This window comes from Delftia sp. BGA-UO-ETr-SB1, from assembly GCF_059567865.1.
Window position 1 is genome coordinate 1,719,251 of the sequence record NZ_JCAQOW010000006.1, and the last position, 114,345, is coordinate 1,833,595.

Annotated in this window: 97 protein-coding genes and 1 pseudogene (2 of these 98 only partly in view); 61 read left to right on the plus strand and 37 right to left on the minus strand. The window is 67.5% G+C overall.

Annotated elements, in window-relative coordinates; genetic code table 11:
• Both dut and AC57B5_RS26560 read left to right on the plus strand, forming a co-directional pair.
• On the plus strand, positions 1-211 hold the 3' end of the coding sequence (gene dut, locus AC57B5_RS26555; protein WP_034396440.1) for a dUTP diphosphatase. The gene continues 239 nt to the left of window position 1, outside the view; the window shows 211 of its 450 coding nt (coding positions 240-450); its start codon lies off the left edge, out of view; its stop codon occupies positions 209-211.
• 63 nt (positions 212-274) lie between these two features.
• Positions 275-1,099: a hypothetical protein gene (locus AC57B5_RS26560; RefSeq protein ID WP_071956571.1), complete on the plus strand. Its 825-nt coding sequence runs from the start codon at positions 275-277 to the stop codon at positions 1,097-1,099.
• Positions 1,100-1,123: 24 nt separating this feature from the next.
• On the opposite strand, the gene AC57B5_RS26565 is transcribed toward AC57B5_RS26560, so the two are convergent.
• From AC57B5_RS26565 to AC57B5_RS26575, 3 genes are read right to left on the minus strand one after another with little or no spacing between them, the layout of a single operon-like run.
• Positions 1,124-2,572, minus strand: coding sequence for a sensor histidine kinase (locus AC57B5_RS26565; protein WP_496400637.1), 1,449 nt, complete (start codon positions 2,570-2,572; stop codon positions 1,124-1,126).
• Positions 2,569-3,240 (minus strand): response regulator transcription factor, encoded by a 672-nt coding sequence (locus tag AC57B5_RS26570; protein ID WP_012206898.1) that lies wholly within the window; start codon positions 3,238-3,240, stop codon positions 2,569-2,571. The genes AC57B5_RS26565 and AC57B5_RS26570 overlap by 4 nt, the downstream gene beginning before the upstream one ends.
• A 6-nt stretch (positions 3,241-3,246) precedes the next feature.
• Positions 3,247-3,552 carry a PepSY domain-containing protein gene (locus AC57B5_RS26575; protein WP_496400879.1) on the minus strand — a complete coding sequence of 102 codons (306 nt, stop codon included), beginning with the start codon at positions 3,550-3,552 and terminating at the stop codon, positions 3,247-3,249.
• Between the two features lie 256 nt (positions 3,553-3,808).
• Here AC57B5_RS26575 and AC57B5_RS26580 point away from each other — a divergent pair, with 256 nt between their 5' ends.
• Positions 3,809-4,189 carry a PepSY domain-containing protein gene (locus AC57B5_RS26580; RefSeq protein ID WP_017404382.1) on the plus strand — a complete coding sequence of 127 codons (381 nt, stop codon included), beginning with the start codon at positions 3,809-3,811 and terminating at the stop codon, positions 4,187-4,189.
• 145 nt (positions 4,190-4,334) lie between these two features.
• Positions 4,335-4,907, plus strand: a complete 573-nt coding sequence (locus AC57B5_RS26585; protein WP_496400638.1) for a glycine zipper 2TM domain-containing protein — start codon at positions 4,335-4,337, stop codon at positions 4,905-4,907.
• A gap of 68 nt (positions 4,908-4,975) precedes the next feature.
• On the opposite strand, the gene AC57B5_RS26590 is transcribed toward AC57B5_RS26585, so the two are convergent.
• Positions 4,976-5,497, minus strand: coding sequence for an FKBP-type peptidyl-prolyl cis-trans isomerase (locus tag AC57B5_RS26590; RefSeq protein WP_012206894.1), 522 nt, complete (start codon positions 5,495-5,497; stop codon positions 4,976-4,978).
• Between the two features lie 152 nt (positions 5,498-5,649).
• Entirely contained in the window at positions 5,650-7,101 is a 1,452-nt protein-coding gene (locus tag AC57B5_RS26595; RefSeq protein ID WP_017404385.1) for an aldehyde dehydrogenase, read from the minus strand.
• 272 nt (positions 7,102-7,373) lie between these two features.
• Between AC57B5_RS26595 and AC57B5_RS26600 the strand changes: the two genes are divergently transcribed.
• The 3 genes from AC57B5_RS26600 to AC57B5_RS26610 all read left to right on the plus strand — a co-directional run bounded on the left by AC57B5_RS26600 (position 7,374) and on the right by AC57B5_RS26610 (position 10,239).
• Positions 7,374-8,333 (plus strand): AraC-like ligand-binding domain-containing protein, encoded by a 960-nt coding sequence (locus AC57B5_RS26600; protein ID WP_034396427.1) that lies wholly within the window; start codon positions 7,374-7,376, stop codon positions 8,331-8,333.
• Positions 8,334-8,436: 103 nt separating this feature from the next.
• Positions 8,437-9,567, plus strand: a complete 1,131-nt coding sequence (locus AC57B5_RS26605; RefSeq protein WP_496400639.1) for a JmjC domain-containing protein — start codon at positions 8,437-8,439, stop codon at positions 9,565-9,567.
• 387 nt (positions 9,568-9,954) lie between these two features.
• Positions 9,955-10,239: a hypothetical protein gene (locus AC57B5_RS26610; RefSeq protein WP_012206890.1), complete on the plus strand. Its 285-nt coding sequence runs from the start codon at positions 9,955-9,957 to the stop codon at positions 10,237-10,239.
• A gap of 184 nt (positions 10,240-10,423) precedes the next feature.
• On the opposite strand, the gene bamC is transcribed toward AC57B5_RS26610, so the two are convergent.
• From bamC to AC57B5_RS26635, 5 genes are all read right to left on the minus strand, one after another.
• Positions 10,424-11,536: an NlpB/DapX family lipoprotein gene (bamC, locus tag AC57B5_RS26615; protein ID WP_034396421.1), complete on the minus strand. Its 1,113-nt coding sequence runs from the start codon at positions 11,534-11,536 to the stop codon at positions 10,424-10,426.
• A 41-nt stretch (positions 11,537-11,577) separates the two neighbouring features.
• A complete protein-coding gene (gene dapA / locus AC57B5_RS26620) occupies positions 11,578-12,474 on the minus strand; it encodes a 4-hydroxy-tetrahydrodipicolinate synthase (RefSeq protein WP_012206888.1) in 897 nt (298 codons plus the stop codon).
• 75 nt (positions 12,475-12,549) lie between these two features.
• Complete coding sequence (locus AC57B5_RS26625; RefSeq protein ID WP_034396418.1) at positions 12,550-13,119, minus strand: class I SAM-dependent methyltransferase; 570 nt, start codon at positions 13,117-13,119, stop codon at positions 12,550-12,552.
• A 71-nt stretch (positions 13,120-13,190) separates the two neighbouring features.
• Positions 13,191-13,340, minus strand: coding sequence for a hypothetical protein (locus AC57B5_RS26630; RefSeq protein WP_013801118.1), 150 nt, complete (start codon positions 13,338-13,340; stop codon positions 13,191-13,193).
• 13 nt (positions 13,341-13,353) lie between these two features.
• Entirely contained in the window at positions 13,354-14,580 is a 1,227-nt protein-coding gene (locus AC57B5_RS26635) for an MFS transporter (RefSeq protein ID WP_412523740.1), read from the minus strand.
• Between the two features lie 160 nt (positions 14,581-14,740).
• On the opposite strand from AC57B5_RS26635, the gene AC57B5_RS26640 reads away from it, so the two are divergent.
• From AC57B5_RS26640 to AC57B5_RS26655, 4 genes are all read left to right on the plus strand, one after another.
• A complete protein-coding gene (locus AC57B5_RS26640; protein ID WP_012206884.1) occupies positions 14,741-16,723 on the plus strand; it encodes a DNA topoisomerase IV subunit B in 1,983 nt (660 codons plus the stop codon).
• Positions 16,724-16,726: 3 nt separating this feature from the next.
• On the plus strand, positions 16,727-17,599 hold the full coding sequence (locus tag AC57B5_RS26645) for a lytic transglycosylase domain-containing protein (protein WP_496400640.1): 873 nt from the start codon (positions 16,727-16,729) through the stop codon (positions 17,597-17,599).
• 39 nt (positions 17,600-17,638) lie between these two features.
• Positions 17,639-20,026, plus strand: a complete 2,388-nt coding sequence (gene parC, locus AC57B5_RS26650; protein ID WP_034396406.1) for a DNA topoisomerase IV subunit A — start codon at positions 17,639-17,641, stop codon at positions 20,024-20,026.
• A 127-nt stretch (positions 20,027-20,153) separates the two neighbouring features.
• Positions 20,154-21,923 carry a methyl-accepting chemotaxis protein gene (locus AC57B5_RS26655; protein WP_496400641.1) on the plus strand — a complete coding sequence of 590 codons (1,770 nt, stop codon included), beginning with the start codon at positions 20,154-20,156 and terminating at the stop codon, positions 21,921-21,923.
• A gap of 43 nt (positions 21,924-21,966) precedes the next feature.
• Here AC57B5_RS26655 and AC57B5_RS26660 read toward each other — a convergent pair whose 3' ends face one another.
• Positions 21,967-22,425: a RidA family protein gene (locus tag AC57B5_RS26660; RefSeq protein WP_012206880.1), complete on the minus strand. Its 459-nt coding sequence runs from the start codon at positions 22,423-22,425 to the stop codon at positions 21,967-21,969.
• A 173-nt stretch (positions 22,426-22,598) separates the two neighbouring features.
• On the opposite strand from AC57B5_RS26660, the gene AC57B5_RS26665 reads away from it, so the two are divergent.
• The 3 genes from AC57B5_RS26665 (at position 22,599) to AC57B5_RS26675 (ending at position 27,679) form a co-directional block, all read left to right on the plus strand.
• Positions 22,599-25,097, plus strand: coding sequence for a DNA internalization-related competence protein ComEC/Rec2 (locus AC57B5_RS26665; RefSeq protein ID WP_496400642.1), 2,499 nt, complete (start codon positions 22,599-22,601; stop codon positions 25,095-25,097).
• 143 nt (positions 25,098-25,240) lie between these two features.
• Entirely contained in the window at positions 25,241-26,710 is a 1,470-nt protein-coding gene (locus AC57B5_RS26670) for a circularly permuted type 2 ATP-grasp protein (RefSeq protein ID WP_012206878.1), read from the plus strand.
• On the plus strand, positions 26,711-27,679 hold the full coding sequence (locus AC57B5_RS26675) for an alpha-E domain-containing protein (protein WP_012206877.1): 969 nt from the start codon (positions 26,711-26,713) through the stop codon (positions 27,677-27,679).
• A gap of 73 nt (positions 27,680-27,752) precedes the next feature.
• Here AC57B5_RS26675 and AC57B5_RS26680 read toward each other — a convergent pair whose 3' ends face one another.
• Entirely contained in the window at positions 27,753-28,295 is a 543-nt protein-coding gene (locus AC57B5_RS26680; RefSeq protein WP_496400643.1) for an ureidoglycolate lyase, read from the minus strand.
• 203 nt (positions 28,296-28,498) lie between these two features.
• Between AC57B5_RS26680 and AC57B5_RS26685 the strand changes: the two genes are divergently transcribed.
• The 3 genes from AC57B5_RS26685 to AC57B5_RS26695 all read left to right on the plus strand — a co-directional run bounded on the left by AC57B5_RS26685 (position 28,499) and on the right by AC57B5_RS26695 (position 32,071).
• The gene (locus tag AC57B5_RS26685) at positions 28,499-29,833 is read left to right on the plus strand and encodes an MFS transporter (RefSeq protein ID WP_013801125.1); all 1,335 of its coding nucleotides are present in this window, start codon (positions 28,499-28,501) and stop codon (positions 29,831-29,833) included.
• Between the two features lie 121 nt (positions 29,834-29,954).
• On the plus strand, positions 29,955-30,674 hold the full coding sequence (locus AC57B5_RS26690) for a FadR/GntR family transcriptional regulator (RefSeq protein WP_034396394.1): 720 nt from the start codon (positions 29,955-29,957) through the stop codon (positions 30,672-30,674).
• A 98-nt stretch (positions 30,675-30,772) separates the two neighbouring features.
• Entirely contained in the window at positions 30,773-32,071 is a 1,299-nt protein-coding gene (locus tag AC57B5_RS26695) for a sensor histidine kinase (protein ID WP_013801127.1), read from the plus strand.
• A 94-nt stretch (positions 32,072-32,165) separates the two neighbouring features.
• Here AC57B5_RS26695 and bfr read toward each other — a convergent pair whose 3' ends face one another.
• Positions 32,166-32,642: a bacterioferritin gene (gene bfr, locus AC57B5_RS26700; protein WP_448676588.1), complete on the minus strand. Its 477-nt coding sequence runs from the start codon at positions 32,640-32,642 to the stop codon at positions 32,166-32,168.
• Between the two features lie 368 nt (positions 32,643-33,010).
• Between bfr and ahpC the strand changes: the two genes are divergently transcribed.
• The 5 genes from ahpC to AC57B5_RS26725 all read left to right on the plus strand — a co-directional run bounded on the left by ahpC (position 33,011) and on the right by AC57B5_RS26725 (position 39,473).
• Positions 33,011-33,574 carry an alkyl hydroperoxide reductase subunit C gene (ahpC, locus tag AC57B5_RS26705; RefSeq protein ID WP_012206871.1) on the plus strand — a complete coding sequence of 188 codons (564 nt, stop codon included), beginning with the start codon at positions 33,011-33,013 and terminating at the stop codon, positions 33,572-33,574.
• A gap of 103 nt (positions 33,575-33,677) precedes the next feature.
• Positions 33,678-35,234, plus strand: a complete 1,557-nt coding sequence (ahpF, locus tag AC57B5_RS26710; RefSeq protein WP_012206870.1) for an alkyl hydroperoxide reductase subunit F — start codon at positions 33,678-33,680, stop codon at positions 35,232-35,234.
• 400 nt (positions 35,235-35,634) lie between these two features.
• A complete protein-coding gene (locus AC57B5_RS26715; RefSeq protein WP_496400644.1) occupies positions 35,635-37,914 on the plus strand; it encodes a TonB-dependent hemoglobin/transferrin/lactoferrin family receptor in 2,280 nt (759 codons plus the stop codon).
• 66 nt (positions 37,915-37,980) lie between these two features.
• Positions 37,981-38,352, plus strand: a complete 372-nt coding sequence (locus tag AC57B5_RS26720) for a hypothetical protein (RefSeq protein WP_043796613.1) — start codon at positions 37,981-37,983, stop codon at positions 38,350-38,352.
• Positions 38,349-39,473, plus strand: a complete 1,125-nt coding sequence (locus AC57B5_RS26725; RefSeq protein WP_496400645.1) for a hemin-degrading factor — start codon at positions 38,349-38,351, stop codon at positions 39,471-39,473. The genes AC57B5_RS26720 and AC57B5_RS26725 overlap by 4 nt, the downstream gene beginning before the upstream one ends.
• Before the next feature lie 48 nt (positions 39,474-39,521).
• On the opposite strand, the gene AC57B5_RS26730 is transcribed toward AC57B5_RS26725, so the two are convergent.
• Entirely contained in the window at positions 39,522-39,806 is a 285-nt protein-coding gene (locus tag AC57B5_RS26730; RefSeq protein WP_192366332.1) for a DUF2798 domain-containing protein, read from the minus strand.
• A gap of 144 nt (positions 39,807-39,950) precedes the next feature.
• On the opposite strand from AC57B5_RS26730, the gene AC57B5_RS26735 reads away from it, so the two are divergent.
• Positions 39,951-40,895 (plus strand): LysR family transcriptional regulator, encoded by a 945-nt coding sequence (locus AC57B5_RS26735; RefSeq protein ID WP_043819159.1) that lies wholly within the window; start codon positions 39,951-39,953, stop codon positions 40,893-40,895.
• Positions 40,896-40,910: 15 nt separating this feature from the next.
• Here the strand turns inward: AC57B5_RS26735 and ppsR are convergent, their stop codons facing one another.
• Entirely contained in the window at positions 40,911-41,732 is an 822-nt protein-coding gene (gene ppsR / locus AC57B5_RS26740; protein WP_012206864.1) for a posphoenolpyruvate synthetase regulatory kinase/phosphorylase PpsR, read from the minus strand.
• Positions 41,733-41,941: 209 nt separating this feature from the next.
• Between ppsR and ppsA the strand changes: the two genes are divergently transcribed.
• The 4 genes from ppsA (at position 41,942) to AC57B5_RS26760 (ending at position 47,525) form a co-directional block, all read left to right on the plus strand.
• Positions 41,942-44,332, plus strand: coding sequence for a phosphoenolpyruvate synthase (gene ppsA / locus AC57B5_RS26745; protein WP_012206863.1), 2,391 nt, complete (start codon positions 41,942-41,944; stop codon positions 44,330-44,332).
• Between the two features lie 17 nt (positions 44,333-44,349).
• Positions 44,350-44,730: a DUF4212 domain-containing protein gene (locus AC57B5_RS26750; RefSeq protein ID WP_012206862.1), complete on the plus strand. Its 381-nt coding sequence runs from the start codon at positions 44,350-44,352 to the stop codon at positions 44,728-44,730.
• On the plus strand, positions 44,723-46,813 hold the full coding sequence (locus AC57B5_RS26755) for a VC_2705 family sodium/solute symporter (protein WP_496400646.1): 2,091 nt from the start codon (positions 44,723-44,725) through the stop codon (positions 46,811-46,813). Before AC57B5_RS26750 ends, AC57B5_RS26755 begins: the two co-directional genes overlap by 8 nt.
• A 187-nt stretch (positions 46,814-47,000) precedes the next feature.
• Positions 47,001-47,525, plus strand: a complete 525-nt coding sequence (locus tag AC57B5_RS26760) for a hypothetical protein (protein WP_012206860.1) — start codon at positions 47,001-47,003, stop codon at positions 47,523-47,525.
• Between the two features lie 117 nt (positions 47,526-47,642).
• On the opposite strand, the gene AC57B5_RS26765 is transcribed toward AC57B5_RS26760, so the two are convergent.
• From AC57B5_RS26765 to AC57B5_RS26790, 6 genes are all read right to left on the minus strand, one after another.
• Positions 47,643-47,996 (minus strand): FKBP-type peptidyl-prolyl cis-trans isomerase, encoded by a 354-nt coding sequence (locus tag AC57B5_RS26765; RefSeq protein WP_012206859.1) that lies wholly within the window; start codon positions 47,994-47,996, stop codon positions 47,643-47,645.
• A 109-nt stretch (positions 47,997-48,105) separates the two neighbouring features.
• Positions 48,106-48,411: a winged helix-turn-helix transcriptional regulator gene (locus AC57B5_RS26770; protein WP_012206858.1), complete on the minus strand. Its 306-nt coding sequence runs from the start codon at positions 48,409-48,411 to the stop codon at positions 48,106-48,108.
• A 220-nt stretch (positions 48,412-48,631) separates the two neighbouring features.
• Positions 48,632-49,708, minus strand: coding sequence for a Bug family tripartite tricarboxylate transporter substrate binding protein (locus tag AC57B5_RS26775; protein ID WP_034396365.1), 1,077 nt, complete (start codon positions 49,706-49,708; stop codon positions 48,632-48,634).
• Between the two features lie 156 nt (positions 49,709-49,864).
• Positions 49,865-52,387: a TonB-dependent siderophore receptor gene (locus AC57B5_RS26780; protein WP_496400647.1), complete on the minus strand. Its 2,523-nt coding sequence runs from the start codon at positions 52,385-52,387 to the stop codon at positions 49,865-49,867.
• Positions 52,388-52,513: 126 nt separating this feature from the next.
• Positions 52,514-53,557, minus strand: coding sequence for a FecR domain-containing protein (locus AC57B5_RS26785; RefSeq protein WP_496400648.1), 1,044 nt, complete (start codon positions 53,555-53,557; stop codon positions 52,514-52,516).
• Positions 53,554-54,069, minus strand: a complete 516-nt coding sequence (locus AC57B5_RS26790; RefSeq protein WP_013801139.1) for a sigma-70 family RNA polymerase sigma factor — start codon at positions 54,067-54,069, stop codon at positions 53,554-53,556. The genes AC57B5_RS26785 and AC57B5_RS26790 overlap by 4 nt, the downstream gene beginning before the upstream one ends.
• Positions 54,070-54,296: 227 nt before the next feature.
• Between AC57B5_RS26790 and AC57B5_RS26795 the strand changes: the two genes are divergently transcribed.
• From AC57B5_RS26795 to AC57B5_RS26820, 6 genes are all read left to right on the plus strand, one after another.
• Complete coding sequence (locus AC57B5_RS26795; protein WP_013801140.1) at positions 54,297-54,935, plus strand: PepSY-associated TM helix domain-containing protein; 639 nt, start codon at positions 54,297-54,299, stop codon at positions 54,933-54,935.
• Positions 54,936-54,955: 20 nt separating this feature from the next.
• Positions 54,956-55,483 carry a DUF2271 domain-containing protein gene (locus AC57B5_RS26800; protein ID WP_034396360.1) on the plus strand — a complete coding sequence of 176 codons (528 nt, stop codon included), beginning with the start codon at positions 54,956-54,958 and terminating at the stop codon, positions 55,481-55,483.
• Positions 55,484-55,583: 100 nt separating this feature from the next.
• On the plus strand, positions 55,584-56,402 hold the full coding sequence (locus AC57B5_RS26805; RefSeq protein ID WP_012206854.1) for a DUF4198 domain-containing protein: 819 nt from the start codon (positions 55,584-55,586) through the stop codon (positions 56,400-56,402).
• A gap of 35 nt (positions 56,403-56,437) precedes the next feature.
• The gene (locus tag AC57B5_RS26810; RefSeq protein WP_496400649.1) at positions 56,438-57,526 is read left to right on the plus strand and encodes an FAD:protein FMN transferase; all 1,089 of its coding nucleotides are present in this window, start codon (positions 56,438-56,440) and stop codon (positions 57,524-57,526) included.
• 44 nt (positions 57,527-57,570) lie between these two features.
• A complete protein-coding gene (locus AC57B5_RS26815) occupies positions 57,571-58,956 on the plus strand; it encodes a sulfite reductase subunit alpha (protein ID WP_496400650.1) in 1,386 nt (461 codons plus the stop codon).
• 212 nt (positions 58,957-59,168) lie between these two features.
• Positions 59,169-61,349 (plus strand): TonB-dependent receptor domain-containing protein, encoded by a 2,181-nt coding sequence (locus AC57B5_RS26820; RefSeq protein ID WP_496400651.1) that lies wholly within the window; start codon positions 59,169-59,171, stop codon positions 61,347-61,349.
• Here AC57B5_RS26820 and AC57B5_RS26825 read toward each other — a convergent pair.
• The 3 genes from AC57B5_RS26825 to gabT form a co-directional block, all read right to left on the minus strand.
• Positions 61,337-62,314 (minus strand): ketopantoate reductase family protein, encoded by a 978-nt coding sequence (locus AC57B5_RS26825; protein ID WP_013801146.1) that lies wholly within the window; start codon positions 62,312-62,314, stop codon positions 61,337-61,339. The genes AC57B5_RS26820 and AC57B5_RS26825 overlap by 13 nt on opposite strands.
• Positions 62,315-62,419: 105 nt before the next feature.
• Positions 62,420-63,877 (minus strand): NAD-dependent succinate-semialdehyde dehydrogenase, encoded by a 1,458-nt coding sequence (locus AC57B5_RS26830; protein ID WP_180319029.1) that lies wholly within the window; start codon positions 63,875-63,877, stop codon positions 62,420-62,422.
• Positions 63,878-63,907: 30 nt separating this feature from the next.
• The gene (gene gabT / locus AC57B5_RS26835) at positions 63,908-65,218 is read right to left on the minus strand and encodes a 4-aminobutyrate--2-oxoglutarate transaminase (RefSeq protein WP_216294213.1); all 1,311 of its coding nucleotides are present in this window, start codon (positions 65,216-65,218) and stop codon (positions 63,908-63,910) included.
• 145 nt (positions 65,219-65,363) lie between these two features.
• On the opposite strand from gabT, the gene pdxR reads away from it, so the two are divergent.
• Both pdxR and AC57B5_RS26845 read left to right on the plus strand, forming a co-directional pair.
• Positions 65,364-66,872: a MocR-like pyridoxine biosynthesis transcription factor PdxR gene (gene pdxR / locus AC57B5_RS26840; RefSeq protein ID WP_496400652.1), complete on the plus strand. Its 1,509-nt coding sequence runs from the start codon at positions 65,364-65,366 to the stop codon at positions 66,870-66,872.
• 41 nt (positions 66,873-66,913) lie between these two features.
• The gene (locus tag AC57B5_RS26845; RefSeq protein ID WP_216294215.1) at positions 66,914-67,420 is read left to right on the plus strand and encodes a GNAT family N-acetyltransferase; all 507 of its coding nucleotides are present in this window, start codon (positions 66,914-66,916) and stop codon (positions 67,418-67,420) included.
• 85 nt (positions 67,421-67,505) lie between these two features.
• Here the strand turns inward: AC57B5_RS26845 and AC57B5_RS26850 are convergent, their stop codons facing one another.
• The 5 genes from AC57B5_RS26850 to AC57B5_RS26870 form a co-directional block, all read right to left on the minus strand.
• Entirely contained in the window at positions 67,506-67,985 is a 480-nt protein-coding gene (locus AC57B5_RS26850; RefSeq protein ID WP_496400653.1) for a CYTH domain-containing protein, read from the minus strand.
• A gap of 149 nt (positions 67,986-68,134) precedes the next feature.
• Positions 68,135-70,576, minus strand: a complete 2,442-nt coding sequence (rpoD, locus tag AC57B5_RS26855; RefSeq protein WP_013801152.1) for an RNA polymerase sigma factor RpoD — start codon at positions 70,574-70,576, stop codon at positions 68,135-68,137.
• Between the two features lie 263 nt (positions 70,577-70,839).
• Entirely contained in the window at positions 70,840-72,873 is a 2,034-nt protein-coding gene (gene dnaG / locus AC57B5_RS26860) for a DNA primase (protein WP_496400654.1), read from the minus strand.
• 41 nt (positions 72,874-72,914) lie between these two features.
• Positions 72,915-75,131, minus strand: coding sequence for a sensor histidine kinase (locus tag AC57B5_RS26865; RefSeq protein WP_496400655.1), 2,217 nt, complete (start codon positions 75,129-75,131; stop codon positions 72,915-72,917).
• Positions 75,128-75,853, minus strand: a complete 726-nt coding sequence (locus tag AC57B5_RS26870; protein ID WP_012206841.1) for a response regulator transcription factor — start codon at positions 75,851-75,853, stop codon at positions 75,128-75,130. The genes AC57B5_RS26865 and AC57B5_RS26870 overlap by 4 nt, the downstream gene beginning before the upstream one ends.
• 256 nt (positions 75,854-76,109) lie before the next feature.
• Between AC57B5_RS26870 and AC57B5_RS26875 the strand changes: the two genes are divergently transcribed.
• The 3 genes from AC57B5_RS26875 (at position 76,110) to AC57B5_RS26885 (ending at position 81,041) form a co-directional block, all read left to right on the plus strand.
• Positions 76,110-77,447 carry an SPFH domain-containing protein gene (locus AC57B5_RS26875; protein ID WP_043782599.1) on the plus strand — a complete coding sequence of 446 codons (1,338 nt, stop codon included), beginning with the start codon at positions 76,110-76,112 and terminating at the stop codon, positions 77,445-77,447.
• Positions 77,448-77,450: 3 nt separating this feature from the next.
• Positions 77,451-78,923: a hypothetical protein gene (locus AC57B5_RS26880; RefSeq protein ID WP_043819126.1), complete on the plus strand. Its 1,473-nt coding sequence runs from the start codon at positions 77,451-77,453 to the stop codon at positions 78,921-78,923.
• Positions 78,924-79,394: 471 nt separating this feature from the next.
• Positions 79,395-81,041, plus strand: coding sequence for an acyl-CoA synthetase (locus tag AC57B5_RS26885; RefSeq protein WP_496400656.1), 1,647 nt, complete (start codon positions 79,395-79,397; stop codon positions 81,039-81,041).
• Between the two features lie 27 nt (positions 81,042-81,068).
• Here AC57B5_RS26885 and AC57B5_RS26890 read toward each other — a convergent pair whose 3' ends face one another.
• Genes AC57B5_RS26890 through AC57B5_RS26900 form a run of 3 tightly spaced genes read right to left on the minus strand, consistent with a single transcriptional unit; the run spans position 81,069 to position 82,485 of the window.
• Positions 81,069-81,404, minus strand: coding sequence for an SMR family transporter (locus AC57B5_RS26890; protein ID WP_012206837.1), 336 nt, complete (start codon positions 81,402-81,404; stop codon positions 81,069-81,071).
• A 2-nt stretch (positions 81,405-81,406) separates the two neighbouring features.
• Positions 81,407-82,213, minus strand: coding sequence for a type I methionyl aminopeptidase (map, locus tag AC57B5_RS26895; protein WP_034396318.1), 807 nt, complete (start codon positions 82,211-82,213; stop codon positions 81,407-81,409).
• Positions 82,210-82,485, minus strand: coding sequence for a ParD-like family protein (locus AC57B5_RS26900; protein WP_012206835.1), 276 nt, complete (start codon positions 82,483-82,485; stop codon positions 82,210-82,212). The genes map and AC57B5_RS26900 overlap by 4 nt, the downstream gene beginning before the upstream one ends.
• A gap of 397 nt (positions 82,486-82,882) precedes the next feature.
• Between AC57B5_RS26900 and AC57B5_RS26905 the strand changes: the two genes are divergently transcribed.
• On the plus strand, positions 82,883-84,205 hold the full coding sequence (locus AC57B5_RS26905) for an NAD(P)/FAD-dependent oxidoreductase (RefSeq protein WP_496400657.1): 1,323 nt from the start codon (positions 82,883-82,885) through the stop codon (positions 84,203-84,205).
• 16 nt (positions 84,206-84,221) lie between these two features.
• Here the strand turns inward: AC57B5_RS26905 and AC57B5_RS26910 are convergent, their stop codons facing one another.
• From AC57B5_RS26910 to AC57B5_RS26930, 5 genes are all read right to left on the minus strand, one after another.
• Entirely contained in the window at positions 84,222-85,865 is a 1,644-nt protein-coding gene (locus AC57B5_RS26910; RefSeq protein WP_496400658.1) for a phospholipase D family protein, read from the minus strand.
• A 23-nt stretch (positions 85,866-85,888) separates the two neighbouring features.
• Positions 85,889-87,118, minus strand: coding sequence for a sodium/glutamate symporter (gene gltS / locus AC57B5_RS26915; protein ID WP_012206832.1), 1,230 nt, complete (start codon positions 87,116-87,118; stop codon positions 85,889-85,891).
• A 137-nt stretch (positions 87,119-87,255) separates the two neighbouring features.
• The gene (locus tag AC57B5_RS26920) at positions 87,256-88,890 is read right to left on the minus strand and encodes an alkaline phosphatase D family protein (protein WP_013801162.1); all 1,635 of its coding nucleotides are present in this window, start codon (positions 88,888-88,890) and stop codon (positions 87,256-87,258) included.
• 61 nt (positions 88,891-88,951) lie between these two features.
• Positions 88,952-90,550, minus strand: coding sequence for a GGDEF domain-containing protein (locus AC57B5_RS26925; RefSeq protein ID WP_496400659.1), 1,599 nt, complete (start codon positions 90,548-90,550; stop codon positions 88,952-88,954).
• Positions 90,551-90,608: 58 nt separating this feature from the next.
• Positions 90,609-91,589 carry an NADPH:quinone oxidoreductase family protein gene (locus AC57B5_RS26930; protein ID WP_012206829.1) on the minus strand — a complete coding sequence of 327 codons (981 nt, stop codon included), beginning with the start codon at positions 91,587-91,589 and terminating at the stop codon, positions 90,609-90,611.
• A 117-nt stretch (positions 91,590-91,706) separates the two neighbouring features.
• Here AC57B5_RS26930 and surE point away from each other — a divergent pair, with 117 nt between their 5' ends.
• The 22 genes and pseudogenes from surE to AC57B5_RS27040 all read left to right on the plus strand — a co-directional run.
• A complete protein-coding gene (surE, locus tag AC57B5_RS26935; protein WP_123690786.1) occupies positions 91,707-92,510 on the plus strand; it encodes a 5'/3'-nucleotidase SurE in 804 nt (267 codons plus the stop codon).
• Positions 92,507-93,295 carry a protein-L-isoaspartate(D-aspartate) O-methyltransferase gene (locus AC57B5_RS26940; RefSeq protein WP_065346020.1) on the plus strand — a complete coding sequence of 263 codons (789 nt, stop codon included), beginning with the start codon at positions 92,507-92,509 and terminating at the stop codon, positions 93,293-93,295. The genes surE and AC57B5_RS26940 overlap by 4 nt, the downstream gene beginning before the upstream one ends.
• Positions 93,296-93,308: 13 nt before the next feature.
• On the plus strand, positions 93,309-94,187 hold the full coding sequence (locus AC57B5_RS26945) for a peptidoglycan DD-metalloendopeptidase family protein (RefSeq protein WP_012206826.1): 879 nt from the start codon (positions 93,309-93,311) through the stop codon (positions 94,185-94,187).
• On the plus strand, positions 94,187-95,257 hold the full coding sequence (locus AC57B5_RS26950) for an RluA family pseudouridine synthase (RefSeq protein WP_065346019.1): 1,071 nt from the start codon (positions 94,187-94,189) through the stop codon (positions 95,255-95,257). The genes AC57B5_RS26945 and AC57B5_RS26950 overlap by 1 nt, the downstream gene beginning before the upstream one ends.
• 110 nt (positions 95,258-95,367) lie before the next feature.
• A complete protein-coding gene (gene scpB, locus AC57B5_RS26955) occupies positions 95,368-96,177 on the plus strand; it encodes an SMC-Scp complex subunit ScpB (protein ID WP_496400660.1) in 810 nt (269 codons plus the stop codon).
• Positions 96,178-96,560: 383 nt separating this feature from the next.
• A pseudogene (locus AC57B5_RS26960) lies at positions 96,561-97,136 on the plus strand (pseudouridine synthase); the annotation flags it as partial.
• A 610-nt stretch (positions 97,137-97,746) separates the two neighbouring features.
• Positions 97,747-98,172 (plus strand): nucleoside-diphosphate kinase, encoded by a 426-nt coding sequence (gene ndk, locus AC57B5_RS26965; protein WP_012206822.1) that lies wholly within the window; start codon positions 97,747-97,749, stop codon positions 98,170-98,172.
• Positions 98,173-98,264: 92 nt separating this feature from the next.
• Entirely contained in the window at positions 98,265-99,389 is a 1,125-nt protein-coding gene (gene rlmN, locus AC57B5_RS26970) for a dual-specificity RNA methyltransferase RlmN (protein WP_496400661.1), read from the plus strand.
• A 49-nt stretch (positions 99,390-99,438) separates the two neighbouring features.
• Positions 99,439-100,299 (plus strand): type IV pilus biogenesis/stability protein PilW, encoded by an 861-nt coding sequence (pilW, locus tag AC57B5_RS26975; protein WP_232245236.1) that lies wholly within the window; start codon positions 99,439-99,441, stop codon positions 100,297-100,299.
• Positions 100,292-101,308: a RodZ domain-containing protein gene (locus tag AC57B5_RS26980; protein ID WP_496400662.1), complete on the plus strand. Its 1,017-nt coding sequence runs from the start codon at positions 100,292-100,294 to the stop codon at positions 101,306-101,308. Before pilW ends, AC57B5_RS26980 begins: the two co-directional genes overlap by 8 nt.
• 2 nt (positions 101,309-101,310) lie before the next feature.
• The gene (gene ispG, locus AC57B5_RS26985; RefSeq protein WP_012206818.1) at positions 101,311-102,594 is read left to right on the plus strand and encodes a flavodoxin-dependent (E)-4-hydroxy-3-methylbut-2-enyl-diphosphate synthase; all 1,284 of its coding nucleotides are present in this window, start codon (positions 101,311-101,313) and stop codon (positions 102,592-102,594) included.
• 185 nt (positions 102,595-102,779) lie between these two features.
• Positions 102,780-104,039, plus strand: coding sequence for a histidine--tRNA ligase (gene hisS, locus AC57B5_RS26990; RefSeq protein WP_212739077.1), 1,260 nt, complete (start codon positions 102,780-102,782; stop codon positions 104,037-104,039).
• 70 nt (positions 104,040-104,109) lie between these two features.
• Entirely contained in the window at positions 104,110-104,793 is a 684-nt protein-coding gene (locus tag AC57B5_RS26995) for a YfgM family protein (RefSeq protein ID WP_012206816.1), read from the plus strand.
• Positions 104,794-104,813: 20 nt separating this feature from the next.
• Complete coding sequence (gene bamB, locus AC57B5_RS27000; RefSeq protein ID WP_043819101.1) at positions 104,814-105,971, plus strand: outer membrane protein assembly factor BamB; 1,158 nt, start codon at positions 104,814-104,816, stop codon at positions 105,969-105,971.
• A 15-nt stretch (positions 105,972-105,986) separates the two neighbouring features.
• Entirely contained in the window at positions 105,987-107,333 is a 1,347-nt protein-coding gene (gene der, locus AC57B5_RS27005; protein ID WP_012206814.1) for a ribosome biogenesis GTPase Der, read from the plus strand.
• A gap of 102 nt (positions 107,334-107,435) precedes the next feature.
• Positions 107,436-107,687, plus strand: coding sequence for an RNA chaperone Hfq (gene hfq / locus AC57B5_RS27010; protein WP_012206813.1), 252 nt, complete (start codon positions 107,436-107,438; stop codon positions 107,685-107,687).
• A 67-nt stretch (positions 107,688-107,754) separates the two neighbouring features.
• On the plus strand, positions 107,755-108,969 hold the full coding sequence (hflX, locus tag AC57B5_RS27015; RefSeq protein WP_012206812.1) for a GTPase HflX: 1,215 nt from the start codon (positions 107,755-107,757) through the stop codon (positions 108,967-108,969).
• A gap of 71 nt (positions 108,970-109,040) precedes the next feature.
• Positions 109,041-110,435 (plus strand): FtsH protease activity modulator HflK, encoded by a 1,395-nt coding sequence (gene hflK, locus AC57B5_RS27020; protein ID WP_012206811.1) that lies wholly within the window; start codon positions 109,041-109,043, stop codon positions 110,433-110,435.
• A 12-nt stretch (positions 110,436-110,447) separates the two neighbouring features.
• Positions 110,448-111,338, plus strand: coding sequence for a protease modulator HflC (gene hflC, locus AC57B5_RS27025; protein WP_012206810.1), 891 nt, complete (start codon positions 110,448-110,450; stop codon positions 111,336-111,338).
• A gap of 200 nt (positions 111,339-111,538) precedes the next feature.
• Complete coding sequence (locus AC57B5_RS27030; RefSeq protein WP_012206809.1) at positions 111,539-112,687, plus strand: ATP phosphoribosyltransferase regulatory subunit; 1,149 nt, start codon at positions 111,539-111,541, stop codon at positions 112,685-112,687.
• A gap of 39 nt (positions 112,688-112,726) precedes the next feature.
• A complete protein-coding gene (locus AC57B5_RS27035) occupies positions 112,727-114,103 on the plus strand; it encodes an adenylosuccinate synthase (RefSeq protein WP_012206808.1) in 1,377 nt (458 codons plus the stop codon).
• A 43-nt stretch (positions 114,104-114,146) separates the two neighbouring features.
• Positions 114,147-114,345: the 5' portion of a phosphoribosyltransferase gene (locus AC57B5_RS27040; RefSeq protein ID WP_012206807.1), read on the plus strand. It continues 326 nt past the right edge of the window; only the first 199 of its 525 coding nucleotides appear in the window; its start codon is at positions 114,147-114,149; its stop codon lies beyond the right edge, outside the window.

Genomic DNA, 114,345 nt, shown 5'->3' on the forward strand with positions numbered 1-114,345 from the left:
CCTGGTCGGCCTGATCGACAGCGACTACCAGGGCCAGCTCATGGTCAGCGCCTGGAACCGCTCGACCACGGCCTTCACGCTGCAGCCCATGGACCGCCTGGCCCAGCTGATCATCGTGCCCGTGGTGCAGCCCAGCTTCAATGTGGTCGAGGAGTTCGAGTCGGCTTCCGAGCGCGGCGCGGGCGGCTACGGCTCTACAGGCAAGCAATAAGGCGCTCAGCCAGAAAACGCCCGCAGCCGCGCTGCCCGGGCATCGCTCCAGGGAGGAATCCGCATGGCCAGGCCATCCCGGCGCACGCGCCACCGCCCATCCGCATCATGGACGCGCGTGATGCTGACGCAGGAAGACCGCATGCGCCGCCGTCTGCAGCAGCGCCACTGGCTGCGCCTGCATGCGGCACTGACGGGCGGGTTGAGCCTGGCCGGCATGTCGCTGTTGAGTTTGGGCCTGCTGCACGCGGGCATGCACAGCATGGCGCTGCGCTATGGCGTGGCCCTGGCCTGCGGCTATCTGCTGTACCTGTTGCTGCTGCGACTGTGGGCCGAATGCATGCTGCGCCGCGACTGGGAGGTGTCCGATGTTCCCGATGTGACGCCCGGCGGCAGCGGTTCTTCACCGGCCCGCACGCCGGAGGCTGGCGGATTCGACAGCGGGCAGGGCGGCTCGTATGGCGGCGGTGGCTCCAGCGGCAGCTGGGATGACGGCGGCGCCATGTCCGAGGCCGCTTCCTCGGCCTCGCAAGGCTTTGATGTGCCGGGCATCGATGGGCTGGATGAAGGCGCCGTCGTCCTGGTCCCCGTGCTGCTGGTGTTTGCGGCGCTGCTGGTCGCGGTCACGGGGGCAGGGTCGCTGCTGTGGCTGGTCTTTGGGGCCGACCTGTTCCTGGCCGTGGCGGTGGAGGTGGCTTTTGCGCTGCTGATGGCGCGCACGCTCTACGTGGTGGAGCGCGAGGGCTGGCTGCTGGCCGCGCTGCGCCTGAGCTGGAAGCCGGTGCTGGGCGCACTGGTGGCCGCCGTGGCGCTGGGCGCGCTGGCCGACTGGCTGTTCCCCCAGGCAGACACCCTGGTGCAGGTGCTGCGTGCGCTGAGAGGGCACTGAGCCGCTGCTGCGCGGCTCCTGCCGTCACGCCTGTCTTTTTGCCCCCGGCAGGCGCAGTTGCATGCGCAGGCCGCCCAGCGGTGAGCGGCTGGCCGCGATGCTGCCGCCATAGGTCTGCACCAGGTCACGCACGATATCCAGGCCCAGGCCTGCGCCGGGCCTGCGTTCGTCCAGGCGCTCGCCGCGCTCGAAGATGCGGCCAAGGTCGGCGTCTTCGATGCCGGGGCCGTCATCGTCCACTGTCAGCAGCAAGGGGCCGCCGGCCTGATCGTGCTCCAGGCCCTGGACTTCCAGGCTCACGGCCTGGGCCGCCCATTTGCCGGCGTTGTCCAGCAGGTTGCCCAGGATTTCCATCAGGTCCTGGCCATCGCCCAGAAAGTCCCAAGGCTGCGCATCGCCCTTCAGCGCGAAGCGGATGCCGCGGCCGGCGTGCAGCCGCTCCATGGTGCGCACCAGCGAGGCCAGCGGCGGCTCCAGCGGCGTGCGCAGGCCTGTGGCCTGGCGGGCCGCAGCGCGGGCGCGTGCCAGATGGTGGTCCACCTGGCGGCTGGCGCTGGCGACCTGCTCGCGGACCAGTTCGGCCAGCGCACCGCCTTCCTGCGCGGCGGCATTGCCGAGGATGGACAGCGGCGTGTTCACCGCATGGGCCAGGTTGCCGGCCTGCGTGCGCGCGCGCTGCACCATGTCGGCGTTCACATCCAGCACATGGTTGAATTCCTGCACCAGGGGGCGCAGTTCCTGCGGAAACCGGCCTTCGAGGCGCGGCGTTGCCCCCTTGCGCACGTCGGACAGGCCCTTGCGCAGCAGCTGCAGCGGCCGCAGCGCCAGGCGCAGCTGCAGCACCACGGCCAGCACCAGCCCGGCCGCCAGCGTGCCCAGTGCGGCGATCAGCATGGTGGTGAAGCGCTGCATGGGCTCGGCCAGCAGGGCGCTGTCGGCCGCAACGATCAGGCGCAACGGCGGCGCGTCGGCTTCGGGCAATTGTAGGGGGCGTGCCACGGCCACGAGCTGGTGGCCCTGGCCATCGGGCAGCATGCCGGTGCTCAGCGCCGTGTCCTCGTGGTGCTCATCCGGGCGGCCGGCATCGGCGCGGAACTGGTGCCAGTCCAGCGTCTGGTCCCACAGCGAACGAGAGCGCAGCAAGCCGGCCTTCTCGGGCGGACCCGCGCCATCGCTCACCTGGTCGATCTGCCAGTACAGGCCCGACAGCGGCTGCGCCAGGCGCGGATCGCCCACGGCCAGTCCGACTTCGATGCGCCCGCCGGGCAGGCTGTTGACGGCTGCGCTGAGCTGGTCGAGCTGCAGCACCAGCTGCGCCTGCAACTGCTGCGCGATGTGGTCGCGGAACAGGCCGCGCAGCCCCCAGCCGGCCAGCAGCACGGCCGCCAGCACCCAGGCCAGCGTGCCGGCCAGCAGGCGCAGGCGCAGCGAATCGCCAAGCCGGGATACCTGTCTTTCCTGTGGCGCGTTCATGCAGCGGGCGCGCCTTCCACCAGCCGGTAGCCCAGGCCTCGCACGGTCTCTATGCTGCCGGCCGGCAGCTTCTTGCGCAGGCGGCCGACGAAGACCTCGATGGTGTTGGAGTCGCGGTCGCTGTCCTGCGGGTAGATGTGTTCTGACAGTTCGGTGCGCGAGATCACCTGCCCCACGCGCTGCATCAGCAGGGCCAGCACCTTGAATTCATGGCTGGTCAGCGTCAGCGGCTGGCCGGCGACGCTCACGCGGGCATGGCGCGAGTCCAGCACGATGGGGCCGCATTGCCACTGGGCGCTGGCGTGCGGGCTGAGCCGGCGCAGCAGGGCGCGCAGGCGGGCCATCAGCTCTTCCATGTGGAAGGGCTTGGCCAGGTAGTCGTCGGCGCCGGCATCCATGCCGGCCACCTTCTCATGCCAGGCGCCGCGCGCCGTGAGGATCATCACCGGCATGACCCGGCCCTGCGCACGCCAGGCGCGCAGCACGGTGAGCCCGTCGCGCACGGGCAGGCCCAGGTCCAGCACGGCGGCGTCGAATTCCTCGACCTCGCCCAGGTACTGGGCCGTTGCGCCGTCCGCGGCCGTCTCCACCGTATGGCCTGCCTGCTGCAAGGCCTGTACCAGTTGCCCGCAGAGCGTGGGCTCGTCTTCCACCACGAGGATTCGCATCTGCGTCTAGTCCTTGCGCTTGAAATTCAGCACCTTGCCATCGCGTGCATCGATCTTGAGCTTGGCCACGCGGCCGCCCGATTGCAGCAGCCGGATCTCGTAGATGAAGCGGCCGTCGTCATGCTCGAACTCGACCTTGATGACCTGGCCCTGGTAGTCGCGCTCGACCTGGTCGAGCACGGTGCGCAGCGGCAGCACGCGGCCTTGCTGCAGGGCCTGGCGCGCGAGTTCATGGTCGCTGTCGCCAGCGTCCGAGGGCGTGGTCCAGGAGGCCAGGGCCGCCGCCATCAGCAGCAGTGCGGCCAGCAGCATCCAGGACCTGCGAGGAATGGAGAAGGATGGAGTGGGCATGGAAAACTTTATAGCCCAGCGTGGATGAACCTCGGATGAACGGCTGCTTCAGCTTGCGTTCATGGCCTGCATCGAACAATGGCTGCACGCCGTCGCAATCCACCGGAAACGAAGGCGCAACAGCCGGCAGATGCGGCCTTTTCAAATGCATCGCCAGCCCAATCGCCGACCCAATCGCCGGCCCAGTCGCCGACCTTCACATGCCAAGGAGAACCTCATGCCTTCCATCCGACAACTGATTTCCCGCGCTGCACGCCATGGCCTGACGGGCCTGGGCATTGTTCTGATCGCCACTGCCGGGCTGGTCGCCCAGGTGCAGGCCCAGGCCGCCGCCACGGGCGGGCCTTCCGTGACCGTACAGGCCGGCGAGGCCGTGGCCACCACGGTGGCCTCCGTGCGCGGCGCCTTCCAGGGGCCGGGGCTGAGCATCCGCGAAGTCTTCGAGCGCATGGAAGTCCTGGGCTACCGCGACCTGCGTGAGATCGAGTGGGAGGACGGCCTCTACCAGGTCAAGGGCCAGACCGGCGATGGCCGCCCTGTGAAGCTCTACGTCGATGGCAACAACGGCAACGTGCTCAGCATCCGCGCACGCAATTGAGGCCTGGCGGGCAGGCTGATTTTTGTCAGCAAGTGTTCTGTCCGGTCGGCAGGCATGCGGCCTGGGACGTTGAAGCGGTATGCAGCCGCCGGCCGGGCCGGTGGCTGCCCTTGATCGATCCACGGACAGTACACAGGAGATTCTCATGCCTTCCATTCATCGCTTGAGCGCCATGGGCGCCGGCTGCATTGCCGCGCTGCTGCTCAGCGCCTGCGCGGGCTACCCCCAGCAGGGCGGCTACCCGGGTGGCGGCTACCCTGCCGGCGGCTATCCAGCCGGGGGCTATCCGACCAGCGGCTACCCCAGCGGCGGCTATCCCAACGGCGGCCAGCCCGGCACGGCCTACCCGGGCGGCGGTGGCTATGGGCAGCAGGGGCGCGTGACCAATGTGCAACTGGTGCAGATCCAGCAGCCCAGCGGCATTGGCGGCTCGGGCATAGGCACCGGGGCCGTGGTGGGCGGCGTGGTCGGCGGGGTGCTGGGCCGCCAGGTGGGCAAGGGCAGTGGGCGCGACATCGCCACCATTGCGGGCGTGGTGGGCGGTGCCATGGCGGGCAATGCCATCGAGAAGAACACCGGCCCTGGCGACCTGCGCGATGTCTACCGCGTCACCGTGCAGTTGAACGACGGCAGCACGCGCGTGTTCGACTACCAGAACAATCCGCAGCTGCGCATAGGCGAGAGCGTGCGCGTGGACAACAACCAGCTGATTCGCTGAGTACCAGGCTCGCTCCATGCAAAAGGGCTCCCCGCAGGGAGCCCTTTTGCCATTTCAGCGCGGCAATTTCAGTGCAGCGTGTCGTTGCCCGGTGCCATGGGCTGGATGCGGAAGAAGCCGGTACCGGCCGAGCCGCGGCCGATTTCCTCCTCGGTGGCTTCGCGCACGCCTTCGACCTTCAGGTGCAGGCGCAGCGCAATGCCGGCCAGCGGGTGGTTGCCGTCCAGCACCACATGCTCGGGATAGATTTCCGTGACGGTGTAGAGCAGGTCGGGCTGCACGGCGCTGCAGCCCTTGGGCAGGGCGCTGGCCTCGAAGCTCATGCCTTCCTCCAGCTCGGCCGGGAACAGGGCGCGCGGCTCCAGGAAGATCAGGCTTTCGTTGTAGTCGCCAAAGGCTTCCTCGGGCTCCAGGTGCAGGTCCAGGGTCTTGCCCTGGCCGTGGCCCTGCAGGGCTTCCTCGATGCGCTTGAGCAGATCGTCGCCGCCGACCAGGAACTCCACGGGCTCATCGAGCACGTCCAGTTCCTCGCCCAGGGTGTCCTTGAGGGTCCAGGTCAGAGCGACCACGCATTGTTCTGTGATTTCCATGGTGTGCAGCTTGTGCGGCCCATGCCGCAGTGGGGAAAAAGAAAGACCGCCGCGCGCGCCCGTGTTTGACGAAGGCGTGCCGGCGGCCGCGTTGGCGCGATTTTCCCACGGCTGCCCGGCTGCTGCGCAGGCCGGGCGGCGAGTCCTGCCGATCAGAACGGATAGTGGCGGGGGGTGGTCTGCATGGTGATCCAGCGCGTCTCGGTGAAGGCATCGATGCCTGCCTGGCCGCCGAAGTGGCCGTAGCCCGAGTTTTTCACGCCGCCAAAGGGCATCTGTGCCTCGTCATGCACGGTGGGGCCGTTGACGTGGCAGATGCCGGCCTCGATGCGCGCGGCCACGCGCCAGCCGCGTGCGGTGTCGCGGGTGTAGACGGACGAGGACAGGCCGAATTCGTTGTCATTGGCCATGGCGATGGCCTGCTCCTCGCCGCGCACGCGCACGATGGCCTTGACGGGGGCGAAGGTTTCCTCGCGGAAGATGTCCATCTCGGGCGTGACGCCGTCGATCAGCGTGGCGGCCATCAGGGTGTTGGTGGCCTTGCCGCCGCACAGCAGTTTTGCGCCCTTGGCCAGCGCGTCGTCGATCAGGCGGTTGGCACGCTCCACGGTGGCCATATCCACCACCGAGCCCAGCACCACGGGGCCCTTGCGCGGATCGCCCAGCGGCAGCGAAGTGGCACGGGCCACCAGCTTGTCCAGGAAATCGCCGGCCACGGACTCATCCACGATGATGCGTTCGGTGGACATGCAGATCTGGCCGGAGTTGGCGAAGGCACCGAAGGTGCAGCCGGCCACGGCGGCGTCGATGTCGGCATCGTCCAGCACCACGAAGGGCGCCTTGCCGCCCAGCTCCAGGATGGCGGGCTTGAGGTACTTGGCGCAGGTCTGGCCGAGGATGCGGCCCACGCGCGTGGAGCCGGTGAAGTTCACGCGGCGCACGGCCGGGTGGGCCACCATGGCTTCGACCACGGCACCGGCATCTTCGGGCGCATTGGTCACGAAGTTGACCACGCCGGGCGGCAGGCCGCCTTCCTGCAGGGCCTCGATGATCAGGCCGTGCGTGGCGGGGCACAGCTCCGAGCCCTTGAGCACCACGGTGTTGCCGCAGGCCAGCGGCGTGGCAATGGCGCGCACGGCCAGGATGACGGGTGCATTCCAGGGCGCAATGCCCAGCACCACGCCAGCGGGCTGGCGCACGGCCATGGCCAGGCTGCCGGGCACGTCAGAGGGAATGATCTGGCCATTGATCTGGGTGGTCAGCGATGCGGCCTCCAGGAACATGTTGGCGGCCAGGTGCACGTTGAAGCCGGCCCAGATGCCCGAGGCGCCGGTCTCGGCGGCCATGGCGGCGGCAAAGGCCTCGGTCTTGGCTTCCAGCGCCTGCGATGCCTTCATCAGCATCTGGCGGCGCTCGGTCGGACCCAGTGCGGCCCAGGCGGGGAAGGCCTTTTGCGCGGCCTCGACGGCGCGCACGGCATCTTCGGGCGTGGCGGCCGGGGCGCGCGTGGCCACCGATCCGTCCAGCGGATTGCGGCGCTCGAAGGTGGCGCCATTGCCGGCCTGTGCGGCCTGGCCTGCGATGAGCATGGTTTGTTCGATCATGACTGTCTCCTTGGTATGCGGTTGTGGCGTTGGCATTGGCATTTGCGTCGGCGCTGCCGGGCGTGCCGGTCATCGTAGAAGCAGGCGATGGCGAAGGCAGCCCGCTGCGCGCACAAAGCGCATGACGGATCGTGCACAGGCTCCGGGGTTTACCCTTGTCCTGGCTGTCCGCGGGGAAAGCCATGGGGCGCGACAGGCCTGCACTTTCCCATAATCACGTCCATGGCCGCACACAGATCCTTCACCTGTGCGGCGAGCAGGAGAGACCGCACATGACCGATGCCATGGTGTTGAGCACCGACGGACTGCCGCCCGGCGAGACGGCGTCGGCCTGGCACGCCTGGATGTCGCGCCTGTTTGCGGGCCTGGATACCGATGTCTATGGCGATCGCCTGTTCGAAGGCCATGTGCGCGTGGCCAATGCCGGCGATGTGGTGCTGACCCGGCTGGAGGCGGGCCGCCACCGCGTCATGCGCAGCATGCAGGGCCTGCGCGCCCATGAGTCCCCCTATCTGAAGATCGTCGCGCCCTGGGAGGGCGTGGCCAGCGTGCGCCAGCACAACCGCGAGGCCAGCGTGCGCAAGGGCAGCTGGGTGATCTATGACACGGCGCAGGAGTACGAGGTCACCAACCCCGAATGGTCCGAACACCTCATCGTGATGCTGCCGCGCCAGGCCATCGTGGACCGGGGCATCCGGCTGGAAGGGCTGATGGGGCGCAACGTGGGCGGCAGCTCGGGCATTGCCCGCATCGCGCTGGAAACCATGCGCAGCACCTACCAGGAGTTGCCCGGCATGGCGCCGCATCTGGCGCGCCGCGCGGGCGAGCTGCTGGTGGACATGGTCCATCTGTCGCTGCAGGAACTGGCCGGGCAGGGCACGGCAGGCACGCAGCAACTGGCGCTGCAGGACCGCATCCGCGCCCATGTGGCGGCCCATCTGCGCGACCCGGGCCTGTCGGTGGAGTCCGTGGCCGCCGCGCTCAACTGCAGCAAGCGCCACCTGCACAACGCCTTCGCGGACAGCCAGACCAGCCTGGGCGCCTTCATACAGCACAGCCGCCTGGAGCTGTGCATGCGCGAGCTGCTGCAGCCCGCCCAGGCGCAGCGCACCATCACCGAGGTCGCCATGGATTGCGGCTTTGGCAGCACCGCGCATTTCAGCCGCGCTTTCAAGATCTATACGGGTTTGTCGCCCTCGGATTTCAGGGCCATGCGCAAGCCGGCCGGCTGACTGCCTCGAAGCCATTGCGGGGCAGCTTGCGCTGGCGCCAGGACAGGGCAATGCCCGCATAGGACAATGCCGCCCTGTCTCTTCGCTCACTTCGGACCATTTCATGGACACCAACACACCGCTTGCCCTGCTGGGCGGGCTTACCGCTTCCCAATTCATGCGCCGCCATTGGCACAAGAAGCCCTTGCTGGTGCGCCAGGCAATCCCGGGCTTCAAGCCCCTGATTCCCCGCGCCAGGCTGCTGGCCATGGCAGGCGAGGACGGTGTGGAATCGCGCCTGATCCAGCAGCAGGACGGGGGCCACTGGAAGCTCAGCCACGGCCCGCTGTCGCGCCGCAGCCTGCCCTCGCTGCAAAAGCCCGGATGGACCGTGCTCGTGCAGGGCGTGGACCTGCACGACGACGGCGTGCACCAGCTGATGCAGCAGTTCCGCTTCGTGCCCGAGGCGCGGCTGGACGATCTGATGATCAGCTTTGCCACCGACCAGGGCGGCGTGGGCCCGCATTTCGACAGCTACGACGTCTTCCTGCTGCAGGCGCATGGCCGTCGGCGCTGGCGCATCGGCCGCCAGAAGGACCTGTCGCTGCAGCCCAATGTGCCGCTGAAGGTGCTCTCGAATTTCGAGCCCGAGGAGGAGTTCGTGCTCGAGCCCGGCGACATGCTCTACCTGCCGCCCAAGTGGGCCCATGACGGCATCGCCGAGGGCGAATGCATGACCTACTCCATCGGCTTTCGCTCGCCCGCGCGCGACGAACTGGCCCGCGAGCTGCTGCTGCGCATGTCCGACGAGCCCGATGAACCCGAAGCGCCCATGGTCTACCGCGACCCCGACCAGCCCGCCGTCGAGGCCCCGGGCGAGATTCCGTCGAGCCTGCACGACTTCGCGCGCAAGGCGCTGGAGCGCGCGCTGGCCGAGCCGCTGGCGCTGGAGCGCGCGCTGGGCGAGTACATGACCGAGCCCAAGGCCAATGTCTGGTTCGAGCATGGCGAGGAACACGGCATGTTCGAGAGCGTGGTCCTCGACCGCCGCACGCGCATGATGTATGACGCAAAACACATCTTCATCAACGGCGAAAGCTATCTGGCCGGTGGCCGCGATGCCACCCTGATGCGCAAGCTGGCCGATACGCGCGCCCTGTCACGCGCCGATCTGGCCAAGGCCAGCGATGACGCGCTGGAGCTGCTGTCCTCCTGGTTTGACGCCGGCTGGGTGCGAGGCGGGCCGCTGTCCTGAACCGGGTAGACGCTGTGACGCAGTCATGCTAAGTTCGGGCATTCACCGTTGACAGCGTTCTGCTGATTCATGACGGACTCCGATAGATTTGTAAAGAATTGTCTTGGGTTCGTCAGTAAATTGACAGCAACCTGGTTTTGTTACACAGTGGACGCCAAGGCAGCTTCTTGCTGCCCCATTCGGACTTGGCAAGAGGATTTGTGCGGAATTGTTCAGAGGTTGTCAGTTTCAGTCAGCCTCGAAAAAATCTCCCTATAATTCGCTCCAAGTTGAATGAATGTGTTTGACGTGGCCTGGCCGCCGCGTACCGGTTGCCCGCATCCGGTGGCGCAAGTGGCGGGGCCCCTCCTGTGTACTGTCTTCTTACCTACTCTCTAGGAAACTGTGATGAAGAACTCTCTGATCCTGGCTACCGTGATCGCTGCTGCAGCTCTGGCCGCTTGCGGCAAGAAGGAAGAGGCTCCGGCCCCCGCTCCCGCACCCGCCGTTGAAGCTCCCGCACCGGCAGCTCCCGCTCCCGCAGAAGCTCCTGCTGCTCCCGCCGCCGACGCTGCTGCTCCCGCAGCGCCTGCCGCCGACGCTGCAGCACCTGCTCCCGCTGCTGACGCTGCCGCTGCAGACGCCGCCAAGGCTGCTGCCGACGCTGCCGCCAAGGAAGCCACCAAGCAGTAATTCGGCCCTCGCCGATGGCAGAGGTTTCGGCCTCTGCCGCGAAAGAACCGCATCCTTCGGGCTGCGGTTTTTTTTTCGTCTTCGCTTTGCTTTGGTCCAGTAAAAAAGCCACCGGCAAATGACTGCGCGGTGGCTGCAAGCCAAGGGCAGACGCTGCCGCCCCAAGGCCCGAAAAGAGGCTTGCTTACTTCATGTCGTCGGTGATGACGCGCACGATGCGCTGGGCATTGGCCGATGTCTCGGGCTGGCCCTGGGTGTTGAGCACGGTGACGGTGGACTTGTCGCCTTCGCTGCGCACCTGGATCTGGTACTTGACCGGCGCGGCCGCATCGGGCGAGCGGCTGAACAGCTTGCTGAAGAAGCCCTTGGGCTCGACCTTGGCGTCAGGCGCGACATAGCGCACGAAGTAGATGCCGCGGCTGCGGTCACGGTCCTCCACGGTGAAGCCCGTGCGGTCCAGGGCCACGCCGACACGGCGCCAGGCGCGGTCAAATCCTTCGTCGATCTGCAGCACGGGCTGTCCGTTGGCGGATTCCATGCGCACGCTGCCGGTGGCGGCTGCCGTGGTGGTGTTGGCCTTGGCCACGGCATCGGCCTGCTCCTGGCTCACGCCGAGCTTGACCATCAGGCGGCGCAGGAATTCGGTTTCCAGTTCCGGATCGGAGGGGCGCGGCTGCCAGATGGTCTGGTCCTTCTGGGCGCTGGTGTAGACCTCCTGCATGCCGCGGTGCGTGATGTAGACCTCGGTGGAGCCGTCGGCCGAGCGCTCCAGGCGTGTGCGGAAGCGGTCGCGCTCGCTGGTGGAGTACAGGCCGTCGAAGACCTTGCCCAGCGTCTTGCGGATCACGTCCTGCGGGATCTTGGCGCGGTTCTCGGCCCAGTCGGTCTCGATGATGCCGAGCTGACGGTCTTCGGTGGTGAAGATGAAGCCGTTTTCCAGCCAGAAGTCGCGCACGGGCTCCCACAGCTGGTCGGCCGGGCGCTTGATCACCAGCCAGCGCTGTTCGCCGTTGCGCTCGATGCGCACATCACCCATTGCAACGGTGGCCGTGCGGCCTTCGCTGGGCTTTTGCGCCTTGGAGTTGGCTTCCATGGCTGCGGCGGAGACCACGCCGCCGGGCACGGCATAGCGCGAATCCGTGGACAGCTGGGTCAGGTCCGGGGGGACTTCCAGGGTGGGCGCCTGCTGCTTGCCGGCGCTCTTGTAGTCGATCTTGCTCTCTTGGAACGTGGTCGTGCAGGCTGTCAGGCCGATGGCCAGGCTCAGCAGGCTCAGACGTGCAATGGGCTGTTTCACGCGAATATCCTTGGTGCGTTCGGTCGGTGGGGCGGGGCGCCTCACAGCAGGCCAGCGGAGCCCAGGGCGGCTTCCACGGTGGCTTCCAGGTTCTTGCTCAGAGGTGTCATCGGCAGGCGCATGGCCGGGCCGCACAGGCCCAGGCGCGCTGCGGCCCACTTGACGGGAATGGGGTTGGCCTCGACGAAGAGGTTCTTGTGCACGGGCATCAGGCGCAGCTGGATGTCCATGGCGGTGCGCACATCACCGGCCAGGGCCGCCTTGCACAGATCGCTCATCAGGCGCGGTGCCACGTTGGCCGTGACGCTGATGTTGCCGTGGCCGCCGCACAGCATCAGGGCCACAGCGGTCGGGTCATCGCCGGAGTACACGCCGAAGTCCTTGGGCACTTCACGGATCAGCCATTGGGCGCGCTCGATGTTGCCCGTGGCTTCCTTGATGCCGATGATGGCGGGGATCTGCGCCAGGCGCAGCACGGTGTCGTGCTGCATGTCGGCCACGGAGCGGCCGGGCACGTTGTAGAGCACCACCGGCAGGTCGCCCACCGCTTCGGCAATCGCCTTGAAGTGCTGGTACTGGCCTTCCTGCGTGGGCTTGTTGTAGTAGGGCACGACCTGCAGCTGGCTGTCGGCGCCGACCTTCTTGGCGTAGCGGGCCAGCTCGATGGCTTCGTGCGTGCTGTTGGCGCCGCAGCCGGCCATCACGGGCACGCGGCCTGCGGCCTGCTCGACGGACACGCGGATGATTTCGCAGTGCTCCTCCACGTTGACGGTGGGGGATTCACCTGTCGTTCCCACCACGCCGATGCAGTCCGTGCCTTCGGCCACATGCCAATCGATGAGTTTTCGCAGCGCCGGGTAGTCAACACTACCGTCCTCGTGCATGGGCGTGATGAGGGCAACGATGCTGCCAGTGAGAGCGACGGAGGAGGATGTCATGTCCGCAAGAAAAAACGGGAAAGGATCATTCTAACGAGTGTCGGAGGCAGGCCCAAGGCGGGCGCCTGTAGGGATTCAGGCGATTGCAGAGCCTGACGCCTTCTGATGCGCCAGCATGGCCACGGGTTCCCGGCCTGTTGCATCGGGGCGCAGTGCCGCAATGCGCTGGACCATGCGATCGGGCTCGCCCAGCTGGCCGTGCTCGTAGGCCACGATGTGCCAGCCCGCGCAGGCCTGCAGCAGCTCGCCGGGCGCCAGCAGGAAATCGGGGCGGGAAGGCTTGCCGAAAGCCTCATTGCCCTGGGCAAAGGTTTCGTACAGCAGCACGCCGCCGGGGGCCACGCTGTCCAGCAGTGCCGGCCACAGCGGGCGCCACAGATAGTGGGTCACGACCACGGCGCCGAACTGCCGGCCGGGCAGGGGCCAGGGGCCGTTTTCGATGTCGGCGCACAGCAGCTCGCCCACGCCCTGCAGGCCGGCCAGGGCCTGGGCGTCGCGGTCCACGCCGGTCACGGCGTGGCCACGCGCATGGAACCAGCGCATGTGCCGGCCGGGGCCGCAGGCCACGTCAAGCACCGAGGCCTGGGGCGCCAGAAGGTGCGACCAGCGTTGGATCCAGGGCGAGGGCGGCGTGGCTGCGTGCATGTGCAATTTTGGAAATAAAGTGAAAGCGGCCGACATTGTGCCGCCAGGCCTTCGCCGCTGCCGCTTCCATTTCAGAAGCAGGCCCAGATCTGGTCTGCCATGCCCAGCATGAACTGCGGCTGCAGGTAGAGCATGAAGACCAGGCCCAGCACCAGCAGCACGGCGGCCCACAGCGCCAGCCTGCGCAGGATGCGTGGGCGGGGCCTGGTGGATGTGGTCATGGATGTCGTCATGTCAGGCAGCGGCCTGGGCCGCGCGCAACCGTGCCACGGGGGCTTCGCGTATGGGCAGGTTCAGCAGGCCGGCGGCCACGCCCAGGCCGATGGCCAGGTACCAGACCACCTGGTAGCTGCCTGTGTGGTCATAGAGATAGCCGCCCAGCCAGACGCCCAGGAAGCTGCCCACCTGATGGCTGAAGAACACCATGCCGCTCAACATGGACAGATGCTGCACGCCGAAGATCTGGGCCACGGTGGCATTGGTCAGCGGCACGGTGGACAGCCACAGCAGGCCCATGGCGGCAGAGAAGATATAGACCGACCAGGGCGTCAGCGGCGCCAGCAGGAAGAGCACGATCACCACCGAGCGCGTGAAGTAGATGGTGGACAGCAGATAGCGCTTTGGCAGGCGCTGGCCCAGGTTGCCGGCCACGTAGGTGCCAACGATGTTGAACAGCCCCACCAGCGCCAGCGAGATGCTGGCCACCTGCGGTGCCAGGCCGTAGTCCTTGAGGTAGCTGGGCATGTGCACTCCGATGAACATCACCTGGAAGCCGCAGACGAAGTAGCCGGCCGTCAGCAGCACGAAGCTGGGCGTGCGCAGCGCTTCGGCGACGGCCTGGCCCGCGCTCTGGTCGCGCACGGGACGGGCGTTGCCGGCCTGGAAGCCGGGCTCGCGCAGGCCGAAGGCCAGCGGAATGATCATCAGCGCGCACAGCGACAGCAGCAGCAGGGCGTTGGACCAGCCGAAGTTCGCGATCAGGCTGCCTTCCACGGGCACCATGAAGAACTGGCCGAAGGAGCCCGCCGCCGCCGTCACGCCCATGGCCCAGCTGCGCCGCGCCACGGGAATCTGGCGGCCCAGCACACCGTAGATCACGGCATAGGTGGTGCCTGCCTGGGCTGCGCCGATCACCACGCCGGCCGTCAGGGCGAACCAGGTTGTCGTGGGCGCCATGGCCATGCCGGCCAGGCCCAGCGCATACAGCAGCGCGCCCACCAGGAGCACGCGGAAGGCGCCGAAGCGGTCGGCCAGCATGCCGCCGAAGATGCCGAGCACGCCCCAGGACAGGTTCTGGATCGCGATGGCCAGCGCGAAGGACTCGCGCGTCCAGCCCATCTCCTGGGTGATGGGCTGCAGCCACAGGCCGAAGCCATGGCGGATTCCCATGGACAGCGTCACGACTGCGCCCCCGCACAGCAGTATCTGCACCATGGACATGGGTTGGTTGTTTTTTTGCATGCGGCAAACTTTAGCGAAACTCCGGGTTTTGCGCTGTGCCGCTTGGGTCGCCCATGCGCCAGCGCGGCCCTTGATGGCAGCGGCTTTTTCGGGATAGTCAATGTCAATGACTGTGAATGCATCCAGCACTGAGCCGGGCCGCGCACTACAATCCGCCCCCATGGCAGTCAAACCATCTCCCACTTCCGCCAGCGAATACTCCGAAGGCTCGATACGCGTGCTCAAGGGCCTTGAGCCCGTCAAGCAGCGTCCCGGCATGTACACGCGCACCGACAACCCCCTGCATGTGCTGCAGGAGGTGATCGACAACGCGGCCGACGAGGCACTGGCCGGCTTCGGCAAGAAAATCCGCTTCACCCTGCATTCCGACGGCTCCTACAGCGTCGAAGACGACGGCCGGGGCATCCCCTTCGGCATGCATCCCGAGGAAAAGGCGCCCGTGGTGGAGCTGGTCTTCACGCGGCTGCATGCGGGCGGCAAGTTCGACAAGGGCAAGGGCGGCGCCTACAGCTTCTCGGGCGGCCTGCACGGCGTGGGCGTCTCGGTCACGAACGCGCTGGCCACGCGCCTTGAGGCCTGCATCCACCGCGAGGGCAAGGTGGCCACCATCGCCTTCTCGGGCGGTGACGTGGTCGAGCCTCTGCAGTCGCGGCCGCTGGCCGCGGGCGAACGCAAGCAGGGCACGACCGTGCGCGTGTGGCCCGATGCCCGCTATTTCGAATCGCCCCAGCTGCCCATGGGCGAGCTGATGCACCTGCTGCGCAGCAAGGCCGTGCTCATGCCCGGCGTGTCGGTGACCCTGGTCAACGAGAAGACGCGCGACACCCAGACCTGGCAGTTCAAGGGTGGCCTGCGCGACTACCTGCAGCAAAGCCTGCATGGCGAGGCGGTCATCCCACTGTTCGAGGGCGAGGGCTTTGCCGACCGCCACCACGACAGCTTTGCCGAAGGCGAGGGCGCCGCCTGGTGCGTGGCCTTCACCGAGGACGGCGCACCGCTGCGCGAAAGCTATGTCAACCTGATCCCGACCACCGCCGGCGGCACGCATGACAGCGGCCTGCGCGACGGCCTGTTCCAGGCGGTCAAGGCCTTCATCGAGATGCACTCGCTGCTGCCCAAGGGCGTCAAGCTCATGCCGGACGACGTGTTTGCGCGCGCCAGCTATGTGCTCAACGCCAAGGTGCTGGACCCGCAGTTCCAGGGCCAGATCAAGGAGCGCCTGAACTCGCGCGATGCCGTGCGCCTGGTCAGCGGCTATGTGCGCCCCGCGCTGGAGCTGTGGCTCAACGAGCACGTGGAATGGGGCCGCAAGCTGGCCGAGATCGCCATCAAGGCCGCGCAGACCCGCCAGAAGGCGGGCCAGAAGGTCGAAAAGCGCAAGGGCTCGGGCGTGGCCGTGCTGCCGGGCAAGCTCACCGATTGCGAAAGCCGCGACCTGAGCCTGAACGAGGTCTTCCTGGTCGAGGGCGACTCGGCCGGCGGCAGCGCCAAGATGGGCCGCAACAAGGAAACCCAGGCCGTGCTGCCCCTGCGCGGCAAGGTGCTCAACACCTGGGAGGTGGACCGCGACCGGCTGTTCGCCAACAACGAAATCCATGACATCTCGGTGGCCATCGGCGTGGACCCGCATGGCCCCAACGACACGCCCGACCTGTCGGGCCTGCGCTATGGCAAGGTCTGCATTCTTTCGGATGCCGACGTGGATGGCTCGCACATCCAGGTGCTGCTGCTGACGCTGTTCTTCCGCCATTTCCCCAAGCTCATCGAGGCCGGCCACATCCATGTGGCGCTGCCGCCGCTGTTCCGTGTGGACGTGCCTGCGCGCGGCAAGAAGCCTGCGGCCAAGATGTACGCGCTGGACGAGGGCGAGCTGACCGCCATCCTGGACAAATCGGCCAAGGACGGCGTGCCGCGCGAGAAATGCCAGATCAGCCGCTTCAAGGGCCTGGGCGAGATGAATGCGGAGCAGCTGTGGGAGACCACGCTCAACCCCGACACGCGCCGCCTGCTGCCCGTGCAGTTCATGAACCTGGACTTCGCGGCGGCCGAGCAGGTCGTCACCAAGCTCATGGGCAAGGGCGAGGCCGCAGCGCGCCGCGAGCTCATGGAGCTCCATGGCGACGCCATTGAAGTCGACATCTGACCCATGACTGTGCTCCGCGCCGCCCTGAAGCACCGCCCGCACCCGGCGCGCGGCGCCTGGGTGCGCGCGCTGGCGGCGCTGGGCCTGGCCCTGGCGCTGTGGGGGCTGGCGCGGCCGGCGCATGCCGATCTCTGGGCCTTCGTGGACGAGCGCGGCATCACGCACTTCGCTGCCGAGGCGCTGGACGAGCGCTACAGGCTGTACTTTCGCGGCTCGGTCTATGACAGCGCCGAGCAGGGGCTCAAGCCCCCGATGGTGCAGGCCGAGGCCGCTGCCGACGCTGACGGCAGCGGCGATGCCGGCCGCAGGCTGCAGGCGCATACGCGGCTGCAAAGCTTCTTCGACATCTCGCCGCGCTACAAGAGCGTGCGCGGCCATCTGCGCAAGGCGGCGGACCACACGGGCGTGGACTACGACCTGCTCAAGGCCGTGATCGCCGTCGAGTCGGGCTTTGACGCGCAGGCCATCTCGCCCAAGGGGGCGGTCGGCCTGATGCAACTGATGCCGGCCACGGCCCAGCGCTTCGGCGTGGAGGCCAGCCGCCAGCGCAGCGTGCAGCAGCAACTGGCCGATCCGGCTGTCAACGTGCCGGCCGGCGCGCGCTACCTCAACCATCTGATGGGGCTGTTCCCCGGCCGGCTGGACCTGGTGCTGGCCGCCTACAACGCAGGCGAGGGCGCCGTGCGGCGCGCGGGCCAGGCCATCCCTCCCTTCCAGGAAACCCGCAATTACGTGAAGGCCGTGCTCGGCATCTACGAGCAGCTGCAGGGCGGGCGCGAGCGCGCGGGCCCTGCAGCGCCTGCAGCAGCGGCGTTGCCGGGCACCACGCCCCGGGTGCGCATGACGCTGCCTACAGGACTGCCCACGCCGCAATGAGCGGCATTCATTGCATTTTTTGAGATCACGAATTTCTTCATGAGCGACCAAACCTCTCTGGATCTGGCACAACAGGCGGCCGGCGATGCACTGGACCTGGGCCAGTACGCGCAACGGGCCTATCTCGAATACGCACTGTCCGTGGTCAAGGGCCGGGCACTGCCCGATGTGACCGACGGCCTCAAGCCCGTGCAGCGGCGCATTCTGTACGCCATGGACCGCATGGGCCTGAGCTACAGCGGTCCCAACCACAACACGGCGGCCAAGCCCGTCAAGAGCGCACGCGTGGTCGGCGATGTGCTGGGCCGCTTTCACCCGCACGGCGACCAGTCGGCCTACGACGCGCTGGTGCGCATGGCGCAGGACTTCAACCAGCGCTATCCGCTGGTCGATGGCCAGGGCAACTTCGGCAGCCGCGACGGCGACGGCGCAGCCGCCATGCGCTACACCGAGGCGCGCCTGTCCAAGATCACGGGTCTGCTGCTCGACGAGATCGACATGGGCACGGTGGACTTCGTGCCCAACTACGACGGCAGCACGCAGGAGCCGCAGCAACTGCCCGCGCGCCTGCCGTTCGCCCTGCTCAATGGCGCCAGCGGCATTGCCGTGGGCCTGGCCACGGAAATCCCCAGCCACAACCTGCGCGAGGTGGCCGACGCCTGCGTGGCCCTGATCAAGCGGCCCCAGCTCAGCGACGAGGAACTGTTCCAGATCATCCCCGGCCCCGACTATCCGGGCGGCGGGCAGATCATCAGCAGCGCCTCCGACATCCAGGACGCCTATCGCACGGGCCGTGGCAGCCTCAAGCTGCGCGCGCGCTGGAAGATCGAGGAGCTGGCGCGCGGCCAGTGGCAGATCGTGGTGACCGAGCTGCCGCCCGGCGTCTCGGCGCAGAAGGTGCTCGAAGAGATCGAGGACATCACCAATCCCAAGGTCAAGACCGGCAAGAAGGCCTTGAGCCAGGAACAGACCCAGCTCAAGGCCAGCATGCTGGCCGTGCTCGACGGCGTGCGCGACGAGTCCAGCAAGGATGCGCCGGTGCGCCTGGTCTTCGAGCCCAAGACCGGCAAGGTGCCGCAGCAGGAACTGATCACGGCGCTGCTGGCGCATACCAGCCTGGAGTCGTCCAGCTCCATCAACCTGACCATGATCGGCCTGGATGGCCGCCCGGTGCAGAAAAGCCTGCGCCTGATGCTCGAGGAATGGATCGCCTTCCGCCAGACCACGGTCACGCGGCGCAGCCAGCACCGGCTGGCCAAGGTGCTGGACCGCATCCACATCCTCGAAGGCCGCCAGGCCGTGCTGCTGAACATCGACAAGGTCATCGCCATCATCCGGGCCAGCGACGAGCCCCGGCAGGCGCTGATCGATGCCTTTGCGCTGTCCGAGCGCCAGGCCGACGACATTCTGGAAATCCGCCTGCGCCAGCTGGCGCGGCTGGAGGCCATCAAGATCGAGCAGGAACTCAAGGAGCTGCGCACGGAGCAAGGCAAGCTCGAAGACATCCTGGGCAGCGAAAGCACCATGCGCCGCCTGATCTGCAAGGAGATCGAGGCCGATGCCAAGCAGTTCGCCGATGCGCGCCGCACGCTGATCCAGGAGGAAAAGAAGGTAGTCGCCGAGGTCAAGGTGGTCGATGAACCCACCACGGTCATCATCTCGGACAAGGGCTGGGTGCGCACGCGCCAGGGCCATGGCGTCGATGCGGGCACGCTGAGCTTCAAGGCCGGCGACAGCCTGCACGGCACCTTCGAATGCCGCACCGTGGACCAGTTGCTGGCCTTTGGCAGCAATGGCCGCATCTATTCGGTGCCGGTGGCCCAACTGCCCGGCGGGCGCGGCGATGGCCAGCCCGTGACCACGCTCATCGAGCTGGAGGCCGGCACCCAGATCCTGTACTACTTCGCCGGTGCCGAGGGCACGGCGCTGCTGCTGTCGGGGTCGGGTGGCTACGGCTTCGTGGCCATGGTGAGCGACATGGTCTCGCGCCAGAAGGCGGGCAAGGCCTTCGTCACGCTGGCCGACGGCGAGACGCTGTGCGCCCCGTCCACGGCCTACGGCGTGCCCATGGGCGCACGTGCGGAGCCGCAGGAAGGCGAGCAGGGCGCGGGCCTGCTGCTGCCGGCCACGCATGTGATCTGCGCTTCCACGGGTGGCCGCATCCTCACCTTCGAGATCGCCAGCCTCAAGCACATGGCCAAGGGCGGTCGCGGGCTGATGCTGCTCGATCTGGAGGACAAGGACACGCTGGCGGGCGCTGCCGCCTACACGCGCAGCATCCGCATCGATGGCCTGGGCCGCGGCGGCAAGGAGCGCAGCGAGACGCTGGAGATCCGCAGTCTCAACAATGCCCGTGGCACGCGCGGCCGCAAGGGCAAGTCGGCCGACCTGGGCTTCAAGCCGCAAAGCGTGACGCGCGTGGAGTAAGAACGCGGCTGCCCCTGCAATGCCCTCCGCGAAAGGGGCGGATCAGGGGTTTCCTCTGGGTTTTTCCGCCCACCAGGCCCTCTTCCAGGCCTCAACATGGAGTCTTCCAAAATGAGGGAGACTGGATATGCTGCGACTTCGCATGGCACACAAGCTGTGGCTTGCAGTGGCCGCCATCGTGGTGGCGCTGGTGGGCGTGGTCGGCTTGTCGGGCTATCGCTCGGCCCAGGTCCAGGCCCGGTCCGAGGCGGTGACCCAGGAGATGCAGGCGCGGGTCCAGGCCGCCGTGCGCTGGATGGGGCTGACCGAAACCAACGCAGCCCGCACCCAGGCCGTGGTGGTCAGCAGTGATGCCGCCGTCGAGGCCGAGTTCAAGGACGTGATCTCCGCCACCTCGGCGCGGATCACCGAGGTGCAGAAATCGCTGGAAGCCATGCCCCTGTCCGACGCAGACAAGGCGCAGATGGCCAGGATTGCGGCAGCCCGCAAGACCATGATCGAACTGCGTGCCCAGGCACGCCAGCTCAAGGCCGACGGCCGGCAGGACCAGGCGTTGGTCCTGGTCAAGCAGTCCTACAACCCCGCCGTGGATGCCTACCTGCAGTCGCTGCGCGACTTCGTGCAGATGCAGGAGCAGGTGGCGCGCAGCAGCCAGCAAGAGATGGCCGCCTCGCGCAGGCTCACCGTGGGCTTTGCCGCTGCGGCCGTGGGCCTGCTGCTGCTGGGCATCGTCATCGGCGCCCATTTCCTGATTGCCAGCATCCGCCGGCCCCTGGCCGAGGCCAGCGAACTGGCCGAACGCATTGCCGCAGGAGACCTGAGCGCAGGCGTGCAGGGACAGGCGCAGCGTGCTGATGAATTCGGCGACCTGCTGCGCTCGCTGCAGGCCATGAGCGAATCGCTGTCGGGCATGGTGCAGCAGGTGCGCCAGAGCACGGACAGCATCGCCATCGCCAGCGCCGAGATCGCCACCGGCAACCAGGACCTGTCCGTGCGCACCGAGCAGACCTCCAGCAACCTGCAGGAGACGGCTGCCGCCATGGAGCAGTTCACCAGCACGCTGCAGCAAAGCGCCAGCAGTGCCCAGCAGGCCAGCAGCCTGGCGGCGGGCGCGTCACAGGTGGCGCAGCGCGGCGGCGAGGTCGTGGCCCGGGTGGTCGAGACCATGAAGGGCATCAACGACAGCAGCCGGCAGATTGCCGACATCGTCGGCGTCATCGACTCCATTGCCTTCCAGACCAACATCCTGGCGCTGAACGCCGCCGTGGAGGCGGCCCGCGCCGGCGAGCAGGGCCGTGGCTTTGCCGTGGTGGCCAGCGAGGTGCGCACGCTGGCACAGCGCAGCGCGGCGGCTGCCAAGGAAATCCGCCAGCTCATCGGCGCTTCGGTGGAGCGGGTGGAGGACGGCGCCCGTCTGGTGGGCGATGCCGGCACCACCATGGAGGGCATCGTGCAGTCCGTGCAGCGCGTGGCCGACACCATCAGCGAGATCACGGCGGCCTCTTCGGAGCAAAGCGCGGGCGTGGCCCAGGTCAACCAGGCCGTGGGACAGCTGGACCAGATGACGCAGCAGAACGCGGCCCTGGTCGAGCAAAGCGCGGCCGCAGCGCAAAGCCTGCGGGAGCAGGCCGAGCAGCTGTCGCGCACGGTGGCGGTGTTCAAGGTGGCGCACCTGGCGCCTTCGCCGACGACGCTCGCAAGGCAGGCTGCGCCGGCGGTGCGCACTGCGCACAGCGCTGCCGCAGCGCCAAGGCGGCCGGCAGCAGCCGTGGCGCCTGCGGCTGCCGGGCCGGTTGCCGCGCGGCCTGCCGCAGCAAGGGCGGCGGCGCCCAAGCTGGCCTCGGCGCCCCGGCCTGCCGCACCGGCAGCCGAGGATGGCCAATGGGAGAGTTTCTAGCCGCCTGCGAGCACGGCGGCGCCGTGCGGCGGCATGCTGCCGATCAGGCCAGTTCGGCGATCAGCTCGATTTCCACGCAGGAGCCCAGCGGAATCTGGGCCACGCCGAAGGCGCTGCGCGCATGCGTGCCGGCATCGCCGAAGACCTGGCCCAGGAGCTCGCTGCAGCCGTTGGCCACCAGGTGCTGCTCGGTGTAGTCGCCCGTGGAGTTGACCAGGCACATCAGCTTGACGATGCGGCGCACGCGGCCCAGGTCGCCGCCGGCGGCGTGCTGCAGCGTGCCCATCAGGTCGATGGCGATGGCGCGCGCGGCCTGCTGGCCGTCGGCAGTCTGCAGATCACGGCCCAGCTGGCCGGCCCAGACCTTGCCGTCCTTGCGCGCGATATGGCCGCTCAGGAACACCAGATTGCCCGTCTGCACATAGGGCACGTAGGCCGCCGCCGGGATGGCAGGCGACGGCAGTTCGATGTTCAGGGCCTTCAGTTGTTCGTAAACGCTCATCGTTGATTCCTTCGAGACAAGAAAAATCCGGCACCAGTGCCGGGGTGGCGGACAGTGTGACACAGCCCCTTGCACCCTGGCATGTCAGGGCCTGGGCTTCCGCCAGTCTGATTGTTGTCTGAATCCGAGGCGCTGCATGGTGGCTGCGCGGCATCCGCTCCTAGCATGTGTGGATGCACCCTGCGGCACCTGCCCAAACCCTCTCACCGTCTTCCTGGACGCCCCTGCTGCTCGGCTGCGTGGCCGGTGCGGCCTGGCAGGTCACGCAGCCGCGCCTGTGGCCGCTGTGGATGTATCTGCTCTTGGCGGGCATGGGGCTGGCAGGCCTGGCATGGAGGGCATGGCGGGCATGGGCAGGCCGGCGCGATCGTGGTATGCACCGCCTGTGGGCCGCTGTCTGCGCCGCCTTGCTGGTGGGCGGGTTGACCGGCTGGCGAGCCCAGGACTTTGCGGGCCAGGCGCTGTCGTCGGAGCTGGAGGGGCGTGACCTGCACATCGTCGGCGTCGTGGCATCGCTTCCCCAGAACATGGCCCAGGGCATGCGCTGGCGCATGGAGGTGGAGCAGGCTCGGATCGCCGGCAGCGAAGAGGTCTTGGCGCCGTTTCCTGCACTGATCGAACTGTCCTGGTACGCCCCCCGGGGCCGGCAGTCCAGGGGTATTGCCATGCTGCCCGATCTGCGGCCGGGCCAGCGCTGGGCGCTGACCGTGCGCCTCAAGCGCCCGCATGGCGCGCGCAATCCCCATGGTTTCGACTATGAGCTGTGGCAGTGGGAGCAGGGCGTGCAGGCCACGGGCCATGTGCGCGAACAGCCCGCTGCACGCCCACTGGCCGACACCGGAAGCCATGCCCTGCAGCGCTGGCGCCAGCAGATGCGCGACGCCATCCTGGGCCGCACGTTCGCGCTTGCGGCATCCCTGCAGCGCATCGGCCTGGACCCTGCCCATGCGCCGCGCATGCTGGGTGTGGTGGCCGCCCTGGCCATGGGTGATCAGCAGGCCATTGCGCGGGATGACTGGGCACTGTTCCGGCATACCGGCGTGGCCCATCTGATGAGCATTTCCGGCCTGCACATCACCTTGTTCGCCTGGCTGGCAGCCCTGGTGGTGGGACGGCTTTGGCGCTGCAGCGCACGGGCCTGCCTGTGGTGCCCGGCGCCGCAGGCGGCCCTGCTGGCCGGCGTGCTGCTGGCGGGCGGCTATGCGCTGTTCAGCGGCTGGGGCCTGCCGGCACAGCGCACCGTCTGCATGCTGGCCAGCGTGGCTGCGTTGCGCGGCGCCGGACTGCGCTGGCCCTGGCCCGCCGTGTGGTGCCTGGCGCTGGCCGTGGTCGTGGTGCTGGACCCCTGGGCCCTGTGGCAGGCCGGCTTCTGGCTGAGCTTTGTGGCAGTGGGCGTGCTGCTGGCCACCGATGCGCGCATGCAGGGCGCGCAGCGGCCTTCGCTGCCTGCCCGTGCGCTGGCCCTGTGGGGCGAGCAATGGCGCATCTCGCTGGCGCTGGCGCCGCTGGGCCTGATGCTGTTCGGCCAGCTGTCGCTGTCGGGGCTGCTGGCCAATCTGGCGGCCATTCCCTGGGTGACCTTCGTGGTCACGCCGCTGGCCCTGCTGGGTGCCTTGTGGCCGCCCTTGTGGACAGGCGCGGCGCTGGCGCTGGCCCCGCTGCTGGAGCTGCTGCAATGGCTGGACCAGTGGGCATGGGCCGTGGTGCAACTGCCGCAGCCGCCGCTGTGGGCAGGGCTGGCTGCGCTGTGCGGTGGCCTGGCGCTGGTGGCTCCGGTGCCTGCCGGATGGCGCTGCTGGGGCCTGGCCATGTGCCTGCCGGCCCTGTGGTGGCCGTCGCCAGCACCGGCGCATGGCGAGTTCGACCTGATGGCCGTGGACATAGGCCAGGGCAATGCCGTGCTGGTGCGCACGGCGCGGCATGCCTTGCTGTATGACGCGGGGCCGCAGTACGGCCTGGACAGCAATGCAGGCGACCGGGTGCTGGTGCCGCTGCTGCAGGCTCTGGGTCTGAGGCTGGATGCCCTGTGGCTCAGCCACCGCGACAATGACCACACGGGCGGTGCATTGGCCGTGCGTGCCGCGCAGCCGCAGGCGGAGGTCTGGGGATCGGATTCCGTGATCCTCGACCCTGCGCTGGCCGGCCTGGGCGCTGTGCGCCGCTGCCAGGCGGGCCAGCACTGGGAATGGGATGGCGTGCGGCTGGAGGTGCTGCATCCGCCTGCCGGCGAACGGTTGCCCTCCGCACGGGCGCTGGCCCATGCCAATGCGGGCAGCTGCGTGCTGTTGCTGCGCTCGGCATCTGGCGTGCAGGCCTTGCTGGCCGGTGACATCGAGGCTGCGCAGGAGCGGTCACTGGCAAGGGCCGGCGCCCTCACGCCCGTGCAGTGGCTGCTGGTGCCCCACCACGGCAGCCGCACTTCATCGAGCACCGCCCTGGTGCAGGCCCTGGCACCGCGCTGGGCCATGGTGCAGGCGGGATATCGCAGCCGTTATGGCCATCCTGTCCCCGAGGTGGTGCGCCGCTATGAGGCCCATGGCGCCGGCGTGGTGCAGTCGGCCCGCTGCGGTGCGGCGCACTGGCGCTCTTCGGACCCCATGCACCTGGTCTGCGAGCGGGAAAGGGCGCGCCGCTATTGGGATGTGCACGTCACGCAGGGGCAGGGCGGATAGGGCGTGCGCCGATGGCGGAGCAGGATGCATATGCTGGATACCGCTTGTCCGGATTGAGGTTACCTATCGCTACACTGGTGCGATACGAGGGCTGGCCCGTAGCTTGCTAGACCCCGTACACATGCAGCGACAGGAGGTGACGAATGCATCCATTTGACGAGATGTACACGATGACGCCGTTCGACGGCAGCGATGTGCGCCTGCACTACAAGGACTACGCGCAATGGCTTGCGCGCCAGTCCGAACAGACGCTGCGAGCGCGCAGCGCCGAGGCCGAGATCATCTTCCGGCGCGTCGGCATCACGTTCGCCGTCTACGGCGACAAGGACGAAAGCGGCGCCGGCAACGAGCGCCTCATCCCCTTCGACCTGATACCGCGCGTCATTCCCGCACATGAGTGGTCGCGAATGCAGGCGGGCCTGGTGCAGCGCGTGACGGCGCTCAACCGCTTCCTGCACGATGTCTATCACGACCAGGAGATCCTGCGCGCGGGCCTGGTGCCGCGCGAACTGGTGCTGAACAACAGCCAGTACCGGCCCGAGATGCGGGGCCTGGCGGTGCAGGGCGGCATCTACGCCCACATTGCCGGCATCGACATCGTGCGCGCTGCCAATGCCCAGGGCGAGGGCGTGTACTACGTGCTGGAGGACAACCTGCGCGTGCCCTCGGGCGTGTCGTACATGCTGGAGAACCGGCGCATGATGATGCGGCTGTTCCCGGACCTGTTCTCGCGCCATCCCGTGGAGCCCGTGGCCCACTATCCCGACATGCTGCTGGAGACGCTGCGCGCCAGCGCGCCGGCCGGCACGCCCGAGCCCACGGTGGTGGTGCTGACGCCCGGCATGCACAACAGCGCCTACTTCGAGCATGCCTTCCTGGCCCAGCAAATGGGCGTGGAGCTGGTCGAGGGCCAGGACCTGGTGGTGGACAAGGACGTTGTCTACATGCGCACCACGCGCGGCCCGCAGCGCGTGGACGTGATCTACCGGCGCGTGGACGATGATTTTCTCGACCCCGAAGTCTTTCGCCCCACCTCCACGCTGGGCTGCCCCGGCCTCATGCGCGCCTACCGTGCCGGCAACGTGAGCATCTGCAATGCAGCGGGCACGGGTGTGGCCGATGACAAATCGGTCTACCCCTATGTGCCGGAGATGATCCGCTTCTACCTGGGCGAGGAACCCATTCTGCAGAACGTGCCGACCTGGCTGTGCCGCAAGCCCGATGACCTGCGTTACGTGCTCGACCACCTGGATGAGCTGGTGGTCAAGGAAGTCCACGGCGCCGGTGGCTACGGGATGCTGATCGGGCCTGCCGCCTCGCGCGGCGAGATCGAGGATTTCCGCCGCGCGCTCATCGCCAATCCCGGCGGCTATATCGCGCAGCCCACGCTGGCGCTGTCCACCTGCCCCACCCTGGTGGAGCAGGGCATCGCACCAAGGCACATCGATCTGCGGCCCTTCGTGCTCAGCGGCAACCAGGTGCGCATGGTGGCCGGCGGCCTCACGCGCGTGGCGCTCAAGGAGGGCTCGCTGGTGGTCAATTCATCACAGGGCGGCGGCACCAAGGACACCTGGGTGCTCGGGGCCGGTGAGTCAAACGAGGGAGGACATTGAATGCTCAGCCGTACTGCCGATCATCTGTACTGGATGTCCCGCTACACGGAGCGTGCGGAGAACACCGCCCGCATGCTCAACGTCTCCTATGACACCTCCATGCTGCCCCAGGCGCCGCAGGTGGCGCGCAAGGCCTGGCAGGGCGTGCTGTCCATCAGCGAGCTGATCCCCTCCTACGCTGCCCGCCACGGCGAGGTGCAGCGCGAGGCCGTGCTGCACTTCATGGTGCGCGACGAGAGCAACTCCTCGTCCATCGCCTCCTGCCTGCGCGCTGCGCGGGAGAACGCGCGCGCCGTGCGCGGCGCCCTGACCACCGAGGCCTGGGAGACCCAGAATCAGACCTGGCTGGAGCTCAAGCGCCTGCTGGCCGAGGGCGACTGGGAGCGCGATCCGGGCCAGTTCTTCGAATGGGTCAAGCACCGCTCGCACCTGTCGCGCGGCGTGACGCTGGGCACCATGCTGCAGGACGAGGCCTTCCACTTCCTGCGCCTGGGCACCTTCATCGAGCGCGCCGACAACACGGCACGCCTGCTGGACGTGAAGTTCCACGCCATCGAGCGTGACTACCACGGCAGCGCACGCAACGGCGCATCGGGCAAGGCGGCCACGCCGTTCGACTTCTACCACTGGAGCGCGCTGCTGCGCAGCGTCTCGGCTTTCGAGGTCTACCGCAAGGTCTACCGCGACGTGATCACGCCCGAGCGCGTGGCCGAGCTGCTGATGCTGCGCAGCGACATGCCGCGCTCGCTGCTGGCCAGCATGCTGGAGGTGGTGGCCAACCTGGAAAGCGTGGCCAACGCCCAGTCGCGCGAGACCCAGCGCAAGGCAGGCCGCCTGCTGGCCGACCTGCGCTATGCGCGCATCGACGAAATCCTGGCCACGGGCCTGCACGCCTATCTCACGCAGTTCCTGGACCGTGTGCACGACCTGGGCCAGGGCATCAGCCGGGACTTTCTGGTGCCCGCCTGAGTCCGCCGGCCGCCATGCAGCACAAAGCCGCCCTCGGGCGGCTTTGTTCATTGGTTCATGGGGCGGGCCGAATTCAGGCCTGCGCGCTGCCCAGGTCCAGCACAACGCCCTCGGCGCCGCCGATGGGCAGCACGTCGCAGTTGTCGCCAGGGCCGCCACGGTCGATCACGATGAAGCGCGCCGGCGCATTCAACGCGATCAGCGAGTGGTGCCAGACACCGCGCCGGTAGTTCACGCCCTGGCGGCCGTTGGTGATGAAGGCGCGCAGGTCGGCGGTTGCCACCTGTTCGCCCAGGGGGGCCACCACCACGATGAAGGGCTGTGCATCCAGCGGCATGAAGGCTTGGCTTCCCAGGGGGTGGCGCTCCATGCTGGTCAGCCGCAGGGGCAGCGCATAGGGCCGGGCATTGAACAGGTTGATCAGCCCATGGCCTTCGCTGCCGCCCGTGTCCACGCGGGCCAGGGCGTGGTAGCGCTCGGTCATGCCATCGTTGATGAGCAGCGGTGTGTGGCCTGTGCTGTCCAGGACCTCGCCAAACTCGGCAAAGGCCTCGGCGGTCAGCGGCTGGGCGCGCAGGCAAAGGCTGGCGGGGCGGGTCTCTGACAAGGTGTTCACGAAGTTTTGCCTCTTGTTTTCGTACTGGTAATACCAGTTTGCAGTTGGACCGGATTTTTGTCAAACCTCGGGGAATTAGTTTTGCTTGCGTTGAATTGGGGTAAATGCGAGTGCACATGGCCAAGCGCTGGGGGTACCGTTCGCTTCGTAATTTCATACCGGTAATACCAGTTGGTCGCAACTCCTCAACCAAGGACTCCCTGATGTCATCTCTTCCCGCATCTGCCGAGGTCGCCGGCGCGGCGCCGGCGCTGGCCAGCGAAACGCCGGCCGAGGCCGCCGTCTACCGCAAGGTGGCCTGGCGCCTGCTGCCCTTCATCATGGCCTGCTATGTGGCGGCCTACCTGGACCGGGTGAACGTGGGCTTCGCCAAGCTGCACATGCTGGCCGACCTGCAGTTCAGCGAGGCCATGTACGGCCTGGGGGCGGGGCTGTTCTTCATCGGCTACTTCTTCTTCGAGGTGCCCAGCAACATGCTGATGCACCGCATAGGCGCCAAGGCCACCATCTCGCGGATCATGATCATGTGGAGCCTGATCTCGGCGGCCATGATGTTCGTGAGCACGCCCACGCAGTTCTACGTGCTGCGCTTTCTGCTGGGCGCGGCCGAGGCGGGCTTCTACCCCGGCATGATCCTGTACATGACCTACTGGTTTCCGTCGTACCGGCGCGCCCGCATGGTGGCGCTGTTCATGTGCGCGATTCCGGTCTCGGGCATCCTGGGCGGCCCGCTGTCGGGCGGCATCATGGACCTGATGCAGGGCGTGGCGGGGCTGCGCGGCTGGCAATGGCTGTTCCTGCTCGAGGCCATTCCCTCGATGATTCTGGGCCTGGCCGTGCTCTGGTACCTGGACAACGGCATCCGCGCCGCACGCTGGTTGACCGAGGCGGAAAAGACCCTGCTGGAGCGCAACATCGCCCGCGAGAACGCCAGCAAGAGCGATAGCCATGTGACGCTGCGCGCGCTGTTCTCCGACCCGCGCATCATCAAGATGGCCCTGATCTGCTTTTGTACCGTCATGGGCCAGTACGGCCTCACGTTCTGGCTGCCCAGCCTGATCCGCCAGTCGGGCGTGGAGGGGGCCTTTCACATCGGCCTGCTGACGGCCGTGCCGTTCTCGGTGGCCGTGGTGTCCATGAACCTGGTCAGCCGCAGTTCGGACCGCATGCGCGAGCGCCGCTGGCACCTGATCGTGCCGTTCTGCGTGGGCGCAGCGGGCCTGATGCTGTCGGCCATCTTCAGCGGCAACGTCTATCTGTCGCTGGCCGCCCTGGCGCTGGCCGCGGGCGGCAGCCTGGCGACCTCTCCGCTGTTCTGGAGCCTGCCCACGGCCATCCTGTCCAGCGCGGGTGCGGCAGCCGGCATTGCGCTGATCAACTCCTTTGCCAACCTGGCCGGCTTCATCAGTCCCTACATGATCGGCCTCATCAAGGATGCGACACAGAGCACCAATGCCGCCATGTTCGTGCTGGCCGGCGTGCTGCTGTTCGGCGCCTTCCTGACCTATACGGTGCCGGCCAAGCTGGTCAACAAGTAGAGGCACCAACGCCGCACGACCACACGACCACACGACCACACGACCCACGACCATGCGGCAGCGGTGCGCAGTCGCTAAGATCAGCGCACCTGCCGCCCCCGACCCCGAGACCTGCCAACGCATGGAACCCAGCACCGCTTCCAGTCCTTCCGCCAGCACCGCCGTTGCCGGCAATGCCGCCCGCGTGATCCGCGAGTGGATCGAGGGCGGCGTGTATCCGGTGGGCGCGCTGCTGCCGTCGCAGCGCGACCTGTCGGAGCAACTGGGCATCAGCCGGACCTCGCTGCGCGAAGCGCTGTCCACGCTGCAGGGGCTGGGCCTGGTCGTGGCGCGGCCCGGCAAGGGCATGTACGTGACCGAGGCCACCGACGCCCCGGCCTCTGGCGCAGAGGCCTGGCGCTTTGCCGACTCGCATGCGCTCACCGATGTCTATCAGCTGCGCTATGCGCTGGAGGGCTTTGTCGCACGCCTGGCCGCCCTGGTGGTGCAGCCCGAAGACGTGGCGGCCCTGCAGGCCAACCTGCAGGCCATGCAGCAGAGCATCGAGCTGGCCGATTTCGTGCAGGCCACGCGCCTGGATTTCGAATTTCACCTGCAGATCGCCACCATCTCGGGCAACCATGCGATTGCCGACGTGCTGCGCGGCAGCGGCGAGGTCATGCAGGAAAGCCAGCGCCTGCCGTATTACAAGCGCGGCGCGCGCCATGCGACCGCCGAGGAGCATGCCGCCATCATCGAGGCCCTGTCCCAGGGCCGGCCCGAACTGGCGCAGCAGGCCATGGCCACGCACATCGTGCAGGCTGCCCAGCGTGCGGGCGTGCACTTTCCCACCGGCCTGTAGGCGCGCCGGCACGAGCCCGATCGGCCGGGTTTTTGGCCTTACCATCCTTGGCGCAACGCATTTTTTCCCTCTCTACAGACCGCCACGGATGCCGATCCATGACAAGCCAAGGAAATGAACTCTGCATACTGGCAGACGCCCTCGCTGCGCAGCGCGAAGGACTCTTGCAGACATGGCGCAAGGCCGTCAGGCGGGACCCGGCACTGACCGCCGGCGAGGCGCTTCCCCGCACCCAGTTGAACGATCACATTCCGGCCGTGCTGGCCGCGTTCGAGCAGCAATTGCGGGCCCTCGGCGGTGCCCCGGCAGGCGCTGCCGAGCCGCCGGTCGATGGCGAGCAGGCCGCCGCCCACGGCCTGCACCGCTGGCAACAGGGCTATGACCTGCATGAAGTCGTGCGCGAGCTGGGCCTGCTCAACGAAGTCATGGTGGCACAACTGGAGGCCTATGCCGAGGAGCATCCCGATGCGCATGGCGCCATGCCCGTTGCGCGCAAGGCCTGGGCCGCCACCTACACGCGCGACGTGCAGGACAGCAGCACCCAGTATTTCCGCCTGCAGCAGCAGGAGGCCGAGGGCCATGTGCGGGACCTGGAAGCGGCGCTGCATGACGTGAGCACGCTGGACCTGCAGCGCTCGCAACTGTGGGAGCAGGTCGCGCATGACCTGCGCAGCAACGTCGGCGTGGTGGCCAATGTGACGCATGGCCTGGGCATGCAGCATGCGCCGGCGCAGTCGCGCGAGAAACTCCTGCGCATGCTGGACCGCAACGTCCAGTCGCTGCGCCATCTGCTGGATGACGTGACGGAGCTGGCCAAGCTGCACGCCGGGCGCGAGCATCGCCAGCTGACCTCCTTTGACGCAGCCGAGGTGATCACCCATCTGTGCGAGGGGCTGCAGGCCCTGGCCAACGATCGCGGCCTGTACCTGCACCTGCAGGGGCCGGGCACGATGCCGGTGGAAGGGGATGCCTTGAAACTGCGCCGCATCGCGCAGAACCTGATACTCAACGCGCTCAAGTACACCCAGGAGGGCGGTGTCACGGTGAAGTGGGCTCTGGGCGATGGGGAGGACCGGCGCCGCTGGATGCTCTCCATCGGGGACACGGGCCCTGGCATGGCGCCTGCGGCGCCTTTGGTTGCCGCCCTCAAGCAGGCCACGGACATGGACCCTTCGGGCCACCTGGGGACGGCGGCGTCCGGGGAGGTCCGCACCGGGGGCGCGCCGCAGCAAGGCGGTGCGGCGGCCAGCTACCGCAGCGGCGCAGGCGAGGGGATCGGCCTGTCCATCGTCAAGCGGCTGGCGGAATTGCTGGACGCCACGATCGAGGTGCAGTCGGCCGCGCAGACCGGCACGACCTTTCTTCTGTTGTTTCCGCTGCGGTATGCCGACGAGTGACCGATAGCCGGGCCAGAAGATGAAAAAACGGGCACACAGGCCCGTCGTTTCGAGTGCGGGGTGCGGCCTGTGCCGCCGCCCCTGAGTCCGATGCTCAGGACTCTTCTTCCATCTGCGACTGCAGGTAGTTCTGGATGCCGACCTTGTCGATCAGGTCCAGCTGGGTTTCGAGGTAGTCGATGTGCTCCTCGGTATCGTCCAGGATCTTTTGCAGCAGATCGCGCGAGACATAGTCGCGCACGCTTTCGCAGTGGGCGATGCCGTCCTTGATGGTCTGCTGCGCGGTTTTCTCGCTGCTCAGGTCGCAAGCCAGGGCTTCGGGCACGTCCTCGCCGACTTGCAGCTTGCCCAGGTCCTGCAGGTTGGGCAGGCCGTCGAGCACGAAGATGCGGTCCATGAGCCAGTCGGCGTGCTTCATCTCGCCGATGGACTCCTTGTATTCCTTCTTGGCCAGCTTGTCGAAGCCCCAGTGCTTGTACATGCGGTAGTGCAGGAAGTACTGGTTGATGGCCGTCAGCTCGTTCTTGAGCTGGGCTTGCAGCCAGGTGATGACTTGTGCGTCGCCTTGCATGGGGAACTCCTTTGTTGTACGTGGGGGACCGCGCCGATCGCCGGCCGCTATAGGGGTGGATTGTCTAGGGTTTCTGCGTCAGATCAAGCAAACCCCTGTTATCGCGCATTGGCTGCTTATGAGGCGCGTTCTCGTTTGCGGGCCGGCTGCCGACGCGGCTGCGGGGTTGCTGCATTGCCTTGTCATATTTCGGCCCAAAATAGCCTCTTCAGGCCGGTGGCAGGCTGGTCAAGCCCGCAGGCCTGGAGACCAAGGATGTTCACATAGTTTTTGGCAATCGGATGAATTCAATCAATTCATTGGATCAATCGATTGCCTGGGCCTAGACTTCGTCCTGTGTTCACTCACCAACCACAAAGGAAACAGCAATGTCCGTGATCAACACCCAAATCAAGCCCTTCAAGACGCAGGCCTTCAAGAATGGCAAGTTCATCGAAGTGACCGAAAAGGACGTCCTGGGCAAGTGGGCCGTGTTCTTCTTCTACCCCGCTGACTTCACCTTCGTGTGCCCCACCGAACTGGGCGACGTGGCCGACCATTACGACGAACTGCAAAAGCTGGGCGTGGAAGTCTTCTCCGTGTCCACCGACACCCACTTCGTGCACAAGGCATGGCACGACACGTCGGACACCATCCGCAAGATCAAGTACACGATGCTGGGCGACCCCACCTGGGAAATCAGCAACAACTTCGAAGTCCTGCGTCCCGGCCAGGGCCTGGCTGACCGCGGCACCTTCATCGTCGATCCCGATGGCGTGATCCAGGCCGTGGAAATCACCGCCGAAGGCATTGGCCGCAACGCCGTCGATCTGCTGCGCAAGGTCAAGGCTGCCCAGTACGTCCGCAACCACCCCGGTGAAGTCTGCCCCGCCAAGTGGGAAGAAGGCGACAAGACCCTGGCTCCGTCGCTCGACCTGGTCGGCAAGATCTAAGCGGTACACCGCTTCCTGTTCACAGTTGAACTGTTGAAGACGCCCGGGTGCCTGGCGCCCGGGCTTTTTTTTCCGAAAATTCGTATTTCCCTAGGAGTCCGACATGCTTGACAACAACCTGAAAGCCCAATTGCAGGCCTACCTGGAGCGCCTGCAGCGTCCGGTGGAGCTGGTGGCTTCGCTGGATGACAGCCAGGGTGCGCGCGAGCTGAAGGAACTGCTGCTGGAAATCCGCGAGCTGAGCGACAAGATCACCGTCGTCGAGCACAACGACGCCGAGGTGCGCAAGCCCTCGTTCCTGATCACCAATCCCGGCGTGGACAGCGGCGTGCGTTTCGCCGGCGTCCCCCTGGGCCATGAATTCACCTCACTGGTGCTGGCCCTGCTGCAGGTCGGCGGCCATCCGTCCAAGGAATCGGCCGAGCTGCTGGAGCAGGTGCGCAATATCGACGTGCCGCTGCACTTCGAGACCTATTACTCGCTGTCCTGCCACAACTGTCCCGACGTGGTGCAGGCGCTGAACCTGATGTCCGTGCTCAACCCCAAGATCAGCCATACCGCCATCGACGGCGGGCTGTTCCAGAAGGAAGTCGAGCAGCGCGAAGTCATGGGCGTGCCCACCGTCTTTGTGAACGGCGAGCGCTTCGGCCAGGGCCGCATGGAGCTGGCCGAGATCGTGGCCAAGGTCGATACCGGCGCCGCTTCGCGTGAAGCGGCCAAGATTTCCGCCAAGGATGCCTTCGACGTGCTGATCGTCGGCGGCGGCCCGGCCGGCGCGGCGGCTGCCATCTATGCGGCACGCAAGGGCATCCGCACCGGCATCGCCGCCGAGCGCTTCGGTGGCCAGGTGCTGGATACCGTGGACATCGAGAACTTCATCTCGGTCTCCAAGACCGAAGGCCCGCAACTGGCCGCCGCCATGGAGCGCCATGTGCGCGACTACGAGGTGGACATCATGAACCTGCAGACGGCGTCCAAACTGATTCCGGCCGCCACGGAAGGCGGGCTGATCGAGGTGCAGACCGCCTCGGGCGCCAGCCTCAAGGCCAAGACGGTCATCCTCTCGACCGGCGCGCGCTGGCGCAACATGAACGTGCCGGGCGAGGACAAGTACCGCACCAAGGGCGTGACCTACTGCCCGCACTGTGACGGTCCCTTGTTCAAGGGCAAGAATGTGGCCGTCATCGGCGGCGGCAACTCGGGCGTGGAAGCGGCCATCGACCTGGCCGGCATCGTGCGCAGCGTGACGCTGCTGGAGTTCGCCAGCGAGCTCAAGGCCGACGCCGTGCTGCAAAAGAAGCTGCGCAGCCTGCCCAACGTCACGGTCATCCTCAACGCCCAGACCACCGAGGTCAACGGCGATGGCAAGAAGGTCACCGGCCTGACCTACAAGGACCGCACGACGGAAGAGGTCAAGACCGTGGCGCTGGAAGGCATCTTCGTGCAGATCGGCCTGCTGCCCAACACCGACTGGCTCAAGGGCACGGTGGAGCTGACACGCTTCGGCGAGATCGTGATCGACGCCAAGGGCCACACCAGCGTGCCCGGCGTGTTCGGCGCAGGTGACTGCACCAACGTGCCGTACAAGCAGATCATCATCGCTGCCGGTGCCGGCTCCACGGCTGCGCTGTCGGCCTTCGACCACCTGATCCGCCACTGACCAGCCATTGACCAGTTGCTGCTCCGCCATGGCGCGGAGCAGGCGGAGAAAGGGCCCGGATGCCATGGCATCCGGGCCCTTTTTTCATCGCCCTGCCAGGGGCAAAACACCTGGCGCAGCAAGGGGAGGGTGGGGCTATTTTTCATGCCCGCGTCTTCAGGCGCGGGCCTTGTCGCTGTGGGTGTCGCACAGATAGCTGCCTGGCGGCACGCGGCGCCAGCAGGGTTTGTTCCGGGGACCATGCGCCAGATCAAACCAATAAATGAGAACTATTCGCATATAATTTTTCTTCATCCAGCCAGCACATGACGCGCCAACGGCTGGCGGGCCACCCGCCAGCCGTTGCAAGCAGAAGCCAGCTCTCGCACATCCATGTTGATCAGAGAGAGAGGGCTTCGCAATGGCTTACGACTTCGCAATGCAATCAAGCGCCCGGCGGGCGCGTCATCCCCTGGCCGCCGCCTGCGCGCTGCTGTGCGCCTCCGCTGCCCTGGCCCAGGATCCGGGGCAGGCCGCCGCAAACGTTGCAAATGCCGGGGATGCCGACACGCAATTGCTGGCGCAGGCCGCGTCCGGGGCACGGACCCGTGCCCCGGCCCTCAAGGAGATGGTGATCAGCGCCTCGCGCGAGGTGCAGGACCCTGACACCCTGCCCATGAGCATCGACGTGATCGACGCCGGCCGCATGGAACGCGAGCAGGCCAGCGACATCCGCGAGATGGTCAACCTGCTGCCCAATGTCGAAGTGCCGCGCGCCCCGGCGCGCTTCTCGCTGGCGACCTCGTCGGCCGGGCGTGACCAGAACAGCGGCTTCAACATCCGTGGCCTGGACGGCAACCGCGTGCTCATGCTGGTCGATGGCGTGCGCCTGCCGCGCAGCTACAGCTTCAGCGCCAACAGCTTCGGCCGCGACTACCTGGACCTGGGCCTGGTGCAGCGCGTGGAAATCCTGCGCGGCTCCACGCCGGCGCTCTATGGATCGGACGGCATGGGCGGCCTGGTCAACTTCGTGACCGTGCAGCCGGACGATCTGCTGGGCAAGGACAAGCGCATAGCCGGCCGCGTGGCTGCCGGCTATGACGGCTCGGACAACGGCCGCAAGCTGGGCGCCACCGTGGCGGGCCGTGCCAGCCCCGAATGGGCATGGCTGCTGTCGGCGGGCCTGGGCCGCTCGCACGCGCTGGAGAACATGGGCACGAACAACGTGACGGGCGCGGCGCGCACCACGCCCAATCCCGAGAAAGACCGCAGCGAGTCGCTGATGGGCCGCCTGGTCTTCACGCCCAGTGCCGTGCAAAAGCATGTCTTCACCTTCGAGAACGTGGACAAGCGCGCCGACTACGCCCTGCTGTCCGCGCGCTCGGCTACCGTGGCCAATTCCGACTCGCGCACCGACATGAAGCGCTGGCGGGCCAGCTGGCAGGGCCAGTGGCAGCAACTGGGCACGGCGCTGGCCGACGAACTGCAGCTGATGGCCAGCTACCAGAAGTCCGACGCGCGCGAATTCGTCACCGAGACGCGCATCGGCCTGCCCTACCGCGAGCGCGACGTGACCTATGACGAGGACGCGATCCAGCTGCACGCCCAGGCCAGCCGCCTGCTGCGCTGGAGTTCTTCGGCCAGCGGCAAGTTCACCTACGGGCTGGACTACCTCCGCAACAAGGTGGTAAACGCGCAAAACGGCATCACGCCGCCCGTGGGCGAGAGCTTCCCGCTCAAGCGCTTCCCCGACACCACCGAAAGCGCCACCGCCCTGTTCGCCCAGGCCGAACTGCACAGCGGCCCCTGGAGCGTGACCCCGGGCCTGCGCGCCGAGCACTACAGCATCAAGCCCCGGCAGAACGGCTTTGTGCCCACCGTGGTCAGCAACTCGGACTCCGCGCTCTCGCCCAAGCTGGGCGTGATGCTGCAGGCCAGCCCGGTCTGGTCGGTCTATGGCAACTATGCGGCGGGCTTCCGGGCGCCCAACGCCGGGCAGATCAATGCCTTCTTCGAGAACCCGGTGGCGTTCTACCGGAACATTCCCAACCCCAATCTGCGGCCCGAAAAGAGCCAGACCTTCGAGCTGGGCCTGCGCGGGCGCATGGACAGGCTGCGCCTGGACGCCGCCGTGTTCACGGGGCGCTACAAGGACTTCATCGTTGACCAGCAACTGGTTGCGGGCCAGCCCGGCAACGCGGCCAACCCCGCCATCTACCAGTCCATCAACGTGGGCCGTGCCCGCATCAGCGGCTTCGAACTCAAGGCCGACTACGACTGGGGCCGCTGGGCCGGCGGCGACTGGCAGACGCGCCTGGCCTATGGCTATACCGACGGCAAGGACACGCAGTCCGACAAGCCGCTGGACACCATCTCGCCCCAGCAACTGGTGCTAGGCGTGCGCTATGAGCGCTCTGCCGTGGGCGTGCAGTTCAACGTCTCGCACTGGAGCGGCAAGAAGGCCGGCGACGTGTCCAACGGCAACGCCGCCTGGCTCAGCCCCTCGGCCACCGTCGCCGACCTGAGCGCCCAGTGGCGCATACGTCCCGACCTGCGCCTGAACGCCGGCATCTACAACCTGACCGACAAGAAGTACTGGCGCTGGGCCGATGTGCGCGGCCTGGCTGCCAGCACGGCGATTGCCGACGCCTACAGCCAGCCCGGCCGCCATGTGCGGGTGTCGATGGTCAAGGATTTCTGAAGCATGCGCCTGTGGCGCGGGCGCATGCATGTGCAACGCTGCCAACTGAAACGCAAGGAGAACCCCATGCATCCATCCAAGAGTGAGAGCCTTGCCCAGGACGAGGAATACCTGCTGCCCGAGAACGAGGCCGCGCTGGCTGCCACGCTGGCCCTGATGACCGGCTTCGGCCACGGCTGCTGCGACACCCATAGGCCGGCCATGGCCGCCCGGGTGGCCGAGCAGCTCGAAAACCTGGCCTGCGCGGGCGGCTTGTCCCATGACATGCGCGCCCTGCTGGGGCGGCTGCAGCAACGCTGGCAGGCAGTGGCCGATGCGGGCGCGCCATCGCGCTCGCACCGCGCCGTGCCCGATGCCGGAGTCGCCCTGCCTGGAGTCCATGCAGCCCAGCCGGTGCCCCATGCGCTCTGGCACGCACCGCTGGACACCCTGCAATGAGCAGCGCCGTCCACGATGCCGAGGAGGGCGGGCTCCTGATTCCCGTCGATGCTCCCGCAGTCCGCCAACGCTTTGCGCGGGCGCGCCAGGGTGGCCTGCGCGCCAAGGAGGCCGCCGATTCCCTGGGCCTGCCGGAAGGCGCCGCCATTGCCGCGCATGCGGGCCAGCATGAGGGCAGCCTCCAGGCCGTGCCGCTGCGCGCCGAATGGCTGGCCATCCTGAAGGGTTTGCAGGACTGCGGCCCCGTGATGGCGCTGACGCGCAACGAGTCCACGGTCCACGAAAAGACGGGGGTCTACCAGAAGCTTTCGGCCAACGGCGGCGTGGGCCTTGCCCTGGGCCGCGACATCGACCTGCGAATGTTCTTTGCCCAATGGCATGCCGGCTATGCCGTGACCGAGCAGCCTGCCCAGGCCGGCAGGCCAGCCATGCGCAGCCTGCAGTTCTTCAATGCGCAGGGCCGTGCCGTGCACAAGGTCCATGCGCGCGAGTCCACCGACCTGCTGGCATGGGAGGCGCTGGTGCAGCGTTTCGCCGAGCCCAGCGCTGGTTACCTGTTCCGCCATGCCCGCCCGCGTGCGCTGCCGCAGGCCGACGAGGCCATCGACGTGCCCGGCCTGAGCACTGCCTGGGCCGCCATGCAGGACACGCATGAATTCTTCGATCTGCTGCGCCGGTTTGGCGCCGAGCGCCAGCAGGCCTTCCGCCTGGTGCCCGGCCACTGCGCGCGGCTGGCGCCCGAGTCCGTTGCCCAGTTGCTGGGCGATGCGGCCGTGGACGGCCTGCCCATCATGGTCTTCGTGGACAGCGGCGGCTGCATACAGATCCACACCGGCCCCGTGCACAACATCCAGCCCATGGACACGCCCGGCGGCGCACAGTGGATCAATGTGATGGACTCGGATTTCAACCTGCATCTGCGCTGCGACCTGATCGCCAGCGTCTGGGCCGTGCAAAAGCCCACGGCCGATGGCGTGGTCACCTCGGTCGAGGCCTTCGATGCCCAGGGCGACCTGATGGCCATGTTCTTTGGCGAGCGCAAGCCGGGCCGGGCCGAGCTGCCGGGTTGGCGCGAACTGGTGGCAGGCCTGCCGCGCCTGGCAGCGCAGGCGCTGGCCTGAGCGCACCCAGGCCCTGAAAACAAAGATCCGGCCCTGCGTCGGGCCGCGTCAGAGGTGCACGGTGGCAGCCACCAGCTTGCCCACCAGCGGACGCACCACCATCACGCAGACAAAGGCCACGGGCATGGCCAGCACATAGGCCTGTATCACGCGCCGCAGGTAGTCGGCGCCCAGGCCGCTGTTGGCGCCGACGATGGCGCAGCACATCAGAAACGCCATGATTGCCGACATATAGAAGGCAAAGACGATGGGTGCGAAGCGGCGGTGCAGCTTGCGGCTGCGGGGGGCTGCAGGGGAAATGGAGGCAGAGGTAGATGCGGAGGTAGGAGGCATGGACACGGATCCGGTCAGGCCGCTTGTCGATTCGGCGCGGCAAGTGCAGGACTGTAGGCAAGGCCCGTGCTGCCGTGTAGAGGGCTGCAGCTTGGTGCACTCGTAAGCTATATTGATGAATTGATTTTTCATCCATAGTTTTTTGTGCCTAATCTGCGCTCCATCGAGACCTTCGTCAAAGCCCTGGAAGGCGGCTCCATTGCCTCGGCTGCGCGCCAGCTGGGCATTTCTCCGGCGGCGGCCAGCCAGAACATCGCCCGGCTGGAGCGCGAGCTGGGCACGCGGCTGATCACGCGCACCACGCGATCCATGGCGTTGACCGAGGCGGGCGAGCGCTATCTGGCGCGCGTGGGCCCCGTGCTGCAGGAACTGGAAAAAGCGCAGTCCGACCTGTCCCAGCTGCACGGCGAGTTGCAGGGCCGGCTGCGCATCGCCTGCATGGCAGCCTTTGGCCGCCATGTGCTGGCACCGCTGCTGCCGGCCTTTGCCGCGCAGCATCCCCGGCTGGAGCTGGAGTTGCTGGTGGTGGATAGGCAGGTGGATGTGCTCAAGGAAGACGTGGACATCAGCGTGCGTTACCGCGATGTGCTGGAGCCCGGCATGGCCGTGCGCCAGCTGGCGGCCGTGCCGCGCGTGCTGTGCGCATCACCGGCCTATCTGCAGGCCCATGGCAGGCCACGGACGGCCCAGGATCTGCTGGACCATGCCTGCCTGCTGTACCGGCGCGAGGCAGATGGCCGCTTCATGCGCTGGCCGTTTTCACGCGACGGCAAGCGCGTGGACCCGCAGCTGCGCGTGACCGCCATCGCCAGCGACGTGGATGCCCTGACCGAGATGGCCGTGGCCGGGGGCGGCATTGTCTGGATCGGCAGCTTCATTGCCCACCGCTACATGCGCGAAGGACTGCTGCAGCCGCTGGCCCTGGGCCCGGCGCGCAAGGGGCAGCTGCATTTCGAGGACACCACGCTGGATTTCTTCGCCTGCTTTCGCGACCGCCAGTACGTGCCGACCAAGGTGCGTGCCCTGGTGGACTACCTGGTCGAGACGCTGCCGCAGCAGCCCATGCTGCGCTGGAACGTCCCGGCCTGAGCAGCGCAGGGGAGGCTAGTGCCCCAGGTGCTGGGGCAGCACCTCCTGCAGGATGGTGGTGGCGATTTCCTCGATGGACTTGGTCGTGCTCGACAGCCACGGTATGCCGCTGCGGCGCATCATGGATTCGGCCTCGGCCACCTCGTAGCGGCAATTGACGAGGCTGGCGTACTTGGAGTCGGGCCGGCGTTCGTTGCGGATGCTGGACAGGCGCTGCGGATCGATGGTCAGGCCGAACAGCTTCTTGCGCGAGGGCACCAGGGCGGGCGGCAGCTGCTTGCGCTCGAAATCCTCGGGGATCAGCGGGTAGTTGGCCACCTTGAGGCCGAACTGCATGGCCAGGTACAGGCTGGTGGGGGTCTTGCCGCTGCGCGACACACCGACCAGGATCACGTCGGCGCCCGTCAGGTCCTGGTGGGTCTGGCCGTCGTCATGGGCCAGCGTGTAGTTGATGGCCTCCATGCGCTCCAGGTACTCCTTGCTCTCGCTGATGTCGGCGAAGCGGCCCACGCGGTGCAGCGATTTCTGGCCCAGCTCCAGCTCCAGCGGCCGCACGAAGGTGCCGAACATGTCGAACACCTTGCCCTTGCACTGGCTCTCGATCAGGTCGAGCATGTCCTGGTTGACCAGGGTGGTGAAGACGATGGGCTTGTGGCTTTCCGACTCGGCCACATGGTTGATCTGGCGCACTGCCTGGTGCACCTTGTCCATGGTGTCCACGAAGGGGATGCGGACCAGGCGCGACTTGGTGTCGAACTGGGCCATGATGGCCGTGCCGAAGGTCTCGGCTGTAATGCCAGTGCCATCGGAGATGACGAAGATGGTGTGGGTGTGCATGGTGGTCGGACTCTGGACAGGGGGGCTGCCGTCGGTTCACGGCAAACGCCTACAATGGCGCCCATTATTCCCAATTTCCCATCCATGCTCGCTGCCGGCCTCCAACCAGAACAGCAAAGCCTCGCGCATGCCTGCGTGGATGGATCGACCGTGCCCGGCTTTGGCAGCCGGGGCGGCGCACGACGGTTTTCAACTTCTGGAGCTTTCCCATGTCTCAACTGTTCGAGGCCACCGCCCTCGTCGTTCCGTTTGAACAACTGAGGATGACCGATGTCGAGTCCGTAGGCGGCAAGAACGCCTCGCTCGGCGAAATGATCTCGCAGCTGCCGCAAGGCGTGCGCGTTCCCACGGGCTTTGCCACCACGGCCCACGCCTTCCGCCAGTTCCTGGCCCACGACGGCCTGGCCGACAAGATCAGTGCCAAGCTGGCCGCCCTGGACGTGGAAGATGTCCGCGCCCTGGCCCAGGTGGGTGCCGAAATCCGTGCCCTGGTCGAGAACCAGCCCTTCCCGGCCGATCTGGAGCAGGCCATCCGCGAGGAATTCGTGCGCCTGCAGGGCGGCAACGAGGCAGCCTCGTTCGCCGTGCGCTCCTCGGCCACGGCCGAAGACCTGCCCGACGCTTCGTTCGCCGGCCAGCAGGAAACCTTCCTGAACGTGGTGGGCATCGAGTCGGTGCTGCACAAGATGAAGGAAGTGTTCGCCTCGCTGTACAACGACCGCGCCATCTCCTACCGCGTGCACAAGGGCTTTGCCCACGACGTGGTGGCCCTGTCGGCCGGCGTGCAGCGCATGGTGCGTTCCGACCTGGGCGCGGCCGGCGTGATGTTCACCATCGACACCGAATCGGGCTTCGAGGAAGTCGTCTTCATCACCTCCAGCTACGGCCTGGGCGAGACCGTGGTGCAGGGCGCCGTCAATCCTGACGAGTTCTATGTGCACAAGCCCATGCTCAAGGCCGGCAAGAAGGCCCTGATCCGCCGCAACCTGGGCTCCAAGCTGATCCAGATGGTCTTTGCCTCGCCCGAGGAAAAGGCCGCCAGCGGCAAGCTGGTCAAGACCACCGACGTGGCCCATGAGCTGCGCAACCGCTACTCGCTGTCCGACGAGGACGTGCAGCAGCTGGCCCACTATGCCCTGGTCATCGAGCAGCACTATGGCCGCCCCATGGACATCGAGTGGGGCAAGGACGGCACGGACGGCCAGCTCTACATCCTGCAGGCCCGCCCCGAGACCGTGAAGAGCCAGGCCAAGGGTCAGGCCGAGCAGCGCTACGCCCTCAAGGGCACGGGCAATGTGCTGGCCGAAGGCCGCGCCATTGGCCAGAAGATCGGCACGGGCCCCGTGCGCCTGGTCAATGACATCGCCAACATGGACCAGGTCCAGCCCGGCGACGTGCTGGTGACCGACATGACCGATCCCAACTGGGAGCCGGTGATGAAGCGCGCCTCGGCCATTGTCACCAACCGTGGCGGCCGTACCTGCCACGCGGCCATCATTGCGCGCGAACTGGGCATTCCGGCCGTGGTCGGCTGCGGCAATGCCACCGACCTGCTCAAGGACGGCACCCTGGTCACCGTCAGCTGCGCCGAAGGCGATACCGGCAAGATCTACGACGGCCTGATCGAGACCGAGATCACCGAAGTGCAGCGTGGCGAGATGCCCGCCATCAAGACCAAGATCATGATGAACGTGGGCAACCCCCAGCTGGCCTTCGACTTCGCCCAGCTGCCCAACGAGGGCGTGGGCCTGGCCCGCCTGGAGTTCATCATCAACAACAACATCGGCGTGCACCCCAAGGCCATCCTGGACTACCCCGCCGTCGATGCCGACCTCAAGAAGGCCGTCGAGTCCGTGGCCCGCGGCCATGCCTCGCCCCGTGCCTTCTATGTGGACAAGGTTGCCGAAGGCGTGGCCACGATTGCCGCCGCCTTCTGGCCCAAGCCCGTCATCGTGCGCATGTCGGACTTCAAGTCCAACGAGTACCGCAAGCTCATCGGCGGCAGCCGCTACGAGCCCGAGGAAGAGAACCCCATGCTGGGCTTCCGTGGCGCCGCGCGCTACATCTCCGAGGACTTCGGCGAGGCCTTCCGCATGGAGTGCGAGGCACTGCGCCGCGTGCGCGAGGACATGGGCCTGACCAACGTGCAGATCATGATTCCCTTCGTGCGCACGCTCAAGCAGGCCGAGCGCGTCACCCAGCTGCTGGCGGCCAACGGCCTCAAGCGCGGCGACAACGAACTCAAGCTCATCATGATGTGCGAGGTGCCCTCCAACGCCATCCTGGCCGACGAGTTCCTCGAGTTCTTCGACGGCTTCTCCATCGGCTCCAACGACCTGACCCAGCTGACGCTGGGCCTGGACCGCGACTCCGGCCTGGAGCTGCTGGCTGCCGACTTCGACGAGCGCGACCCCGCCGTGCGCAAGATGCTGTCGCGCGCCATCAAGGCCTGCCTGGACCAGGGCAAGTACGTGGGCATCTGCGGCCAGGGCCCTTCGGACCACCCGGACTTCGCCCAATGGCTGGCTGACGAAGGCATTGCCTCCATCTCGCTGAATCCCGACAGCGTGGTCGCCACCTGGCAGCGCCTGGCGCAGTAAGGGCTGGCAGCGTCGCCATGCATACGCCGAAAGCGCACTTGCATGACGACGCGGTCGGGGGACCGTCCGAAGGCGAGACCTTCGCCCCCGACCTGCACGACATCCGCCATCTGTGGCTCAAGGCCGTGCTGTTCGCGGTCTGGGTGGCCGTCTCCTTTGGCGCCTGCTACTACGCGCGCGACCTGCAGGCGCTGATGCCCGACTGGCCGCTGGCCTACTGGTTCGCGGCCCAGGGGGCAGTCCTGATGTTCCTGGCCATCGTCATCGTCTATTGTTTGTCCATGGACCATTTCGAGCGCCGCGAGGCCCGGGCCGCTTTTGCGACGGCACCGGCTCCCGCATCCCCATCGGCCGATACGCAACCGTCCGCACCGCCATCGCCTCCCGGCCATGGCTGAGCGAGCACCGCTGACGGCGGCCTCCCACTGGCGGCTGCACCGCATCGTGGCCCTGTACACGCTGGGCGTGCTGGGTTTTCTGGCCCTCATGTTCTGGGCCGAGCAGCAAGGCCTGTCGCGCCACTGGATAGGCCCCATCTTCCTGTTCTTCACCGTCATGGTCTATGCGGCCATCGGCGTGTACCTGCGCACCAGCGACCCCGAGGAGTACTACGTCGCGGGCCGGCGCATTCCGCCCTTCTACAACGGCATGGCGGCTGCGGCGGACTGGGTCAGCGCGGCCTCGTTCATCAGCCTGTCGGGGGCGCTGTACCTGCAGGGCTTTGCCGGCGTGCCGGGCCAGGCCGGCGGACTGGCCTACCTGCTGGGCTGGACGGGCGGCTTTTGCCTGGTCGCCATGCTGATCGCGCCGCACCTGCGGGCGATGAAGCTCTACACCATTCCCGATTTCTTCCAGCAGCGCTACGGCGGGCGCTGGCCGCGCGTGATCGCGGCGCTGGCGGCCGTGATCTGCTCGTTCACCTATGTGGTGGCGCAGATCTACGGCGTGGGGCTGATCGCCTCGCGGCTGACGGGCGTGCAGTTCGAGATCGGCATCATGCTGGGCCTGGGCGGCGTGCTGCTGTGCTCCTTCCTGGGCGGCATGCGCGCCATCACCTGGACCCAGGTCGCGCAGTACGTGGTGATCCTGCTGGCCTTTCTGATCCCCGTGTCCTGGCTGGCCTACCGGCAGATGGGCAATCCCGTGGCGCCGCTGGCCTATACGGCCCAGCTCAGCCAGATTGCGGAGATGGAGCAGCGCCTGCTGGACTCGCCGGCCGAGCAGGAGGTGATCGCCGCCTACCGCCTGCGCGCCGAGGTGCTGGAGGACAAGCTCAAGGACGTGCCGCGCGTTCTGGCCGCCGAGCGCCAGGCGCTGGCCGAGCGCATACGCGATCTGCGCACGCGCAGCGGCGATATCGGCGCCATCATGGCCGCCAGCCGCGAACTGGCCGCCATGCCGCGTGACGAAGCGGCCGCGCGCGCGCTGTGGACACGCCAGCTGCAGGAAATGCGCGAGCGCGAGAAGCCGCTGGGCGGCATTCCGCTGCACAGCCTGCCATTCGCCGGCAACCCCGATGGATCGTCCCAGGAGCAGCAGATCTACGAGGACAGCCGGCGCAACTTCCTGGCGCTGATGTTCTGCCTCATGGCCGGCACGGCCGGCCTGCCGCATTTGCTCACGCGCTACTACACGGCGCCCTCGGTGTCGGGGGCGCGGGCCTCGGTGGGCTGGACGCTGTTCTTCATCGGCGTGCTGTACATGAGCGCGCCGGCCCTGGCCGTGCTGGTCAAGTTCGAGGTCATGAACAACCTCGTGGGCATCCGCTTTGACGAGCTGCCCAACTGGATGGCGCAGTGGGCCAGGGTGGATGCCTCCTTGCTGGCCGTGGAGGATGTCAACGGCGACGGCGTGCTGCAGTTCGGCGAGATCCGCATGGGCGCCGACCTCATCATGCTGGCCACGCCCGAGCTGGGCGGCATGCCCTACGTGGTCTCCGGCCTGGTGGCGGCCGGCGGCCTGGCTGCGGCGCTGTCCACGGCCGATGGACTGCTGCTGACCATCAGCAACGCGCTGGTGCGCGACCTGTACTTTCGCGAGCGCCGCCGCCGCGCCTCGCCCGAGCAGCGCGTGATCCTGTCCAAGTTCGCGCTGCTGGTGATGGCGCTGTCGGCCGCCTTCGTGGCCTCGCGCCGTTCCTCGGACATCCTGCCCATGGTCACGGCATCGTTCTCGCTGGCGGCCTCGGCCTTCGTGCCGGCCATGGTGCTGGGCATCTTCTGGCGTGGCACCACGCGCCGGGGCGCCGTGGCCGGCATGCTGGCCGGGCTGGGCGTCACGCTGTACTACATGGTCTCGCATGTGCCGGCACTGCAGCCCGTGCTGCCCGAAGCGCTGCACGCGCGCCTGTGGTGGGGCATACAGCCGATTTCATCGGGCGTCTTCGGCGTGCCGGCCGGCCTGCTGGTGACCTGGCTGGTCAGCTGCCTGGACCCGCGCCGCCGGGCGCCGGCGCGTTCCATGCCCGCAAAAGCGTCCTGACGGGCAGAGGCCGCCGGGCGGGAGGATGGTCATTTTCTGCCCCGTTTTTGCGCTTTTGGCAGATCTGGATCATTGCCGGCCCCACTGAAGCCCGTGCGTGCTGGAAAACCCGCTTTTGGGAGCCGGAGGCTCATGACACGCTGCGAGCCGTGTCCGATCCGATCCCTTGCAGAGAATCCCGTCCGCCATGCATTTTGTGAAAACGTCCGCCGGCCAACAGGCATTCAAGGAACGCCATGCCGATCTCTCGCCCCGGTTGCGCTCGGCCTTTTTGCTGTTTGACGGGCAACGCAGCCTGGCGCAGGTGCTGCAGGCCGTCGCCGGCATGGGCGTGACGCAGGACGAGATCCTGGCGCTGGTGGAGCGCGAATGGCTGGCACCGCGCGACGCGGCCGAGCCCCGGCTGGGCGTGGTGGCCGTTGCGGTGCCTTCGGTCCCTGCCGCGCCTGCTGCAGCGGCTTCTTCCACGGATTCGGCTGGCGATGCCCCCGCGCAGTCCGAGCCATCGCTGGCCGTGCGCTATCGCAACGCCTATCCGCTGGCCGTGGCCATCACGGCCAACCTGGGCCTGAAGGGGTTCCGGCTCAACCTTGCCGTGGAAGCGGCCATGGGCTACGACCAGCTGGTGGCATTGGCGCCGCGCCTGCGCGAGGCTGCCAGTCCTGCCAGCTACCTGCCGCTGCACGAGGCGCTGTTCGGCAAGGCACCTTGAATGAGGAATGGCCCCCACGCTCGCCGAGGGTGCGCTTTTCATCTTGGGGCGGCGCGGCAATGAAAAAGGGCAAGGCGCCTTCGCACCTTGCCCTTGCATGAACCTGTGGGTGCAGGCTCAGACGGCCAGCAGCTCCACGTCGAACTTCAGCGTGGCGTTGGGGGGGATCACGCCGCCGGCGCCGCGGGCGCCATAGCCCAGCTCGGCCGGGATGATCAGGGTGCGCTGGCCGCCCACCTTCATGCCTTGCACGCCTTCGTCCCAGCCCTTGATCACCATGCCGCCGCCCAGGGGGAAGACGAAGGGATCGTTGCGGTCCTTGCTGGAGTCGAACTTGGCGCCCTGCACGCCGTTGTTGTAGAGCCAGCCCGTGTAGTGCACGGTCACGCTGCGGCCGCGCTGGGCTTCGGCGCCGTCGCCCACGACGGTGTCTTCATACTGCAGGCCGGATGCGGTGGTGGTGAAAGCCATGGTGGTATTCCTTGAGAGAGAAACGGTAGGGGGAAAGGAGACGACCCGGCGGGCCGGTGGCCCTGCGCGGGAAGAGGCCGTGGCGCCTGGTTCCGCGCCCGGCCTGACATCACTTCTTGGCGCGCGCGGCCACCCAGCGGTTGGCAAAGGCCTGCACATCGGACAGGCGCTTGAGCAGGTCCTGGCCGGCCAGCGTCACGGTGTAGCCGTCGGAGCCATGCTCCAGCAGCCCGCACTCGCGCAGCTCCTTGATGCGGGTGTTCAGCGTGTTGGGCGTGATGCCGCCCACGCTGTCTTGCAGCAGTCGAAAGGTCTGAGGATGGCCGTCACGCAGCGCCCACAGCACGCGCAACGCGTAGCGGCATTCGAGTTTCTCGAACAGCTGGTTGATGGCGGCGTTTTCCTTGGAGCTCATGACGCTTCTCCTTGCGCAATGGTGTGGGTGAGCCGGCGGGTGCGTCCGGGTGGGACGCGCGCCGAGCCAAGTCCCGGGGAACTATAGCTCTGGATCCATTCTGCTACAAGTTTGGTAGCTCAAAACCCACAGCGGCAATGCCCCACGCTAGAGGAATACGCGTATGACCAAGCCAGTGTTGCAGGCCCGCCACGTGGCCTGCCCGCTGCGCGGCGGTTTCTCAGCTCTTGAGTTTGAGCAGATAGGTCATCACGCTGGCCGTGGTGTGCTCCAGCTCCAGAAAGCCGTTGAAATCGCGGCCCGCCTGCCAGGAAGGCTCCCAGCGGTTCTGGCGCAGGGCGCGTTGCCAGCTCTCGTGCTGCGTGGCCTGCTCCACGGCGCCCAGCAGGGCCTGGGCACGTGCGGCGCTGACCTGCTTGCCGGTGAAGACGGCGCGCCAGTTGGCCATGTCCGCATCCAGCCCCTGCTCGCGGAACGAGGGCAGGCCGAACAGGCTGCGGCGCGAGGACACGCCGATGGCGCGCAGCTTGCCGCTGGCCAGCGCCTCGCTGAACTCGCTGTAGCCGGACACGCCCATGCGCGCATCGCCCTTGAGCAAGGCCTCCACCACCTGGGCGCCGCCAGGAAAGGGCTTGTAGACCAGTTGCTCGGGCGCCGCCTTGGCCGCGCGCGTGAGCAGGCCGGCGAACATGTGGTCCACGCCACCGGCCGAGCCACCCGCAAACGACTGGTGGGCCAGGTCGCTGCGCAGCGCGGCCACCAGGTCCTTGGCATTGCGGATGGGGGAGTCGGCCGGTACGGCCACGACCAGGTAATCGCTGGTCAGGCGGGCAATCGGCTGCACATGCGACATGTTGACGGCCGGCTTTTGCAGTGCCACCGCACCGACCATCACCATGCCGCCGATCAGCAAGGCGTCGGGGTCCTTGCCATGGCGCTCGGCAAACTGGGCCAGGCCGATGGTGCCTCCCTTGCCGCCCACGTTTTCATACTCCACGCGCTCGGCCGCGCCGCTGGCCACCAGGGCCGCGCCCAATGCGCGGCCGGTCTGGTCCCAGCCGCCGCCGGCATTGGCCGGAATGACGATGCGCAGGCTGGTCGCCACGCGCTGGGCGCTGCCGGCAGCCCGTGGCGCATGGGCTGCAGGTGCTGCCGCTGGCGGTGCGGCATGGGCCAGAGGAGAGCACAGCATGGCCAGGGCAGCGCCCTGGGCCAGCATCTGGCGGCGGTTCTGGCGCGTTCCATCGGCGGTATGGGCGGCGTTGGCGGCGGTTTGCGAAAAGCTCGGAAGGCGCATGCAGTCTCCAATCGGGTTCGCGCGCCATTGTGGGCGCAAATGAATCAGAAAAGCAGATTATGTAAGCATGTGCGTCAGCTGCTTGACACAACACAGTACAGCGCAGTCCGGCCCGCGCGGCTCTGTGATCTCTGGGCCGGTACGGTCCCTCAGCGCTCAGAAGTCGTAACGCATGCTCACGTTGACGCTGCGCGGCGCACCCCAGGTGTAGTACAGGCCCTGGGCATTGAAGTTGGTCACGCCAGAGAAATAGTGCTTGTCGAACAGGTTGTTGACGTTGGCCGCGATGCTGAGATGGCGGTTGATCTGGTAGCGCGCCATCAGGTCCATCACCCAGTAGGCGTCCTGGCGCAGCGTGGCGGCGCCGCGGCTGGTGGAGATGGCGCTTTGCCAGCGCGCGGCGCCGCCCACGGTCAGGCCGGACAGCGCGCCCTGCGCGAAGCGGTAGGTGGTGCCCAGCTTGAACTGGTGGCGCGGGCTGGTGGCGGCGTTGTCCAGATTGCTGTTGATGGTCACGTAGCTGCCCTGGGCCTGCCAGCCCTTGGCCAGCTCGCCGGACAGTTCCAGTTCGAAGCCGCGCCTGCGCGCGCCCTGGACCGCGCGGTAGGCCGTTTCGCCATTGGGCATGAGCCCGTCTTCCACGGCCGTGTTGTCGGTGCGCATCCAGAAATGGGCGACGCTGGCGTTCAACCGCTTGTCGAAGAATTCGCCCTTGGCGCCGATCTCGTAGGTCAGGCCCTCCTCGGGCGGCAGGGTGCGTTCCTGCAGATCCTTGGCGCTTTGCGCCTTGAAGATGCTGGCGTAGCTGCCATACAGCGAGATGTTCGGGCTGACGTCATACACCAGGCCCGCATAGGGCGTGACCACGCCGTGCTCGCGCATGTTGTAGTTGTACCAGCTGATGTCGGTCACATCCTTCTGGTCGTAGTTGGTCACGCGCAGGCCGGCGATCAGCTTCAGCGGATCGGCCAGATTGAGGCGTGCCGCGCTGTAGAGATAGCTGCGCTTGTTGCTGAACAGGTCGTTGGAATAGGGGATGTTGTCCGCTGGCGCCGGGATGGCTGCGCCGCCCTGGCTGAAGTCCACCTGCGGCAGGTCCAGGCCGGGGCGCGCGCCGCGCAGCAGCGTGGTGCGGTTGCGTGCGGCGCCCGCGCCCACCAGCAACTCATGCTGGCGGCCGAACAGCGTGAACGGGCCCTGCACGTCGATGCTGATGTTCTGGTTGCGGGACTCGATGTCCTTGTAGGCCGCGAACTGGGCCGAGCTGGGCAGGGCGTAGCGCAGCAGGCCGATCTGCATGTCGGGCGTCTTCACCTCTTCATGCGACATCTGCAGCTTGGCCTTCCAGCCGCTGGCAAAGCGGTGCTCCAGGCGCGCGAAGCTGTTGAGCGACTCCTGCTCGTAGCCCGACCAGGGTGCGGCGATGTTCAGCGAGCGCGGCATCCAGCCAACGAACTGGCCGGTGCCCGTGTAGCCCTGGATGGGCGTGGTGCCGCCCGAGCCGCGCAGCTCGCGCTGGCGGTAGGTGATGCCGGCACTCAGCAGGGTGTCGGGGGTGAGGTCGTATTCCAGCGTGCCGTACAGCATGGAGCTGTTGCTGTGGTGGTGGTCGCGGAAGCTGTCGCCGCTCTTGCGCGAGGCCACCAGGCGGCCGCGCAGGCTGCCTTCCTTGTTGAGCGGACCGGCAATGTCGGCATCGGCACGGTAGGTGCCCCAGCTGCCCGCGCTGGCCATTGCGCTGGCCTGGAAGTCGCGCGTGGGGCGCTTGCGGATCAGGTTGACCGTGGCTCCGTAGGCGCCGTCGCCATTGATCAGGCCCGACGAGCCCTTGAGCACTTCAACGCGGTCGATCTCGGCCAGATCGTCCAGCGAGTACATGATGTGCGTGTTCCAGCCCCAGCCATTGGTGAGCTGGCGGCTGCCATCGGTCTGCAGGTTGACGCTGGAGCCGCGCACGTTGAAGGTGGTCATCTCGCTTTGGCGGACCACGGCCACGCCGGGCGTCTGCTCCAGCACGTCGGTCAGGGTCTCCAGCTTGAAGTCGTCCATGCGCTGGCGGGTCATCACGCTCACCGACTGCGGCGTCTCGCGCAGCGACAGGCCCAGGCCCGTGGCCGTGCTGCTGGCTCCGGTCGCGGTGTAGGCGCCCGTGCCTTCCGTGGCGCTGCCGACCTCGGCCTTGGCGGTGACGTGCACCGCGCCCAGAGTGGTGGCGCCCACGGCTGAGGCGGCAGGCGCTGTCGAGGACGCAGGCGATGCCTGCGAGCGGCGCAGCGTATAGCCGCCGTTGCCCGAGGTCGCGGCCGCCAGGCCCGAGCCCGCCAGCAGGCGGGTCAGCGCCTCGGCCGGCGCATGGCTGCCCTGCAGGCCCGGGCTTTGCAGATCGCGCACCAGCTCGGGCGTATAGGCCAGCAGCACGCCCGAGGCCTTGGCGAAGCGCGTGAGCGCGGCCTCCAGCGGTCCTGCCGGAATGTCGTAGGCCTGGGTGCGCTCGGTACCTGTCTGGGCCTGGGCCTGGGCCTGGGCATTCGCGGGCAAGGGCAGGGCGGACAGGCTGGCCAGTGCGGCGGCCAGGGCCAGGGTCAACGCGGACAGGTGGAACGCAGGCGCAGGCTGCGCGGGGCGGAGGACGCGTGCCGCCGCGGTAGCGAGGTGGCGCTGGTGATGGAGGTCGGACATGTTGGTGCGGTCTTTGGATCAGGGAGGAAACATGGCGCCGCAAAGCGCCTCTCCCCTGCTTGTCACGCGAGATGGGAAAAGGTACAGACCGATGTCACCGGGCCGCGTTGTCCCGCCGCCTTCTCTTCATGCCGGACCTATGCGCACCCAGTAGCGCACCGGCACATGGATGCGCACGGGCAGCACCTGTACCAGGGACTGCAGGATGCGGTCCGTATCGGCGAGCGGGAAGACGCCCGACAGGCGCAACCCGGCCACCTCGGGTGCCAGCGTGATCAGCCCGGGTCGGTAGCGGCGCAGTTCGTCGATGAAGCGGTCCAGGCGCATGTCCGAGGCCACGAGCACGCCTTCGTCCCAGCCCGGCCCCTCGCCGGCCGCGCCGGCCGGCAGGGCCTGCGTGGCACTGAGCCTTGCGGCTTCGCCGCTGTCGACACGCAGCAACTCGCCCGTGCGGCTGCGGGCCTCGACCGCGCCCTCGAAAACGGCCACGCGCGTATCCGCAGTCTCCATGTCATGGCGCACCGTGAAACGCGTGCCCAGGGCGCGCAGCCTGCCCGCGGGCGTGTCCACCACAAAGGGGCGCGCGGGCTGGGCCGTGTCATGGGCGGTGGTGACCATCAGCTCGCCGCGCAACAGCAGCACGCGGCGAAGCTGGTCGTCGAAGGCAAGGTCCACGGACGTCTCGGTGTTGAGCAGCAGCTGCGTGCCATCGGGCAACTGCAGGGAGCGCCGCTCGCCCTTGGCGGTGCTGACATCGGCATTCCAGGCCTGCCACGGCAGGCGCTCATGCGCAGTCCATGCCGCAGCACCTGCGCCGGCCAGGCCAGCGACGCTGGCCAGCAGGCGGCGGCGTGCCTGGGAGGTCTTGAGGCTGCGCGCCAGCGTGGCCGTGGCAAGGGGTCCATTGAGGGGACCGCTGTCCGGGCGTGCGTCAGGCAGCCTGAGCCGCGCATTCGTGGCCTCGATGCGCTGCCAGGCCCGCTCATGCAGCGGATGGGCCGCGCGCCAGTCCAGCCATTGCGCGCGTTGTTCCTCTGTGCAATCGCCTGACCACAGCTGCACCAGCCAGTCCACGGCGCTGTGGACCACGTCAGGCGGCAGCGCGGGGTCGGCACTATGGGTGGAGCCATCGGCGCCATGGACGCGCCCGGCAGCGCAGCGCTGTGTCATGCCGCATGTTCCGGGAAGTAGCAATGCCGGATGGCGCGCGCCATGTACTGCTTGACCGAGCTGACCGAGACCTGCAGCAGCAACGCGATCTCGGCATAGGCCATGCCGTCCAGCTGGGCGTGCAAAAAGGCCGCGCGCACCTTGGGCGGCAGGCCGTCGAGCAGGCGGTCCAGCTCGCACAGCGTCTCCAGCACGATGGCGCGTTCCTCGGGCGAGGGCGCCAGCGGCTCGGGCTGCAGCGCCAGCGTGTCCAGATAGGCGCGTTCAATTTCTCGGCGGCGCAGGTGGTTGGCCATCACGCGCTTGGCCACCGTGGTGAGGAAGGCGCGGGGCTCCCGGATCTCGGACAGTTCGGTGCGGGACTCCATCACGCGCACGTAGGTGTCCTGTGCGAAATCTGCCGCATCGCCTGCATGGCCCAGCCGGCGCTGCAGCCAGGTGCGCAGCCAGCCATGGTGCTGCTGGTAGAGATGGGCAAGGGCCTGGTGGGGAGTCACGGCGGGACAGGACACGAAGGGTGAAGAGGGGGGAGATGCAAGTGATAAGCATTCTTATTTTACTTTGGGTGATGCTGGCACCGCCTTGGCGTGGCGCACGATTAAGCCGGTAAAGCTTGTGTAAATGCGATCAATTCTTATTTGTGGGCGGTAGAATCCCCGGGCCTTTCCTTTCCTGGGCTCCCGTGCCCGCCATCCGTGATGGTTGACGCCGCGTGGCGCTGCCGCCTTTTTCTGTTGCGATGACATCCCCCAAACCGGACCCTCGGCGCCGTTCCTACTGGCTCAAGACACTGCACGAGTGGCACTGGGTCAGCTCCGCGCTGTGCCTGATCGGCATGCTGCTGTTCGCCGTCACGGGGTTCACGCTCAACCATGCGGGGCAGATCGAGTCCAAGCCGCGCATCGTGCGTGGCGAGGCGGCATTGCCCGATGCGCTGCGCGTGCAGTTGGTCCAGCAGCAGGCCAGCCAGCCGCGCGACCGGGCGCCCGTGCCTGCGCCGTTTGCGGACTGGGTGCGCGGCCAGTGGGGCCTTGAAGCCGAGGGCCGCGAAGCCGAATGGACGGCCGACGAGCTGTATGTGTCCCTGCCACGCCCTGGCGGCGATGCCTGGGTGCGCGTTGCCCTGGCCGATGGCGAGGCCGAATACGAGCGCACCGACCGGGGCTGGATCGCCTATCTGAACGACCTGCACAAGGGCCGCAACACGGGCGCCGCCTGGAGCTGGTTCATCGACATCTTTGCCGCAGCCTGCCTGGTGTTCACCGTCACGGGCCTGTTCATCCTGAAGATGCATGCAGGCAACCGCCCCTTCACCTGGCCCATGGTCGGCATGGGGCTGGTGATTCCCATGCTGCTGGCCCTCCTGTTGATCCACTGAGAACCGAAAGAGCCTTGCCAATGAATCCGCACTTCTCTCTGCGCTACACCATGGCGCTTGGCGCCTGCCTGGGCGCGGTCCCGGTCTTTGCCGCCGGCCTGAACGTGGGCGTGGAAATTCCGCGCCTGGATGTCGCCGAATACCACCGCCCCTACGTGGCCGTGTGGATCGAGCGCGCCGACGCCTCGGTGGCCTCCACGCTGTCGGTCTGGTACGACGTGAAGATGCGCAATGCCGAAGGCACGAAGTGGCTCAAGGACATGCGCCAGTGGTGGCGCCGCACGGGCCGTGACCTGACGTTGCCGATCGATGGCGTGACCAGCCCCACGCGTCCCGTGGGCAAGCACCAGCTGAGTTTCACCGAAGGCGCCAATCCCTTCGCCAAGCTGCCGCCCGGTGAATACAAGCTCGTGGTCGAGGCCGCGCGCGAAGTCGGCGGCCGCGAAGTGGTCACCGTGCCCTTCAAGTGGCCCGCGGCCAAGGCCGAGCAACTGAGCGCCAAGGGCAGCAGCGAGCTGGGCGAGATCAGCGTCGAGCTCAAGCCTTGAAATTGAAAGCCGCCGAGGCGCTGTGCGCCTTCCCTCTCACGAGGGGGACGACGCCATCGCTGCACGTGCCAGACCCATCCACGAACCAAGGAGATTTTTCATGAAGTCCAAGACCCGCTTTGCCGTCCGTCTGGCTGCCAGCCTCGCCATTGCCTGCGGCGCCTTCCAGGCCGCCCAGGCCCACAACCTGTGGCTGCTGCCCTCGACCACGGTGCTGTCCAAGGCCGAATGGATCACGGTGGATGCCGCTGTCTCCAACGACCTGTTCTTCTTCAACCACGTGCCGCTGGGCCTGGACAACCTCGTTGTCTCGGCGCCGGACGGCTCGGCCGTCGCGCCGCAGAATGCCCATCGCGGCAAGCTGCGCAGCGTGTTCGACCTGGACCTGCAGCAAAGCGGCACCTACCGCCTGGCCATCGTCAACGACGGCCTGTTTGCCTCCTGGAAGGACAAGGCCACGGGCCAGAACCGCCGCTGGCGCGGCTCGCCCGAGAAGTTCGCCGCCGATGTGCCCGCCGACGCGCAGGACCTGAAGGTGACCCAGTCCGTGGGCCGCATCGAGACCTTCGTGACCGTGGGCAAGCCCAGCGCCGTCAAGCCTTCCGGCAAGGGGCTGGAGCTGGTGCCCGTGACCCATCCCAACGACCTGGTCAAGGGCGAGAAGGCCACCTTCGCCTTCCATGTGGACGGCAAGCCCGCCGCCAACCTGGAAGTCGTGCTGGTGCCCGGCGCCACGCGCTACCGCGACAACAAGGGCGAGATCAAGGCCACGACCGACGCCAAGGGCGAGTTCAGCGTGACCTGGCCCACCGCCGGCATGTACTGGGTGGATGCCGATGCCCAGGACAGCAAGACATCGCTGCCCCAGGCCAAGGAGCGCCGCCTGTCCTACGTGGGCACGTTCGAGGTGCTGCCCTGAGCCTTGCGTCCCCACCCGGGGCTCCGTCTGCGCCCGTGCGCGTGAGCTTCGCGCCCGCCCTGTTGCAGGGCGGCGCAGGCCGGGGCCTTGCCGCGCCTGTGTCCACAGGCGCGGCGTCCTTTGCCGTCTCCGGCTACGCGCCGCAGGCGGTGCGGCGGGCAGACCCCGCCGCGCTGCAAACACTCACCGGCGAGGCCATGGGCACGACCTGGAGCGTGCGCCTGCACAACCCGGATTTCCGCCCGCTCGATGAGGCGCGCCAGGCCATAGAGGCTGCGCTGGCCCTGGTCGTGCGCCAGATGAGCAACTGGGAAGCCGGCTCCGACATCTCGCGCTTCAACCGCGCCGAGCCCGGCAGCTGGCATGCACTGCCGCCCGAATTCTTCACCGTGCTGGCCTGCGCACTCGAGTGGGCACAGGCCAGCGGCGGCGCCTGGGACCCTACCGTGGGGCCGCTGGTTGATCTGTGGGGCTTCGGCCCGCGTGCGGAAAAGTCGCAGGGCGTCGGCATCCCCGATGCCGATGCGCTGCGGCGGGTGCGCGAGCGCGTGGGCTACCAGCGCATCGTGCTGGACCTGGCGGGCCGGCGCGCGCTGCAGCCCGGCGCCGTCCATGTGGACTTCAGCGGCATTGCCAAAGGCTATTCGGTGGACCTGGTCGCCGAGCGCCTGCAGGCGCTGGGCCATACCGATTTCCTCGTCGAGGTGGGCGGCGAGCTGCGTGCCTGCGGTCAGCGCCCTGGCAACCAGCCCTGGCGCGTGGCCGTGGCCGTGGCCGTGGCGAGCATGGCGGACCAGTCCACGCCGCTGGCGCTGCCGCTGCGCGACATGGCCATCGCCACCTCGGGCGACCACTGGCATGCCTTCGAGCAGGGCGGGCGCCGCTACTCCCACACCATCGATCCGCGCAGCGGCGAGCCCGTGGCGCATGGCCTGACCAGCGTCACCGTGCTGCATGCCGAATGCATGCAGGCCGACGCCCTGGCCACCGTGCTCACCGTGCTGGGACCGCGCGAGGGCCTGGACTTTGCCGAGCAGCGCGGCGTGGCGGCGCTGCTTTGCGAGCGCACTGCCCAAGGCCCTGCCATGGCGATGACAACGGCTTTTGCCGCGCTGCTGCCGTGAGCGCTTCCTTCACTTTTTCCGCCGTGTAGATTCCCGGTCCTGCCATGACCTTGTCCGACCCTGGGCTGCGCGTACTCGCAGCCGCCGTGCTGGTCCTGCTCTATGCGGCCATGTGCGCCGCCATCTGGTGGCGCGAGCGCCGCCAGCGCATGCGGGCCCGGCAGGAAGCGGCTGCGCTGACCAGCGCACGCGAGGGCGCGCTGCCCCTGCTTGTGGCCTATGCCAGCCAGACCGGCCAGGCCGAGGAGCTGGCGCGCGAGACCGCCCGGCTGCTGCACACGGCCGGAGAAAGCGTGCACCTGTGCGCCCTGGACGCTGTGGATGCCGACCTGCTGGCGCGCACGCAAAGGGCGCTGTTCATCGCCAGCACCTATGGCGAGGGCGATCCGCCCGACAACGCGGCGCTGTTCCTGGCGCACGCCATGGCCGATGCACGGCCGCTGTCCCATCTGCAATACGGCCTGCTGGCGCTGGGCGACCGGCAGTACGCGCAGTTCTGCGGCTTTGGCCGCGCGCTGGACAGCTGGCTGCGTGCCGGTGGCGCCAGGCCCTGGTTCGAGCGCGTCGAAATGGACAACGGCGCGCCGCAGGCCCTGACCGCCTGGCAGCACCAGCTGACCCAGATCAGCAGCCTGGGCGACATGCCGGCATGGGAGCAGCCGGTCTTCGGCGAATGGACGCTGGCCGCGCGCCGGCACATGAACCCGGGCAGCGCAGGCGAGCCGGTGTTCCACATCGAGCTGCAGCCCCCTGCAACGGAGCCCGCGCTGTGGGAGTCCGGCGACCTGGCGCAGGTCTGCATTCCTGCGGACCCGCAGCATCCGCGCGAGTACTCCATCGCCTCCATCGCCCAGGATGGCTGCGTGCACCTGCTGGTGCGCCAGGCGCGGCGCGAGGATGGCTCGCCGGGCCTGGCCTCGGGCTGGCTCACGCAGGGCGCGCCCCTGGGTGCAGCCATCACCCTGAGGCTGCGTGCGCACCGCAATTTCCGGCTGGAAGACAACCTGCAGCGCCCGCTGGTGCTGATCGGCAATGGCACGGGCCTGGCCGGCCTGCGCAGCCACCTGCGCGCGCGTGCGGCGGCGGGCCTGGGTCCCAACTGGCTGCTGTTCGGCGAGCGCAATGCGGCGCACGACCGGCTGTACGGCGACGAGCTTCAGGCATGGTGCGATGGCGGCGTGCTGCAGCGCCTGGACCTGGCCTTCTCGCGCGACCGCAGCGAAGGCGCGCCGCGCGCCTATGTGCAGGACCTGCTGGCGCAGTCCGGCGATGTCTTGCGCCAATGGGTGGCGCAGGGCGCAGCCATCTACGTGTGCGGCAGCCTGCAGGGCATGGCCCAGGGCGTGGACCAGGCGCTGCACGCCGTGCTGGGCGAGGCGCAGATGGAGCTGCTGGTGCGCAGCGGCCGATACCGGCGCGATGTGTACTGAACCCCGCTTGCGCGAGCGCAAAGATGGGCCCGGTTTGCTCCTAGGAACGTAGCATCGGCACGACAGATAAATCCTATTGTGCTCGTGAGAATGGAAATGATTCTCAATGTTCATATAATTTCGTTACATATCCCCATCCCATCGCATAACCAAACATTTCAAAGCGAGTTTCACGGGCCCCACAGCCCGTTTTCCGTTTCTGGAGTGTTTGCATGTCGTATCGCGATCTGCGCGGAGTTCTTCCGTCGCGTCCTTCCCATCTGGCCCTTGTGGTGGCTGCCGTCTGCGCTTCGGGTGCCGTCTCTGCACAGACGGCAACAGGCAATGCCGCGCCCGCCACGGAGCTGCGCGAAGTCGTGGTCTCCGCCTCGGGTTTCGAGCAGGACATCAAGGAGGCGCCGGCCTCCATCACCGTCATCCCGCGTGAGGAACTGGCCAAGGGCCGCTTCGGCAGCCTGACCGACGCGCTGGAAAGCGTGGAAGGCATCGACGTGGGCGCCCCCGCAGGCAAGACCGGCGGCCTGAACATCAGCATCCGCGGCATGCCCAGCGACTACACGCTGGTGCTCATCGACGGCCGCCGCCAGAACTCGGCCGGCAACGTCACGCCCAACGGCTTTGGCGAGACGCAGACCAGCTTCATGCCGCCCATCGGCGCCATCGAGCGCATCGAGGTCATCCGCGGCCCCATGTCCACGCTCTACGGCTCCGACGCCATGGGCGGCGTGATCAACATCATCACCCGCAAGGTCGGCAAGACCTGGACGGGCAGCGTCAGCGCCGACTACACGCTGCAGCAAGAGTCGGAGTTCGGCGACATCAAATCCGGCAAGTTCTACCTGAGCGGCCCCATCAAGCAGGACCTGCTGGGCCTGTCGATCCGCGGCAGCACGCAGCGCCGGGCCGCTTCGGACATCACCTATGCGGGCGCCAACGGCCAGCCCGCCGTTCCCCTCATGGGCGGCAACCCCGTCAAGTCCGAGATCAACAACCTGGGCCTGCGCCTGGCGCTCACGCCCAACAGGTACCACGACATCACGCTGGACCTGGACTCGGGCCGCCAGACCTATGACAACTCGCGCGGCCAGCTCGGCACGCTGGGGCTGCAGGGCGGCTACGGCCCCGAGCAGAAATACAACCGCGACCAGCTCACGCTGGCGCACACGGGCCGCTTCGGCTTCGGAACCTGGGACACCAGCTTCATGGTCAACCGCACCGAAACCATGGGCCGCACCGTTCCCCCGGGAACGCCGGGCGCGACACCGGGCGCTGCGCGCACGCTGGAGGTGGAAAGCAAGGTGCTGGACAGCAAGCTGGTCCTGCCCTGGGGTGCCCACCTGACCACGCTGGGCGGCCAGTGGTGGGATGCCGAGATGAAGGACGGCGTGGCGCCGAACAAGTTCGCCTTCACGCAGAAGGCCCTGTTTGCCGAGGACGAATGGAGCCTGACCGACGCCCTCAAGCTCACCATGGGCGCGCGCTATGACCGCCACAGTCTCTTCGGCGGCAAGCTCAGCCCGCGCATCTACGGCGTGTGGAATGCCGCGCCGCAGTGGACCGTGAAGGGCGGCGTCAGCAACGGCTACAAGACGCCGCGTGTGGAGCAGCTGGCGCCCGGCATCAACGGCTTCGGCCAGCAGGGCCGCCTGCCGCTGGTGGGCAGCCCCAACCTCAAGCCCGAAACCAGCCGCACCACCGAACTGGGCGTCTATTTCGACAGCCCCACGGGCTTTGCAGGCAGCGCCACGGTGTTCAACAACGAGTTCAAGGACAAGATCACCAGCGGCCCGGGCCTGATCAACTGCGACTTTGCGGCAGCGCCCAACCGCCCCGGCTGCGTGAGCTTCGGCAACTGGCCCCTGGTGGATGCCTTCGGCCAGTCCATCAACGTGGACGAGGCCGTCACGCGCGGCCTGGAGCTGAGCGCGCGCATGCCGCTGGCGCGCGGCTGGAACGCCAGCGCCAACTACACCTTCACCAGGAGCGAGCAAAAGAGCGGCCCCAACCGGGGCAACCCGCTGAGCGACACGCCCAAGCATGCGCTCAACGCCCGCCTGAACTGGGAGCCGGGTGCCCAGTGGAACCTGTGGCTGCGTGCCGAATACCGCAGCGAGCGCTTCCGCGACCCCGGCACCAGCGCCAGCTCCCAGGCCGCCAAGGCCGCGCTGGGCAACTACAAGGCCTATACCCAGTTCCACCTGGGTGGCAGCTACCGCGTGAGCAAGCAGTTCACCATCAACGCGGCCATCTACAACCTGTTCAACAAGGATTTCGTGGACTACCAGCCCTACAACGTACCGGGCCAGGTCCAGGGTACCGTGATCTTTGGCAACCGCTACGCGAACAACCAGGAAGGCCGCCGCCTGTGGGTGTCCGCCAACTACGAGTTCTGAGGCGGGTTCCGGGGCGCCTGGCTGGCCTGCACGCGTGAAGGGGCCAGCCTGACCAGCACCTGCAGCGTGCGGTTCAGCGGCACGGGCACGCCCAGGGCCTCGCCGCGCCGCACCACATAGCCGTTCAGGTGGTCGATTTCGCTGGGCTTGCCCAGCGCCAGATCCTGGGCGGTGGATGAGAACTGGCCCGGCATGGTGGCCGGCAGGCCCCGCACGGCAGCGGGCACGTCGCCGGGCAGGGCCACGCCGTCGGCCCTTGCCACGGCCAGGCATTCGGCCACCACGTCGTCCACCACGTGCGCCACGCCGGGCGCCTGCACCAGCGGGCCGTAGGGCAGCTGGCACAGCGCCGACAGCGCGTTGTAGGCGCAGTTGATCACCAGCTTGGCCCACAGCGCGCCGCGCACATCGGGCGATACCTGCACGGCAATGCCCGCCGCGCCAAATTGCCGGGCCACCTGTTCGCTGAGTGCAGAGGGCGCGATGACCAGCTCGCCACGCCCGAAGTGGCGCACATGGCCGGGACCGGCCATGGCCGTGGCCACATAGACCACGGCGGCCGCCACGGCAACGGACGGGCCCAGCACGGCGCGCACGCGCTCGTCGTTGTCCACGCCGTTTTGCATGGTCAGCACCAGGGCGCCCGGCGCCAGGTGCGGCTGCATCTCGCGGGCCGCTTCCTCGGTGGCCGTGGACTTGACGCAGAACATCACCACATCGGCATCGCGCACGGCGCTGGCCTCGGTCGATGCCTGCATGGGCACCTGGATGTCCAGCGCCGCCGTCTCCAGCCGCAGGCCATGCTGCTGCACGGCCTGCACATGGGCGGGGCGGCCGATCAGCGTGACCTGGTGGCCGGCGCGTGCCAGCAGTGCGCCGAAATAGCAGCCCACGGCGCCTGCGCCCATGACGGCGATGCGCAGCGGCGCGGTGGGGGAGGAGGGGCTGGCGGAAGAAGCGTCCATGGTGCGAATCGGATAGGCCTTTGATGGCGCCCAGTCTAGCCAGGCTGCCGTCAAAGGCCCATGCCGTCTTCCCTGGCGCGTGCCATTGCGGACGTCAGGCAGCCCTCATGCCGTCTGCAGGCACAGGTACTTGGTCTCCAGGTATTCCTCGATGCCGTGGCGCGAGCCCTCGCGGCCCAGGCCGGACTGCTTGACGCCGCCGAAGGGCGCGACCTCGTTGGAGATCAGGCCGGTGTTGATGCCCACCATGCCGTACTCCAGCGCACGCGATACGCGCCAGATGCGGCGGTTGTCGTTGGTGAACAGATAGGCGGCCAGGCCGTAGATGGTGTCGTTGGCGCGGCGCACCACTTCGTCCTCGTCGTGGAAACGGAACAGCGGCGCCAGCGGGCCGAAGGTCTCTTCCTCGCAGACCCGCATGCTGTCGTTCACATCGGCCAGCAGGGTGGGCTCGAAGAACAGCTTGCCCGGCACCGGGCGCCTGCCACCGGCCAGCAGGCGTGCGCCCTTGGACAGCGCGTCGGCCACATGGCTTTCCACCTTCTGCACGGCCGCCTCGTTGATCAGCGGGCCATGCGTCACGCCGGGCTCCAGGCCGTTGCCGACCTTGAAGCCCGCCATGGCACGGGCCAGGCGGCGGGCCAGTTCGTCGTGGATGCCGTCCTGCACATAGATGCGGTTGGCGCATACGCAGGTCTGGCCCGCGTTGCGGAACTTGGAGGCCAGGATGCCGGCCACGGCCTGGTCGATATCGGCATCGTCGAACACGATCAACGGCGCATTGCCGCCCAGCTCCAGCGACAGCTTCTTGACCGTGTCGCTGCACTGGCGCATCAGCAGCCGCCCGGTGGCCGTGGAGCCCGTGAAGCTGAGCTTGCGCACCACGGGGCTTTGGGTAAGCGCCTGGCCGATGTCCTGCGGATGGCCGGTCAGCACCTGGAACACACCGGCTGGAATGCCGGCCTCCTCGGCCAGCACGGCCAGGGCCAGGGCCGTGAAGGGCGTGCTTTCGGCCGGCTTGACCAGCATGGTGCAGCCGGCGGCCAGCGCCGGGCCGGCCTTGCGCGTGATCATGGCGGCCGGGAAGTTCCAGGGCGTGATGGCGGCGCACACGCCAATGGGCTCGCGCAGCGTCAGCAGTTGCTGGCCGGCCGTGGGCGACTGCAGCAGTTCTCCGTCCACGCGCTTGCCTTCCTCGGCAAACCATTCGATGAAGGAGGCCGCGTAGGCGATCTCGCCGCGTGCCTCGGCCAGGGGCTTGCCCTGCTCCAGGGTCATCAGCCGCGCCAGATCGTCCTGGTGCGCCAGCATCAGGTCGAACCAGCGGCGCAGGATGCCGGCGCGCTGCTTGCCCGTCAGCGCGGCCCAGGCGGGCAGGGCGCGCTGTGCGGCGGCAATGGCGGCTTCGGTCTCGCCGGCCTGCAGGGCAGGCACCTGGCCCAGGCGCTCGCCCGTGGCGGGGTTGAAGACGTCGATGGCGGGGCCGGAGCCCACGGCTCGCCAGCCCTCGGCGAGCAGGCAGGCCTGACGGAACAGATCGGGGCGTTGCAGTGAAAGACTCATGGTGCAGCAGGGTGTGGCTGGGATGGGGATTCAGGCGGCGACTGGCTGGGACGCGCTCTGGGTGATGGCGCTGTCGATGATGTCCAGGGCCCTGGCGAACAGCGGCTGTGGAATCGTCAGCGGATAGAGAAAGCGGATGGCGTTGCCGTACAGGCCGCAGGTCAGCAGCAGCAGGCCCTGCTCCTGCGCGTGCCGGACGACGGCGGCCACGCGCTGCGCATCGGGCTCGCCGCTGCCGGGAAGGCGGAACTCCACGGCCAGCATCGAGCCCAGGCCGCGCACGTCGGCAATGCCGGCATCCTGCGCCTGCAGGGCTTGCAGGCGCGCGCGCAGCTGGTTGCCCAGTGCGTGGGCGCGCTCGCACAGCCGTTCTTCATCGATCACGTCGAGCACGGCATGGGCCGCGGCCACGGCCAGCGGGTTGGCGGCATAGGTGCCGCCCAGGCCGCCGGGGTGGGGTGCGTCCATGACGGCCGCGCGGCCCACCACGCCCGAGATCGGCAGGCCGCCGCCCAGGCTCTTGGCCATGGTGATCAGGTCGGGCTGCACGCCGTAGTGCTCCATGGCGAACAGCTTGCCCGTGCGAGCGAAGCCGGTCTGCACCTCGTCGGCGATCAGCAGCATGCCGTGCTGGTCGCACAGCTGGCGCAGGCCGGTGAACAGGGCGGCAGGCACGGGGTGAAAGCCCCCTTCGCCCTGTACGGGCTCCACGATGATGGCGGCCACGCGCTGCGGGTCCACCGAGGTCTTGAGCAGCATGGCAATGGCGTCCAGCGACTGCTGCACGCTCACGCCCGCCTGCTCGCCGGGGAAGGGCGCGTGGAAGACTTCGCCCGGCATGGGGCCGAAGCCCTGCTTGTAGGGTGCCACCTTGCCCGTCAGTGCCATGCCCAGCTGGGTGCGGCCATGGAAGGCGCCCTGGAAGGCGATCACGGCCGAGCGGCCCGTGGCATGGCGCGCGATCTTGACGGCGTTCTCCACGGCCTCGGCGCCCGTGGTGAAGAAGGCGGTCTTGGCCGGGCCGGCGATGGGCGCCAGCGCATTGATGCGCTCGGCCAGCGCAATCGCGCTTTCGTAGGGAACGATCTGGAAGGCCGTGTGCGTGAAGCGCTCCAGTTGCTGCTGCACGGCCTGGACCACGCGCGGATGGCGGTGGCCCGTGTTGAGCACGGCAATGCCGGCCGCGAAATCGATGTACTGCCGGCCCTCGGCATCGGTCAGCAGGGCGTTGTCGGCCTGCACGGCATGGAAGCCGCACATCACGCCCACGCCGCGCGGCATGGCGGCGTTGCGCCGGTTCTGGAGTTGCTGGTTCGGGGAAGAGGCGGTGGCGCTGGACATGAGAGGGTTCTCCGTTGATGGGGATGCAAGGCTTCCCGTTATAGTGGTCATTGGTTCCATGACTGGAGCCATCTTTTGAAAAGATGGTGGTGCCAATTGAGCGCGCCTCCACCTCCACCTCTATCCTCACTCCACCAAGGCAGGCATGGCAAAACCCTCCGTGTGCGCGGATCTCATCCTCCAGATGGACTGGCGCGGGCTGGGCGGCGACCGCACCCATCTCAACCTGGGCCTGTACCTGGCCATCCGCCAGGCCATAGACAGCGGGGCCCTGTTGCCGCGCAGCCGTCTGCCTGCCTCGCGTGACCTGGCGCGCGAGCTGGGCGTGTCGCGCAACACCGTCAACCACGCCTACGAGCAGCTGCAGGTGGAGGGCTATGTGCGCAGCCAGGTGGGGCGGGGCACGCATGTGGTGGACACCCTGCCTGCGGCCTTGCTGCTGAGCGGCGGGCGTGCGCCCGCACGCCGCGCCACCGCCGCGGCGCCCGCACCGGGCGGCGGCCTGTCTGCACAGGCGCAGGCCCTGCTGAAAACGGCCCAGGCCTCCGAGCAGCAATGGGGCGCCTTCATGCCCGGCGTGCCCGACGTGACTGAATTTCCGCGCGCCACCTATGCGCGCATCCACAACCGCCTTCTGCGCCACGCCGGGCCGCAACTGCTGACCTACGGCACGCGCGGCGGCGTGGAGGCGCTCAAGCAGGCCCTGGCCGAGCACCTGCGCGTGGCGCGCTCGGTGGACTGCGGGCCGGGCCAGGTGCTGATCACCGAAGGCGTGCACCAGGCCATCGACCTGGTGGTGCGCAGCCTTGCCGATCCCGGCGACTGCGTGTGGATGGAGGAGCCCGGCTACTGGGGCATTGCCAACGTGCTGCGCATGCAGCACGGGCTGCACCTGCACAGCGTGCCCGTGGACGAGGAGGGCATGCAACTGCCCGAAGGCCTGCCCGCGCCCCGGCTGATCTTCGTCACGCCATCGCACCAATATCCCTTGGGCGCCGTCATGAGCATGGCCCGGCGCCGTGCGCTGATTGCCTATGCGCGCCGCGTGGGCGCCTGGATCGTGGAGGACGACTACGACAGCGAATTCCGCTTCTCCGGCAGTCCCGTGCCCAGCATGCAGGGCATGGAGGAAGGTGCGCCCGTGATCTACATAGGCACCTTCAGCAAAACCCTCTATCCGGGGCTGCGCATGGGCTACATGGTGCTGCCACCGGCCCTGGCCGAGCCCCTGCGGCGCATCCATTCCGAGCTGTACCGCGAGGGGCACCAGCTGCCCCAGCAGGTGATTGCCGAGTTGATCACCGAAGGCCACTACGCCGCCCACATCCGCAAGATGCGCCTGCTCTACGGCAAGCGCCGCCGCATGCTGCTGTCCCTGATCGAGCGCTACCTGGGCGCCGACCACCTGCCCTGGGTGGAAAGCAGCGCAGGCCTGCATTTCGTGATGCAGCTGCCGGGCCAGGACGACGATGTGGCGCTTGCCGAGGATCTCCGGCAGGCGGGCATTTTCGTCAAGCCGCTGTCGCGCTATTACGCAGGCCCGCACAAGCGGCGCGGCCTGCTGCTGGGATACGCCTGCGTCTGCGAGGAGGAGATCGGTGCCGCCTTCTTCCGTATGCTGGCGGTGCTCGCAGCCCGGCATGGCCGGGGCTGAGGTTCTCTTTCCCAACCCCTTTGTCCGACGCAGAAAGCGCCATGATCTCCATCCGCCCCGTTGATCCCCATGAATGGCCGCAGTACCGCGATATCCGCCTGCGTGCCCTGCGCGATGCCCCCGACGCCTTCGGCAGCACCTGGGCGGCAGAGGCTGCAAGGGCTGACGCGGACTGGGCTGCACGGCTGCAGGCCGCTGCTGCCGGGGGCAGGGACAGGGTGCTCTTCGCTGTCAACGGCGAACAGGCCTGCGGCCTGGTCTGGTGCAAGCTGTGTGCCGACGAGCCCGGCGTGGCCGACCTCTTTCAGATGTGGGTCGATCCTGCTGCGCGTGGCCGGGGCGCAGGCCAGGCGCTGCTGGCGCAGGCCGTCGCCTGGGCCTGGCAGATGGGCATGCGGCGTGTGCGGCTGGGCGTGACCGCAGCAGACTCTCCCGCCATGCGGCTGTATTTGGCGCATGGCTTCCGGGCGCAGGGCGATCTGCAGCCGCTGCGCGAGGGCTCCGGATTGCAGGTGCAGGCCATGGCCCTGGACCGCGCCGGCGGCTGAACCGCTGCACAGCGCAGGCAGTTCCGGTAGTCAGTCCCGGCAGTCAGTCCCTATAGCCCCGGGGCGTCCACAGGGCCGTCCTGCTTCAACCCGGCAGCACGGCCGGTGAGGGCAACTGCCGGGTCTTGGCCAGTTGCGAATTGCTGTAGCGCAGGTCGGAGGTGACCTCCGCGCCCAGCCAGGCGGGCGATGGCGGCTGGATATCCTCGCTCGCCAGTTCGATCTCGGCCGTGACCAGGCCGGCCAGGGGGCCTTCGAACACATCGACCTCGAAGTCGAAGCCCTCCACCGGCACGATGTAGCGCACCTTGTCGATGGCGCCATGTGCGCAGTGCTGGGCCAGCAGCGTCTCGGCATCGGCCAGCGGGATCCGGTATTCGAATTCGGCCCGGCTCATGCCGCGTGCCGGGCCCTTGAGCGTGAGAAATCCGGTGTCTCCGGCGATGCGCACCCGCACCCACATGCCGTTGTCGGCGATGTATCCCTGCGCCATGCGCACGCCGTTCAGGCCTGCCACGATGCTAGGGTCGGACACCAGGTATTTGCGTTCGATTTCGAGAGCCATGCTGTTGCCCGTGCAGACAAAGGCGGCAGTCTATCGCGCCACCACCGCCCTGCCCGGCAGATGGCCCGCCACAAACAAAAAGCCCCGCAGGGGAGTGCGGGGCTTTCCAGGGGGCGGTTGCCGGCCCGGGGGCCGGCGTCCACAGCGCCTTACAGCGAGTCGATGAAGCTGCGCAGCTTGTCCGAGCGGCTCGGGTGCTTGAGCTTGCGCAGGGCCTTGGCCTCGATCTGGCGGATGCGTTCGCGCGTGACGTCGAACTGCTTGCCCACTTCTTCCAGCGTGTGGTCGGTGGACATTTCGATGCCGAAGCGCATGCGCAGCACCTTGGCTTCGCGCGGGGTGAGGCCGTCGAGGATGTCCTTGACCACGTCGCGCAGGCCGGCCTGCATGGCGGCGTCCACGGGAGCGGTGTTGTTGGTGTCCTCGATGAAGTCGCCCAGGTGCGAATCGTCGTCGTCGCCGATCGGCGTTTCCATGGAGATCGGCTCCTTGGCGATCTTCATGATCTTGCGGATCTTGTCCTCGGGGATCTCCATCTTGGCCGCCAGGATGGACGCATCGGGCTCGAAGCCGAACTCCTGCAGATGCTGGCGCGAGATGCGGTTCATCTTGTTGATGGTCTCGATCATGTGCACCGGGATGCGGATGGTGCGCGCCTGGTCGGCGATCGAGCGCGTGATGGCCTGGCGGATCCACCACGTGGCATAGGTCGAGAACTTGTAGCCGCGACGGTATTCGAACTTGTCCACCGCCTTCATCAGGCCGATGTTGCCTTCCTGGATCAGATCCAGGAACTGCAGGCCGCGGTTCGTGTACTTCTTGGCGATGGAGATCACCAGGCGCAGGTTGGCCTCGATCATCTCCTTCTTGGCGTCACGGCTGGCGCGCTCGCCATCGTTCATGCGCTTGTTGATGCGCTTGAGCTCGTCCAGCGGCACGACCACGCGCGATTGCAGGTCGATCAGGTTCTGCTGCAGCTCCTGCACGGGCGGGATGTTGCGCTCGAGCACGTTGCTCCAGGGCTTGCCGGCCGCGACCTGCTGCACCACCCACTGCAGGTTCAGCAGGTTGGGCGGGAACTGGGCGATGAAGGTCTCCTGCGGCATGCCGCACTTGTCCACGATGATCTTGCGCAGCTCGCGTTCCTTCTTGCGCACGTCATCCACCTGGGCGCGCACGAGGTCGCACAGCTTCTCGATGGTCTTGGCCGTGAAGCGGATGGTCATCAGCTCTTCGGTCAGGGCCTTCTGCACCTTCATGTACACGGGCGTGCCGTAGCCGTCCTTGTCGTACACCTTGTGCATCTTGTCGAAGTTCTCGCGCATGGCGTCGAAGCGGCGCAGCGCCTCGTTCTTGAGTTCTTCGAGCTTCTTGGTCAGCGCCTTGGAGCCGCCCTTGCCGTCGTCGTCGTCCTCTTCGTCGTATTCGTCGAAGTCTTCTTCGGCCACGTAGTCGTCGTTCTCATTGGCGTTGACGAAGCCGTCGACGATGGTGGAGATGACAACCTTGCCTTCGCGGATTTCCTCGGACATGGCCAGGATCTCGGCGATGGTGGCAGGCGAGGCCGAGATGGCCTCCATCATGTCCATCAGGCCGCCTTCGATGCGCTTGGCGATTTCGATTTCGCCTTCGCGCGTCAGCAGCTCGACCGTGCCCATTTCGCGCATGTACATGCGCACGGGGTCGGTGGTGCGGCCGAACTCGGAGTCCACCGTGGACAGGGCGGCTTCGGCCTCTTCCTCGGCTTCCTCTTCGGTGGTGGCGGACTGGCCCGTGTTGTTCAGCAGCAGGGTTTCCGCGTCGGGCGTCTGCTCGTAGACGGCCACGCCCATGTCGTTGAGCATGGAGATCACGACTTCCAGCGTCTCGGCATCGACCAGCTTGTCGGGCAGGTGGTCGTTGATTTCGCTGTGCGTCAGGTAGCCGCGCGTCTTGCCCAGCTTGATCAGCGCCTTCAGGCGCTGGCGGCGGGTGGACATTTCCTCTTCGGTCAGGACGGTTTCGTCCAGGCCGAATTCCTTCATCAAGGCGCGTTCCTTGGCCTTGCTGATCTTCATGCGCAGGGGCTTGACCTTTTCGGCCGGGGCCGAAGTGGTCTCGACCTCGACTTCCACTTCGGTCTCGACCTCGGACTCGCCTTCACCTTCGCCGTCGATGTCGCCATCGATGTCGGACAGGTCGGCATCATCGATGTCGTCGCCGCCTTCCTTGGCCTTGGGCTTGCGGCCGCGCTTGGCGGGGGTCTTGGCAGCGGCGGTGGAGCTTGCGGCTGCCTTGGCCGGCGCCTTCTTGGCGGCGGCAGGCTTCTTTTCGGTCTGTGCGGGGGCGTCGTCGCCTTCGGCTGCCTTCTTGCGGCCGCGCTTGGGGGTCGCGGCGGCGAGCAGCTCGTCGGCCATGGCTTTGAGTTCGGCTTGGGACTTGGTTACCACGTCGGTATCTTTCTTTGCTTTGGCCGCAGATGCGGCGCTCTTCGGTCCTGCAGCGGCTTTGCCGGCACCGGCCTTGGCCGGGGCTGAAGAGGTTGTCGAAGTCTTGGGCTTCGCTGGAGCTTCGGGGGCCTGCTTGGACTTCACGGACTTTGAAACGGGCATGAACACCTCACGGTCAGGAGCGAACACACACAAAGGGAAACTCAAACAAGCGCCGCCTAGGCGCACGCGCGGACGGACTAGGTCCGCCAGGGAAGCGAAAAACGTTCCAGGCAAGATGTCTGGGCGAACATTTGGTGTGCAGTCCTTGCGGGAAATTGGGCCGTGCAGTTGCTGCAATCACGTGAGTTCTTCACGGGGCCCGGTCCGGAGGTGCTGCTGTCGCTCTTGCCGATAGCCCCTAATTATATCTGCTTACCTCGATTTCAAGAGGAAGTGCGCATCTGGTTTTCCAGGACCTGCTGTCGGGCAAAGAGATCGCGATAGCGCTGGGCGGCGCTGGGGTCCCGCGCCATGTCGCGCACGGCTTCGTCGATCTGGGCCTTGATGTGGTCGATGACGATGCGGTTGAGCACGCCGCGCAGCTCGCGGCGCAGCTCGGACAGCTCGCCTTCGGGGTGGGCGTGGGGGCCGCTCATCAGCTTGTCCGCCAGCACCTCATGGGGCAGGCCGCGCAACTGCTCGCGCAGTACGGCGAAGGGCCGGGGGCCGGATTCCTGGAACTGTGCTTCCATCCAGCGGAACAGCGCGCCGTGCCCGGCGGCGCAGCGCGCCAGCGCCTCGAAGTCCTCGTGGGTGAGTTCTTCCATGAACTCCATGTGCGCCATGAGCAGGCGCGCCGCCTGGTCCGTGCGTGTGGCGGGTGCTACGCGCGGCCCCATGGGCGGCGGGTTGAAGTCGCTGCGGCCATTTTTGTCCCAGGGCTTGCGCGGCCAGGGCTTTTTGCCGCCGCGCCCGGGCTCGCCTGCGCGCCAGCCGCCTGTGCCGCCGCCCTGGCTGCCCCCCTCGGGCCAGCCCGAAGGGGCGTTGTATTCGGCCGGCTGGCCCCAGTCGGGAGCGGCCGGTGCATGGCTGGCCTGGCCCGGATGGTGGGCGCCGCCGGCCATGGAGCCCCGTGCCGGGCCGCTGCGGGCGGCTTCCTGCGACCACAGGTCCGAGAGATCGCGCGCATCCAGCTGCACGAGTTCGGCGATCTCGCCCAGCAGCTGGCGCTTGAGGGCGCCGTCGGGCAGGGCCGTCCACAGCGGGCGGGCATTGCTGGCCATGTGGGCGCGGCCTTCGGCCTGGCCCAGGTCGCAGCCTTCGCTGGCGGCTTCGATGAGAAAGCGGCTCAGCGGCAGCGCGTCGCCCACGTAGCGGGCAAAGGCTTCGCTGCCGTACTCGCGGATGAAGCTGTCCGGGTCATGCTCGGCGGGCAGGAAGAGGAATTTGACGCTGCGCGTGTCGCTGGCATAGGGCAGGGCCGCATCGAGCGCCTTGCGCGCGGCGCGCCGGCCCGCCGCATCGCCGTCGAAGCTGAAGACGACGGCTTCGGTAAATCGAAACAGTTTGTGAATATGGTCGGGCGTGCAGGCCGTGCCCAGCGTGGCGACGGCGTTGGCAAAGCCCAGCTGGGCCAGGGCCACCACGTCCATATAGCCTTCGGTGACCAGGGCATAGCCCATGTCGCGCAGGGCGGTGCGGGCCTCGAAGAGGCCGTAGAGCTCGCGCCCCTTGTGAAAGACCGGGGTTTCGGGCGAATTCAGGTATTTGGGCTTCTCGTCGCCGAAGACGCGGCCGCCGAAGCCGATGCACTCGCCCTTGACGTTGCGGATGGGAAACATCAGCCGGTCGCGGAAGCGGTCGTAGCGCTTGTCGTCGCCCTCGCCAACGATGACCAGGCCCGATTCTTCGAGCTGGGGATCGTCGTACTGCGGGAACACGCTGGCCAGCGACCGCCAGCCCGCAGGCGCGTAGCCCAGGCCGAAGCGCTTGGCGGTCTCGCCCGAGACGCCGCGGCGCTTGAGGTAGTCGATGGCCTGGGGCGATGCCTTGAGGTGCTTGCGGTAGGCGTCGCCTGCCTTCTCCAGCACGTCGGTGAGGGTGGCCTGTTTCTGCTTTTGCGCGGCCTGGCGCTCGCGCTCGGCGGGGCTGATGTCGTCCTGCGGCACCTGCAGGCCGACCTGGCCGGCAAGATCCTGCACGGCTTCGACAAAGCCCATGCCGGCATGGTCCATCAGAAAGCCGATGGCGTTGCCATTCTTGCCGCAGCCAAAGCAGTGATAGAACTGCTTGCTGGGACTGACGGTGAAGGAGGGCGACTTCTCGCTGTGGAACGGGCACAGGCCCATGAAGTTGGCGCCGCCCTTCCTGAGCTGCACGTAGCGTCCCACGATATCGACCACGTCGACGCGCGAGAGCAATTCCTGGATGAACGATTGGGGAATGGACACCCGCGTATTGTGCCTTCGCGGGGCCATCCGGCCGTGCCCCGGGGGCACTGGCCGGCGGTGCCCGGCCCTCAGCCCAGGCGCTGGAAGGTCAGCGTGAAGGCCACGCCATCGCGCGTGTTGTGCGCCTTGATCGTGCCGCCCATCTTCGCCATGTAGGTCCTGGCCACGAACAGGCCCTGGCCCCGGTGCTCGGCGCTGCCGGCGGCCGCCGGCTCCTGGGGGGCGGACACGCCCAGCTCGAAGATGCGCTCCAGCAGGTCCTCCGCAATGGTGGCGCCCTGGTTGTGCAGCGTGGCGCTGGCGGCGGACTCCGAGGCCGACAGCGACAGCGTGATGGCCGTGCCCGCGGGCCGGTAGCTGTCGGCATTGCGCAGGATGTGGGTGACTACGTCTTCCAGCGCAAACTCGTCGGCGCGCACGATCACGGCGCCCGTGACGTCCCTGTTCCCGCCCCCGCTCCCGCCTTCGTAGACCACGTTGGCAATGCCCGCGAAGTGCGCGTTGGCGGCCACGTGGGACAGGAAGGCGTTCAGGTCCAGCCGGCCTTCGGGCACGTTGGCGGCCTGCAGCGCCTCGGCCGGCGATGCCGTGCCGTAGAGCACATGCACGGCCTGCTGCATGCGCTGCACGTAGCGGTGGCCGGGGGCGTCGGGCCCGTAAAGCACCATCAGCGATTGCAGGGGCGACATGATTTCGTGGCCCACGGCATGCCACATGTCGCGTTCCTGCTGGGCGCGCAGCTGTTCGCGCTGCAGGTCGTCCTTCACGCGCTGCAGCAGGTCGGCCAGTCCGCCGGCCAGAATGCCCAGCTCGTCGGAACCACGAAGGTCCGACACTTCAAGGTCGCCCAGGCGTGGGCCGACATGGCCGTCCTGCACGTTGTAAGACACGGCGGCGGCGCGCCGGGTGAGGGCGGTCACGCGGCGGATCAGCCCCAGCTCGACGATCAGCCAGGCCAGCGCAATAGCGGCCAGCATGGCGCCCAGGTACCAGGACAGGCGCGTGGCCACGGCGGCCAGGCCCTGCTCCACATCGCGCGGGTGGCCGGTGAAGCTGACGGTGTAGTTGCCCGTGGGCGTGTCCAGAATGTCCTGGCCCGTGGGCACGGCCGGGGTCATGGTGGCGGCGGAGACGCCGGCCGCATCCAGCGGCAGCCAGCTGATCAGGCGCAGCAGCCAGGGCGCCGACGGCGCGGCCTGCACATCCACGCCCTTGAGGGTGATGGCGCTGGCCTCGTCGGCACCCACCTTGCGGATCTGCACGCGCTCGCCGGGCAGCAGGCTGCGCGAGATGTCGTTGAGCGAGGCGGCAAGCTGCGCCCCGGGCGCATTGCTGTCGAACAGCGGCGGCTCCGTGTCGCCGGGGGCCAGCATTTCCACGCGCACACGCATGCTGCCCAGGTCTTCGGGCGGCCAGACGGGGCGCACGTCCCTGCGGAACAGGGCTTCGCGGAACAGCTCGACCGGCAGGCGGATGGAGTAGTGCGTGCGGCGCAGGCAGTCGGCTGCAGGGGGTGTCTTGTCATTGCCCGCATTGCCCTGCACGCCAGGCGGCAGGTCGCGGCAATGGCCGTTCTGCCAGAGCCAGCCACGGAAATCGCGCACGGGCCGCGCGCGGGCGTCAAGCTGGGGCGTGCCGTTGTCCACAAAGCCGGTGAGCCGGCCGTGCTCGCCGTTGCCGGACTTGTTGCCCTGCTGCGGCATGGCCTCATAGGGGGCGATCCAGCGGTAGGTGCTGCCGCGCATGTCCAGCGTGATGCGGGCGCGGTGCGCCTGGGCGGGCTCGCGCGAGCCGCGCTCGCGCGGTGTCAGCTCGCCTGCGAAGAAGCTGCCCACCAGATAGATGAATCCGCCTGCGTAGGGATTGTTGCCAATGGCTGCGCACAGCGAGGCGCCATCGGGGTACTGCACCGAGCAGCCGGCCATCTCCACGGCCTGCTGGGACTTTTGCGGATCGTCGAAGTCGATGGCTGCGTAGGGCAGCAGCAGCGGCGCCAGCGGCGTCACGCCCTGGCCCAGGTGGCCGGCGTTGAGCAGGGCCAGCCGGCCCGAAGGATGGCGCAGCCGCGCCATGACCTCGGCCTGGCTGCGCACAAAGCCGTGCTGGTAGGCCTGCCAGGCGCGTTCCTTCTCGTCCTTGAGCACCACCACGCTCAAGGACACCGTGGCCACGGCCAGCAGCACGAACACGCCGCGCAGCAGGATGCGCTGGCGGAAGGCGGCCAGGCCCAGGCGAGGCACTTCCAGCCGGGGCAGCTCCAGCCTGGGGTTGAGCAGGCGCTTCATGTGCGGACGGCGGCGCCGGCCTGGCCCACCCAGCGAAAGCCGCGCATGGGCACGTTCTCTATGCCTTCGAAGCCCGGGTCCACCTCGCGCAGGGCCTCGCGGATGGTGCTGACGTGCTTGCGCACGTTGTCGCGGTTGCGGCCGCTTTTGACCACCTCGAACAGCTCGTCGTAGGACACCACTTCGCCGCTGCGCTGGTGCAGCGTGGCAAGGATGCGCTGGGCCGTCAGCGGCAGGTTGATGCGCTCTCCGCGCCAGGTGGGCGTGCGCTGCCACAGCGGGTCCAGCACCAGGGCGTCGCCTGCGGGCGCTGCGGCGGCCTGCGCGGCCACGGGCGCCGCCCGCTGCGTGGTGCGCAGGATGTCCAGGAAGGTCTCGATGAAGTCCGCCTCCTCGAAGGTGGTCTTTTGCAGGTAGTCCCAGGCGTCCAGCGCTTTCATGATGCTGCGGTAGATGGCGGCCGGCATGGCCGACACCACCAGCACCGGCGTGCCCTGGCCCAGCTTGTTGATGGCGTTGATCAGGGCCACGCCCGCATGGCGCTCGCGGCCCAGCTCGATGTCCAGCACCACGGCGTCGTAGTGCTCGCGGGCCAGCGCGGCCTCGGCCTCGTCGCGCGTGAACCACTGGTCGATCACGATGCCGCTGCGCGCACTGCGTATCCATCCCGCCAACTGGTTGCTGGTGGGCAGGTCGTCTTCGATCACGGCGATACGGGTCATGGGGCTGTGCAGGGGTGGGGTCGGGGGAGGCCGCCGTGGCGGTGTTCGCGGGATTATCTCGGCCCTGCGCCGGCCCGGGTGTGAGTTTTTCTTCCGGGGCCGGAGCGTTTGCGCTGCCGGTGTGAGCGCTTTGGTCCGTGCGCCGCGTTGTTGCTTCCGGGGTGGATCCGAACAATCGGTCCTCAATGAGCCACCCCTGTTTCCGGTGCCTCAGAAACAGCCAACAACAGCCATCACAGCCGAGAGAGAGAACACCATGAAAGCCACCTGGAACCGCATCATGCAGGCCCTGACGGGCCGCAAGTCCGCCCGCCTGGACGGAGCCGGCCCTGCCGATTCCTCCGAGCCTGCAGCCGACGCCGGCACGCTGCCGGGCAACGCGCCCCGCCGCCAGCCCGTGGACTGGGCAGTCCTGCTGCCTACGGCACGTACCGTGCGCTGGCTGGCCATCGGTGCCGTGGTGGTGGCGGCAGGTCTGGTGGTGGTGCGCAACCCGCCCGTGCAGCACCTGGAGCAGGGCACGCTGGGCGTGCGCCTGAACCAGTTCACGGGCTCCGTCAGCCTGTGGCGCGATGGCAGCGTGTGGGTGGTGCCGGGCCTGCACACGGTGCGCGTGTTCTCCCTGCGCGACCAGAGCTACCGCCCGGAGGCCATGCGCCAGGCCAATGGCAGCGCACCCCTGCAGTCGGTCGAGGGCCTGTCCCTGGGTCTGGACCTGAACGTGCGCTATGCGCTTGATCCCGCATCGCCCGCCGTCAAGGCCGGCAACCTGCCTCTGGACATAGGCGGCGACATCGTGGAGCCCGCCGTGCAGGGCCTGGTCTACAAGGTGTTTGCGCGCTACACCGTGCGCGAAATCTTCTCGACCAAGCGCGCCGAGATCGCCCAGATCATGGAGACCGAACTGCGCACGCGCCTGGCGGCCGACGGCGTCACGCTGCGCAGCATCCAGATCGGCAAGGTGGACCTGCCTGCCGAGTACCGCCGCGGCATGGACAGCCTGCTGGCCGAGGAGCTGGCCTCCGAGAAGATGCGCTACACGCTGGAACTCAAGGACAAGCGCGTCAAGGAAACCGAGCTGGACGCCAATGCCGACAAGGTGCGCCGCGAAGTGGCCGCCGAAGCCGCCGCACGCGAGCAGGTGATTGCGGCGCGTGCCCAGGAAGAGGCCATGAAGCATGTGCTGCCCTTCAAGCAGCGCCAGATCGAGCAGCGCCAGCTGGAGGCCGAGGCCGAGCGCGTGGCCCGCGTGAAAGCCGCCGAGGGCAGCGCCCAGGCCCGCCGCATCGAGGCCAATGGCGAAGCCGATGCGCGCCAGAAGCTGGCCGAGGCCGAGGCCTTCCGCATGGACCGCCTGGGCAAGGTCAACGCCGAGCAGATGGCGCGCGAAGGCACCCTGGTCACACGCTACCCGCTGCTCATCCAGAAGACGCTGGCCGACAAGCTCTCGGACAAGATCCAGGTCATCATCGCGCCCCCGCCGACCAATGGCGACTTCATCGGCGCGGCCCTGCTGGGCGGCAGCCGCAATGCACAGGCCGGCGCAGCCTCCGTGGCGGCCGAAGATGCCAACGCAGCCGTTCAGGAGCAATAAGCCATGCTGACCGTATCGACCTTGGCCGCCGCAGCGCTGGCCACCGGCATGGGCAGCGCCATCGTGGTGCAGGACCAGGCCAGCCTGCGCGCCGCGCCGCGCGATGGCGCCCAGCAGCAGGCCAGCCTGTGGCAGGGAGAGGTGCTGGAGATCAGGGGCGAACGCCTGGACTACCTCCAGGTCTGGGACCACAAGCGCGAGCGCGGCGGCTTCATCCGCGCCGGCGATGTGCGCCGCGTGGCCATGACCGAGGCCGATGCCCCCGCCTTGCTGGCCGTGCTGCGCTTCGTGCAGGACACGCCCGGTGCCGAGGCGCTGGGCATCGGCCTTGCGGCCGCCTATCTGCAGGCCGCGCCCGCCAGGACCCTGGCCGGCGCCGAAGGCGCGCAGGCCTTCGACGCACTAGGCGGCTTTGCCGACCGGCTGGCGCGGCGCGCCTCCGCTGCTGCGCCTGGCAAGGCCTCGGGCGCCACGCTGTCGGCCCACCTGGATGTGGCCAACGGCTACGGCCTGCGCTTTGCGACCTATGAGGTCGAAGGCCGCATGCAGGTCTGCTATGAAGGCGAATTTTTCCGCCGCGTGCTGGCCATGCCCGCCGCCGACGCGCCGCAGCGCGCCCGCGCCGCCCTGGCGCTGACACGGCCCGAATGCGTGGACCCCGATCTGCCAGCCCATGAGCGCGCCCGCATGCATGCCTGGCAGGCCGATGTGCTGGAGCGCGTGGACGTGACCGGCCTGCCGCCCTACCTGCGCGGCCGCGTGCAGATGCGCCGCGCCAGCGTGTGGGCGGCGCTGGCCTTTCAGCAGGCGCGCAAGAGCATGGCCGACCCTGCCGTGGCGGCATCGGCCGCCCGGGCACTGGCCGAGTTCACGGGCGTCAGCAAGTCCGAGCTGCCCGATGAAGACCAGAGCGCCTACAACGACGCGGCCATGCGCGTGAGCGCCGTGCGCTGGGCGCTGTCGCCTGTTGCTGCTGCGGCTCCTGCTGCCGGAGCCCGCCCGACGCTGCTGACCGAGCCCGGTGCTGCCGGCGAAACCTGCGTGCTGCTGGTGGACGCCCAGCACGGCGCCAAGGCCCCTTTGCTGCGCCGCTGCACCTATGGAGTGGTGTGGGCTGCATCGGCCAGCACCAACCGCGAGGGCACGGCCGTGGCCCTGGCCGTGCAGCCGCTGGAAGGCTGGCGCGAACTGTGGGTGCTGCGCAAGACCGAAGGCGGCTGGTTGGCCGATGTGCTGCCCCCGGCCGCCACCGCCCCGGAGACCGGCGTGGCCGAATGGGCAGGCTGGGTGCCTGGCGGCCAGCTGATGCTGGTGGCGCGTGAGGCCCGTGGCCAGGGCCGCTACCGCAAGAGCTTCGAAGTGGTGCGGCTGGACGGCCTGGCCACCGAGCGCGTGACCGGCGATGTGTCTGCCCTGCCGCTGTTCCAGCGCTGGCAGGACCCGGCCTGGAAGCGCCAGTCCCTGAGCCTGCGCTGAAGCAAAAAAAAGCCTGCACCGGTGGGGTGCAGGCTCGTCTCCAACGATGCCTGGAGCGTTGCCAGGCGACTCCTCTAGGAACTCCTTGTTCGCCTTCCAGCGGTGCTGGCCGGCGAATCCAAGCGGCGATTCTACGAGTGAAGCCGAGGCCGTGCGGCCGAGTCATCTGATAAATGATGTCTTATAGAGGACTGTGGTTGTGCAGTCGCCTGGGGGATAGTCGGGGGCGCGCCTGCAGGCAGGTCAAGTGATTGTTCTGCATAAGTATTTTCAATTTCCATGAAATTCTGAAAGTTGTGATGCCCTGCAAAGACCATGCATGCCGCTTTGGTTATCAGGGCCTGTGCGGTGGCGAGCCGGGTGGATGCGCATCAAGCTTGTGTAAGCCTGTCTTGCTATATCTTCAGGTTTCGCCAGCCTGCGGCGGCAGGCGGGCATCTCACCAGAAAACCCAGCGAACCGGAGACCACGATGACCCACATTTACGACCAGCATCTGGAGCGCAACAGCGCCAACCATGCGCCGCTCAGCCCCTTGGGCTTCATCGCCCGCACGGCCGAGGTCTATCCCGAGCGGCTGGCCGTGGTCCACGGCACGCTGCGCCGCAGCTGGGGCGAGACCTATGCGCGCTGCCGCCAGCTGGCCAGCAGCCTGCACAAGGCGGGCGTGGGCAAGAACGACACCGTGGCCGTGATGCTGCCCAATACGCCGCCCATGGTGGAGGCGCATTTCGGCGTGCCCATGGCGGGGGCCGTGCTCAATGCGCTGAACACGCGGCTGGATGCGGAAACCATTGCCTTCATGCTGGACCACGGCGAGGCCAAGGTGCTGATCGTGGACCCGGAGTTCACGGGCGTGGTGGCCAAGGCGCTGAAGCTGCGCCAGCGCAGCGCGCCGCTGCTGGTGATCCAGGTCGAAGACGCGCTGCACGGCCCGGCCGCTGAGCAGGTCGGCAGCCTGGACTACGACGACTTCGTGGCCGGTGGCGATGCCGGTTTCGACTGGCAGCTGCCTGCCGACGAGTGGGATGCCATCGCGCTGAACTACACCAGCGGCACCACGGGCAACCCCAAGGGCGTGGTCTACCACCACCGGGGTGCGGCCATCAATGCCATCAGCAATGTGCTGGAGTGGGACATGCCCAAGCACGCCGTCTACCTGTGGACCCTGCCCATGTTCCATTGCAACGGCTGGTGCTTTCCGTGGACAGTGGCGGCGCGCGCGGGCGTCAACGTCTGCCTGCGTCGGGTGGAGGCGCAGGCCATCTTCGACGCCATCCGCAACCACGGCGTCACGCATTACTGCGGCGCGCCCATCGTGCACGGCCTGCTGGTCAATGCGCCGGCCGCCATGAAGGAGGGCGTGCCCGCCGGAGTCAAGGCCATGGTGGCAGGCGCGGCGCCACCGGCGTCGATGATCGAGGGCATGGAGCAGCTGGGCTTCGACATCACCCATGTCTACGGCCTGACCGAGGTCTACGGCCCGGCCACGGTCTGCGCCAAGCACGCAGCCTGGGATGCGCTGGACATCGGCGAACGCGCGCGCCTCAATTCCCGCCAGGGCGTGCGCTACCACCTGCAGCGCTCGGCCAGCGTGCTCGATCCGGAGACCATGGAGCCCGTGCCCCATGACGGCCAGACCATGGGCGAGATCATGTTCCAGGGCAACATCGCCATGAAGGGCTACCTGAAGAACCCGCAGGCCACGGACGAGGCCTTCCGCGGCGGCTGGTTCCACACGGGCGACCTGGCCGTGCAGCATCCGGACGGCTATATACAGATCAAGGACCGCAGCAAGGACATCATCATCTCGGGCGGGGAGAACATCTCGTCCATCGAGGTCGAGGACGTGCTCTACCGCCACCCGGCCGTGCTGGCCGCCGCCGTGGTGGCCAAGCCCGATCCCAAGTGGGGCGAGACGCCCTGCGCCTTCATCGAGCTGAAGGCCGGCGCGCAGACCACGGCCGAAGAGATCGTGGCCCACTGCAAGAAGCACCTGGCCGGCTACAAGGTGCCGCGCGCCGTGGTCTTTGGCGAGCTGCCCAAGACCAGCACGGGCAAGATCCAGAAGTTCGAGCTGCGCCGGCAGGCCGGATCGGTCCAGGCCATCACGGGCTGATGGCCGGGCCGCAGCGCGGGCAGCGGCTCAGTGTCCGGCCGTCTTGGAAAACAGCTGGATGACCAGCACGCCCGCCACGATCAGGCCCATGCCCGCCAGCGCGGGCAGGTCCAGCGTCTGGCCCTGCCAGAGCCATCCGACCAGCGAGATCAGCACGATGCCCGCGCCGGACCAGATCGCATAGGCCACGCCCGTGGGCACGGTGCGCAGCGTCAGCGACAGGAAGTAGAAGGCCAGCGCGTAGCCCAGGACCGTGACCACGCTGGGCCACAGCCGCGTGAAGCCTTCGGACTGCTTGAGGCAGGAGGTGGCCGCCACCTCGGCGACGATGGCCAGGCCCAGGTACAGGTAGTTGGACGCCATGCTCAGATGGCCGCGTAGCTGCCCGTGCCCTCGGGCCAGCGCGTGAGCACGTCGAAACCCGTGTCGGTCACCACCACCATGTGCTCCCACTGGGCGGACAGCGACTTGTCGTTGGTGATCACCGTCCAGCCGTCGGCCAGTTCGCGCGTGGCCGCCTTGCCGGCGTTGAGCATGGGCTCGATGGTGAAGATCATGCCGGCCTCCAGCACCATGCCCTGGCCGGGCTGGCCGTAATGCAGCACCTGGGGGTCGTCGTGGTAGACCTTGCCGATGCCGTGGCCGCAGTACTCGCGCACCACGCTGAAGCGCTCGCGCTGGGCCACGGTCTGGATGGCATGGCCGATGTCGCCCAGCGTGGCGCCGGGGCGCACGGCGCGGATGCCGGCCAGCAGGGCCTCGTAGGTGGTCTCCACCAGGCGGCGCGCCTGGTTGGAGGGCTGGCCCACGTAGTACATGCGGCTGGTGTCGCCGATCCAGCCCTCGGGCGTGGTCACGGCCACATCGACATTGAGAATGTCGCCCTCGCGCAGGATCTGCCGGGCGTCGGGGATGCCGTGGCAGACCACGTGGTTGGGCGAGGTGCAGACCGTCTTCGGAAAGCCGTGGTAGCCCACGTTGGTTGGCACGCAGCGCAGTTCATCGACGATGAAGTCATGGCAGAGCTTGTCCAGGTGCTCGGTGCTGACGCCCGGCTGCACGTGGGGCACCAGCATCTGCAGGACACGGGCGGCCAGGCCACCGGCCTTGCGTGATTGCCCGATATCGAGGGCGTCGTGCAGCGGAACGCTGCGCAGCTTGGCGCCCCTCATTGCAGGCCTCCCGACAGGCGCACGGGGCGCGGGCGGCGTGCTGCCGTATCGGCGGGAGCCGGTGCCGCCTCGGGCTCGCCCAGCTTCAGCGTGGCCGCGGCCTCTTGCAGCAGCAGGGCGCAGATGCCTGCGTAGTCGAGATGGGGATGGTGTTCGGCCAGCTGGCCGACACGCAGCCAATGCTCGGCCTGGGCGTTGATGGATCGACCCAGGGCCGCGCTGGACAGGCGGATCTGGTCGTGCAATTGGTCGGATATTTTGACGATTCCCATGGGGTGGCGATCATACGGGGAATATACGTTTCGTATATTGACAATCGCAAATCGCGGGCCCGGCGGCGGGGCATTCGTGCAGGCCTGCAGATGCAGGCCGTCATGTCGTCGTCCATGCTGCGTGACGGACAGGGCGGATGCTCTTGTGTTGATAGCGCAATGATCACGTCCGGCTGGCCATCCGGCAGGGATGATGTTTTTCCTGCAGCGCGGTCCTGTACAAGACTGGGCCTTGCGCGATCGGAGGTCTTCTATCAGATATCTGTTGCAGATCTGGGGCTTACCCCTAGCAAGTCGCCTGCTACCCAAACTGACAAGAATCAAGACTGTCTGGAAGCGAATGTCCTGCAAGCCGGCGCATGGTGCGGCCGGCCGGGCCTTCCGGCAGGGAGCAGCAATGGGCAAGGAACAAGAAGCGGGTTCGGCAACGGGATCGGGCGGGGCGCGCATCGTCATCGTGGGCGGTGGCGTGGCGGGGCTGGAGATTGCCACGGCGCTGGGCAAGGGGCGCACGGACGCCATCGGCTCCGTGACCCTGGTGGACAGCGATTCGGCCCATGTCTGGAAGCCCATGCTGCACACCATTGCGGCCGGCACGCGCGACCTGGCCCAGCAGCAGACCACCTACCTGGCCCAGGCCAGCGACGCCAGCTTTGCCTATCAGCCCGGCGAAATGTGCGGCCTGGACCGCGAGGCCCGCGAGGTGCTGCTGGCCCCCATCGAGGCGCCCGATGGCCGCGAGATCGTGCCGGGCCGGCGCATTGCCTACGACCGGCTGGTGATCGCCGTGGGCAGCGGTGCCAATGATTTCGGCACGCCGGGCGTGGACGAGCACTGCTTCATGATCGACTCGCGCCGCAAGGCCGATGCCTTCAACAGCGAGATCCGCCTGCGCATGGTGCGCTGCATGACCAGCGGCGAGCAGCTGCGCGTGGCCATCGTGGGCGGCGGCGCCACGGGCGTGGAGCTGGCGGCCGAGCTGGTGCAGCTGGCCGAGAGCGCCCGCGCCTACGGCGCGCTGGGCGAGGCCGCGCGCTTCGGCATCGTGCTGATCGAGGCCGGGCCGCGCCTGCTGCCCGGTTTTCCTGAAGAGATTTCCGAAGCCACGCGCCTGCGTCTGCAGGCCCTGGGCGTTTCGGTGATCGTCAACGGCCGCGTGCAGTCGGCCAGCGAAGAGGGGTTCGTGCTGGCCAGCGGCGAGTTCGTTCCCGCAGGCCTGCGCGTCTGGGCAGCGGGCGTGAAGGCCCCGGCCTTCCTGGCGCAGCTGGGACTGGAGACCACGCAAGGCAACCAGCTCAAGGTCAACGGCCAGCTGCAGACCAGCGACCCCCATGTCTACGCCGTGGGGGATTGCGCCAGCTTCACCCTGCCCGGTGCCAGCGTGCCGCTGCCGCCCACCGCCCAGGTGGCGCACCAGCAGGCCCGCTATCTGGTGGAGACGCTGCCGCGCCTGCTGAAGGAGCCGGGTTTCCGTCCCGAAGGCTTTGCCTACCGCGACTTTGGCGCCCTGGTGTCATTGGCCCATTACGACGCCTATGGATCGCTGGGCAAATTCGGCCTGTTCAACGGCGGCGTGATCCGCGGGCGCATGGCCATGCTGAGCCACATCATGCTGTACCGCTCGCACCAGGCCCGCATCTACGGCTTTTGGCGCGGCGGGCTGCTGTGGCTGATCGATTTGATGAATTCGCGCCTGCGCCCGTCGATCCGGCTGGACTGAGCGGCCGGGCCCGGCATCAAAGCAGCCCCTCGATGGGCAGCCAGCCCAGCACGCGCAGCATCAGGCGCTTGAATGCACTGCTGCCGGGCTCGGTGGTGGTGTTGAGTGGCTCAGGCGGCGTGCCGCTTTCCGTGGTCCAGCTCAGGCGGCCCTGTGCATCGATCTGCACGTGGTAGGCAGCCGCTGGCAGGCTCTGGTCGAGCATGCGGCTCATCTGCGAAGCCATATCGGGGCTGTCGATCAGCAGGCCCATTTCGGTGTTGAGGTGGGCCGAGCGCGGGTCGAAGTTGAACGAGCCCACGAAGATGCGCTCGCCATCGACCGCAAAAGTCTTCGCATGCAGGCTGGAGCCCGAGCTGCCGGGGCGGCTGCCCGAACCCACGCCCGCCTTCCCGCCCGACTTCCCGCCCGAGGACGCGGCGGGCGATGGTAGCCCTTGCCGGGGCACGCCTGCATCGGCGGCGGGCGTGTCCGGCTCGCCGATCTGGCGGCGCAGCTCATACAGCTGCACGCCTTCCTCGATCAGCGGGCGCCGGTACCGGGCATAGCCGGCGTGGACCACGGCCACGTCGGTCGCCTCCAGGCTGTTGGTGAGCACGCGCACGGCAATGCCCTGGCGGCGCAGGCCGGCCAGGGCGCGCACACCGGCCTCGGTGGGCACGAAGTAGGGCGAGACCAGGTCCAGCTGGCGCTGCGGCTGGCCGATGGCGGGTGCCAGCTGCGTGATCAGCAGCCCCTGCCTGGGCACCTGGCCCAGCACCTTGGCCGGGTCGTCGCTGACCAGGGTGGCGCGGGCCCATTGCAGTGGCAGGCGGCCGGCCAGCAGCTCTTGCGTGAACGGGCTTTGCGCCACGGCGCGCACATAGGCCTGGGCCTCGGGCCGCTGCACCTCGGTGGCCAGGGCCTCGCTGGCGCGCGCCACCGCATAGTCGGGCAGCGGCGGCAGCAGACTGGCCACGGGGTAGGCCGAGGCGCTGGCCCAGTACTGGTCGAACGAGTGCGCGATATCGGCCACCACCGGCCCCATGGCGACCACGTCCAGGTCGGCGAACAGCACGCCGTCGGTGGCTGCGAAGTACTCGTCGCCGATGTTGCGTCCACCCACGATGCTGGCCTGGCTGTCGGCCGTGAAGCTCTTGTTGTGCATGCGCCGCTGCGTGCGCGAGAAATCCGTCACATAGCCCAGCGCCTTGGGCGTGCGCTGCGCAAAGGGGTTGAACAGCCGCACCTCGATCTGCGGATGCCGGTCCAGCGCGCTGAGCTGCGTGTCCAGCCCCGCCGTGCCGCCGTCGTCCAGCAGCAGGCGCACGCGCACGCCCCGGTCGGCGGCCTGGCGCAGTTCGTCAAGCAGCAGGTGGCCCGTGGTGTCGTCTCGCCAGATGTAGTACTGCACATCCAGCGTGCGCTGGGCCACGCGGGCCAGCAGGGCACGCGCCGCGTAGGCGTTGCGTGCATCGGAAAGCGCGTGGATGCCGGTAAGCCCCGGATGCTGGTCCAGCAGCGGTGCCAGCGCCTGGCCCAGCAGCGTGGCCTGGGCGGCCTCGGGCGGCAGCGCCGTGGATTCGCTGCGGCCAGCCAGCGGCGGCAGGCTGCAGCCTGCCAGCAGCAGGGCCAGGACGAGCGCCTGGGTGGTGGCAAGGGCGCGGCGCAGCAGGGGCATGGCGCGTTCGGTGTTTGCGGTGGTCAGTGCAGCCAGCGGATGAACAGCTGGATCACCGTGGCATTGACGATGTCGACGAAGAAGGCGCCCACCATCGGCACGATGAGAAAGGCCTTGTGCGAGGGGCCGTACTGGTTGGTGATGGCCTGCATGTTGGCCACGGCCGTGGGCGTGGCACCCATGCCGAAACCGCAGTGGCCGGCGGCCAGCACGGCCGCATCGTAGTTGCTGCCCATGATGCGGAAGGTCACCAGCGCGGCATACAGGCCCATGACCAGGGTCTGGGCCGCCAGGATCACCATCAGCGGCGCCGCCAGCCCTGCAAGCTCCCACAGCTTGAGCGACAGCAGGGCCATGGCCAGGTAGATGGACAGCGAGGCATTGCCGAAGACGTCGATGGCCCGGTCGAATACCTGGAAGTGAAAGACATAGTCCAGCGTGTTGCGGATCACGACGCCGCCTGCCAGCGCCCAGACGAAGGTGGGCAGGGAGAACAGGGTGCCGGCGGTGAACTGCGCCATGAACTCGGCAAAGCCCAGGCAGCCTGCGAACAGGGCCAGTGTTTCTATGGCCGCGCTGGTGGTGATCAGGCGCGTCTGCTCGGGGTTCTCGAAGCCGCCGTGGCTTGCACTTTCGCCCAGCGGTGGCTGTTTTTCGGGGGCGGCTGCGGGGTCGTGCACGGCAAGCCTGCGGCGCGTGATCAGGGCCTTGGCCAGCGGGCCGCCGATCAGGCCGCCGATCACCAGTCCGAAGGTGGCACAGGCAATGCCCAGCGTGACCGCACCCTGGATGCCGTACTCGCGCTCGAAAACCTGGCCCCAGGCGCCTGCCGTGCCATGGCCGCCCGTCAGGGTGACGGAGCCTGCGATCAGCCCGAACAGCGGGTCGAGCCCGAGCATCGTGGCCAGGCTCACGCCCACCAGGTCCTGCAGGCCGATGAAGACGGCGACCACGGCCAGGAACAGCAGCAGCGAACGGCCGCCTTCGCGCAGCTTGGCGAAATTGGCGCTCAGCCCGATGGAGGAGAAAAACACCAGCATGAAGGCCATCTGCAGTTCGCTGCTGAAGCTGAAGGTGTAGCCCAGGGTCTGGTTGAGCACGAACAGGGCGACGGCGACGACCAGACCGCCGGCCACGGGCTCGGGGATGTTGAATTCGCGCAGCAGGCGCAGGTGCTGCACCAGCCATTTGCCCAGCAAAAGGACGAGGGCGGCGAAGATCAGGGTGTAGTAGGCGCTGAAAGTCAGGTGCATGGCTTCCGTGTTCTGGTGGGCGGGGCAAGGCAGCTCACCATACGATAGGCGGCATGCCGGGGGGCGATGTCAGGATAGCCACTGATTCCCAGGCCTGCTGAAAGTGCCCTTCGGTCGTGCCCTGTGTCAGTGCCCTGTCAGCTGGCTACGGGGCCGGGCCGCCTGTCCTCGACGGTGAAGCGGGCCAGCGTGTAGATGCGGCTGTCGGCGCGCATGGGGTTGGCCACGGCACGCAGCTCGCTGGTCCAGCGTTCGGGCGTGATGTCTGCCAGGCCATAGCCGCGTTCCTCGCAGCGTGCGTACAGCACCTGCGGGTTGTGGGCGACGATGGCATCGACCTTGGCCTGTGTGGTGCCGCTGCGCGAGGTGATCGAGGTGCTGCAGAACTCGCTGGCCACGATGGGGTTGCGCCGTTCGGGCGCGGCCTCGGGATCGGCGTGCACGGCGCAGACGTAGTTCTGGTGCAGGTCGCCGCCCAGCAGCACGCTGTTGCGCGGCGTGGGCTGGGCGCCCGGAGTGAGGTGGCGCACCAGGCGCTGGCGCGCGGCCGGGTAGCCGTCCCAACTGTCCGTGGCCTGCGATCCCGAAGGCGGCCGGTGCGCCGACAGCAGGGTGGGCTGGGCCAGGATGCTCCAGCGCGGCCCCTCGCTGCCCTGGTGGCGGGCGTCCTCGGCCAGTTGGCGGTACAGCCACTGCTCCTGCGTCCAGCCCAGGAAGCTGCGCGCCGTGTCCGACAGGGCCGCACATTGCGCAGGGCGCACGCTGCCCTTGTCTGCCTCGCCCTCGATGCGGCAGGCCTGGGCGCTGCGGTACTGGCGGCCGTCCAGCAGATGCAGCCGGGCCAGCCGGCCCCATTGCAGGCTGCGGTACAGCTGCAGGCCGCCGCCGCCATGCGATGCCCCGGCGCCCGTCAGCGCGCTGGCACGCAGCGGCATGTTTTCGTAGAAGGCCTGCCAGGCGGCCATGCGCCGGGCCAGGAAACGCGCGGCATCGCCCTGGCCCTGGTCGCCCGCGTAGTTGTTCTCCACCTCATGGTCGTCCCAGCCCACGGACCAGTTGCACAGGGCGTGCGCGGCCTGCAGCAGCGGGTCGCTCTTGTGCAGGGCGTAGCGGTCGCGGTAGTCCTGCAGGGTCTGCGCGGCGCGCAGGTTGTGCGTGCGGGCCAGGCCCAGCGTCATGGCGGGCGTGGCGTATTCGTAGATGTAGTCGCCCAGGAAGATCACCAGGTCCGGCGCATCCTGCACGACCTGGCGCCAGGCCGCGTAGTAGCCGTGCTCCCAGCGCTGGCAGGAGGCATAGGCCAGGCGCAGGCGCTGCGGCATGCTGCCGGGGGCGGGCGCCGTGCGGCAGCGGCCCGTGCCGCTGACCGCCTGTCCCAGCATGAAGCGGTAGTGGTACCAGCGGTCGGGCGCCAGTCCTCCCACCTGAACATGCACGCCGTGGCCCCATTCGGGCTGGGCCATGGCCTCGCCGCTGCGCACGATCTGGCGGAACAGCGGGTCGTGCGCCAGCTCCCAGCGGATCTTGAGCGCAGGCATGGCCGTGGTGTCGGTCTCGCCCAGCTGGGCCAGCGGTGGCGTCAGCCGCGTCCACAGCAGCACGTTGTCGGGTTCGGGGTCGCCGCTGGCCACGCCCAGCGTGAAGGGGTTGTGCGCAGGCCGTTCACCCAGCCGGGCCCAGGCAGGCAACTGGCCCAGCGCCGTGGCCAGGCCCGAGCCGACCAGAAACTGGCGCCGCGGTGCAGGGACGGAGGCGCTGAAGGGCAGGTGCATGGCGGTTCGGGGCAGGCGGCGCAAAAAAGCGGGGAAAGACGGGGCGTGGCCTTGGGGTGGATCAAAGGCCGGCGCCTGCATTTCCAACTGGCTGCCATTGTGCGCCTGATGCCGTGGCAATGCAGTGCTTGCCGCGCTCCTTGGCCTGCAGCATGGCGGTGTCGGCGCGGCGCAGCACGTCCATGCCGTTTTCGTGGCTTTGCAACTGGGCCACGCCCGCGCTGAAGCTCAGGGGCCGGGGTGCGGGCTGGCCTGGGGTCTGCGCAGATGCGGGCAAAGGCGCCTGCTCCAGCAACTGCAGAAGGCGCTGCAGCGCCTGGGCGCCTGCTGTCTCCGGGGTCTGCGGCAGCAGCAGCACGAAGGCCTGGCCTTCATAGCGGCCCACCACGTCTTCCGGGCGCAGCCCTTGGCGCGCCAGCTGGGCCACATGCACCAGCGCGGCATCGCCCATGGCATGCCCCAGCTCGGCATTGAGGGCCTGCATGCCGTCCATATCGACCAGGGCAACGCTCAGCGGCTGGCCATGGCGCTGGGCGCGTGCCACCTCGCGGTCCAGCGCCTCGCTCACGCCCAGGCGGTTGAGCTGGCCGGTCAGCGGGTCGTGGCGTGCGCGGCGCGCGGCCTCGTCCAGCTCCTGCTGCAGTGTTTCGATGCGGGCCTCGCAGGCATCGACATGGGCGCGCAGCGCCTGCAGTTCCTCCTGGGCCACGCGGCTGCCGGCAGCCATGGTGCGCGTGGCCTCCAGCACCTGCTGCAGCAGCGGGGCTGCGTCTTCCAGGCGCTGGATGCCGTCCAGCTGGCGTGCCGCCTCTTCCATGCGGGCGCCCAGCGTTTCGTTGCTGCTCGTGATCTGCGCCAGGTGCTGGACGAAGCCGCCCAGCATGTCCCTGAGCGCCTGCTGCGCGGCGGCCATGCCGTCCTGCAGCTGCAGGCGCCGGTGGATCACGGTCTGCAGCTCGCGCCGTGCATCGGCCAGGGGCGCGGGCGACAGCGGCGGGGTGATGGCCTGCTCGATGGCCGTGAGCTGCTGCACCAGCCAGCTGCCATGCGTGGGGTCCTGGGCCAGGTGCTGCACCAGGGTCTGCAGCAACTCCTGCATCAACTGCAGGACCTGAAGCTGGTCGGCGATGGCGAACGACAGCTGGTAGTGCTGGTCGTGCAGGCGCCGCGCCAGGGCCTTGGCATCCACGGGCGGCGATTGCAGCTGCTCCATCAGCTGCTGGTGCAGTTGCCCGGTCTTGGTGTCCTGGGTGTCCAGCAGTGTGGACAAGGCCTCGAAGCGCCGCGCCAACTGCTGGGTCAGGTCGTCGGGCAGGGCCTGGACGGGCGGCGGCACGGGCAGCTCCACGGGCCTGGCCTCATGGGCAGGCGGCTGCAGGGCCGCGTTGGCATAGGCGGTGATGACCTGCTGCAGCCCTTGCCAGTCGCTGCGCTCTATGGCGGCGCCCAACTGGTCGCGCAGGCGCTTTTGGCCGGGCGTCTGCGCAGGCAGCAGCGCATGGACATGGCGCAGCGGGCCCTGGGGAAAGCTGGCGGGGCCGGGCTCGCCGGCCGCCTGTTCATAGAGGCGGGCGTAGTTTTCCGGGGTGGGCGGCAGGCGGTTCAGCGCCAGTTGCCGCAGGGTTTCGCGTGCCAGTTCGGAAGCGGAGCGCTCGGCCATGGGTGGGCAGTTGTTTCAGAATGCAATGCCCTCCAGTGTGGCATGGCCAGCGCCCGGTTCACTGCTCGTTGACCATCACCAGCTTGCCCTGCACCTGGCGCGATCCCATGCGCGCATAGGCGGCGTGCAGCTCGGCCATGGGCATGGTGCGGTCGATCACGGGCTTGATCTTTCCCTGGCCGTACCACTGCGCCAGCTCCTGCATCATGGCCGCATTGGCCTTGGGTTCGCGCCGGGAGAACTCGCCCCAGAAGACGCCCACCAGCGATGCGCCCTTGAGCAGCGGCAGGTTCAGCGGCAGGGCAGGAATCGGTCCTGCGGCAAAGCCCACGATCAGATAACGGCCGCGCCAGGCGATGGAGCGGAAGGCCGGCTCGGCGAAGTCGCCGCCCACGGGGTCGTAGACCACGTCGGGGCCCTTGCCGTCGGTGGCTTCCTTGATGGCGGCGCGCAGATCGCCCTGGCTGTAGTTGATGGTGGCGTCGGCGCCCTGTGCCTTGCACAGCGCGCACTTTTCGTCGGTGGAGGCCGCTGCGATCACACGCGCACCCGCCGCCTTGGCGATCTGGATGGCGGCCGTGCCCACGCCGCCCGCCGCGCCCAGCACCAGCACCGTCTCGCCCGCGCGCAGCTGGCCGCGGTCGATCAGCGCATGGTGCGAGGTGGCATAGGTCATGATGAAGGCCGCAGCATCGACGAAGCTGAAACCGTCTGGCAGCGGCATGCAAAGCGCGGCCGGCGCCAGCGTATGGGTGCCGAAGCCCCCGGTGCCCGACAGGCAGGCCACGCGCTGGCCCACGGCCAGGTGGCTCACGCCTTCACCCACGGCCTGGACCACGCCCGCGTATTCCGAGCCCGGCACGAACGGCAGCTCAGGCTTCATCTGGTACTTGTTCTGCACGATCAGCAGATCGGGAAAGTTCAGGCTGGCCGCCTTCACTTCGAGCAGTACCTGCCCCGGGCCCGGCGTGGGCGTGGGCAGCTGCGTCCACTGCAGTTGATCGACGCCTGTGGGCGTGGTGCAAAGCCAAGCGTGCATGGTGGTTGTCTCCTGTGATTGAATGCCTGGCCGATGATAGGAGTGTGGTGGGAATGCCTCCTGTCCCTCGGGCGACGAGACGCCCGCCTACAATCGCCCGCAATCCCTGCTGTATCCATGAAGATTCTCATTTGTAACGACGACGGCTACCAGGCGCCCGGCATCCAGGCCCTGTACGAGGCGCTGCGCACGGTGGCAGACGTCGAGGTGGTGGCACCGGAGCACAACAACAGTGCCAAGTCCAACGCCCTGACGCTGAACGCGCCGCTGTATGTGCACCAGGCCCACAACGGCTTTCGCTATGTCAATGGCACGCCTGCGGACTGCGTGCACATCGCCCTGACCGGCCTGCTGGGCTACCGGCCCGACCTGGTGGTCTCCGGCATCAACAACGGCGCCAACATGGGCGACGACACCATCTATTCCGGCACCGTGGGCGCCGCCATGGAAGGCTTTCTGTTCGGCATTCCCTCCATTGCCTTCTCGCAGGTGGACAAGGGCTGGTCCGAGATCGAGGCCGCTGCCGCCGCCGCGCGCCAGCTGGTCATGGACATGCAATCGCAGGAGCTGATCGGCCTGTCGCCCTGGCTGCTCAACGTGAACATTCCCAACATGCCCTTGTCCGCGCTCAAGCCCCTCAAGCTGTGTCGGCTGGGCCGCCGCCATGCGGCCGAACGCGTCATCACCCAGGAGAGCCCGCGCGGCGAAATGATGTACTGGATAGGCAGCGCAGGCGCGGCCAAGGACGACTCGGAGGGCACGGACTTCCACGCCACGGCGCACGGCCATGTGTCCGTCACGCCGCTGAAGGTGGACCTGACCGACCACGACAACCTGGGCTACTGGGCACAGACGGCGGCCAGGCTGGCGTCGGCCGGCCAGTGCGTGCAGGCAGCCCAGGGCGGGGCGGTGCAACCGTGAGCGAGCGCCGTCCCGGAGTTCCCTCGTGGGTGGCGCGCTCGGTGCAGACCCCTGCGCCGGCCTCGCGCGCGGCGCCTGCGCGCTCTGCGCTGGCGCCGGCCGGTGCCCGTGCCCCGCAACAGCCTTCGGGCATCGGCCTGGACTCGGCCGCCGTGCGCGCCCGCATGGTGCAGCGGCTGGCTGCCACCGGCATACAGTCGCCGGCCGTGCTGGCCGCCATGGGATCGGTGGAGCGCCACCGCTTTGTGGACAGCGCCCTGGTCAACCAGGCCTATGAAGACACCAGCCTGCCCATTGGCCTGGGCCAGACGATCTCCAAGCCCAGCGTGGTCGCCCGCATGACCGAGCTGCTGCTGGGTTCGGAGGCCGCGAAGTCGGGCCTGGGCCGCGTGCTGGAAATCGGCACGGGCTGCGGCTACCAGGCGGCGGTGCTGGCCCGCGTGGCACGCGAGGTCTATTCGATCGAGCGCCTGCGCGGCCTGCACGAGAAAGCGCGCAGCAACCTGCGTCCCTGGCGGCTGACCAATGTCCATCTGATCTTTGGAGATGGCATGGAAGGCTATGGCAGCGGCGCGCCGTATGCGGGCATCATCTCGGCCGCTGGCGGCGAGAGCATGCCCTCGGCCTGGTGCGACCAGCTGGCCGTGGGCGGGCGGCTTGTCGCCCCCATGGTGGTTACGGGTGGTAAGCAGGCACTGCTGGTGATTGACAAGAGTTCACACGGGTTTACGCAGTCGATTTTGGAGGCCGTGAACTTTGTCCCCCTAAAATCGGGCATCGCCTAGAAGGGAATAACTTATGTTGGTATCGCGAAGTCTTGGGGCTTGGGGAACGGTGGTGCTGGCCGGCATGGTTCTGGCAGGCTGCACATCCCAAGTGAACAGGGCTCCCGTGGAGGACCGTGGAACGACCACCACCTCCTCCACCTCTTCCTCGCCATCGGCAGCCGTCAAGCCGCTGCCCGGCGTCGAAAACGCCGGCAAGCCCGGCTACTACACGATCAAGCCCGGTGACACGCTGATCCGCATCGGCCTGGAAACCGGCCAGAGCTGGAAGGACATCGCGCGCTGGAACAATCTGGAGAACCCCAACCTGATCGAAGTCGGTCAGGTGGTGCGCGTCGTGCCGCCGACCAGCTCGGACAGCGTCGGCACGCGCCCCTCGTCCACTGCGTCCTCCACGCCCAGCGGCTCGCCCGTGGTGGCAACGCCGCTGCCGCCCGTGGCATCGTCGGGCGGCTCCACGGCAACGCCTGCACCCGCACCGACCCCGGCACCCGCCCCTGCACCCGCAGCCGGCAAGGGCGCCGACGATGTGGACTTCATCTGGCCTGCATCGGGCAGCCTGATCGCCGGTTTTGACGAGGCGCGCAACAAGGGTTACGACATCGCAGGCAAGGCCGGCGATCCCGTGATGGCCGCTGCCGATGGCCGCGTGGTCTATGCCGGCGCCGGCCTGCGTGGCTATGGCAACCTGATCATCCTCAAGCACAACAACACCTACCTCACGGCCTACGCGCACAACCAGACGCTGCTGGTCAAGGAAGACCAGACCGTGCGCAAGGGCCAGAAGATCGCCGAGATGGGCAGCACCGACGCGGACCGCGTGAAGCTGCACTTCGAGGTGCGTCGCCAGGGCAAGCCTGTCGATCCTTCGCGCTACCTGCCTTCGCGCTGATGAGCCGCAGCACCAGGCAAACCGGACAAGCCCCTGCCCCGCAGGGGCTTGTTTCTTCTGTGCCCGGCGAATCGCCGTGGGAGCCGGTCGAGGACGAGGCCGAGGGCGGCGAGGTCGAGGCCGCCGCAGCCGAGCTGCGCGAGATCACCGTGCCGCCGGCCCAGCACGGCCTGCGCGCCGACAAGGTGCTGGCCGAATGCGTGGCCGAGTTCTCCCGCAGCTATCTGCAGCAACTGCTGGCGCAGGGCGCGGTCACGCTCAATGGGCGTGTGCTGGTCAAGCCGGCCACCAAGGTGGCCGCCGGCGACCGGATGGTGCTGGAGATGCGGCCCACGCAGCAGAGCATGGCCTTCCAGCCCGAAGACATGGCGCTGGACGTGGTGTATGAGGACGAGCACTTGCTGGTCGTCAACAAGCCGGCTGGCCTGGTCGTGCACCCGGCCCCGGGCAATTGGACGGGAACCCTGCTCAACGGCCTGCTGGGGCGCGACCCCAAGGCGCGGGAGGTGCCGCGCGCCGGCATCGTCCACCGCCTGGACAAGGACACCAGCGGGCTCATGGTGGTGGCGCGCAGCCGCGCCGCCATGGACGCGCTGGTGGCCATGATCGCCGCGCGCGATGTCAGCCGCCAGTACCTGGCGCTGGCGCACAAGGCCTGGGGCCCGCGCAAGCGCCGCGAGGTCGATGCGCCCATCGGCCGCGACCCGCGCAACCGCCTGCGCATGGCTGTGGTCGACCTGGCGCAGCATGCGGGCAAGACCGCGCGCACCGACATCGACCTGCTGGCCGGAAACGAGGAAGTCAGCCTGGTGCGCTGCACGCTGCACACGGGCCGCACCCACCAGATCCGCGTGCACATGGCATCGCTGGGCCACCCGCTGGTGGCCGATGCCGTCTACGGCGGCAAGGAGGCTGGCGGCATGGCGCGCCAGGCGCTGCACGCCTTCCGGCTGGCCTTCACCCATCCCATGACAGGCCAGGCCCTGGTGCTGCGCGCGCCGCTGCCGCCCGATATGGCACAGGCGCTGGAAAATTGGGGGCTGAGCTACAATCCCGCCGAAAGCCTCTGACCATCTCTCGCATGGCATCCGTGGAGCGCTTGCTTCCTCTTCTTTGATTCGGCGCACCCTGGCTGCCACCTCTGGTGGCTCGCGCGCCTTTGTTCCCGAGACGCTGAGCCATGAATACGGTAGATGCCAAGCGGGTCCTGGAAACTGCATTGATCTGTGCGCCGCAGCCTGTCACGCTGCGTGAGCTGCGCTCGCTGTTCGATGACGTGCTGGGCTCCGACACGCTGAAGGACCTGCTGCTGGACCTGCAGAAAGACTGGGCGCAAAAGGGTGTGGAGCTGGTGCAGGTGGCGTCTGGATGGCGCTTCCAGAGCCGGCCCGAGATGCGGGTCTATCTGGACCGGCTGCATCCCGAAAAGCCGCCACGCTACACCCGTGCGACCCTGGAGACGCTGGCGATCATCGCCTACCGCCAGCCAGTGACGCGTGGCGACATCGAGGACATACGCGGCGTGACGGTCAACAGCCTGCTGATCAAGCAACTGGAAGACCGGGGATGGATCGAGGTCATTGGCCACCGGGAAACCGTGGGCCGGCCCTCTTTGTTCGCCACCACGCGCCAGTTTCTGGACGACCTGGGCCTGCAGTCGCTGGACCAGTTGCCCATGCTCGAGGAGCCCGAATCCCAGCAAAGCCTGTTCAAGGCGCTGGAAGAGTCGGGTGCGCAGGAATTGGCAGCGGACGAGGCCGCGCCAGCCGGTGACGCTCCCTTGCCCGAAGAGCCCCAGGGCGAGACAGATGCCTCGGGATCGGACGGGGCAGATGCCGCAATGGCAGCAGATACGGCTCAAGCAGATACAGCAGACCTGGCGGATGCGGCAGATGCAGCGGATGCGGCAGAGGCAACAGACGCAACGGATACAGCGGATACAACGGATACGGACGGCGCTGCAAAGCAGGCCGAAGAAGGAAAGCCATGACGGGTAGTGATATCTCCAAAGACCAGGACGCCCAGCCGGCGTCCGATGAGGCCGGCGCGCAGCGCAAGGCCCGCCCCGCGCGCTCGCGCGCTCCCAAGGCCGGGGCGCGGCCCGGCGCCAAGCCTGTGCGCAAGCCGCGTCCGGCCGCCGAGGCGGTGCATGCCGAAGACACCGTGCAAGAGCTGGTGCCGGCTGATGCATCAGAGCCGACCGACTCGGGGTCTGTCGAAGGCTACGGTTTTGCGGACGTCATCTCGGGCGAGCTCGACGCCGCCGAAGAGCGCGACGATGCCGCGCCTGCCAAGCGCGTGCTGCTGCCCCAGGTCGATTCGCCCAAGCTGCACAAGGTGCTGGCCCAGGCCGGGCTGGGATCGCGCCTCGAAATGGAGCAGCTCATTCTTGAAGGCCGCATCTCGGTCAACAACGAGCCTGCCCACGTGGGCCAGCGCATCCAGTTCGGCGACCAGATCAAGGTCAATGGCCAGCCCATCCGTTTTCGCATCGACCCGCCGCCGGCGCGTGTCATCGCTTATCACAAGCCCGTGGGCGAGGTCGTCACGCATGACGATCCGCAAAACCGTCCCACGGTGTTCCGCAAGCTGCCTCGCCTGCAGCATGGCAAATGGCAATCGGTGGGTCGCCTGGACCTGAACACCGAAGGCCTGCTGCTGTTCACCAGCTCGGGCGAGCTGGCCAACTCCCTGATGCACCCGCGCTTCGGCCTGGAGCGCGAATACGCAGCCCGCGTGCTGGGCGCGCTCAGCAAGGAAGAAAAGCAGCGCCTGACCGATGGCGTGCAGCTGGAAGACGGCGTGGCCGCCTTCGGCTCCATTGAGGACGGCGGTGGTGAAGGCGCCAACTGCTGGTACCGCGTGACCATTTCCGAAGGCCGCAACCGCGAAGTGCGCCGCATGTTCGAGGCGGTGGGCCATGCCGTGAGCCGGCTGATCCGCATCCGCTACGGCGCCATGGTGCTGCCGCGCGGCCTCAAGCGCGGCGCCTGGGTGGAGCTGGACCAGGCCGATATCCAGTCCCTGGCTTCGGCAGCCGGCATGCAGGCGCGTGCGCCCGCTGCACCCAAGCCACCGGCCGGAGGCCGCCGTGGTGGCCCGGCTGACCGCAACACCGTTCGCCGCGAAGGCGGCGGCCGCTACTTCGACGGCAATCGCCCGGCGCCCAACGCCATGCTCGACGGCCCGCGTGCCAAGCCTGCCGCCAAGGGCGGCAAGGCTGACGGCGGCCAGGGACAGGGAAAGGGGCAGGGCGGCGCAGGCGGGCGGGGCAAGGGCGGCGGCAGCCAGCAGCCCGATCCGATGCGTACATCGGTGGGCTACATCGGCTCCGACAGCCTGTCGCGTGCACGCCAGAACGCCAAGCGCAAGCCGGGAGGACGCCGCTGAAAGGCGGCCGGGCCGTCCGCCTTCTGTTTCATCCAGAGGTGGTCGGCCCGCCCTGTAAGCCTGCCATTTGGCAGCACCATGTCATCAAGGACTTTGATGGCACAGCTAGAATCAACGGTTTTGTCCAATTGACAAAAATCCATAGTAACCCTGATTAGGAACCATTCAAATGGCCATCGAACGCACTCTTTCCATCATCAAGCCCGACGCCGTTGCCAAGAACGTGATCGGCCAGATCTACGCACGCTTCGAAGGCGCTGGCCTGAAGGTCATCGCTGCCAAGATGGTGCACCTGTCGCGCGGCGAAGCCGAGCAGTTCTACGGCGTCCACAAGGAGCGTCCTTTCTTCAAGGACCTGGTGGACTTCATGGTCTCCGGCCCCGTGATGATCCAGGCTCTGGAAGGCGAGAACGCCATCCTGAAGAACCGCGAACTGATGGGCGCCACCGACCCCAAGAAGGCTGAGAAGGGCACGATCCGCGCCGACTTCGCCGACAGCATCGACGCCAACGCCGTGCACGGCTCTGACGCCGCTGAAACTGCAGCCGTGGAAGTGGCTTTCTTCTTCCCCGGCATGAACGTCTACTCGCGCTAATCCCCGCGTCTTCCGCGGCCGTCATGGTCTGTCCGGTGCAGGCCGTGCCTGCCGCGGAAGAGCCGAGAGCGGCGTGGCACCGGCCTGCCGACATGAATACCAATTTGCTAGATTTTGATCTCGACGGACTTGCCGCTTACTGCGAGCAACTCGGCGAGAAGCGTTTCCGCGCGACGCAGCTGTTCCGCTGGATCCACCAGCGAGGCGCCAGCGACTTCGACCAGATGAGCGATCTGGCCAAGTCCCTGCGCGAAAAGCTCAAGGCGTGTGCCCACATCACGGCCCTGCCGGTTCTGACCGAGCATGTGTCTGCCGATGGAACAGTCAAGTGGCTGTTCGACGTGGGGGGCGGCGATGCCGTCGAAGCCGTTTTCATTCCCGAAGATGACCGGGGCACGCTGTGCGTGTCGTCCCAGGCGGGCTGCGCCGTGGGCTGCCGCTTCTGCTCCACGGGTCACCAGGGCTTCAGCCGCAACCTCAGCACGGGCGAGATCCTGGCCCAGCTGTGGTATGCCGAGCATGCGCTGCGCAAGCGCCTGGGCACGGGCGGCGAGCGCGTCATCTCCAACGTGGTGATGATGGGCATGGGCGAGCCGCTGCAGAACTACACGGCCCTGGTGCCGGCGCTGCGCGCCATGCTCGATGACCATGGCTACGGCCTCTCGCGCCGCCGTGTGACCGTGTCCACCTCGGGCGTGGTGCCGATGATCGACCGGCTGTCCCAGGACTGCGCCGTGGCCATGGCCGTGTCGCTGCATGCGCCCAATGACGAGCTGCGCGACCCCCTGGTGCCGTTGAACCGCAAGTACCCCATCCACGAGCTGCTCGATGTCTGCGAGCGCTACCTGGAATTCGCGCCCCGTGACTTCATCACGTTCGAATACTGCATGCTCGATGGCGTCAATGACCAGCCTGAGCATGCGCGCCAACTGATAGAGTTGGTCCGCGCGCGTGGCGATGGCCGCAGCTGGTGCAAGTTCAACCTGATTCCGTTCAATCCGTTCCCGGCCTCGGGGCTGCTGCGTTCACCCGCAGCGCGGGTGACGGAGTTCGCCAGCCTGCTGAGCAATGCCGGCATCGTGACCACGGTGCGCAAGACACGTGGCGACGACATCGACGCAGCCTGCGGACAGCTGGCTGGCGATGTCAAGGACCGCACGCGCGCTGCCGAGCGCATGGCCAGGCAGCGCACCATTGTTCTCAAGCAGGTGCCTTGAGAAGACCTGGGGCATGCCTGGCATGCCCCGACGGAACAAAGGACAGTTCATGAAGTCAGTGGCTCGGCGGCTGCGAACGGGGGATTTCGGTACAGGCATGCGCTGGGCAGTGCCCGCGCTGGTTCTTTTCTTGGCGGGCTGCGCAGGCAAGCAGCCTTTGGTGCCCCCGACGAATTCTGGCTCCGGCAACGCTTCCTCCGTCTCCAATGCCTCGATGGCTTCTGCCGCCGAGGCCGATCCCCGCCGCCGCGCAAGCATCCGCCTGGAGCTGGCGGCTTCCTATTTCCAGGCTGGCCGCATCGATGTGGCCCTGGAAGAGGTGAACCAGGCGCTGGCCGCTGACCCCAGTTCCGCCGACGGCTACGGCCTGCTGGCCCTGATCTACATGCGCAACCAGGACTGGGACCAGGCTGACGCCAGCCTGCGCAAGGCGATGTCGCTGCGTCCCCAGGACGGCGACCTGCAGCACAACTACGGCTGGCTGCTGTGCCAGCGCAAGCAATACGCGCAAGCCCAGGAATGGCTGGACAAGGCCCTGGCCCAGCCCGGCTACCTGGAGCGCCCCAAAACCTGGATGGCCAAGGGCCTGTGCCTGCAGCAGGCCGGCCTGCTGGTCGAGGCCCAGCAGGCGCTGCTCAAGGGCTATGAACTCGATCCCGCCAACCCGGTGATCGCCTACCACCTGAGCAACGTGATGCTGCAGGGCGGCGACGCCAAGAGGGCGCAGTTCTACATCCGGCGCCTGAACAGCAGTCCCCAGTCCAATGCGGAAAGCCTGTGGCTGGGGATCAAGATAGAGAGGGCGCTGCAGCAATCTGCAGCGATGCGGCAGCTGGCTGACCAGCTGCACCAGCGCTTCCCCGAGTCCCGCCAATGGCTGGCCTACGAGCGTGGAGCATTCAATGAGTGAGGTGTTGGCGGTGCATGACGAAGCAGGTACGCAAGGCGAGAACGCACAAACTTCCATGACGGCGGGCACGCTGCTGCGCCAGGCGCGCGAGGCGGCGGGTCTGTCTCTGGCCGGGCTGGCGGCGGCACTCAAGGTGCCAGCCCCCAAGCTGGAGGCGCTGGAGGCGGATGACTACGCCGCATTCCAGGACCATGTCTTCATGCGGGCCCTGGCGCAAAGCGTCTGCCGCACGCTGCGCATGGACTCGGCATCGGTGCTGGCCCTGCTGCCGCGCACCCAGCTCAAGAGCCTGGCCGATGATCGCGGCAGCATCAACGCCACGTTCAAGGAGCGCTCCTTCAAGGCCACCGGAACATCGCTGGGGCGTGAAAACGGCTCGCGCAAGGTGGCCATCATCGTGCTGCTGCTGCTGGCCGCTGCCGCTGCCGTCTACTTCCTGCCCAAGCATGAAGGCGATGCCGAAGAGCCGCAGGCCGGCGCTTCCGATGCCGCTGCCCTGGTGCAGCCTGCAGGGACTGTGTCCGAGCCCGTGGCCGCCCAGGAGCCCGTTGCGCCTGCGGCGACGACGCCTGCGGCGACGACGCCGGCCGATGTGCCGGCTGCATCTGCCCCCGCATCCGCACCTGCATCTGCATCTGCACCGGCAACTTCAGCGCCTGCAGCGGCAGCCGTTCCGGCTCCTGCGTCCACCACAACGCCTGCTGCCCCTGCCGCCGATGCGCCTGCCGAGGGCGCCGCAGCGACATCGGCAGCCACCGCGGCGCAAACGCCTGGTGGCGTGCTGGTCATGAAGGCCAACGCACAATCGTGGGTACAGGTCAAGGATTCCAGCGGCCGCGTGGTGCTGCAAAAGACGCTGGCGGCCGGTGAATCCATTGGCGCCGAGGGCGCACTGCCGCTGTCGGTCATCATCGGCAATGCCAGCGGCACCGAGGTGCGTGTGCGTGGCGAATTGCTGGAAGTCGCCAAGACCACCCGCGACAATGTGGCCCGCTTTGAGGTGAAGTGACCGTGCAAGATCTCCCCATCACGCAGCAGCCGATAGCGATTGCCTCGCCGCTGCCGCGCAAGTCCCGCCAGGCCCGTGTGGTCTGGCGCAACAACGTTGTCACCGTGGGTGGCGATGCGCCTGTGCGCGTGCAGTCCATGACCAACACCGATACGGTGGACGCGGTCGAGACGGCCATCCAGGTGCGCCAACTGGCCCAGGCCGGCTCGGAGATGGTGCGCATCACCGTCAACACGCCCGAGGCGGCCGCCGCCGTGCCCTACATCCGCGAGCAGCTGGACCGCATGGGCGAGTACGTGCCGCTGGTGGGGGACTTCCACTACAACGGCCACCGCCTGCTCACCGAATACCCGGCCTGCGCCGAGGCACTGTCCAAGTACCGCATCAACCCCGGCAACGTGGGCAAGGGCGACAAGAAGGACAAGCAGTTCGGCCAGATGATCGAGGCGGCGGCCCGCTACGACAAGGCCGTGCGCATCGGTGTCAACTGGGGCTCGCTGGACCAGGAACTGATGGCCCGGCTGATGGACGAGAACTCGCGCCGCGCCCAGCCCTGGGACACGCGCCAGGTCATGTTCGAGGCGCTGATTTCCTCGGCCGTCGATTCCGCTCGCCTGGCCGAGTCCATGGGGCTGAACGGCGACAACATCATCCTGTCGTGCAAGGTCAGCGGCGTGCAGGACCTGATCTCGGTCTACCGGGCCCTTGCGCAGCGCTGCGACTATGCGCTGCACCTGGGCCTGACCGAAGCCGGCATGGGCACCAAGGGCACGGTGGCCTCGGCCGCCGCGCTGTCCGTGCTGCTGCAGGAAGGCATTGGCGACACCATCCGCGTCTCGCTCACGCCCCAGCCCGGCGAGGCGCGCACGCAGGAAGTGGTGGTCGCCTCCGAAATCCTGCAGGCCCTGGGCCTGCGCATCTTCGTGCCCAGCGTCACGGCCTGCCCGGGCTGCGGCCGCACCACCAGCACCACCTTCCAGGAACTGGCCAAGCAGATCGATGACTATCTGCGTGGCCAGATGCCGCTGTGGCGCATGAAGTATCCCGGTGTCGAGGCGATGAAGGTGGCCGTGATGGGCTGCATCGTCAACGGTCCCGGCGAGAGCAAGCACGCCAACATCGGCATCAGCCTTCCCGGCACGGGCGAGGCGCCCGCCGCCCCCGTCTACATCGACGGGGAAAAGGCGCTCACGCTGCGCGGCGAGCGGATTGCCGAGGAATTCCAGGCACTGGTCGAAAATTATGTGGCGCGCACCTATGGCGCCACCGCCGCTGCACCCGCCTGATCGGCTGCACCGAGCATTGCAGTTATTGCAAAATAGATAGCGCACCACGCTTTGCCTCATTGGCTCTCACGCGAAACAAGCGTTGAGGGCATGGGGCGAAAAAAGCGGGGTCAGCGCCTGTTTCCGAGCATTCATCGAACGAGAACAACGTGGCCAAACCCGAAAAACTTTCCGCCGTCAAAGGCATGAACGACATTCTTCCCGCCGAGTCCGCTCGCTGGGAATGGCTGGAAGCGCAGGTGCGTGAATTGATGGCGCGCTTTGCCTACCGCAACGTGCGCACGCCCATCGTCGAGCATACGCAGCTGTTCGTTCGCGGCATCGGCGAGGTGACGGACATTGTCGAGAAGGAGATGTACTCCTTCGAGGACAAGCTCAACGGCGAGCGCCTGACGCTGCGCCCCGAAGGCACGGCCAGCCTGGTGCGCGCCACCATCGAGAACAATCTGCTGTACGACGGCGGCAAGCGCATGTGGTATATGGGCCCCATGTTCCGCCATGAGCGCCCGCAGCGCGGCCGTTACCGCCAGTTCCACCAGATCGGCGCCGAGGCCCTGGGCTTTGCCGGCCCCGATGTCGATGCCGAACTCATCATGCTGGCCGTTTCCCTGTGGAAGCAGCTGGGCCTGACCCAGTGGCGCCTGGAAATCAACAGCCTGGGCCAGCCCGAGGAGCGCCAGGCACACCGCCAGGCCCTGATCGCCTACCTGGAGCAGCACCAGGACGTGATGGACGAAGAGGCCAAGCGCCGCATGTACAGCAACCCGCTGCGCGTGCTGGACACCAAGAACCCCGCCATGCAGGAAATGGTCAACGGCGCGCCGCGCCTGCTGGACTTCCTGGGCGAGGGCTCGCTGGCCCACTTCGACGGGCTCAAGGCCATTCTGGACGCCAACGGCGTGCCCTGGACCGTGAACCCGCGCCTGGTGCGCGGCCTGGACTACTACAACCTGACGGTTTTCGAGTTCATCACCGACATGCTGGGCTCGCAGGGCACCATCTGCGCGGGCGGCCGCTACGACTACCTGATCGAACAGGTAGGCGGCAAGAGCGCGCCTGCCGTGGGCTGGGCATTGGGTGTGGAGCGTGTGCTGGAACTCGTCAAGGAGCTCGGCACCGACATCCCCGCGCCCACGCTGCATGCCTACGCCATCGTCCCCGATGTGGCGGCCATGCCCGTAGCGCTGCGCACCCTGCAGCAGCTGCGTGAGGCCGGGGTGCGCGTGCAGATGCACGCGGCCAGCGCCGAAGGCATGGGCAGCATGAAGTCGCAGTTCAAGAAGGCCGATGCCAGCGGCGCACATTTCGCGCTGATCTTCGGCTCCGATGAGCTGCAGCAGGGCCTGGTCACCGTCAAGTCGCTGCGCGACGGCGCAGGCCAGCAGGTGCAGCAAGCCCTGGCTGATGCGGCCCAATGGGCTGCCACCCTACAATCGGCGGTTTGACCAGCATCCGCAGCTTTTCAAGCGACCGCTCCAGCGGCGACCTCCATACATAAAGCGACACAGGCGATCCATGGCAAACCATTTCGATCTCGAAGAACAAGAGCAGATAGAGCAGCTCAAGCATTTCTGGAATACCTGGGGCACGTTGATCACCGGCGTGCTCGTGGTCATCTTCGTCGGCTTTGCCGGCTGGAATGGCTACCAGTACTGGGAAAAGCGCCAGGCCACGCAGGCTGCCGCTCTGGCGCATGCCGTTGACGTGGCGCTGGCTGGCAAGGACGCGGCGCGCGCCGGCCAGGCCTTCGCCGATCTCAAGGACAAGTACGCCGGCACCACGCAGGCGGCCCAGGCCGGCCTGCTGCTGGCCAAGGCTGCAGTGGACGAAGGCAAGCTCGATGACGCCAAGGCAGCCCTGAGCTGGGTGGCCGACAAGGGCGACGAAGGCTACAAGGCCCTGGCCAAGCTGCGCCTGAGCGCCGTGCTGGAGCAGCAAAAGCAATACGACGAAGCCCTCAAGGCGCTGGAAGGCAGCATGCCCGAATCCTTCGCCGGCATCGTGGCCGATCGCCGTGGCGACATTCTTGCGGCCCAGGGCAAGCAGGCCGAAGCCATTGATGCCTACCAGCGCGCCCATGCCGCCCTGGACAAGGGCGTGGACTATGGCCGTCTGATCGAGTTCAAGCTCAATGCGCTGGGTGCTGAACCCACCGTGCTGGCACAGGCCAAGACGTCGACTTCGGAGAAGCAACCTTGAAAACCTCGGCTGATCAATTGATGGCGATTTCGCGCCCGCGCGGCGTTGCGCGCTGGATGGCTCTGGGCCTGCTGGCCGGTGCCCTGGGTGGCTGCTCCACCGTATCCTCGTGGTTCAGCAGCGACACCAAGCCCAAGCCCCAGGAGCTGGGTGCCAACCCCGGCCTGCTGGCCGTGCACCAGGCCTGGACCGCCAAGCTCGGCGCCGAAGTGCCGCTGGCCACCGACATCCATGTGCAGGGCGACACGCTGCTGATCGCTGCCAAGGACGGCAGCGTCACGGCCCTCGATGCACGCAACGGCAGCCAGCTGTCGCGCTTCACTGTTGGCGAGCCGCTGACCGCGGGCGTGGGCGGTGACGCCGAGCGCCAGGCCGTGCTCACGCGCAGCAACCAGGTCATCGTCTACTCGCAAGGCAAGCAGCTGTGGAAGCAGCCGCTGCCCGCAGCCGCCTACACGCCGCCGCTGGTCGCGGGAGGCCGCGTCTTCGTGCTGGCCGCCGACCGCTCGCTGGCCGCTTTCGATGCCGCCAACGGCCGCAAGCTGTGGACCGCACAGCGCCCGGGCGAGCCCCTGGTGCTGCGCCAGCCCGGCGTGCTGATCGCCGTGGGCAACACGCTGGTGGCCGGCCTGTCGGGCCGCATGGTGGGTATCGATCCCGACACCGGCGCCGTGCGCTGGGAGGCCCCGCTGGCCAGCCCGCGCGGCACCAATGACGTGGAGCGCCTGGTGGACCTCGTGGGCCGCGTCAGCCGTGTCGGTGACAGCGTCTGCGCGCGTGCCTTCCAGGCTGCCGTGGGCTGTGTGGATACGCAAAACGCATCGGTGCGCTGGACCCAGCCGTCCAAGGGTGCCGATGGCATCGACGGCGATGGTGATGCCGTGTTCGGCGCCGAGAGCAATGGCACCGTCCAGGCCTGGCGCCGCGGCGACGGCTCGCGCGTGTGGTCCATCGACCAGCTGCAGCACCGCCGCCTGACGGCGCCGTTGATGCTGGGCCGCTCGGTGGTGTTTGGTGATGACTATGGTGTGGTGCACCTGCTGTCCAAGACGGACGGACAGGCGCTGGCACGATTGAAGACGGACGACTCCGGCGTGGCCTCGCCCCCGGTATCGGCTGCCAATACGCTGGTGGTGGTAAGCCGCAGCGGAACTGTGTACGGCTTCAGGCCGGATTGATAGGTATTTTCGGGAATGAAGCCAGTTATTGCCCTGGTAGGGCGACCCAATGTGGGCAAATCGACGCTGTTCAATCGGCTGACCAAGTCGAGGGATGCAATCGTCGCGGATTTCGCGGGCCTCACGCGTGACCGCCACTATGGACAGGGCCGCCAGGGTAAGCACGAGTACATCGTGATCGATACCGGCGGTTTTGAGCCAGATGCATCCAGCGGCATCTTCAAGGAGATGGCGCGCCAGACGCAGCAGGCTGTTGCCGAGGCTGACGTCGTGGTCTTCGTTGTCGATGCGCGCCTGGGCATGTCCGCCCAGGACCACGACATCGCCAAGTACCTGCGCCGGCTGGGCAAGCCCTGCGTGCTCGTGGCCAACAAGGCCGAGGGCATGAAGGAAGGCGTGCAGCTGACCGAGTTCTACGAACTGGGCCTGGGCGATGTGCTGCCGGTTTCCGCAGCACACGGGCAGGGCGTGCGCGACCTGCTCGACCTGGCCCTGGGCCAGCTCAACCTGCCCGAGCCCGAGGAAGACGACCCCTTCGACGATGTGGCCCAGAAGCCCATCCGCCTCACCGTGGCAGGGCGCCCCAATGTCGGCAAATCCACGCTGATCAACACCTGGCTGGGTGAGGAGCGGCTGGTCGCCTTCGACATGCCGGGCACCACGCGCGACGCCATCTCGGTGCCTTTCGAGCGCGCCGGGCAGAAGTTCGAGCTGATCGACACGGCAGGCCTGCGCCGCAAGGGCCGGGTGTTCGAGGCCATCGAGAAGTTCTCCGTGGTCAAGACGCTGCAGGCCATCGAAAGCGCCAACGTCGTGCTGCTGCTCATCGATGCCACGCAGGGCGTGACCGACCAGGATGCGCACATTGCCGGCTACGTGCTGGAAAGCGGCCGTGCCGTGGTGCTGGCCGTGAACAAATGGGATGCGGTGGACGACTACCAGCGCCAGATGCTGGAGCGCTCTATCGAGACGCGCCTGTCCTTCCTCAAGTTCGCTCCCATGCATTTCATCTCGGCGGAAAAGCGCCAGGGTCTGGGTCCGCTGTGGAACTCCATCATCCAGGCGCACAAGGCTGCCACCTGCAAGATGCCCACGCCGGTGCTCACGCGCCTGCTGATGGAGGCCGTACAGTTCCAGACGCCCAAGAAGACGGGCATCTACCGCCCCAAGATGCGCTATGCGCACCAGGGCGGCATGAACCCTCCGGTCATCGTCATACACGGCAATTCGCTCGAGCATGTGACGGAGGCCTACAAGCGCTTCCTCGAAGGGCGATTCCGCAAGGAATTCAATTTGGTTGGCACGCCGTTGCGGATCGAGTTGAAAACCTCTCATAATCCTTTTGCCGACAAGGACAAGTAACAAGCCACGGGATTTCGGGAAAACCCTTGTACGAACAAGGGCCCCAAAACACTGTGGTAAGGTGTCGGTTTACAACAACACTCTTCGAACACGGAGAATATCGTGAGCAACAAAGGCCAACTCCTCCAAGACCCGTTCCTGAACGCGCTTCGCCGCGAACATGTTCCGGTGTCCATCTACCTCGTCAACGGCATCAAGCTGCAAGGCCAGATCGAATCCTTCGACCAGTACGTGGTTCTGCTTCGCAACACCGTCACGCAGATGGTTTACAAGCACGCCATCTCCACCATTGTTCCCGGCCGCGCCGTGAACTTCTCCACGGCCGAAGCTGCCGGCAGCGACGCCAGCGCTTGAGCTCGCTGCGCCCTGATGCCTCCCCGCACCGCCGGGGAGCTTCCTCACCCTTCGGGAGAGGTTTTTCTTGAGTTCTGAATCTTTTGACCGGTCCACGCCAACGCCAGTTCTGCTGGTGGGCGTGGATTTCGGCTTTCCCCATTTCGATGGCGAGTTGGAAGAGCTGGGCCTGCTGGCCGGCACGGCCGGCCTGCGTCCCGTTGCACGCCTGACCTGCAAGCGCAAGGTGCCCGATGCGGCGCTGTTCGTGGGCAGTGGCAAGGCCGACGAAATCCGCATGCTCGCCCAGATGCACGGTGCCCAGGAAGTGCTGTTCGACCAGGCCCTGAGCCCGGCCCAGCAGCGCAATCTGGAACGCCATCTGCAGATGCCGGTCAACGACCGCACCCTGTTGATCCTGGAGATCTTCGCCCAGCGCGCGCGCAGCCATGAGGGCAAGCTGCAGGTGGAGCTGGCGCGCCTGCAATACGTGGCCACGCGCCTCGTGCGGCGCTGGACCCACCTGGAGCGGCAGATGGGCGGTATCGGCGGCCGTGGCGGCCCTGGCGAGAAGCAGATCGAGCTGGACCGCCGCATGATCGACGAGTCGATCAAGCGCACCAAGGAGCGGCTGCAGAAGGTCAAGAAGCAGCGCGCCACGCAGCGTCGGCGGCGCGAGCGCCATGGCATCTTCAATATCTCTCTGGTTGGCTACACCAACGCCGGCAAGTCCACGCTGTTCAATGCGCTGGTCAAGGCGCGCGCCTATGCGGCCGACCAGCTGTTCGCCACGCTGGACACGACCACGCGCCAGCTGTACCTGAATGAAGCCCAGCAATCGGTGTCCCTGTCGGATACCGTGGGGTTCATCCGCGACCTGCCGCACGGCCTGGTCGATGCATTCCAGGCCACGTTGCAGGAGGCGATCGATGCCGATCTTCTGCTGCATGTGGTCGACGCCTCCAATCCGAATTTCCCAGAGCAAATCCAACAAGTCCAGAAAGTTCTGAAGGAAATCGGTGCCCAGGAGGTGCCTCTGGTACTGGTTTTCAACAAATTGGACGCCGTTGATCCGGAGCGGCTTCCAGCGCAGTTGCAGGACCAGTACGAGCTTGACGGGCTGCCTGTTTCACGGGTGTTCGTCAGCGCCCGCTCCGGCGAGGGGCTGCCGCAGCTGCGGCAGTTGCTGGCCGAGCATGCGCTGCGCGCGGAGGCGGAACACGCCGAAGCGCACGGTGGTGATGAGCGGGATCAGGAGGAGGTGGATGGCGCGATGCCCCCTGGGCAGGACGCCGAATACTAGGGGCTAGCGCCCTGATTGGGCAAAATGCCGATTGGGTCCCTGTCTTTACCGAAGAAACCGAGACTTCTCGCATGAATCTTTCACAACGCGCCCATCGCTGGGCGATGCTGCCGCAGCGCCTTCGCGGGATGTTCAACCTGAATGATCCGCGATGGGGACGTGGCGACGACAAGAACGACGATGCTTCGCGCCCCGATGCCGACCGTCCCGCGCCGCCGCCCCCGCCTGCGGAGCCTGCACGCGACAACCGCGACAGCCGTGACAACCGCCCCTCGTCGGGCGGCGGCCAGCCGCCTGATCTGGATGAGCTGTGGCGTGACCTCAACCGCAAGCTCTCGGGCCTGTTCGGCGGCAAGCCGGGCGGCGGCCGTGGCCAGCCGCCCATCCGAAATGGCGGCGGCAGCCAGCCGCCGGACATGCGCAGCGCCGGCATGGGCGTGGGCCTGATCGCCGGCATTGCCTTCATCATCTGGATGGGCACGGGCATCTTCATCGTCCAGGAAGGCCAGCAGGCCGTCATCACCCAGTTCGGCAAGTACAAGAGCACGGTGGGCGCCGGCATCAACTGGCGGCTGCCGTACCCGATCCAGCGCCATGAACTGGTCTTCGTGACGCAGATCCGCTCGGCCGACGTGGGGCGCGACACCATCATCAAGAGCACGGGCCTGCGCGAGTCGGCCATGCTCACCGAGGACGAGAACATCGTCGAGATCAAGTTCGCCGTCCAGTACCGCCTGAGCGACGCGCGCGCCTGGCTGTTCGAGAGCAAGAACCCGTCCGAGGCCGTGGTCCAGGCCGCAGAGACTGCCGTGCGCGAAGTCGTCGGCAAGATGAAGATGGACACGGCGCTGGCCGAGGAGCGCGACCAGATCGCCCCGCGCGTGCGCGACCTGATGCAGACCATCCTGGACCGCTACAAGGTGGGCGTGGAAGTCGTGGGCATCAACCTGCAGCAAGGCGGCGTGCGTCCGCCCGAGCAGGTCCAGGCGGCCTTCGACGACGTGCTGCGTGCCGGCCAGGAGCGTGAGCGTGCCAAGAACGAAGCGCAGGCCTACGCCAACGACGTGGTGCCGCGCGCAGCCGGCTCGGCAGCGCGCCTGCTGGAAGAGTCCAACGGCTACAAGGCCCGCATCGTGGCCCAGGCCCAGGGTGATGCGCAGCGCTTCAGCTCGGTGTTCACCGAGTACCAGAAGGCTCCCCAGGTCACGCGCGACCGCATGTACCTGGAAACCATGCAGCAGATCTACGGCAACGTGACCAAGGTGCTGGTTGAATCGCGCCAGGGCTCCAACCTGCTGTACCTGCCGCTGGACAAGATCATGCAAGGCGTGAGCGGCAATGTGCCGGCAGCCGACAGCTCGGCGGCCCCCAGCACCCAGGCGCCTGCGCCTGCCGCCATTCCCGGCCTTTCGAACGATGCGCGCAGCCGCGACAGCAGTCGCAGCCGTGACCGCGAAGCACGCTGAGGAGCAGCCCAAGTGAACCGAGTTGGATTTTTCATCACCAGCATTCTTCTGGCGCTCGCGCTGCTCAGCTCCATGCTGTTCGTCGTCGATCAGCGCCAGTTCGGCGTGGTCTATGCCCTGGGTCAGATCAAGGAAGTGATCACCGAGCCGGGCCTGAACATCAAGATGCCGCCGCCGTTCCAGAACGTGCGCTACATCGACAAGCGCCTGCTCACGCTGGACAGCACCGACACCGAGCCCATGCTCACTGCCGAAAAGCAGCGCGTGGTCATCGACTGGTACGTGCGCTGGCGCATCTCCGATCCGTCGGAGTACATCCGCAATGTGGGCCTGGACGAGTCGGCTGGCGCCATGCAGCTCAACCGCGTGGTGCGCAATGCCTTCCAGGAGGAAATCAACCGCCGCACCGTGCGCGAACTGCTGTCCAGCAAGCGCGATGCGCTGATGAACGACGTCAAGCGCGAAGTGCTGGAGACCGTGCGCGGCGCCAAGCCCTGGGGCGTGGACGTGGTCGATGTGCGCATCACGCGCGTGGACTATGCCGAGACGATCACGGAATCGGTCTACCGCCGCATGGAAGCCGAGCGCAAGCGCGTGGCCAACGAGCTGCGCTCCACCGGCGCCGCCGAAGGCGAGAAGATCCGCGCCGAGGCCGATCGCCAGCGCGAGATCACCATCGCCAATGCCTACCGTGATGCCCAGAAGATCAAGGGCGAGGGCGATGCCGAAGCCGCCCGGACCTACGCCGAGGCCTTTGGCAAGGACCCGCAGTTTGCGCAGTTCTACCGCAGCCTGGAGGCCTACAAGGCCAGCTTTGCCAAGAAGAGCGATGTGCTCGTGCTCGATCCTTCGCAGACCGATTTCTTCAAGGCCTACCGCAGTGGTGGAAGCTCTGGAAAATAAGCGCGCCTGAGCGGCAACGCCGCCCGGCCCCTGTGCGGCGCCCCTGTTGGGGCGCCGTTTTTTCTTGCGCCGCCGCTGTCGCCCGTGCACCGAATCGATTCGGAATACCGAACACCCGCCGTGGGCCTTGGGTCACCCCCAATTTGGGCTGGCCCGCAACAGCCGGTAGAATCACGTTTTTAACAGCCTCCCCCTTTTCCATGTCTGCTTGGGTCCTGCCGGATCACATCGCCGATGTCTTGCCTTCCGAGGCCCGGCACATCGAAGAATTGCGTCGAGGCCTGCTCGATACAGCGCGTGGCTATGGCTATGAACTGGTCATGCCGCCCATGCTGGAGTACCTCGAATCCCTGCTCACCGGCACAGGGGAGGCGCTGGACCTGCAGACCTGCAAGCTCATCGACCAGCTGACAGGCCGCACCATGGGTCTGCGTGCAGACACCACGCAGCAGGTGGCCCGCATCGACGCCCATCTTCTCAACCGCAAGGGCCTCACGCGCCTGTGCTACTGCGGCCCCGTTGTCCATGCCCGCCCTGACCGCCCCCGCGCCACGCGCGAGCCCCTGCAGTTCGGTGCCGAAATCTACGGCCACCAGGGCATGGAAGCCGACCTGGAGGCACTGCACCTGGCGCTGGACTGCCTGCGCAGCGCAGGGGTCACCAACATCAATGTCGATCTGGCCGATGTGCGCATCGTGCGCAGCCTGCTGGCTGGCGTGATGGTGGACATGCAGGTGCTGCGCGGCGTGCACGCTGCGCTGGCCGCCAAGGATGCGAGCGAACTCGAGCGCCTCACGCGCGACTTCCCTGCCGCCTCGCGCGAAGGCCTGATGGCCCTGCTGCAGCTGTACGGCGGCATCGAGGTGCTGGACCGCGCCGAGAAGCTGCTGGCCCGCACCGCAGGCGTGCAGCCTCTGCTGGACCAGCTGCGCTGGCTGGCGCAGCGCCTCGAAGGCGTGAGCGTGAGCTTCGATCTGGCCGATCTGCGCGGCTATGCCTACTACAGCGGCACGCGCTTCGCCATCTATGTGCCGGGTGCCAGCGATGCGCTGGTGCGCGGCGGCCGCTATGACGAGGTGGGTGCGGTCTTTGGCCGCAACCGGCCCGCCGCCGGCTTCAGCCTGGACATCAAGCAGCTCGTCGCCGTCGTGCCCGAGCGCCCGCTCAAGGCTGCCATCCGCGCGCCCTGGGGCGACGATCCCCAGGTTGCGGCTGCCATTGCTGCATTGCGCCGGCAGGGCGAGACCGTGGTCTGCGTGCTGCCAGGGCATGAAAGCGAAGTGGACGAATTCCACTGCGACCGCGAGCTCGTGCAGGTTGCCGGGCAGTGGGCCGTGCAAGCCATCTGACGCATTTGTCAATTTCTTCGGATTTCATCGGATTTGAATATGAAAGCTACCAAAGGTCGCAACGTGGTCGTGGTCGGCACCCAGTGGGGTGACGAAGGCAAGGGCAAGCTGGTGGACTGGCTGACCGAAAGCGCCCAGGGCGTGGTCCGCTTCCAGGGTGGCCACAACGCTGGCCACACGCTGGTCATCAACGGCGTGAAGACCGCACTGCACCTGATCCCCAGCGGCATCATGCGCCCCGGCGTGAAGTGCTATATCGGCAACGGCGTGGTGCTCTCTGCCGCCAAGCTGTTCGAGGAAATCGAAGGCCTGGAGAAGGCCGGCGTGCAGGTGCGTGACCGTCTGCGCGTGTCCGAAGCCTGCCCGCTGATCCTGCCTTTCCACTCGGCGCTGGACGTGGCGCGCGAAGCTGCGCGCGAGCAGGGCGGCACCGAGAAGATCGGCACCACCGGCCGTGGCATCGGCCCCGCCTACGAAGACAAGATTGCCCGCCGCGCACTGCGCGTGCAGGACCTCAAGTACCCCGAGCGCTTCGCCACCAAGCTGCGCGAACTGCTGGCCCTGCACAACCACATCCTGGTCAACGTGCTGGGTTCGAAGAACTTCACCTTCGGTGACGCGCTCAAGCCGTACATCAAGGATGGCGAAGTGCAATTCGACGCGGTGTACGAAGAGGCCATGCGCCATGCCGAGCTGCTCAAGCCCATGATGGCCGACGTCTCGCGCGAGCTGAACGCCGCGCACGCCGAAGGCGCCAACCTGCTGTTCGAAGGCGCGCAGGGCACGCTGCTGGACGTGGACCACGGCACCTATCCCTATGTCACCTCGTCCAACTGCGTCGCCGGCAATGCGGCTGCAGGCTCGGGCGTGGGCCCCGGCATGCTGCACTACATCCTGGGCATCACCAAGGCCTACTGCACCCGCGTGGGCGGCGGTCCTTTCCCCACCGAACTGGATTGGGAAAAGGAAGGCACGCCGGGCTGGCACATGAGCACCGTGGGCGCCGAAAAGGGCGTGACCACCGGCCGCTCGCGCCGCTGCGGCTGGTTTGACGCCGCGCTGCTCAAGCGCAGCGCCCAGGTCAACGGCCTGTCGGGCCTGTGCATCACCAAGCTCGACGTGCTCGACGGCCTGCAGGAACTGCTGCTGTGCGTGGGCTACGAGCTCGATGGCGAGAAGATCGACCTGCTGCCCATGGGCGCCGACGAGATCGCACGCTGCAAGCCCATCTATGAGTCCATCCCCGGCTGGACCGATTCCACCGTGGGCGTGACCGACTACGACAAGCTGCCGGCCAATGCCCGCCGCTATCTGGAGCGCATCGAGGAAGTGACGGGCGTGCCCATCGCCATGGTTTCGACCAGCCCCGACCGGGATCACACCATCCTGATGCAAAACCCCTACGCCGCCCAGTGAACCACTGGCGGCTGAACCCCAAGATTGAACCAGGAGCCATTCCATGCTGACGGAAGACGGTCAACACCTGTATGTGAGCTACGACGAATACCACGGACTGATCGAAAAGCTCGCGATCAAAGTGCACCAGTCCGGCTGGGAATTCGACACCATTCTCTGCCTGGCCCGTGGCGGCCTGCGTCCCGGTGACATGCTCAGCCGCATCTTCGACAAGCCGCTGGCCATCATGTCCACCAGCTCCT

Excerpts from the sequence above, each read along its gene's own strand:
- AC57B5_RS26640 (WP_012206884.1), top strand. The coding sequence starts at position 14,741 with ATGGCAGTCAAACCATCTCCCACTTCCGCCAGCGAATACTCCGAAGGC.
- AC57B5_RS26590 (WP_012206894.1), bottom strand. The coding sequence starts at position 5,497 with ATGGAAATCACAGAACAATGCGTGGTCGCTCTGACCTGGACCCTCAAG.
- AC57B5_RS26920 (WP_013801162.1), bottom strand. The coding sequence starts at position 88,890 with ATGCACCTGCCCTTCAGCGCCTCCGTCCCTGCACCGCGGCGCCAGTTT.
- AC57B5_RS26825 (WP_013801146.1), bottom strand. The coding sequence starts at position 62,314 with ATGGACGCTTCTTCCGCCAGCCCCTCCTCCCCCACCGCGCCGCTGCGC.
- AC57B5_RS26585 (WP_496400638.1), top strand. The coding sequence starts at position 4,335 with ATGCCTTCCATTCATCGCTTGAGCGCCATGGGCGCCGGCTGCATTGCC.
- rlmN (WP_496400661.1), top strand. The coding sequence starts at position 98,265 with ATGAATACCAATTTGCTAGATTTTGATCTCGACGGACTTGCCGCTTAC.
- AC57B5_RS26755 (WP_496400646.1), top strand. The coding sequence starts at position 44,723 with ATGGCTGAGCGAGCACCGCTGACGGCGGCCTCCCACTGGCGGCTGCAC.
- AC57B5_RS26575 (WP_496400879.1), bottom strand. The coding sequence starts at position 3,552 with ATGCTGCTGGCCGCACTGCTGCTGATGGCGGCGGCCCTGGCCTCCTGG.
- AC57B5_RS26605 (WP_496400639.1), top strand. The coding sequence starts at position 8,437 with ATGGACACCAACACACCGCTTGCCCTGCTGGGCGGGCTTACCGCTTCC.
- AC57B5_RS26720 (WP_043796613.1), top strand. The coding sequence starts at position 37,981 with ATGCATCCATCCAAGAGTGAGAGCCTTGCCCAGGACGAGGAATACCTG.
- AC57B5_RS26635 (WP_412523740.1), bottom strand. The coding sequence starts at position 14,580 with ATGCAAAAAAACAACCAACCCATGTCCATGGTGCAGATACTGCTGTGC.
- AC57B5_RS26795 (WP_013801140.1), top strand. The coding sequence starts at position 54,297 with ATGACATCCCCCAAACCGGACCCTCGGCGCCGTTCCTACTGGCTCAAG.
- AC57B5_RS26600 (WP_034396427.1), top strand. The coding sequence starts at position 7,374 with ATGACCGATGCCATGGTGTTGAGCACCGACGGACTGCCGCCCGGCGAG.
- AC57B5_RS26770 (WP_012206858.1), bottom strand. The coding sequence starts at position 48,411 with ATGAGCTCCAAGGAAAACGCCGCCATCAACCAGCTGTTCGAGAAACTC.
- AC57B5_RS26890 (WP_012206837.1), bottom strand. The coding sequence starts at position 81,404 with ATGGCGTCCAACTACCTGTACCTGGGCCTGGCCATCGTCGCCGAGGTG.
- AC57B5_RS26875 (WP_043782599.1), top strand. The coding sequence starts at position 76,110 with ATGAAAGCCACCTGGAACCGCATCATGCAGGCCCTGACGGGCCGCAAG.
- AC57B5_RS26685 (WP_013801125.1), top strand. The coding sequence starts at position 28,499 with ATGTCATCTCTTCCCGCATCTGCCGAGGTCGCCGGCGCGGCGCCGGCG.
- AC57B5_RS26725 (WP_496400645.1), top strand. The coding sequence starts at position 38,349 with ATGAGCAGCGCCGTCCACGATGCCGAGGAGGGCGGGCTCCTGATTCCC.
- AC57B5_RS26925 (WP_496400659.1), bottom strand. The coding sequence starts at position 90,550 with ATGGCCGAGCGCTCCGCTTCCGAACTGGCACGCGAAACCCTGCGGCAA.
- AC57B5_RS26945 (WP_012206826.1), top strand. The coding sequence starts at position 93,309 with ATGTTGGTATCGCGAAGTCTTGGGGCTTGGGGAACGGTGGTGCTGGCC.
- surE (WP_123690786.1), top strand. The coding sequence starts at position 91,707 with ATGAAGATTCTCATTTGTAACGACGACGGCTACCAGGCGCCCGGCATC.
- AC57B5_RS26950 (WP_065346019.1), top strand. The coding sequence starts at position 94,187 with ATGAGCCGCAGCACCAGGCAAACCGGACAAGCCCCTGCCCCGCAGGGG.
- AC57B5_RS26800 (WP_034396360.1), top strand. The coding sequence starts at position 54,956 with ATGAATCCGCACTTCTCTCTGCGCTACACCATGGCGCTTGGCGCCTGC.
- AC57B5_RS26910 (WP_496400658.1), bottom strand. The coding sequence starts at position 85,865 with ATGCCCCTGCTGCGCCGCGCCCTTGCCACCACCCAGGCGCTCGTCCTG.
- AC57B5_RS26820 (WP_496400651.1), top strand. The coding sequence starts at position 59,169 with ATGTCGTATCGCGATCTGCGCGGAGTTCTTCCGTCGCGTCCTTCCCAT.
- AC57B5_RS26675 (WP_012206877.1), top strand. The coding sequence starts at position 26,711 with ATGCTCAGCCGTACTGCCGATCATCTGTACTGGATGTCCCGCTACACG.
- AC57B5_RS26785 (WP_496400648.1), bottom strand. The coding sequence starts at position 53,557 with ATGACACAGCGCTGCGCTGCCGGGCGCGTCCATGGCGCCGATGGCTCC.
- AC57B5_RS26830 (WP_180319029.1), bottom strand. The coding sequence starts at position 63,877 with ATGAGTCTTTCACTGCAACGCCCCGATCTGTTCCGTCAGGCCTGCCTG.
- hflK (WP_012206811.1), top strand. The coding sequence starts at position 109,041 with ATGAATCTTTCACAACGCGCCCATCGCTGGGCGATGCTGCCGCAGCGC.
- ahpF (WP_012206870.1), top strand. The coding sequence starts at position 33,678 with ATGCTTGACAACAACCTGAAAGCCCAATTGCAGGCCTACCTGGAGCGC.
- AC57B5_RS26930 (WP_012206829.1), bottom strand. The coding sequence starts at position 91,589 with ATGCACGCTTGGCTTTGCACCACGCCCACAGGCGTCGATCAACTGCAG.
- AC57B5_RS27035 (WP_012206808.1), top strand. The coding sequence starts at position 112,727 with ATGAAAGCTACCAAAGGTCGCAACGTGGTCGTGGTCGGCACCCAGTGG.
- AC57B5_RS26595 (WP_017404385.1), bottom strand. The coding sequence starts at position 7,101 with ATGATCGAACAAACCATGCTCATCGCAGGCCAGGCCGCACAGGCCGGC.
- AC57B5_RS26655 (WP_496400641.1), top strand. The coding sequence starts at position 20,154 with ATGCTGCGACTTCGCATGGCACACAAGCTGTGGCTTGCAGTGGCCGCC.
- AC57B5_RS26805 (WP_012206854.1), top strand. The coding sequence starts at position 55,584 with ATGAAGTCCAAGACCCGCTTTGCCGTCCGTCTGGCTGCCAGCCTCGCC.
- AC57B5_RS26845 (WP_216294215.1), top strand. The coding sequence starts at position 66,914 with ATGATCTCCATCCGCCCCGTTGATCCCCATGAATGGCCGCAGTACCGC.
- AC57B5_RS26900 (WP_012206835.1), bottom strand. The coding sequence starts at position 82,485 with ATGGGAATCGTCAAAATATCCGACCAATTGCACGACCAGATCCGCCTG.
- AC57B5_RS26850 (WP_496400653.1), bottom strand. The coding sequence starts at position 67,985 with ATGGCTCTCGAAATCGAACGCAAATACCTGGTGTCCGACCCTAGCATC.
- AC57B5_RS26670 (WP_012206878.1), top strand. The coding sequence starts at position 25,241 with ATGCATCCATTTGACGAGATGTACACGATGACGCCGTTCGACGGCAGC.
- AC57B5_RS26580 (WP_017404382.1), top strand. The coding sequence starts at position 3,809 with ATGCCTTCCATCCGACAACTGATTTCCCGCGCTGCACGCCATGGCCTG.
- AC57B5_RS26660 (WP_012206880.1), bottom strand. The coding sequence starts at position 22,425 with ATGAGCGTTTACGAACAACTGAAGGCCCTGAACATCGAACTGCCGTCG.
- ppsR (WP_012206864.1), bottom strand. The coding sequence starts at position 41,732 with ATGCACACCCACACCATCTTCGTCATCTCCGATGGCACTGGCATTACA.
- AC57B5_RS26565 (WP_496400637.1), bottom strand. The coding sequence starts at position 2,572 with ATGAACGCGCCACAGGAAAGACAGGTATCCCGGCTTGGCGATTCGCTG.
- AC57B5_RS26630 (WP_013801118.1), bottom strand. The coding sequence starts at position 13,340 with ATGACCACATCCACCAGGCCCCGCCCACGCATCCTGCGCAGGCTGGCG.
- dnaG (WP_496400654.1), bottom strand. The coding sequence starts at position 72,873 with ATGGCCCCGCGAAGGCACAATACGCGGGTGTCCATTCCCCAATCGTTC.
- pdxR (WP_496400652.1), top strand. The coding sequence starts at position 65,364 with ATGGCAAAACCCTCCGTGTGCGCGGATCTCATCCTCCAGATGGACTGG.
- AC57B5_RS26775 (WP_034396365.1), bottom strand. The coding sequence starts at position 49,708 with ATGCGCCTTCCGAGCTTTTCGCAAACCGCCGCCAACGCCGCCCATACC.
- AC57B5_RS26765 (WP_012206859.1), bottom strand. The coding sequence starts at position 47,996 with ATGGCTTTCACCACCACCGCATCCGGCCTGCAGTATGAAGACACCGTC.
- map (WP_034396318.1), bottom strand. The coding sequence starts at position 82,213 with ATGAGGGGCGCCAAGCTGCGCAGCGTTCCGCTGCACGACGCCCTCGAT.
- dapA (WP_012206888.1), bottom strand. The coding sequence starts at position 12,474 with ATGACATCCTCCTCCGTCGCTCTCACTGGCAGCATCGTTGCCCTCATC.
- gltS (WP_012206832.1), bottom strand. The coding sequence starts at position 87,118 with ATGCACCTGACTTTCAGCGCCTACTACACCCTGATCTTCGCCGCCCTC.
- AC57B5_RS26865 (WP_496400655.1), bottom strand. The coding sequence starts at position 75,131 with ATGAAGCGCCTGCTCAACCCCAGGCTGGAGCTGCCCCGGCTGGAAGTG.
- rpoD (WP_013801152.1), bottom strand. The coding sequence starts at position 70,576 with ATGCCCGTTTCAAAGTCCGTGAAGTCCAAGCAGGCCCCCGAAGCTCCA.
- ndk (WP_012206822.1), top strand. The coding sequence starts at position 97,747 with ATGGCCATCGAACGCACTCTTTCCATCATCAAGCCCGACGCCGTTGCC.
- gabT (WP_216294213.1), bottom strand. The coding sequence starts at position 65,218 with ATGTCCAGCGCCACCGCCTCTTCCCCGAACCAGCAACTCCAGAACCGG.
- hisS (WP_212739077.1), top strand. The coding sequence starts at position 102,780 with ATGAACGACATTCTTCCCGCCGAGTCCGCTCGCTGGGAATGGCTGGAA.
- AC57B5_RS26730 (WP_192366332.1), bottom strand. The coding sequence starts at position 39,806 with ATGCCTCCTACCTCCGCATCTACCTCTGCCTCCATTTCCCCTGCAGCC.
- bfr (WP_448676588.1), bottom strand. The coding sequence starts at position 32,642 with ATGCAAGGCGACGCACAAGTCATCACCTGGCTGCAAGCCCAGCTCAAG.
- AC57B5_RS26885 (WP_496400656.1), top strand. The coding sequence starts at position 79,395 with ATGACCCACATTTACGACCAGCATCTGGAGCGCAACAGCGCCAACCAT.
- AC57B5_RS26750 (WP_012206862.1), top strand. The coding sequence starts at position 44,350 with ATGCATACGCCGAAAGCGCACTTGCATGACGACGCGGTCGGGGGACCG.
- AC57B5_RS26880 (WP_043819126.1), top strand. The coding sequence starts at position 77,451 with ATGCTGACCGTATCGACCTTGGCCGCCGCAGCGCTGGCCACCGGCATG.
- AC57B5_RS26610 (WP_012206890.1), top strand. The coding sequence starts at position 9,955 with ATGAAGAACTCTCTGATCCTGGCTACCGTGATCGCTGCTGCAGCTCTG.
- ppsA (WP_012206863.1), top strand. The coding sequence starts at position 41,942 with ATGTCTCAACTGTTCGAGGCCACCGCCCTCGTCGTTCCGTTTGAACAA.
- AC57B5_RS26645 (WP_496400640.1), top strand. The coding sequence starts at position 16,727 with ATGACTGTGCTCCGCGCCGCCCTGAAGCACCGCCCGCACCCGGCGCGC.
- parC (WP_034396406.1), top strand. The coding sequence starts at position 17,639 with ATGAGCGACCAAACCTCTCTGGATCTGGCACAACAGGCGGCCGGCGAT.
- ahpC (WP_012206871.1), top strand. The coding sequence starts at position 33,011 with ATGTCCGTGATCAACACCCAAATCAAGCCCTTCAAGACGCAGGCCTTC.
- AC57B5_RS26780 (WP_496400647.1), bottom strand. The coding sequence starts at position 52,387 with ATGTCCGACCTCCATCACCAGCGCCACCTCGCTACCGCGGCGGCACGC.
- AC57B5_RS27030 (WP_012206809.1), top strand. The coding sequence starts at position 111,539 with ATGTCTGCTTGGGTCCTGCCGGATCACATCGCCGATGTCTTGCCTTCC.
- AC57B5_RS26760 (WP_012206860.1), top strand. The coding sequence starts at position 47,001 with ATGCATTTTGTGAAAACGTCCGCCGGCCAACAGGCATTCAAGGAACGC.
- AC57B5_RS26995 (WP_012206816.1), top strand. The coding sequence starts at position 104,110 with ATGGCAAACCATTTCGATCTCGAAGAACAAGAGCAGATAGAGCAGCTC.
- AC57B5_RS26570 (WP_012206898.1), bottom strand. The coding sequence starts at position 3,240 with ATGCGAATCCTCGTGGTGGAAGACGAGCCCACGCTCTGCGGGCAACTG.
- AC57B5_RS26980 (WP_496400662.1), top strand. The coding sequence starts at position 100,292 with ATGAGTGAGGTGTTGGCGGTGCATGACGAAGCAGGTACGCAAGGCGAG.
- AC57B5_RS26560 (WP_071956571.1), top strand. The coding sequence starts at position 275 with ATGGCCAGGCCATCCCGGCGCACGCGCCACCGCCCATCCGCATCATGG.
- AC57B5_RS26695 (WP_013801127.1), top strand. The coding sequence starts at position 30,773 with ATGACAAGCCAAGGAAATGAACTCTGCATACTGGCAGACGCCCTCGCT.
- AC57B5_RS26870 (WP_012206841.1), bottom strand. The coding sequence starts at position 75,853 with ATGACCCGTATCGCCGTGATCGAAGACGACCTGCCCACCAGCAACCAG.
- AC57B5_RS26690 (WP_034396394.1), top strand. The coding sequence starts at position 29,955 with ATGGAACCCAGCACCGCTTCCAGTCCTTCCGCCAGCACCGCCGTTGCC.
- AC57B5_RS26715 (WP_496400644.1), top strand. The coding sequence starts at position 35,635 with ATGGCTTACGACTTCGCAATGCAATCAAGCGCCCGGCGGGCGCGTCAT.
- pilW (WP_232245236.1), top strand. The coding sequence starts at position 99,439 with ATGAAGTCAGTGGCTCGGCGGCTGCGAACGGGGGATTTCGGTACAGGC.
- der (WP_012206814.1), top strand. The coding sequence starts at position 105,987 with ATGAAGCCAGTTATTGCCCTGGTAGGGCGACCCAATGTGGGCAAATCG.
- AC57B5_RS26905 (WP_496400657.1), top strand. The coding sequence starts at position 82,883 with ATGGGCAAGGAACAAGAAGCGGGTTCGGCAACGGGATCGGGCGGGGCG.
- AC57B5_RS26815 (WP_496400650.1), top strand. The coding sequence starts at position 57,571 with ATGACCTTGTCCGACCCTGGGCTGCGCGTACTCGCAGCCGCCGTGCTG.
- scpB (WP_496400660.1), top strand. The coding sequence starts at position 95,368 with ATGAATACGGTAGATGCCAAGCGGGTCCTGGAAACTGCATTGATCTGT.
- AC57B5_RS26665 (WP_496400642.1), top strand. The coding sequence starts at position 22,599 with ATGCACCCTGCGGCACCTGCCCAAACCCTCTCACCGTCTTCCTGGACG.
- AC57B5_RS26625 (WP_034396418.1), bottom strand. The coding sequence starts at position 13,119 with ATGCACGCAGCCACGCCGCCCTCGCCCTGGATCCAACGCTGGTCGCAC.
- bamB (WP_043819101.1), top strand. The coding sequence starts at position 104,814 with ATGGCGATTTCGCGCCCGCGCGGCGTTGCGCGCTGGATGGCTCTGGGC.